100 protein-coding genes, 3 tRNA genes and 1 other RNA gene (1 of these 104 running past the window's edge) are annotated in these 115,343 nt (G+C 37.5%); 59 read left to right on the forward strand and 45 right to left on the reverse strand.

The genetic code is table 11. The features are described from left to right. Positions 1-166: 166 nt before the first annotated feature. Together typA and mscL are read left to right on the forward strand one after the other, a co-directional pair. Entirely contained in the window at positions 167-2,011 is a 1,845-nt protein-coding gene (typA, locus tag ACZBKJ_RS04410) for a translational GTPase TypA (protein WP_463199719.1), read from the forward strand. Positions 2,012-2,251: 240 nt separating this feature from the next. Beyond that, positions 2,252-2,692: a large conductance mechanosensitive channel protein MscL gene (gene mscL / locus ACZBKJ_RS04415; RefSeq protein WP_463199720.1), complete on the forward strand. Its 441-nt coding sequence runs from the start codon at positions 2,252-2,254 to the stop codon at positions 2,690-2,692. A gap of 49 nt (positions 2,693-2,741) precedes the next feature. Here the strand turns inward: mscL and ACZBKJ_RS04420 are convergent, their stop codons facing one another. Continuing rightward, a complete protein-coding gene (locus ACZBKJ_RS04420) occupies positions 2,742-3,263 on the reverse strand; it encodes a hypothetical protein (protein ID WP_463199721.1) in 522 nt (173 codons plus the stop codon). A 245-nt stretch (positions 3,264-3,508) separates the two neighbouring features. Then, entirely contained in the window at positions 3,509-5,425 is a 1,917-nt protein-coding gene (gene thrS / locus ACZBKJ_RS04425) for a threonine--tRNA ligase (protein ID WP_463199722.1), read from the reverse strand. A gap of 275 nt (positions 5,426-5,700) precedes the next feature. On the opposite strand from thrS, the gene ACZBKJ_RS04430 reads away from it, so the two are divergent. The 4 genes from ACZBKJ_RS04430 to ACZBKJ_RS04445 are packed head-to-tail and all read left to right on the forward strand — an operon-like array spanning position 5,701 to position 9,280. Further along, complete coding sequence (locus ACZBKJ_RS04430) at positions 5,701-6,627, forward strand: metal ABC transporter substrate-binding protein (protein WP_463199723.1); 927 nt, start codon at positions 5,701-5,703, stop codon at positions 6,625-6,627. Positions 6,628-6,637: 10 nt separating this feature from the next. Next, positions 6,638-7,570 carry a metal ABC transporter ATP-binding protein gene (locus tag ACZBKJ_RS04435; RefSeq protein WP_463199724.1) on the forward strand — a complete coding sequence of 311 codons (933 nt, stop codon included), beginning with the start codon at positions 6,638-6,640 and terminating at the stop codon, positions 7,568-7,570. Continuing rightward, positions 7,563-8,423 (forward strand): metal ABC transporter permease, encoded by an 861-nt coding sequence (locus ACZBKJ_RS04440; protein WP_463199725.1) that lies wholly within the window; start codon positions 7,563-7,565, stop codon positions 8,421-8,423. The genes ACZBKJ_RS04435 and ACZBKJ_RS04440 overlap by 8 nt, the downstream gene beginning before the upstream one ends. Further along, a complete protein-coding gene (locus ACZBKJ_RS04445) occupies positions 8,423-9,280 on the forward strand; it encodes a metal ABC transporter permease (RefSeq protein ID WP_463199726.1) in 858 nt (285 codons plus the stop codon). Before ACZBKJ_RS04440 ends, ACZBKJ_RS04445 begins: the two co-directional genes overlap by 1 nt. Here the strand turns inward: ACZBKJ_RS04445 and ACZBKJ_RS04450 are convergent. The 7 genes from ACZBKJ_RS04450 to ACZBKJ_RS04480 form a co-directional block, all read right to left on the reverse strand. Further along, complete coding sequence (locus ACZBKJ_RS04450; RefSeq protein ID WP_463199727.1) at positions 9,273-10,697, reverse strand: anthranilate synthase component I family protein; 1,425 nt, start codon at positions 10,695-10,697, stop codon at positions 9,273-9,275. The genes ACZBKJ_RS04445 and ACZBKJ_RS04450 overlap by 8 nt on opposite strands. 56 nt (positions 10,698-10,753) lie before the next feature. Beyond that, on the reverse strand, positions 10,754-11,989 hold the full coding sequence (locus ACZBKJ_RS04455) for a beta-ketoacyl synthase N-terminal-like domain-containing protein (RefSeq protein ID WP_463199728.1): 1,236 nt from the start codon (positions 11,987-11,989) through the stop codon (positions 10,754-10,756). An 82-nt stretch (positions 11,990-12,071) separates the two neighbouring features. Next, a complete protein-coding gene (gene minE, locus ACZBKJ_RS04460; RefSeq protein WP_463199834.1) occupies positions 12,072-12,350 on the reverse strand; it encodes a cell division topological specificity factor MinE in 279 nt (92 codons plus the stop codon). A 5-nt stretch (positions 12,351-12,355) separates the two neighbouring features. Further along, a complete protein-coding gene (gene minD / locus ACZBKJ_RS04465) occupies positions 12,356-13,171 on the reverse strand; it encodes a septum site-determining protein MinD (protein ID WP_463199729.1) in 816 nt (271 codons plus the stop codon). Positions 13,172-13,232: 61 nt separating this feature from the next. After that, positions 13,233-13,976 carry a septum site-determining protein MinC gene (gene minC, locus ACZBKJ_RS04470; protein WP_463199835.1) on the reverse strand — a complete coding sequence of 248 codons (744 nt, stop codon included), beginning with the start codon at positions 13,974-13,976 and terminating at the stop codon, positions 13,233-13,235. Positions 13,977-14,153: 177 nt separating this feature from the next. Continuing rightward, entirely contained in the window at positions 14,154-15,254 is a 1,101-nt protein-coding gene (locus tag ACZBKJ_RS04475) for a hypothetical protein (RefSeq protein ID WP_463199730.1), read from the reverse strand. Between the two features lie 39 nt (positions 15,255-15,293). Beyond that, positions 15,294-16,247: an acetyltransferase gene (locus tag ACZBKJ_RS04480; protein ID WP_463199731.1), complete on the reverse strand. Its 954-nt coding sequence runs from the start codon at positions 16,245-16,247 to the stop codon at positions 15,294-15,296. 315 nt (positions 16,248-16,562) lie between these two features. On the opposite strand from ACZBKJ_RS04480, the gene ACZBKJ_RS04485 reads away from it, so the two are divergent. From ACZBKJ_RS04485 to ACZBKJ_RS04495, 3 genes are all read left to right on the forward strand, one after another. Continuing rightward, positions 16,563-17,231: an OmpA family protein gene (locus tag ACZBKJ_RS04485; RefSeq protein WP_463199732.1), complete on the forward strand. Its 669-nt coding sequence runs from the start codon at positions 16,563-16,565 to the stop codon at positions 17,229-17,231. A gap of 267 nt (positions 17,232-17,498) precedes the next feature. Next, complete coding sequence (nqrM, locus tag ACZBKJ_RS04490; RefSeq protein WP_463199733.1) at positions 17,499-17,756, forward strand: (Na+)-NQR maturation NqrM; 258 nt, start codon at positions 17,499-17,501, stop codon at positions 17,754-17,756. 98 nt (positions 17,757-17,854) lie between these two features. After that, on the forward strand, positions 17,855-19,084 hold the full coding sequence (locus ACZBKJ_RS04495; RefSeq protein ID WP_463199734.1) for an MFS transporter: 1,230 nt from the start codon (positions 17,855-17,857) through the stop codon (positions 19,082-19,084). A 42-nt stretch (positions 19,085-19,126) separates the two neighbouring features. Here ACZBKJ_RS04495 and fabF read toward each other — a convergent pair whose 3' ends face one another. Continuing rightward, positions 19,127-20,449 carry a beta-ketoacyl-ACP synthase II gene (fabF, locus tag ACZBKJ_RS04500; RefSeq protein ID WP_463199735.1) on the reverse strand — a complete coding sequence of 441 codons (1,323 nt, stop codon included), beginning with the start codon at positions 20,447-20,449 and terminating at the stop codon, positions 19,127-19,129. Positions 20,450-20,651: 202 nt separating this feature from the next. Beyond that, positions 20,652-21,929 (reverse strand): citrate synthase, encoded by a 1,278-nt coding sequence (gene gltA / locus ACZBKJ_RS04505; protein ID WP_463199736.1) that lies wholly within the window; start codon positions 21,927-21,929, stop codon positions 20,652-20,654. A 649-nt stretch (positions 21,930-22,578) separates the two neighbouring features. Between gltA and sdhC the strand changes: the two genes are divergently transcribed. The 12 genes from sdhC (at position 22,579) to ACZBKJ_RS04565 (ending at position 39,670) form a co-directional block, all read left to right on the forward strand. Then, positions 22,579-22,968 carry a succinate dehydrogenase, cytochrome b556 subunit gene (gene sdhC / locus ACZBKJ_RS04510; RefSeq protein WP_463199737.1) on the forward strand — a complete coding sequence of 130 codons (390 nt, stop codon included), beginning with the start codon at positions 22,579-22,581 and terminating at the stop codon, positions 22,966-22,968. Beyond that, a complete protein-coding gene (gene sdhD / locus ACZBKJ_RS04515; protein WP_463199738.1) occupies positions 22,968-23,327 on the forward strand; it encodes a succinate dehydrogenase, hydrophobic membrane anchor protein in 360 nt (119 codons plus the stop codon). Before sdhC ends, sdhD begins: the two co-directional genes overlap by 1 nt. 49 nt (positions 23,328-23,376) lie before the next feature. Further along, positions 23,377-25,227 (forward strand): succinate dehydrogenase flavoprotein subunit, encoded by a 1,851-nt coding sequence (gene sdhA / locus ACZBKJ_RS04520; RefSeq protein ID WP_463199739.1) that lies wholly within the window; start codon positions 23,377-23,379, stop codon positions 25,225-25,227. 93 nt (positions 25,228-25,320) lie between these two features. Further along, positions 25,321-26,031 (forward strand): succinate dehydrogenase iron-sulfur subunit, encoded by a 711-nt coding sequence (locus tag ACZBKJ_RS04525; protein WP_463199740.1) that lies wholly within the window; start codon positions 25,321-25,323, stop codon positions 26,029-26,031. A 298-nt stretch (positions 26,032-26,329) separates the two neighbouring features. After that, a complete protein-coding gene (locus ACZBKJ_RS04530) occupies positions 26,330-29,182 on the forward strand; it encodes a 2-oxoglutarate dehydrogenase E1 component (RefSeq protein WP_463199741.1) in 2,853 nt (950 codons plus the stop codon). Positions 29,183-29,273: 91 nt separating this feature from the next. Further along, positions 29,274-30,476: a 2-oxoglutarate dehydrogenase complex dihydrolipoyllysine-residue succinyltransferase gene (gene odhB / locus ACZBKJ_RS04535; protein WP_463199742.1), complete on the forward strand. Its 1,203-nt coding sequence runs from the start codon at positions 29,274-29,276 to the stop codon at positions 30,474-30,476. 70 nt (positions 30,477-30,546) lie between these two features. After that, positions 30,547-31,992: a dihydrolipoyl dehydrogenase gene (gene lpdA, locus ACZBKJ_RS04540; protein ID WP_463199743.1), complete on the forward strand. Its 1,446-nt coding sequence runs from the start codon at positions 30,547-30,549 to the stop codon at positions 31,990-31,992. Positions 31,993-32,139: 147 nt separating this feature from the next. Continuing rightward, positions 32,140-33,321, forward strand: coding sequence for a polysaccharide biosynthesis/export family protein (locus ACZBKJ_RS04545; protein ID WP_463199744.1), 1,182 nt, complete (start codon positions 32,140-32,142; stop codon positions 33,319-33,321). After that, the gene (locus tag ACZBKJ_RS04550) at positions 33,321-34,448 is read left to right on the forward strand and encodes a hypothetical protein (protein ID WP_463199745.1); all 1,128 of its coding nucleotides are present in this window, start codon (positions 33,321-33,323) and stop codon (positions 34,446-34,448) included. The genes ACZBKJ_RS04545 and ACZBKJ_RS04550 overlap by 1 nt, the downstream gene beginning before the upstream one ends. Continuing rightward, positions 34,441-35,241, forward strand: coding sequence for an ABC transporter permease (locus tag ACZBKJ_RS04555; protein WP_463199746.1), 801 nt, complete (start codon positions 34,441-34,443; stop codon positions 35,239-35,241). The genes ACZBKJ_RS04550 and ACZBKJ_RS04555 overlap by 8 nt, the downstream gene beginning before the upstream one ends. Position 35,242: 1 nt before the next feature. Next, positions 35,243-35,890 carry an ABC transporter ATP-binding protein gene (locus tag ACZBKJ_RS04560; RefSeq protein WP_463199747.1) on the forward strand — a complete coding sequence of 216 codons (648 nt, stop codon included), beginning with the start codon at positions 35,243-35,245 and terminating at the stop codon, positions 35,888-35,890. 30 nt (positions 35,891-35,920) lie between these two features. Next, the gene (locus ACZBKJ_RS04565) at positions 35,921-39,670 is read left to right on the forward strand and encodes a CDP-glycerol glycerophosphotransferase family protein (RefSeq protein WP_463199748.1); all 3,750 of its coding nucleotides are present in this window, start codon (positions 35,921-35,923) and stop codon (positions 39,668-39,670) included. A 102-nt stretch (positions 39,671-39,772) separates the two neighbouring features. Here ACZBKJ_RS04565 and ACZBKJ_RS04570 read toward each other — a convergent pair whose 3' ends face one another. From ACZBKJ_RS04570 to ACZBKJ_RS04580, 3 genes are read right to left on the reverse strand one after another with little or no spacing between them, the layout of a single operon-like run. After that, entirely contained in the window at positions 39,773-41,143 is a 1,371-nt protein-coding gene (locus ACZBKJ_RS04570) for an XcbB/CpsF family capsular polysaccharide biosynthesis protein (RefSeq protein ID WP_463199749.1), read from the reverse strand. Position 41,144: 1 nt separating this feature from the next. Next, positions 41,145-42,584: an AMP-binding protein gene (locus ACZBKJ_RS04575; RefSeq protein WP_463199750.1), complete on the reverse strand. Its 1,440-nt coding sequence runs from the start codon at positions 42,582-42,584 to the stop codon at positions 41,145-41,147. Positions 42,585-42,587: 3 nt separating this feature from the next. Next, positions 42,588-42,818 (reverse strand): acyl carrier protein, encoded by a 231-nt coding sequence (locus tag ACZBKJ_RS04580; protein ID WP_463199751.1) that lies wholly within the window; start codon positions 42,816-42,818, stop codon positions 42,588-42,590. Between the two features lie 314 nt (positions 42,819-43,132). Here ACZBKJ_RS04580 and ACZBKJ_RS04585 point away from each other — a divergent pair, with 314 nt between their 5' ends. The 8 genes from ACZBKJ_RS04585 to paeA all read left to right on the forward strand — a co-directional run bounded on the left by ACZBKJ_RS04585 (position 43,133) and on the right by paeA (position 51,922). Then, the gene (locus tag ACZBKJ_RS04585; RefSeq protein ID WP_463199752.1) at positions 43,133-44,248 is read left to right on the forward strand and encodes a Stealth CR1 domain-containing protein; all 1,116 of its coding nucleotides are present in this window, start codon (positions 43,133-43,135) and stop codon (positions 44,246-44,248) included. A 15-nt stretch (positions 44,249-44,263) separates the two neighbouring features. Continuing rightward, a complete protein-coding gene (locus ACZBKJ_RS04590) occupies positions 44,264-45,127 on the forward strand; it encodes a UTP--glucose-1-phosphate uridylyltransferase (protein WP_463199753.1) in 864 nt (287 codons plus the stop codon). Between the two features lie 8 nt (positions 45,128-45,135). Further along, entirely contained in the window at positions 45,136-46,761 is a 1,626-nt protein-coding gene (gene pgi, locus ACZBKJ_RS04595) for a glucose-6-phosphate isomerase (RefSeq protein WP_463199754.1), read from the forward strand. A gap of 10 nt (positions 46,762-46,771) precedes the next feature. Beyond that, the gene (locus tag ACZBKJ_RS04600) at positions 46,772-48,058 is read left to right on the forward strand and encodes a UDP-glucose 6-dehydrogenase (protein ID WP_463199755.1); all 1,287 of its coding nucleotides are present in this window, start codon (positions 46,772-46,774) and stop codon (positions 48,056-48,058) included. A 21-nt stretch (positions 48,059-48,079) separates the two neighbouring features. Further along, on the forward strand, positions 48,080-49,105 hold the full coding sequence (galE, locus tag ACZBKJ_RS04605) for a UDP-glucose 4-epimerase GalE (protein WP_463199756.1): 1,026 nt from the start codon (positions 48,080-48,082) through the stop codon (positions 49,103-49,105). A 26-nt stretch (positions 49,106-49,131) separates the two neighbouring features. After that, on the forward strand, positions 49,132-49,737 hold the full coding sequence (gene rdgB, locus ACZBKJ_RS04610; RefSeq protein ID WP_463199757.1) for an RdgB/HAM1 family non-canonical purine NTP pyrophosphatase: 606 nt from the start codon (positions 49,132-49,134) through the stop codon (positions 49,735-49,737). Positions 49,738-49,798: 61 nt separating this feature from the next. Next, positions 49,799-50,563: a YciK family oxidoreductase gene (locus ACZBKJ_RS04615; RefSeq protein WP_463199758.1), complete on the forward strand. Its 765-nt coding sequence runs from the start codon at positions 49,799-49,801 to the stop codon at positions 50,561-50,563. A gap of 27 nt (positions 50,564-50,590) precedes the next feature. Continuing rightward, complete coding sequence (gene paeA / locus ACZBKJ_RS04620) at positions 50,591-51,922, forward strand: polyamine export protein PaeA (protein WP_463199759.1); 1,332 nt, start codon at positions 50,591-50,593, stop codon at positions 51,920-51,922. 10 nt (positions 51,923-51,932) lie between these two features. Here paeA and ACZBKJ_RS04625 read toward each other — a convergent pair whose 3' ends face one another. Further along, the gene (locus tag ACZBKJ_RS04625; RefSeq protein ID WP_463199760.1) at positions 51,933-53,093 is read right to left on the reverse strand and encodes a DUF1615 family protein; all 1,161 of its coding nucleotides are present in this window, start codon (positions 53,091-53,093) and stop codon (positions 51,933-51,935) included. Positions 53,094-53,201: 108 nt separating this feature from the next. Next, positions 53,202-54,098, reverse strand: a complete 897-nt coding sequence (locus ACZBKJ_RS04630) for an acyl-CoA thioesterase (RefSeq protein WP_463199761.1) — start codon at positions 54,096-54,098, stop codon at positions 53,202-53,204. Positions 54,099-54,274: 176 nt separating this feature from the next. Between ACZBKJ_RS04630 and plsB the strand changes: the two genes are divergently transcribed. From plsB to ACZBKJ_RS04650, 4 genes are read left to right on the forward strand one after another with little or no spacing between them, the layout of a single operon-like run. Beyond that, a complete protein-coding gene (plsB, locus tag ACZBKJ_RS04635; protein WP_463199762.1) occupies positions 54,275-56,863 on the forward strand; it encodes a glycerol-3-phosphate 1-O-acyltransferase PlsB in 2,589 nt (862 codons plus the stop codon). A gap of 11 nt (positions 56,864-56,874) precedes the next feature. Next, positions 56,875-58,254, forward strand: coding sequence for a tRNA lysidine(34) synthetase TilS (tilS, locus tag ACZBKJ_RS04640; protein WP_463199763.1), 1,380 nt, complete (start codon positions 56,875-56,877; stop codon positions 58,252-58,254). Between the two features lie 8 nt (positions 58,255-58,262). Continuing rightward, positions 58,263-59,090: a pyrroline-5-carboxylate reductase gene (gene proC, locus ACZBKJ_RS04645; protein WP_463199764.1), complete on the forward strand. Its 828-nt coding sequence runs from the start codon at positions 58,263-58,265 to the stop codon at positions 59,088-59,090. 44 nt (positions 59,091-59,134) lie between these two features. Then, positions 59,135-59,707: a YggT family protein gene (locus ACZBKJ_RS04650; protein WP_463199765.1), complete on the forward strand. Its 573-nt coding sequence runs from the start codon at positions 59,135-59,137 to the stop codon at positions 59,705-59,707. Between the two features lie 35 nt (positions 59,708-59,742). Here ACZBKJ_RS04650 and ACZBKJ_RS04655 read toward each other — a convergent pair whose 3' ends face one another. After that, positions 59,743-60,528 (reverse strand): hydroxymethylpyrimidine/phosphomethylpyrimidine kinase, encoded by a 786-nt coding sequence (locus ACZBKJ_RS04655; protein WP_463199766.1) that lies wholly within the window; start codon positions 60,526-60,528, stop codon positions 59,743-59,745. A 121-nt stretch (positions 60,529-60,649) separates the two neighbouring features. On the opposite strand from ACZBKJ_RS04655, the gene ACZBKJ_RS04660 reads away from it, so the two are divergent. From ACZBKJ_RS04660 to ACZBKJ_RS04675, 4 genes are all read left to right on the forward strand, one after another. After that, positions 60,650-60,739, forward strand: a tRNA-Ser gene (locus ACZBKJ_RS04660). An 80-nt stretch (positions 60,740-60,819) separates the two neighbouring features. Further along, positions 60,820-60,896 (forward strand) — tRNA-Arg (locus tag ACZBKJ_RS04665). A gap of 64 nt (positions 60,897-60,960) precedes the next feature. Beyond that, positions 60,961-61,320, forward strand: a complete 360-nt coding sequence (locus ACZBKJ_RS04670) for a hypothetical protein (protein WP_463199767.1) — start codon at positions 60,961-60,963, stop codon at positions 61,318-61,320. A gap of 216 nt (positions 61,321-61,536) precedes the next feature. Next, positions 61,537-62,085 carry an RDD family protein gene (locus ACZBKJ_RS04675; protein ID WP_463199836.1) on the forward strand — a complete coding sequence of 183 codons (549 nt, stop codon included), beginning with the start codon at positions 61,537-61,539 and terminating at the stop codon, positions 62,083-62,085. Positions 62,086-62,313: 228 nt separating this feature from the next. Here the strand turns inward: ACZBKJ_RS04675 and ACZBKJ_RS04680 are convergent, their stop codons facing one another. After that, positions 62,314-65,211 (reverse strand): valine--tRNA ligase, encoded by a 2,898-nt coding sequence (locus ACZBKJ_RS04680; RefSeq protein WP_463199768.1) that lies wholly within the window; start codon positions 65,209-65,211, stop codon positions 62,314-62,316. Positions 65,212-65,436: 225 nt separating this feature from the next. Between ACZBKJ_RS04680 and ACZBKJ_RS04685 the strand changes: the two genes are divergently transcribed. Then, positions 65,437-66,201 (forward strand): BPSS1780 family membrane protein, encoded by a 765-nt coding sequence (locus tag ACZBKJ_RS04685; protein WP_463199769.1) that lies wholly within the window; start codon positions 65,437-65,439, stop codon positions 66,199-66,201. A gap of 181 nt (positions 66,202-66,382) precedes the next feature. After that, positions 66,383-66,643 (forward strand): type B 50S ribosomal protein L31, encoded by a 261-nt coding sequence (locus tag ACZBKJ_RS04690; protein WP_463199770.1) that lies wholly within the window; start codon positions 66,383-66,385, stop codon positions 66,641-66,643. A 111-nt stretch (positions 66,644-66,754) separates the two neighbouring features. Here ACZBKJ_RS04690 and ACZBKJ_RS04695 read toward each other — a convergent pair whose 3' ends face one another. From ACZBKJ_RS04695 to ACZBKJ_RS04705, 3 genes are all read right to left on the reverse strand, one after another. Then, positions 66,755-67,162: a hypothetical protein gene (locus tag ACZBKJ_RS04695; RefSeq protein ID WP_463199771.1), complete on the reverse strand. Its 408-nt coding sequence runs from the start codon at positions 67,160-67,162 to the stop codon at positions 66,755-66,757. Positions 67,163-67,289: 127 nt separating this feature from the next. Then, a complete protein-coding gene (gene mutM, locus ACZBKJ_RS04700; RefSeq protein WP_463199772.1) occupies positions 67,290-68,174 on the reverse strand; it encodes a bifunctional DNA-formamidopyrimidine glycosylase/DNA-(apurinic or apyrimidinic site) lyase in 885 nt (294 codons plus the stop codon). A gap of 66 nt (positions 68,175-68,240) precedes the next feature. Next, on the reverse strand, positions 68,241-70,604 hold the full coding sequence (locus ACZBKJ_RS04705) for a RelA/SpoT family protein (protein ID WP_463199773.1): 2,364 nt from the start codon (positions 70,602-70,604) through the stop codon (positions 68,241-68,243). Positions 70,605-71,187: 583 nt separating this feature from the next. On the opposite strand from ACZBKJ_RS04705, the gene ACZBKJ_RS04710 reads away from it, so the two are divergent. Beyond that, the gene (locus ACZBKJ_RS04710) at positions 71,188-71,640 is read left to right on the forward strand and encodes a hypothetical protein (protein ID WP_463199774.1); all 453 of its coding nucleotides are present in this window, start codon (positions 71,188-71,190) and stop codon (positions 71,638-71,640) included. A 56-nt stretch (positions 71,641-71,696) separates the two neighbouring features. Here the strand turns inward: ACZBKJ_RS04710 and ACZBKJ_RS04715 are convergent, their stop codons facing one another. The 3 genes from ACZBKJ_RS04715 to ACZBKJ_RS04725 all read right to left on the reverse strand — a co-directional run bounded on the left by ACZBKJ_RS04715 (position 71,697) and on the right by ACZBKJ_RS04725 (position 75,520). Beyond that, positions 71,697-72,683 (reverse strand): malate dehydrogenase, encoded by a 987-nt coding sequence (locus tag ACZBKJ_RS04715; RefSeq protein ID WP_463199775.1) that lies wholly within the window; start codon positions 72,681-72,683, stop codon positions 71,697-71,699. A 223-nt stretch (positions 72,684-72,906) separates the two neighbouring features. Then, complete coding sequence (locus ACZBKJ_RS04720; protein ID WP_463199776.1) at positions 72,907-73,434, reverse strand: hypothetical protein; 528 nt, start codon at positions 73,432-73,434, stop codon at positions 72,907-72,909. Between the two features lie 61 nt (positions 73,435-73,495). Continuing rightward, positions 73,496-75,520, reverse strand: coding sequence for a lytic transglycosylase domain-containing protein (locus tag ACZBKJ_RS04725; protein ID WP_463199777.1), 2,025 nt, complete (start codon positions 75,518-75,520; stop codon positions 73,496-73,498). Between the two features lie 214 nt (positions 75,521-75,734). On the opposite strand from ACZBKJ_RS04725, the gene miaB reads away from it, so the two are divergent. Continuing rightward, on the forward strand, positions 75,735-77,195 hold the full coding sequence (miaB, locus tag ACZBKJ_RS04730; RefSeq protein WP_463199778.1) for a tRNA (N6-isopentenyl adenosine(37)-C2)-methylthiotransferase MiaB: 1,461 nt from the start codon (positions 75,735-75,737) through the stop codon (positions 77,193-77,195). Between the two features lie 171 nt (positions 77,196-77,366). On the opposite strand, the gene ACZBKJ_RS04735 is transcribed toward miaB, so the two are convergent. Beyond that, a complete protein-coding gene (locus ACZBKJ_RS04735) occupies positions 77,367-77,993 on the reverse strand; it encodes a UPF0149 family protein (RefSeq protein WP_463199779.1) in 627 nt (208 codons plus the stop codon). A gap of 397 nt (positions 77,994-78,390) precedes the next feature. Between ACZBKJ_RS04735 and ACZBKJ_RS04740 the strand changes: the two genes are divergently transcribed. The 3 genes from ACZBKJ_RS04740 (at position 78,391) to ACZBKJ_RS04750 (ending at position 80,364) form a co-directional block, all read left to right on the forward strand. After that, positions 78,391-78,753: a hypothetical protein gene (locus ACZBKJ_RS04740; protein WP_463199780.1), complete on the forward strand. Its 363-nt coding sequence runs from the start codon at positions 78,391-78,393 to the stop codon at positions 78,751-78,753. A gap of 21 nt (positions 78,754-78,774) precedes the next feature. Further along, positions 78,775-79,425, forward strand: a complete 651-nt coding sequence (locus ACZBKJ_RS04745; protein WP_463199781.1) for a cell division protein ZapA — start codon at positions 78,775-78,777, stop codon at positions 79,423-79,425. Between the two features lie 159 nt (positions 79,426-79,584). After that, the gene (locus ACZBKJ_RS04750) at positions 79,585-80,364 is read left to right on the forward strand and encodes a TSUP family transporter (RefSeq protein WP_463199782.1); all 780 of its coding nucleotides are present in this window, start codon (positions 79,585-79,587) and stop codon (positions 80,362-80,364) included. Here ACZBKJ_RS04750 and ribF read toward each other — a convergent pair. Further along, positions 80,357-81,340, reverse strand: a complete 984-nt coding sequence (ribF, locus tag ACZBKJ_RS04755) for a riboflavin biosynthesis protein RibF (RefSeq protein WP_463199783.1) — start codon at positions 81,338-81,340, stop codon at positions 80,357-80,359. The genes ACZBKJ_RS04750 and ribF overlap by 8 nt on opposite strands. 151 nt (positions 81,341-81,491) lie before the next feature. On the opposite strand from ribF, the gene ACZBKJ_RS04760 reads away from it, so the two are divergent. Then, the gene (locus ACZBKJ_RS04760; RefSeq protein ID WP_463199784.1) at positions 81,492-83,696 is read left to right on the forward strand and encodes a suppressor of fused domain protein; all 2,205 of its coding nucleotides are present in this window, start codon (positions 81,492-81,494) and stop codon (positions 83,694-83,696) included. An 8-nt stretch (positions 83,697-83,704) separates the two neighbouring features. On the opposite strand, the gene ACZBKJ_RS04765 is transcribed toward ACZBKJ_RS04760, so the two are convergent. Continuing rightward, a complete protein-coding gene (locus tag ACZBKJ_RS04765; protein WP_463199785.1) occupies positions 83,705-84,073 on the reverse strand; it encodes an outer membrane protein assembly factor BamE in 369 nt (122 codons plus the stop codon). Between the two features lie 202 nt (positions 84,074-84,275). Between ACZBKJ_RS04765 and fur the strand changes: the two genes are divergently transcribed. After that, positions 84,276-84,713, forward strand: a complete 438-nt coding sequence (gene fur, locus ACZBKJ_RS04770; protein ID WP_463199786.1) for a ferric iron uptake transcriptional regulator — start codon at positions 84,276-84,278, stop codon at positions 84,711-84,713. 48 nt (positions 84,714-84,761) lie between these two features. On the opposite strand, the gene ACZBKJ_RS04775 is transcribed toward fur, so the two are convergent. Then, positions 84,762-85,232, reverse strand: a complete 471-nt coding sequence (locus tag ACZBKJ_RS04775) for an MliC family protein (protein ID WP_463199787.1) — start codon at positions 85,230-85,232, stop codon at positions 84,762-84,764. 163 nt (positions 85,233-85,395) lie between these two features. Between ACZBKJ_RS04775 and ACZBKJ_RS04780 the strand changes: the two genes are divergently transcribed. Together ACZBKJ_RS04780 and ACZBKJ_RS04785 are read left to right on the forward strand one after the other, a co-directional pair. Then, on the forward strand, positions 85,396-86,298 hold the full coding sequence (locus ACZBKJ_RS04780; protein WP_463199788.1) for a histone deacetylase family protein: 903 nt from the start codon (positions 85,396-85,398) through the stop codon (positions 86,296-86,298). Between the two features lie 67 nt (positions 86,299-86,365). Then, positions 86,366-87,397 carry an NAD(P)H-dependent flavin oxidoreductase gene (locus tag ACZBKJ_RS04785; protein ID WP_463199789.1) on the forward strand — a complete coding sequence of 344 codons (1,032 nt, stop codon included), beginning with the start codon at positions 86,366-86,368 and terminating at the stop codon, positions 87,395-87,397. On the opposite strand, the gene ACZBKJ_RS04790 is transcribed toward ACZBKJ_RS04785, so the two are convergent. The 3 genes from ACZBKJ_RS04790 to ACZBKJ_RS04800 are packed head-to-tail and all read right to left on the reverse strand — an operon-like array spanning position 87,394 to position 90,648. Beyond that, positions 87,394-88,119, reverse strand: coding sequence for an N-acetylmuramoyl-L-alanine amidase family protein (locus ACZBKJ_RS04790; RefSeq protein WP_463199790.1), 726 nt, complete (start codon positions 88,117-88,119; stop codon positions 87,394-87,396). The genes ACZBKJ_RS04785 and ACZBKJ_RS04790 overlap by 4 nt on opposite strands. Before the next feature lie 4 nt (positions 88,120-88,123). Beyond that, entirely contained in the window at positions 88,124-89,521 is a 1,398-nt protein-coding gene (locus tag ACZBKJ_RS04795) for an MATE family efflux transporter (RefSeq protein WP_463199791.1), read from the reverse strand. Further along, on the reverse strand, positions 89,521-90,648 hold the full coding sequence (locus ACZBKJ_RS04800; protein ID WP_463199792.1) for an MBL fold metallo-hydrolase: 1,128 nt from the start codon (positions 90,646-90,648) through the stop codon (positions 89,521-89,523). Before ACZBKJ_RS04800 ends, ACZBKJ_RS04795 begins: the two co-directional genes overlap by 1 nt. An 85-nt stretch (positions 90,649-90,733) precedes the next feature. On the opposite strand from ACZBKJ_RS04800, the gene xerA reads away from it, so the two are divergent. Then, positions 90,734-91,729: a site-specific tyrosine recombinase/integron integrase gene (gene xerA / locus ACZBKJ_RS04805; protein WP_463199793.1), complete on the forward strand. Its 996-nt coding sequence runs from the start codon at positions 90,734-90,736 to the stop codon at positions 91,727-91,729. A gap of 62 nt (positions 91,730-91,791) precedes the next feature. Here the strand turns inward: xerA and ACZBKJ_RS04810 are convergent, their stop codons facing one another. After that, on the reverse strand, positions 91,792-92,163 hold the full coding sequence (locus tag ACZBKJ_RS04810) for a hypothetical protein (protein WP_463199794.1): 372 nt from the start codon (positions 92,161-92,163) through the stop codon (positions 91,792-91,794). A gap of 455 nt (positions 92,164-92,618) precedes the next feature. On the opposite strand from ACZBKJ_RS04810, the gene ACZBKJ_RS04815 reads away from it, so the two are divergent. After that, positions 92,619-93,260: a hypothetical protein gene (locus tag ACZBKJ_RS04815; protein WP_463199795.1), complete on the forward strand. Its 642-nt coding sequence runs from the start codon at positions 92,619-92,621 to the stop codon at positions 93,258-93,260. Between the two features lie 290 nt (positions 93,261-93,550). Here the strand turns inward: ACZBKJ_RS04815 and ACZBKJ_RS04820 are convergent, their stop codons facing one another. From ACZBKJ_RS04820 to ACZBKJ_RS04845, 6 genes are all read right to left on the reverse strand, one after another. After that, positions 93,551-94,255, reverse strand: coding sequence for an ABC transporter permease (locus tag ACZBKJ_RS04820; protein WP_463199797.1), 705 nt, complete (start codon positions 94,253-94,255; stop codon positions 93,551-93,553). Then, entirely contained in the window at positions 94,252-94,971 is a 720-nt protein-coding gene (locus ACZBKJ_RS04825; RefSeq protein WP_463199798.1) for an ABC transporter permease, read from the reverse strand. The genes ACZBKJ_RS04820 and ACZBKJ_RS04825 overlap by 4 nt, the downstream gene beginning before the upstream one ends. A 66-nt stretch (positions 94,972-95,037) precedes the next feature. Beyond that, entirely contained in the window at positions 95,038-95,901 is an 864-nt protein-coding gene (locus ACZBKJ_RS04830; protein WP_463199799.1) for a transporter substrate-binding domain-containing protein, read from the reverse strand. Positions 95,902-96,093: 192 nt separating this feature from the next. Beyond that, positions 96,094-96,942, reverse strand: a complete 849-nt coding sequence (locus ACZBKJ_RS04835) for a transporter substrate-binding domain-containing protein (protein ID WP_463199800.1) — start codon at positions 96,940-96,942, stop codon at positions 96,094-96,096. A gap of 27 nt (positions 96,943-96,969) precedes the next feature. After that, positions 96,970-97,836 (reverse strand): transporter substrate-binding domain-containing protein, encoded by an 867-nt coding sequence (locus ACZBKJ_RS04840; RefSeq protein WP_463199801.1) that lies wholly within the window; start codon positions 97,834-97,836, stop codon positions 96,970-96,972. Between the two features lie 51 nt (positions 97,837-97,887). Then, positions 97,888-98,661: an ABC transporter ATP-binding protein gene (locus ACZBKJ_RS04845; RefSeq protein ID WP_463199802.1), complete on the reverse strand. Its 774-nt coding sequence runs from the start codon at positions 98,659-98,661 to the stop codon at positions 97,888-97,890. 191 nt (positions 98,662-98,852) lie between these two features. Between ACZBKJ_RS04845 and ACZBKJ_RS04850 the strand changes: the two genes are divergently transcribed. Genes ACZBKJ_RS04850 through ccmE form a run of 3 tightly spaced genes read left to right on the forward strand, consistent with a single transcriptional unit; the run spans position 98,853 to position 100,421 of the window. Beyond that, positions 98,853-99,632, forward strand: a complete 780-nt coding sequence (locus ACZBKJ_RS04850; protein ID WP_463199803.1) for a heme ABC transporter permease — start codon at positions 98,853-98,855, stop codon at positions 99,630-99,632. Between the two features lie 31 nt (positions 99,633-99,663). Then, positions 99,664-99,873 carry a heme exporter protein CcmD gene (gene ccmD / locus ACZBKJ_RS04855; RefSeq protein WP_463199804.1) on the forward strand — a complete coding sequence of 70 codons (210 nt, stop codon included), beginning with the start codon at positions 99,664-99,666 and terminating at the stop codon, positions 99,871-99,873. A gap of 14 nt (positions 99,874-99,887) precedes the next feature. Next, positions 99,888-100,421 carry a cytochrome c maturation protein CcmE gene (gene ccmE / locus ACZBKJ_RS04860; protein WP_463199805.1) on the forward strand — a complete coding sequence of 178 codons (534 nt, stop codon included), beginning with the start codon at positions 99,888-99,890 and terminating at the stop codon, positions 100,419-100,421. A 60-nt stretch (positions 100,422-100,481) separates the two neighbouring features. Here the strand turns inward: ccmE and glyA are convergent, their stop codons facing one another. Next, a complete protein-coding gene (glyA, locus tag ACZBKJ_RS04865; RefSeq protein ID WP_463199806.1) occupies positions 100,482-101,738 on the reverse strand; it encodes a serine hydroxymethyltransferase in 1,257 nt (418 codons plus the stop codon). Between the two features lie 266 nt (positions 101,739-102,004). Here glyA and dsbD point away from each other — a divergent pair, with 266 nt between their 5' ends. From dsbD to ACZBKJ_RS04885, 4 genes are all read left to right on the forward strand, one after another. Beyond that, positions 102,005-104,227: a protein-disulfide reductase DsbD gene (dsbD, locus tag ACZBKJ_RS04870; protein WP_463199807.1), complete on the forward strand. Its 2,223-nt coding sequence runs from the start codon at positions 102,005-102,007 to the stop codon at positions 104,225-104,227. Positions 104,228-104,359: 132 nt separating this feature from the next. Continuing rightward, on the forward strand, positions 104,360-104,650 hold the full coding sequence (locus ACZBKJ_RS04875; RefSeq protein ID WP_463199808.1) for a DUF3817 domain-containing protein: 291 nt from the start codon (positions 104,360-104,362) through the stop codon (positions 104,648-104,650). A 64-nt stretch (positions 104,651-104,714) separates the two neighbouring features. After that, on the forward strand, positions 104,715-105,581 hold the full coding sequence (locus tag ACZBKJ_RS04880; RefSeq protein ID WP_463199809.1) for an energy transducer TonB: 867 nt from the start codon (positions 104,715-104,717) through the stop codon (positions 105,579-105,581). A 25-nt stretch (positions 105,582-105,606) separates the two neighbouring features. Next, positions 105,607-106,626, forward strand: a complete 1,020-nt coding sequence (locus ACZBKJ_RS04885) for a mechanosensitive ion channel family protein (protein ID WP_463199810.1) — start codon at positions 105,607-105,609, stop codon at positions 106,624-106,626. Between the two features lie 25 nt (positions 106,627-106,651). On the opposite strand, the gene ybeY is transcribed toward ACZBKJ_RS04885, so the two are convergent. The 4 genes from ybeY to ssrS form a co-directional block, all read right to left on the reverse strand. Continuing rightward, positions 106,652-107,206, reverse strand: a complete 555-nt coding sequence (gene ybeY / locus ACZBKJ_RS04890) for an rRNA maturation RNase YbeY (protein ID WP_463199811.1) — start codon at positions 107,204-107,206, stop codon at positions 106,652-106,654. Then, positions 107,199-108,305 carry a PhoH family protein gene (locus ACZBKJ_RS04895; RefSeq protein ID WP_463199812.1) on the reverse strand — a complete coding sequence of 369 codons (1,107 nt, stop codon included), beginning with the start codon at positions 108,303-108,305 and terminating at the stop codon, positions 107,199-107,201. The genes ybeY and ACZBKJ_RS04895 overlap by 8 nt, the downstream gene beginning before the upstream one ends. Positions 108,306-108,447: 142 nt before the next feature. Further along, positions 108,448-108,523: transfer RNA gene (locus tag ACZBKJ_RS04900), tRNA-Asn, on the reverse strand. Positions 108,524-108,597: 74 nt separating this feature from the next. Then, a non-coding RNA gene (gene ssrS, locus ACZBKJ_RS04905) (6S RNA) lies at positions 108,598-108,788 on the reverse strand. A 157-nt stretch (positions 108,789-108,945) separates the two neighbouring features. Between ssrS and gpmI the strand changes: the two genes are divergently transcribed. Both gpmI and ACZBKJ_RS04915 read left to right on the forward strand, forming a co-directional pair. Further along, positions 108,946-110,511: a 2,3-bisphosphoglycerate-independent phosphoglycerate mutase gene (gene gpmI / locus ACZBKJ_RS04910; RefSeq protein ID WP_463199837.1), complete on the forward strand. Its 1,566-nt coding sequence runs from the start codon at positions 108,946-108,948 to the stop codon at positions 110,509-110,511. 41 nt (positions 110,512-110,552) lie between these two features. Continuing rightward, complete coding sequence (locus ACZBKJ_RS04915; protein ID WP_463199813.1) at positions 110,553-111,848, forward strand: S41 family peptidase; 1,296 nt, start codon at positions 110,553-110,555, stop codon at positions 111,846-111,848. Positions 111,849-111,880: 32 nt separating this feature from the next. Here the strand turns inward: ACZBKJ_RS04915 and ACZBKJ_RS04920 are convergent, their stop codons facing one another. Together ACZBKJ_RS04920 and ACZBKJ_RS04925 are read right to left on the reverse strand one after the other, a co-directional pair. After that, positions 111,881-113,488, reverse strand: coding sequence for a sigma-54-dependent transcriptional regulator (locus ACZBKJ_RS04920; RefSeq protein ID WP_463199814.1), 1,608 nt, complete (start codon positions 113,486-113,488; stop codon positions 111,881-111,883). A 160-nt stretch (positions 113,489-113,648) separates the two neighbouring features. Next, positions 113,649-115,343, reverse strand: partial view of a sensor histidine kinase gene (locus ACZBKJ_RS04925; protein ID WP_463199815.1) — the 3' portion only. It continues 6 nt past the right edge of the window; 1,695 of the gene's 1,701 nt are visible here — the last part of the coding sequence; the start codon falls outside the window, past its right edge; it ends in the stop codon at positions 113,649-113,651.

Here is a 115,343-nt window from a genome sequence, read left to right on the forward strand (position 1 = left end):
CTTTTGCATTTTACTTGGGTTTTAACTAATGTATAAACGTAAAAAAGATATTTTATTCAAAAAGTTTTTTGTTATTTAAAAAAATAACATGATATAATTGGCAGCTTTTACACTTTCCAACAAAAGATATATTTATCAAAATACATCCTATTTTTATTGAGTTTTTATGTCAAACAACATTCAAAATTTGCGTAACATTGCTATTATTGCCCATGTCGACCATGGTAAAACGACTTTGGTGGATAAATTACTTCAACAATCGGGAGCTTTAGGGGAACGGGTTGGCGAAATAGAGCGAGTAATGGACTCTAATGCTCTTGAGAGTGAAAGAGGTATTACTATTCTTGCTAAAAATACAGCCATTACTTGGTTAGATAAGCGTACAAATATCACTTATCGTATTAATATTGTAGATACTCCCGGTCATGCTGATTTTGGTGGCGAAGTTGAACGAGTGATGTCTATGGTGGATTGTGTATTATTATTGGTGGACTCTCAAGAGGGCCCTATGCCACAAACTCGTTTTGTTACACAAAAAGCTTTTGCACGTGGATTAAAACCAATTGTTATTATCAATAAAATTGATAAACCTTCAGCCCGAGCAGATTGGGTAATTGATCAAGTATTTGACTTATTTGATAATTTAGATGCTAGTGATGAACAACTTGATTTTCCAATAGTTTATGCTTCGGGCATTAATGGTATTGCGGGACGAGAACCTGACCAATTAGCTGAAGATATGACCCCTTTGTTTGAAACCATTGTTGATATTGTTGAACCACCTAAAGTTGATATTGATGGTGCATTTCAGATGCAAATTTCAAGCTTGGATTACAATAGTTTTGTTGGTGTGATTGGAGTTGGTCGCATTCAAAGGGGTCAAGTTAAAACCAATACACCAGTAGTAGTAATTGATAAAGACGGTAATACAAGAAATGGTCGTATTTTAAAAATTATGGGTTATCATGGACTTGAGCGTGTTGATGTGGATTCTGCTCAGGCGGGCGATATTGTTTGTATTACTGGCATTGATAATTTAAATATTTCAGACACTGTATGTGATCCAAAGGCAGTAGAAGCCTTACCAGCTTTATCAGTTGATGAACCAACAGTTTCTATGACCTTTCAGGTGAATGACAGTCCTTTTGCAGGACGTGAGGGTAAATTTGTAACCTCACGTAATATTCGTGAGCGACTTGGTCGCGAATTGATTCATAATGTGGCTTTACGTGTTGAGGATACAGACAGTCCTGACCGCTTTAAAGTTTCTGGGCGTGGTGAACTGCATTTATCAGTTTTGATTGAAAATATGCGTCGCGAAGGTTTTGAGTTGGGTGTCTCTCGACCAGAAGTGATTATGAAGGAAATTGATGGCGTTATTCATGAACCTTATGAAAATGTAACTTTTGATGTAGAGGAACAACACCAGGGCGCTGTAATGGAGCAGATGGGCAATCGCAAAGGTGAATTGACCAATATGGAAGTGGATGGAAAAGGTCGAATTCGCATCGAGGCAATCGTGCCATCGCGTGGCTTGATTGGTTTTCGCTCAGAATTTTTAACCATGACTTCAGGCACTGGCATTATGACCTCAAGTTTCTCACATTATGGTCCAACCAAAGAAGGTACTGTTGCTAAGCGTCAAAATGGCGTACTGATTTCTATGGTTACAGGAACTTGTTTGGGCTACGCCTTATTTAGTTTGCAAGAGCGTGGAAGACTCTTTGCTAAACCGCAACTTGAGGTTTATGAAGGCATGATTGTTGGGATTAATTCACGTGGTGATGATATGGTGGTTAATCCAACCAAAGCCAAACAATTGACCAATATTCGTGCATCTGGCTCTGATGATGCGATTATTTTAACTCCTGCTTTGGAATATACACTTGAGCAAGCTTTAGAATTTATTGAAGATGATGAACTTGTGGAGGTTACCCCAAAATCCATTCGTATTCGTAAACGTTATTTAACTGAAAACGACCGTAAGCGCCATAGTCGTAAAAAAGACTAGGTCGATTTAGTAAAATTAAAAACCACAATGAATTAATCATTGTGGTTTAATTGAATGCTTTATCAAGATTAATAATTGCAATGAAGTTGTGTTTATTTACAATAAATTACTCAACTAACAAAAAACCAAACTCAGCCTATTTTTATTGGTTGTTTTTTCGGATGAAATACACTAAAATGGCAACAATTTGGTAATAATAACCATTTTAATTATAACAAAATCTTAATATTGAGATATTTTATGAGTATTGCACAAGAATTTAAAGAGTTTGCATTAAAGGGCAATGTGATGGATTTGGCTGTCGGTGTTATTATCGGTGGCGCTTTTGGTAAGATTACCACGTCTTTGGTGGAAGATGTGATTATGCCTGTTATTTCTGCAATTATGGGCGGTCGAATTGATTTTAAAAATATGTTTATTACTTTAGGTAAAGTGCCAGATGGTACTGAAATGACTTATGAGGCATTAAAAGCTGCTGGTGTACCAATGCTTGCCTATGGTAATTTTATCACTATTGTGATTAATTTTGTTATCTTAGCATTTATTGTATTTATGCTTGTTAAAACCATGAATAAAATGCGTAAAGCCGAAGAAGCTCCAGCTGCCCCAGAAGCTCCGCCTGCTCCATCTGAAGAAGTGCTTTTACTGCGTGAGATTAGTGCAAAATTAGATAAAAAATAAGTAATATTAAAAAAATCCCATCTTTAGGTGGGATTTTTATTTGACAAAACTAAGGCAAAGCGATATTTTTTTCAAATAATTTTAAAGTTACCACCTTGCCAGATAAAGATTGAGTTGAAAAACGGTAGGTCTTTTTGGTAGCAGCATTTTTTAAAACTGTAACATCAGCAGAATCGCCATCAACCAGTAATGAAGTAGTAAAGCCTTGATTATCAACCAAATAAAAATTGCGAGCATGATACAGATTGGTTAATCGCACAATTTTATCTGTTTTATTTCTAAATACAAGTGTAAATTCATAACCACCCGCTTTAGCTTGACCAGACTCAACTTGAATATCTAAATAATTATGATAGTTGCCGTCAGCAATAACGATTGCCCCATCAGGGCTTGTCGTAGATGTGCGACCTGTATCCATGCCTTTTTGTACGCCCGTTAAGACGTCTTTGGTACCACTGACGATTTTTGCGGTAGTTTTTGATGCCCACTGCGTGAGTTTAGATTCGCCAGCATACACATGATTAAATGATGATACTAATAAAGCTAAAAACGCAATACTGTATTTTTTCATAATATCTCCAAATATTTAAAACCTTAATATTGCCTTAAAAATCAGCAATCATATAAAATAATTATGTTGTAATAAACAAAATAATTTTAAAGGGTATAATAAAAAAAATCAATATTAATAATAGGTTAGAAATTAAACATCATATTAATGCAGTTTAACATGACACTATTTTATTAAAATAAATAAAACCACTTATCTGAAAATAAGCGGTTTTATCGGATAATTTAGACTGATTTTTAGTGTGATTAGATGAGCCGACCTTTTTGAGAGATGGCTTGATTTAATAACTGACTAAATTCTGTCAAACTCATGGTGCCTAAGTTCTCACCTTCACGAGTACGCACATTGACTGTGCCATCTGTCATTTCTTTATCACCAACAACAAGCATAAACGGGATACGCTCCAAAGTGCGTTCACGGATTTTAAAACCAATTTTTTCATTACGCAAATCAGTGATGGCGCGGAAATTTTGCGCTTTTAGAGTATTAACAATATCTTGACAATAACCAGCCTGTTTGTCAGTAATGTTCATCACAACAACTTGGGTTGGAGCAAGCCAAGCTGGCATAAATCCAGCGTAGTGCTCAATCAACATGCCAATAAAGCGCTCAAACGACCCTAAAATTGCACGATGAAGCATCACAGGACGTTCTTTATCGCCATTTTCATTAATAAAATCAGCATCTAAGCGCTCTGGTAAGTTAAAATCAAGCTGGAGTGTACCACACTGCCACATGCGACCTAAACAGTCTTTTAGACTAAACTCAATTTTAGGACCATAAAACGCTCCTTCACCTTCTTGAAGTTCCCATGCAAGCCCTGCATCATCCAAAGCATCGGCAAGACCTTTTTCAGCGGCATCCCACAACTCATCAGCACCGACTCTTTTTTCTGGACGAGTGGAAAGTTTCATGACCACATCATCAAAACCAAAATCTTTATAGACATTTAAAGTTAATTGAATAAAGTTTTGCGCTTCTTCTTTGATTTGGGCATTGGTGCAAAAAATATGAGCATCATCTTGAGTAAAACCGCGTACTCGCATGATACCATGAAGAGAACCTGATGGTTCATTGCGATGGCACGAACCAAATTCAGCAAGACGAAGTGGTAAATCGCGATAGGATTTTAAGCCTTGGTTGAATACTTGCACATGACAAGGGCAATTCATTGGCTTAATGGCATAATCCCGACTTTCACTATGGGTTGTAAACATATTTTCAGCATAATTTTCCCAATGCCCTGATTTTTCCCATAAACTTCTATCTACGATTTGTGGAGTTTTGATTTCAAGATAGCCATTATCTTTTTGGATTTGGCGCATGTATTGCTCTAAAACTTGCCAGATTGTCCAGCCGTTTGGATGCCAAAAGACCATGCCTGGCGCCTGTTCTTGTAAATGAAATAAGTCCAGTGCTTTACCAATTTTACGATGGTCACGTTTTTCAGCTTCTTCGATGCGTTTGATGTATTCATTCAATTGCTTTTTATCTGCCCAAGCAGTGCCATAGATGCGCTGAAGTTGTTCATTTTTGGCATCACCACGCCAGTACGCTCCACTGATTTTGGTCAGTTTAAATGATTTTAAGAAGCGAGTATTAGGTACGTGCGGTCCTCGGCACATATCAATATATTCTTGGTGATAATAAAGCCCCATAGCAGTTTCATTTGGCATATCATCAATCAAGCGCAGTTTATAATCTTCGCCACGTGCTTGAAACACAGCAATCACCTCATCGCGAGGCGTCATTTTTTTAATAACATCATAATCTTGATTAATCAGTTCCACCATACGCGCTTCAATGGCAGCCATGTCTTCAGGTGTAAATGGTTTTGGGCTGTAGATATCGTAATAAAAACCATCTTCAATCACAGGTCCAATCACCATTTTAACATCAGGATACAGTTGTTTTACCGCATGACCTAATAGATGAGCGCAAGAATGACGGATGATTTCCACGCCTTCTGCGTCTTTTGGTGTGATGATTTGTACGTGAGCGTCTTGGGTAATGGGGTCACAAGCGTCTTTTAACTGACCATTGACACGTCCAGCAACAGTTGCTTTGGCAAGACCTGCTCCAATACTTTGAGCGATTTCCATTACAGTTGTTGCGCCATCAAAATGTTTTATATTACCATCTGGTAAAGTAATTGCGACCATAATAAATCCTTTGGTGTAAGTCTAGCCAAACACCATAACAAAATAATCAATATAAAAATTCATTATATTACCATAATATTGATAAAAAATGTTTGGATTAACAAGGTGTTTATCAATTTTATTAATCAGTGCATTATTTATTTCGCATTAGAAATATTAAATGGATTTTGTTATACTGTTACTATTGACTTTTTAATTGATAATGAGTATCATTTTCAATTAAAAGTAAACCATATTGATTTATGGTTATATTGAGTTGTTTTAAGGAAAAGGCGATGAAGTTTTTAACATTATTTTTGGCTTGTATTGGTATTTGTTGGGCGATTTCAGGTTGTAACAAACCGCAAGAAACAACCCAAAATACAGCTCAAACCACTAAAAATGAGAAGTTTACTGTAGTAACCACCTTTACCGTGATTGCTGACATTGCTCAAAATGTTGCGGGCGATAAAGCGGTTGTAGAATCCATCACCAAAGCAGGGGCGGAGATTCATGATTATGAGCCAACCCCACAAGACATTGCTAAAGTGCAAAAAGCAGATTTGATTTTGTGGAATGGGCTGAATCTAGAGCGTTGGTTTGAAAAATTTTACCAAGATGCTAAAGATGTACCTGCAGTGGTGGTTACAGAAGGCATTACACCCATCAACATCAAAGAAGGTTCTTATAAGGATATGCCAAATCCGCATGCTTGGATGTCGCCATCTAATGCATTGATTTATGTAGAAAATATTAAAAATGCCTTGATAAAATATGACCCCGAGCACAAAGATGATTACATCAAAAATGCTCAAATTTACAGTGATAAAATTAAAGCATTAGACAAACCACTGCGCGAAAAACTGGATAAAATTCCAGCTGATAAACGCTGGTTGGTTACCAGTGAAGGGGCGTTTAGCTATTTGGCACAAGATTATAACCTAAAAGAAGCTTACTTGTGGCCTATCAATGCAGAGCAGCAAGGTTCGCCCAAACAGGTTAAAGATTTAATTGATGTAGTGCGCACCAATAAAATTCCTGTAGTATTTAGTGAAAGTACAATCTCAGATAAACCTGCCAAACAAGTTGCCAAAGAAACAGGGGCAAAATATGGTGGTGTGCTTTATGTGGATTCGTTGTCTGAGAAAGATGGCGCTGTACCAACTTATTTAGATTTATTAAATACCTCTGTTTCTACCGTTGTAAAAGGTTTTGAAGAATAAAGGTTTGATGATGAGTTTACCAACTACCATTGAAATCCATAATGTTACAGTACGTTATAATAACGGACATACTGCATTACACGATGTTAATGTTGCGCTTTATGGCGGCACAACTTGTGCTTTGGTGGGAGTGAATGGTAGTGGTAAATCCACCTTATTTAAAGTGATTATGGGGCTTGTAAAACCGCAGACAGGTGAGATTGTTTTGTGTGGATTGCCTATCAATCAAGCTTTAAAACAAAATTTGATTTCTTATGTTCCCCAAAGTGAAGAAGTGGACTGGCAATTTCCTGTGTCAGTTTATGATGTGGTAATGATGGGGCGTTATGGCTATATGAATTTTTTGCGCATCGCAAGGGAGCAAGATAAACAAAAAGTTGCCGAAGCAATGGCGCGGGTGGATATTAGCCATCTAAAAAACCGTCAAATTAGTGAACTATCAGGCGGTCAAAAAAAGCGCGTTTTTTTAGCGCGAGCATTAGCCCAAGAAAGTAAAATCATTTTATTGGATGAGCCTTTTACGGGAGTGGATGTTAAAACTGAAAAAGCTATTATGGATTTATTGGATGAACTGCGTAATTTGGGTCATTTAATTTTAATCTCTACCCACAATCTAGGAACAATTCCAGAATTTTGTGACCAAGTGGTTATGATTGACCGTACGATTTTGGCGGCAGGAAGCACTCAAAGTACTTTTACCCAAGCCAATCTTGAAAAAGTTTTTGGCGGTGTTTTGCGCCAGATTCGTTTGGCAGGTAAAGATTTGCATGATGACGACGACCATCGAGCGGTTACGATTTTGGCAGATGATGAAGTGCCAGCAGTGTTTTATGGTGTTCATGATGTCAAAAACCACAATCACAACACACCCATCAAGGTTGGCGGACAGCAAAATATGAATCAGCGTAAATTTATACCCAAGGAAGCTGTCAAAGATGATTGAAGTTTTGCTTGAGCCTTTTATATACAACTACATGGTAAAAGCGATTTTATTAAGCGCTTGTGTGGGCGGTGTATGCGCTTTTTTGTCAGCGTATTTGATGCTAAAGGGCTGGTCATTGATTGGCGATGCATTGTCTCACGCAGTTGTGCCGGGCGTAGCGATTGCTTATGCTTTGGGCTTGCCTTATGCAGTGGGCGCATTTTTTTCAGGAATTTTAGCAGCCTTGGCAATTTTATGGATAAAATCGATTACCAAACTGCGTGAAGATGCCATTATTGGGTTTATTTTTACCACATTTTTTGCATTGGGTCTATTTATTATTTCACTAAACCCAACTTCAGTTAATGTACAAGAAATTATTTTTGGTAATATTTTGGGCATCGCTGATGATGATGTTTGGCAAGTTGGCATAATTATGCTAATTTCTTTTATTTTTTTGCTGGTATACAACAAAGATTTGTTGCTGGTTTTTTTTGATGAAGTTCATGCCAAATCAATTGGGCTATCACCAAGATTGTATCAGATACTTTTTTTTAGTTTGTTAAGTGCTTGTGTGGTTGCAGCACTGCAAACTGTAGGGGCAATTTTGGTTATTGCTATGGTAATTACACCTGGAGCAACTGCATATCAGCTCACGGACAAATTCCGCTCTTTGTTATGGATTGCAGGCTTTTTGGGCGTAGTTACCAGCGCTTTGGGTACTTATATCAGTTATTATTTAGATGGAGCGACAGGCGGGGTAATTGTTACCTTGCAAACTTTACTATTTCTTTTAGCTTTTTTGTTTTCGCCTAAATATGGCTTGTTAAAACAATATCAAAAAAGACAAGTCAAACAAAAAATGGTCTTATAATGACGTCTATAATCAATTGGATTTCCGAACCTTTAAGTCATGTTTTTATGCAAAATGCACTGATGGCCGCCTTATCTATTAGTGTGGTATGTGCAATTTTATCGTGTTATGTGGTGTTAAAGGGATGGTCTTTAATGGGAGATGCAATTTCACACGCGGTATTTCCAGGCGTTGTGGTAGCTGTTTTGCTTGGTATCCCCATAGCCTTAGGGGCGTTTGTTGCAGGACTTTTTTGCGCAATGTCTGTGGGTTATCTAAAAAATCATACCCGCTTAAAAGAAGATACACTGATGGGTGTTGTGTTTGCTGGTATGTTTGCTGTTGGGTTGGTGATTTTTACAAAACTAGACACCAGTCAACACTTAAAACATATTTTATTCGGCAATCTTTTGGGTATTAGTCAAGAGATGTTGTGGCAGACTTTGCTGATTTGTGCGCTGATTTTGATAGTGATGTTGATTAAAAAGCAAGATTTATTATTATACTGTTTTGACCCAAGCCATGCTCGTGTTTCTGGATTGTCCTTAAATTTTTTACATTATGGACTTTTGATATTGCTTTCAGCAACCATTGTGATGGCAATTCAGGCTGTTGGGGTGATTTTGGTGGTGGCGATGTTAATCTCTCCGGGTATTACCAGCTTTATGTTGTGCAAACGCTTTAATTCCATGTTGCTGTTGGCAATCATTACCGCTTGCCTTTCAAGTTTTTTGGGCGTGATTGTCAGTTACTATTTGGATTCAGCAACAGGTTCAACCATTGTGTTGTTGCAAGCGTTATTTTTTGTAATTGCCATTGTGTTTGAAAAGGCTCGTTGTACATTTTTCGCTGAAAAAATATTCAATAAATCTAAATAGCATTTGGGGTTTGTAATACCTCCAATATTGCGTTAATTTTATCAAAACATTCCTGATATTCATCATCTTGTTTGGATTTAATGGTAATGCCGCCACCTGCCCAAAGGCTTACAGTATGATGATGGGCTTGTAGGGTGCGAATCAGAACATTCCATTGACCTGTTCCATCAAAATTCATATAACCCAGCGTTCCACAATACGCCCCACGACTGCTTTTTTCCAATTCAAAAATAATTTCGCAAGCTCTTTTTTTTGGCGCTCCTGTGATGGAACCTGCTGGCAGACTACCAAAAAGTACCTCAAAACTGCTCACATCTTCTTTTAAAGTTGCAGTGATGGTGCTTACCATATGATGAACATTATAAAAACTTTCAATTTCAAACCGTTTAGGGGTTTTTACAGAACCAATTTTGGCGTATTTTCCCAAATCATTTCTTAATAAATCCACAATCATTAAATTTTCACTAATATCTTTTTGACTGTTTTGTAATTCGTCTTTTAAGAGTTTGTCTTTAATAATATCATTATCTCGCGGGCGTGTGCCTTTAATGGGTTTGGTTATAATGATGGTTTGATTGTTTTGTTTTTTAAAAGTAAAAAATAATTCTGGTGACATGGACAATAATTCAAAATCATCAATTAATAAATAACCAGCAAAAGGAGCATTAATTTTTTGGATAAGGTTGGGTAGGTAATGATAAAGTTTTTGCTGTAATTTTCCTTGCCATAGTTGAGTTAAATTAATTTGATAAGTATCACCCGCCATTAGATAATTTTGGGTTTGATAAAATGCTTTTTGATATTCATTTTTTTGCCAAAGTGGATTTAATTGACAAGGTTTAATTAGGTTAAAATAAGAATTGTGTTTTGGGTGAATTATTTTTAAAATACATTGATAAATTTTTTCAATAAAATCATCATCACCAAAATAATCAACCAGCACCAGTCCCATTTTTGCTTTTTTAAGATAAATATCATAATGACCTAAATAAGCACTGGGCTGACTTTGTTTGGTGCTAATAGTAAAATTTAATGCGTTGGCACTAATATCATAACCAATAAATCCCATTAATCCATGACAATAGTTATTTTGTGAGGTGTCATCGTTATCTGTTTTATTAATAACGTTTTGCTTATGATTTTGTATGTTATTTTGATAATGGATAATTTCTTTTAACCAATTATCATAGGTGGTTTGGTTTTTATTTAATAAAATATTGAAATTGTTTCTGATTTTTTGATGACTATCGAAGCTTGAAGAATTAGGGTAAAGTGTCCAAGATAGTTTTGGTAAAATCCCAAGTACAGGATTGTTATGATTATTTAAAAAACAAGGTTGCCAATTAGGATAAAATTGACCAATTAACCTGGTCAATTGAGTGATTGATAAATCGGTCTGAATAAAAATTTGCTTCATAAAAAAATTATAATAAAACCCCAATAACGGCGATTGGGGTTTGGTAAAACGAAGAATTATGGTGTGAATTTTTTAATAATCAATGCGGCATTTGTGCCCCCAAAACCAAAACTATTGCTCATGATGGTGTTGAGTTTGGTAGAACGAGTTTGAGTAACAATGTCAAAATCTTTGGCATTTTCGTCAAGCTCATGAACATTGATATTTGGAGCAATAAAATCATGATTCATCATCAAAAGACAATAAATGAGCTCTTGAGCACCAACCGCACCTAAACTGTGTCCCGTCATTGATTTGGTTGAGCTGATGGGCGGTGTATTGTCTTTGCCACCAAATGCTTCAGCAATGGCATTTAGTTCAGTAATATCGCCAAGTGGTGTGCTGGTGCCATGACTATTGACATAATCAACACGTTCAAGACCTGCTTGATTTAGAGCGATTTTCATGCAGCGAACCGCGCCTTCACCACTAGGGGCAACCATTTCAGCGCCATCCGAGGTTGCGCCGTAGCCAACAATTTCAGCTAAAATTGTTGCTCCACGCGCCAAAGCACTGTCTAAACTTTCAACAACCACCATGCCACCACCGCCAGCAATGACAAAGCCATCACGAGTTTTATCGTAGGGACGACTGGCTGTTTGTGGTGTGTCATTATATTGGGTACTCATTGCGCCCATTGCATCAAACATACAAGATTGTGTCCAATGTTCGGCTTCTCCACCGCCAGCCAGTACAATATCAGCCTTGCCCAACATAATCAATTCGGCAGCATGACCAATGCAATGACTAGATGTTGCGCAAGCACTGGAGATAGAATAGCTAATACCTTTAATTTTTAGCCCTGTTGCTAAAGTTGCTGAAACGGTACTACTCATGGTTTTGGGAACTGCCATTGCCCCAACTCCGCGAAGCCCTTTAGTGCGCATATTATCCACTGAAGTTGAAACATCAAAAGTAGAAGCGCCACCCGAACCTGCCACGACTGCCACACGCGTATTGCCAGCAATGTCATCTAAAGTGAAACCCGCCTGCTTGAGTGCTTGCAATGAGCTTAAATAAGCAAATAAACTGGCTTCACTCATAAAACGTTTTAGTTTGCGGTCAATTGCAGAAGTATCTAAGTTTGTGGTATCAATGCTGCCTGATACTTGGGATTTAAAACCTTGGTCGGCGTAACTTTGGTTAAAAATAATGCCAGATTTTCCATCAAAGAGTGCATCTTTAACACTCTGTAAATCATTCCCAAGGCAAGAGACAATACCCGCTCCTGTAATCACCACTCTTTTTTGCATGTGTTTATCCAATTGGTTAAAATTATTTAGATTATAACAAAAAAGCCGCCCGACACCAAAACTTCTGAATAAAAGGCATTGATTAATCTCTGCGTTCAGGTAGATTGACGTTCATCTCTAGAATATCCATATTATCTTCTTGGCGCTGCTGAATGTCCACATCGTCTTTTTGTACGCCTTGGATATATTTATTAACTACTTCCAAAATCTCTTGCTTCATCTCTTCTACACGTTCAGCTGATAGGCGCATATTGAGTCTGTGATTGGTGGCAACAATGACTTTTAAGCGGTCTTTAGCGATATCAGCGCTGCTTTGGGTTTTTTCTTGATTGTCTCCAAACAATTTAAACATAGATTTCATCATAATCATCCACCAAATAACTTAGCAAAAAAGCCTTTTTTCTTAACGTCAATATGGCGCAAAGGGCGGTCTTCTCCCAAAAAACGCGCAACAATATCATCATAACATTGACCAGCTGCCGATTCTTTATAAAAAATTACAGGTTTTCCACAGTTAGATGCTTCCAAAACGGCATTACTTTCTGGTACAACTCCAATCAGATGCACTCGTAAAATATCATTGGCAATGTCGTCAATACCCATCATTTCTTTCTTTTCAACACGCTCAGGGTTGTAACGGGCAATGATTAAATGCTCTTTAACCTGTTTACCTTCTTTTGCTTTTTTGGTTTCAGATTGTAAAATACCAATAATGCGGTCAGAATCACGCACGCTAGAGACTTCAGGATTGGTAACAATTAAAGCTTCATCGGCATGGTACATTGCAAGTTTGGCACCGCGTTCAATGCCAGCAGGACTGTCACAAATGATGTATTCAAAACCCAAATCCTCAGAAAGTTCACGCATCACTTGAGCAACACCTTCATCAGTTAGTGCATCTTTATCACGAGTTTGCGATGCAGGCAGGATAAATAAATTTTCCAGTTCTTTGTCTTTAACCAAAGCTTGGGGTAGGGTGGTATTACCCGAAATAACATCAATAAAATCATATACAATTCGGTTTTCACAGCCCATAATTAAATCTAAATTGCGCAGACCAACGTCAAAATCAATCACGACTGTTTTATGACCACGCATAGCAAGACCTGCCCCAAAAGAGGCGCTGGTGGTGGTTTTGCCAACCCCGCCTTTACCTGAAGTTACGACAATGATTTTTGCCACAAAGATACTCCTAACATAAAAATTATTGAAATTTAAAAAAATGATAAAATGGCAATTTGGGTTAATTTTCCATTAGAGTAAAAGCCAGCCCTTCTTTTTCGTCATAACTAACTTGTACTGCTTTATCGATAAATATTTCGGGAATATCATCACGCAAACAATATGTACCAGCCACTGATACCAAAGATGGGTTAAAGCGCTGGCAAAAAATACGCGCTTTTTTGTCGCCCGTTGCTCCTGCAACCAGTCGTCCAAACCCGCGCCCATAAACGTGTAAATTGCTATCAGTAATGGCTTCAGCACCCCAGTTTACACCCCCAAGAATGACCAAATCTCCTCCTAAGTGTTGAAAACTTTGTCCTGAACGCAACATACCATCACAAATACAGCTGTTTAAACCATCTTGGTCATTATTCATTACTCGCACAGATGTGTTTTTAGTGGGTGTGTCTAAATTATCTTGACTGGGGGTTTCATTAATGGCAATTGAATCAGCTGACTTTTCGGGTTTTAACGTCTCAATTCTTTGACCATCTGCTGGAAGTATTGCCAGGCGCATCTTAATGGCTTGTTCACTCAAAACGCCATCAATTACACCAATTGGCTGAATGCCTAGCGCCCACAGCATGTCTACCAAATTTACCAAGTCTAAATCAACTGAGCTGTCAATCACAACAGGAACTGAACCTGTGGATTTTTTTAAGAAAGTAGCGACCTCATGATGAATTTGCACAAGATTGTCGGTATTAATTTTTAAGCGACTAAACGCCAACATTTTTCCAAATAAAGCAATGGCTTTCATAATATATTACCGTATCCATATTGATTAAAATATCCATCCAACTGGAGTGGATTTTTATCTATTACAAATTTTATGCCATATTATTTTTTATTTTGTATTATGATGATTTAATACATTAAGATGACTGTATAAATAATAAGCATTTTATCTGTTATTGTCTATCTGTTTATAAAAAAAATTCTAAGGGAGTGGCAATTGTTCTTTATGTTTCCATTGTTGAATTTTGATTTGCTTTTCAAAGGCCGTTAAGCCATCATTAATGACATCACCAACTAATTTTTCAAGTTCAGGGCGCGTTGTATCAAGCTCAGCGATGCCTTTGGCGATATGCACAACTAACGCATCTAAAGTTTGACTACTAAATAAATGTTCATTTACCGCCAAAGTAACATTTTCACCAATATGTTTACCAACGTGGGTGATTTGGTTTTCAATAAGACTGCCAGCAATGGGAATCAGTTTTAGATATTTACGAAGTTCAGGCGTATCCGTGAGTGCTTTTTCAACCGCTATGCCAATATCTAAAGATAGCTTTTTACCTGTATCTGCTAAAAAAGCCCCTTGAAGCTTGGGCAATAGTTCACTTCGTAAAATGTCCAAAATCACTTTTTCTAATTCAGGACGATTTTTGTCAATCGTCGATTGTACTAAAGCTTGATGAGTTTTTGATTGAGAGAGCTGCTCGCGAAAATTATCAATGGCTGTTAAAATAACTCTATCAGATAATTCCTCTAAAATGACATGATAATAAAATTGTGCAGAATTTAACCATTTTTCTGGAATAACCTTGATATTCATACTGTGTAGGCGTTTAATAATCACGCCTGCACGTAAAAGCCTTAACGCACGTAACGCTGGAAAACAGCCTAAAGCCTCATACCAATGTACAAAAGGAAAGAAAAACCAGCGAAAATAAGTTTTTTTAATGATGGCACGCATCCAACGCAAAATCAGCTCTGCTATCCAAAAAACGGTAAATACACCGCCAATCGCTGAAATGGTTGTGTGTTCATGAACTTGATAAGTAGTTAGCATATCACCAAAACCAAACCATTGAGCAAATTTGGTCGCAAAACCACTCATTAGGATTTTGTCAGTCATAATAAGCAGCAAATCTAAAACCAAAAGAAGTAACATGATGATATCGTAAACAATCTTGGTTTTATTTAGCGATATGGTTTCTTTGTCCTGATTAAATAAAGGAATCACATCATCAGGAATTTCGTTTTGTTTGGGTGTTTTTAAATCTTGTAAAGATGGAGTTTGTCGTATTTTTGTCATGGGACGATTGCCACTATGAGTTATTACCAATATTGATTACTAGCATGATGAAAAATCTGAAAGCATGGCATCAATACGAGCATCTTTGGCTTGCCATGTAGTATCCAACCAAGTGTAAAGCTGATGCTTGATGGTATCATCACTGCTATATTTACCCTGTTTTAGTGCGTCCAATAATTCACCACTCATTTTGGCGTGACGAATATCCACCGCTAATTTTGAAATGTTGCCCTGCCATAAATCACGGTATTGAGGTATGCCATCAGGATACACAATGGTCATGTCTAAAATCCCATCAATTTTATCACCAAGCATTTGTAAAGCAAGAGCAAAGCCACCCGCTTTAGGTTTTAATAAATGTCGATAGGGTGAATTTTGATGGTTGTGTTTTTTGGTTGTAAAACGCGTACCTTCTAAATAATTTAATAATACAAAAGGTTTATCCTGTAGTAATGCACAAGCACGACGAGCCTCATCTAAATCTTGACCAGCAAGCGCAGGGTTTTTGGCAATGGCTTCTTTGCTATGGCGTTTCATCATTGGAAAGTCTAGCAAATAAAACGCTTGACCTACAATAGGAATGTATAAAAGTTCATGTTTGGTAAAAAATCGGGTAATTGGCAATCGACCAGCGCTAATATATTGAATAATACTGGTATCTACCCAAGATTGATGATTGCAGATTAGTAAGTATTTGCCATCCGCTTTTAAATCATCGCTAATATGAATTCGCCAATCTTTTTTTGGTAGCACCGTATCTATTAGTGTATTGTTGGTATTTATCCAGTGATTGGCGATTTTAATAATGGCTTTATCAGCATATTTGGATTTGCCAAATACTTTAAATGCGCCCGCCAAAAATAATGGAGAACCAATCATTAAACTATTCAATCCAATTACGCCAGCATTGGCAGTTAGACAGAGTTTTTGAGCAAGCATTGGTGATTTTTCATGCACTATTTGCAATAGCGGAATGGAATAACGGCTGGACATGGCAGGATAAATAAAAAAACAAAACCATTCATTCTACCAAAGATTTTAAAAATCTTTAATATGGTTTTAATGAGTTATGGAATAAACTACGCAAATTTGACAAATTTTAACGTAATAGTAACAACTTTGCGATGGCATTAACATTTTGCCTTTTAGTTCTTAGGCATAAAAATATTACCAAAAGATAAATAAAAAACACTACTAATTAACTACACACTAGCAACATAAAAACAAGAACTTTTTAGATAAATGGTATAGAATAATAGATGATATATTACCATTGGTGATGTATGCCAAAATAGTTGAGGAGCTTTTATGAAAAAATTACTTGCAGTTACAGTAATGAGTGCCAGCATGGTGATTTCAGGTTGTGCTACTACAGGCGGTACTGGCGGCGGTCAAATGTCAGATACTGCTAAAAAGTCAGGGTTGGGCGCGTTAGCGGGTGCAGTTCTGGGCGCAGGTATTTCAAAAGCCACTGGCGGTGAGCATACCAAACGTGATGCCGCGATTGGTGCGGTTCTGGGCGCAGGCGTGGGTGCATATATGAGCCGTCAAGCCAAGCAAATCGAGCAAGATATGGCAGGCACAGGTGTAGAGGTCAAACAAGACCCACAAACTGGCAATATTGATTTGGTAATGCCTGGTAATGTAACGTTTGCTAATGATGATGCAACTATTAACCCTGCGTTTTATGCTAATTTAAATCAGCTTGCCAGAACGATGATGAATTATAACCAAACCACCATTGTGGTATCTGGTCATACAGACAGTAATGGTAGTGATGCTTATAACTTGAATCTATCACAGCGCCGTGCTTTATCAGTTAAAAATTATCTAGTTGGTCAAGGTGTGCCAGCAAGCCGTATTCAAACCTTGGGTTATGGCGAATCTAGCCCAATCGCAGATAATTCAACAGAATATGGTCGTTCACAAAACCGTCGTGTGGAATTAACCATTAACGCACCACAATCTTTAAATTAACCATTTAATCCAATTATTAAGTTGGGGTTAATGTAATGGTAAAAAATGGATACTTTGTATCCATTTTTATTTTTGTTAATTTATAACATATAAATCATACAAAAAACACTGCAAAAGAGTAAAAAATGCTTTTGAATAAAAACAGCTAATAGATTGAAATAATAACCATTTTTATTTATTATTCATTTTACAATTATTATCAATTATTAGGCGACACCTGATTAAATTTTGTTTATAATGGAATAAATTCCCTATAAGGAAAATTTTATGCTCAGTGATTTATTCCATCAATTTTTACCCATTTTTTTTATTACGTTTGGTGTGCTTATTTTGTTTTTTTTATTCATGGGGATTGGTTATATTTTTAAAAAACAACCCCTAAAAGGTTCATGTGGCGGTGTAGCGAATTTGATGGGTGATGAATATTGCCAGTTTTGTGGTAACGACCCCAATAAATGTGAGAGTGGCCAAGCTGAAATGCGCCAAATTCAAGAAAAAGCAGGCAAACTTGCTAAAAAGGTCTGAGATTTTTTGATGTTATCTGTTCTTTGATTTTATCTAAAAAAATGGGTAAACTGCCTGACTGATGTCAGGCTTTTTTATATGGATATTTTGATTAAATTATGAGCAACAATAATATCAATGATGATTTTAATAAAGATAAGAAATTTTTATACATGATACTGGTTTTTTTGATTTTATTATCGGTAAATATGCGTTCCCCCATCGTTATGATAGGTTCTTTGGCAGATATTTTAAATCAATCGCTTGGATTGTCTACATTATATTTGGGGTATTTGGGGGCTTTACCATTGCCATTATTTGCTTTAGGGGCGCTGATAACACCACGTCTGATTGCCAATTTTGGACTGATGAGGCTGATTGTTGTTGTAACTACGATTTTAACAGTTGCAATTTTGCTGAGAGTATGGGCAGGGATGATTGGAGTTTTTATCGGGACGTTTGTATTATCTTTAATGATTGGTATCTTGAATGTGGCAATTGCTCCATTTATCAAACAATATCTACCTAATCACATTACCATCGCTACAGGAGTTTTTAGTTTAAGTATGTCCGTATCAGCAGGTTTTTTAGCTTGGCTGGTTGTTCCTTTGTCAAAGATGCTAAACTGGCAGTTTTCTTTGAGTGTTTGGGCGATATTTGCTGCATTGGCGGTATTAATTTTTATCATTAGAATTCAAAAAATTAGCCAGGTCAATGGTGTTTTCAATCAAAAAACAAATCAAAATTTAACCATAAATAATGGTTTTCAGACACACTTTTTGGTTTGGAAAAATAAAATGGCATGGTGTTTGGGAGTCTTTTTTGGTCTGCAATCATTGTTATTTTATAGCGTGGCAAGTTTTTTATCGCTGGTGGGCGTTAGTTATGGTTTGTCTAATGAGCAAGCAAGTGTGGCGGTTTTGGTTTTTCAATTTGCTGCTCCTGTAGCAATTTTTATGATGACTGCACTGATAAAAAGAAATTTTTCTATAAAAATTATTGCATTCACTAGCGCTATTTGTAATGCAGTTGGTGTATTTGGATTGATTGTACTGCCTGATTTTTTGTATCTATGGTCGGCAATGATGGGCTTTGGCGGTTCAGCAATTTTTACGTTGGTACTTATGTTATTTTCCCTAAAAACCAGCAGCCTGCAAGCTGCTCGTGATTTATCAGGTATGGTGCAGGTAGTTGGTTATGTCATTGCATTTTTTGGACCTTTGATTTTAGGTCAATTATTTCACAAAACAGGCGATTGGCAATTGCCTTTATGGACGCTTTTTGGGCTGATGGCATTTAATATTCGGTTTGCAAATTGGGCAGGAAATGAGAATAAAATTGATGTTTGAGTGATATCAAAATAAAACGCCATAAGACATGGCGTTTATTAATTAGTGTTCCCAAATTTTAAAGATTAAACTGCCATTTGTGCCACCAAATCCAAAACTGTTACTTATAACATACTTTAAATTAGACACCAAACGCTGATGGTGGGGGATATAATCTAAAGTACAACGAGGGTCGGGATTATCTAAGTTAATCGTTGGTGGAAGAATTTGATGTTGTAGAGCTAGCACACTAAAAATTGCCTCAATAGCACCGGCTGCTCCAAGTAAGTGTCCTGTCATAGACTTGGTAGAACTGACCAAAATATCATTGCCAAATAAAGCAGTAATCGCTGCACTTTCGGCGATATCACCTGCAGGGGTGCTGGTGCCATGAGCATTAATATAACCAATTTGGGATACATCAATTGCTGCATCATCAATGGCATTTTGCATGGCACGTCTCGCCCCTTGTCCATCTTCTGGCGGTGCGGTGATGTGGCTGGCATCATCACTCATACCAAATCCCGCTAGTTCAGCTAAAATTTTTGCACCACGAGCTTTAGCGTGAGCAAGGCTTTCTAAAACTAAAGCTCCAGCTCCATCACCCAGCACAAAACCATCACGGTCTTTGTCAAATGGGCGGCTGGCTTTTTGTGGGCTGTCATTACAGTTAGATAGTGCATGCATGGCTCCAAAACCTGCCATGCCAAGTGCTGTAGATGCTTTTTCACTGCCACCAACCAAAACAGCATCCAAGTCGCCATATGCAATCAGCCTTGCTCCAAGTCCAATAGCGTGAGTGCTTGTGGTGCAAGCAGTTGCAGTGGCAAAATTTGCCCCTTTTAATCCGTGACGAATAGCAATCAATCCTGCGGGCATATTGATGATGGTGCCGGGAATGATAAAAGGTGAAACTTTGTTGATTCCAAGTTCTTTTAAAGTGTCTCTGCTGTTTTCTAAGGTTTGTAATCCGCCAATTCCAGAGCCCATAATCACACCAAAGCGTTCATTAGCAACATTGATGGGTAAAAAATCACCTGTTATACCATCAATTAATTTTGCATCAAATAGTGCCTGAGCTGCAACCACTTGTGCATAATGCATAAATTCATCATAACGGCGAACATCTTTGGGATTTAAAAACTGTTTGGCATCAAAATTTTTAATCAGTCCTGCAATGCGTGAGCGAAATTCAGTAACATTTTCATTTTTAACAAATTTTTCTATTTTAACGATGCCACTTTTGCCTGCAATGAGGTTTTGCCAAGTGGTGGAAATATCATTGCCTAGCGGCGTGATTGCCCCCATGCCAGTAATGACAACACGTTCGTAATCAGAACGTTCATAGTGTGGAGGCTTGGTAGGTCGCATAAAGGTGGCTGTCATGATGTTGTTTTCCGTCAACAAAAACCGTATATTAGCATGATTTTATCGAGATTTACAGTTTACGTTTGTTAATTTTTAAGATTTTATCTATTTTAATATCTAATTTTAATTGTATTGGTTGTTTTGATGGTTTGTGTGGTTTTAAAATAAAAAATTTCCCAAAGCCAAAACTTTGGGAAATTTGTAAGAATGCAAGTTTGGATTATTTGCGATCTTCGATTTTTACGAATGCGCGATGTTTTTCGCCAATATAACGCTGACGTGGACGACCAATTTTGAATGGTTCTGAGTGCATTTCTGTCCAGTGGGCAATCCAGCCTGCGGTACGTGCCAAAGCAAAAATCACAGTAAACATAGAAGTTGGGATGCCAATGGCTTTTAGAATGATGCCAGAGTAGAAGTCTACGTTTGGATACAATTTGCGCTCAATGAAGTATGGATCAGATAAAGCGATGCGTTCAAGTTCCATGGCAAGAGCAAGTTTTGGATCATTTACGCCTAAAGCTCCCAATACTTGGTCGCAAGTTTGCTTCATGACTTTAGCACGTGGGTCAAAGTTTTTATAAACGCGATGACCAAAGCCCATTAATTTAGCTTCACGGCGTTTAACTTTTTCCATAAATTCAGCAACGTGTTCTACTGAGCCAATTTCATCAAGCATATTAAGCACTGCTTCGTTTGCGCCGCCATGTGATGGTCCCCAAAGGGCAGCAATCCCTGATGCAATACAAGCGTATGGGTTTGCGCCAGTTGAGCCTGCTAGACGCACGGTAGAAGTAGAAGCATTTTGCTCATGGTCAGCATGTAGGGTGAAAATCTTATCCATGGCATCAACCAAGATAGGATTCGGCTTGTAATTTACGTCGCCCGGGGTGGCAAACATCATGTATAAAAAGTTTTCAGAATAACTAAAATCTTTTCTTGGATACAAGAAAGGTTCGCCGATAGAGTATTTGTAACTCATTGCGGCAAGGGTTGGCACTTTAGCAATTAAATCTACTGCGGTATCATCACGGTGAGCAGGGTCAGAGATGTCCAAATGATTGTGGTAAAATGCAGATAATGCACCAACCACGCCAATCATAATTGCCATTGGGTGAGCATCACGACGGAAACCTTCAAAGAATTTACGCAGTTGGTCATGCACAGGCATGTGGTTATTTACACGAGCATAAAAAGCATCTTTTTGCTCTTGAGTAGGTAAATCACCATATAATAAGGCATAACAAACCTCTAGATAATCAGCATTGTCAGCCAAATCATCAATAGCGTAACCACGATGCAACAGCTCGCCTTTATCGCCATCAATATAGGTTAGAGCAGACTCAACTGGAGCTGTCGCCATAAAGCCGGGGTCATACGTCCAAAAACCCGCTTTTGAAACAGCGCTTACATCCAATACAGGACGACCTAGCGAGCTTTCCAACACAGGCATATCATATTCTGTACCATCTACAACTAATTTAACTTGTTTTGTCATATTGACCTCTTCTTTGTTTGATTCCGTTTTGCATTTGCTCTTTTATTCCATTCATCAGAGCGCCTACAAAAACTATAAACATAACCCATATCAACCCTGACCAAGGCTATGATGTCCTTTTATGCTAAAAAACAGAACAACCCTGTTCAGATTATGTTTTAGCTGTGATGATAATACCGAAACTTTAAATAACTTACAAGTTTTATTTTTAATAATTTTTTTTATTATAAAAAAATATAAAATCAAAAATAATAATGGAAAATATAAAATAAATATCCGCTTATTAAGCATAACCGAAATAATTTGTAACAATATTGCTAATTATTGAAGTATTTTTAACAAAAAATGCCAAAATTTACACAAAACCGCCAAATTTATTTGTAAAATTTTTCTAAGCGTTTTATAATTTGAGCAACTTAACTTAGTCGCTTTTTTAAATGATAACCACTTACATTACTTAAAGTTTTGTTTGTTTTTATTTTTTTGTAAAGCCTTAAATTTGGTGTTTGTTGTTAAAAAATTGAATGGTACACATTTACTTGCCAGTGAAAGCGTTGCGTGACAAGGATTTGGTTTAAAGTGCTAACATGTTTTTGACAACCAGCCAGCTATCCCTTGCCATTTTTTTCGGCGTAATTTTAAGATAAGGATGCCCGCTGTGAAAAGCAACCGACCGATTAACCTTTCTTTAGGTCAAGTGATTGCGGTGAACTCAAAATCGCCTATCGCTATGGCTTCTATTTTGCACCGTGTTTCTGGCGTGGTGCTGTTTTTGCTTGTACCTGTCATGCTGTGCATTTTGCAAACTTCACTTGCTAGCGAAGCAGGATTTAGCGCTGTTTTTGACAACATTGCTTTGCGTTTTGTGGCGTGGGTATTTGTTGCCGCAACTGCTTATCATTTTGTAATGGGTGTGAAACATTTACTGGCTGACCTTGGCATGAATGAAGAGTTTGCTTCAGGTAAAACAGCAGCAGTAATTGCTTTTGTGATTGCCTTTGCCTTGATTATAGCTTCATTTGTATGGGTGATGTTCTAATGTCAAAAAATAGTTTTAGTGTAAAAAGTGCATCAGGCTTGACAGGTTCAGGTTCGCGCGATTGGTTTTTGCAGCGTTTAAGCGCTGTTGTTTTGGCGGTTTATAGTCTGGTAATGATAGGATTTTTCCTAACCAACGACGTCACTTATCAAACCTGGCATGCCTTTATGAGTGCTACAGGCATGAAAGTCTTTACTTTAGTAGCATTGGCTGCTTTGGTGTTTCATGCGTGGGTGGGTATGTGGACAGTATTTACTGACTATGTCAAAGCAACAGGTTTGCGCATCTTTTTACAAATTGCAACGGTAACAGCAATTTTTGTTTATTTGTTCTGGGGCATGATGATTTTTTGGGGTTAAGTTTCCAAAAATTTAACGTTTCTCCATAGCTATATAATTAGGAATTAACATGGCATCAGCACAAGATAATAAAATTCACAACGTCCCAACTTTAAATTTTGACGCTGTTATTGTTGGCGGTGGTGGTTCTGGCATGCGTGCCTCACTTCAATTAGTTGAAGGGGGTATGAAAGTTGCCGTTTTAACTAAAGTTTTCCCAACTCGTAGCCATACTGTAGCTGCCCAAGGTGGTATTGGTGCGTCTTTGGGAAATATGAGTGAAGACAACTGGCATTTTCACTTTTATGACACTGTAAAAGGTTCTGACTGGCTTGGTGACCAAGACGCCATTGAATACATGTGTCGTGAAGCACCCAAAGTTGTATACGAACTTGAGCATATGGGCATGCCTTTTGACCGTAATGCTGACGGTACAATTTATCAACGCCCATTTGGTGGTCATAGTGCCAATTATGGCGCAAAACCAGTGCCACGTGCGTGCGCTGCTGCAGACCGTACAGGGCATGCGCTATTACACACTTTATACCAAAAGAATTTGGAAAAAGGCACTCAGTTTTATGTAGAATGGATTGCTTTGGATTTAATCAAAGACCATAATGGCGATATTAATGGTGTGATTGCTTTAGAACAAGAAACTGGTGATATTGCACTTTTCCAAGCCCATACCACTGTATTGGCAACAGGTGGGGCAGGTCGTATTTTCCGTGCATCAACCAATGCCTATATCAATACAGGTGATGGTTTGGGTATGGCGGTGCGCGCAGGTATCCCATTGCAAGATATGGAATTTTGGCAATTCCACCCAACAGGCGTGGCAGGTGCTGGCGTGCTATTAACCGAAGGTTGTCGTGGTGAAGGGGCAATTCTTCGCAATAAAAATGGCGAAGCCTTTATGGAGCGTTATGCTCCAACTCTAAAAGACTTGGCGCCACGTGATTTCGTATCTCGTTCTATGGACCAAGAAATTAAAGAAGGTCGTGGCTGTGGACCACATGGTGATTATATCGTGATGGATATGACTCACTTAGGTCATGCTGAAATCATGAAGCGCTTGCCATCAGTATTTGAAATTAGCCATAATTTTGCTAACGTTGATATTACCAAAGAACCAGTACCTGTTGTACCAACCATCCACTATATGATGGGCGGAATTCCAACCAATATTCATGGTCAAGTTACAGTGCCTGACCTAGAAGCGGGTGTTGATGAGGAAGGTTTGTACGCAAAAGGTAAAGTGATCAAAGGATTATACGCTATTGGTGAATGTGCGTGCGTGTCTGTACACGGGGCAAACCGCCTAGGTACAAACTCATTGCTTGACCTTGTGGTCTTTGGTCGTGCTGCAGGTCAGCATATTTTGGATGAGTTTGCTAATTCTGATTTAAGCTATAAGCCAACCAATCCAAATGTACTTGACTTTACCAAAGCACGTTTGGATAAATTGCAAAATTCTACTTCAGGCTATAACGCTCAAGAAGTCGCTGATGAAATTCGTGCAACCATGCAGGCTCACGCTGGTGTTTTCCGCACTCAAAAACTGATGGATGAAGGCGTGAAGAAGATTTTAGCGCTGGAAGAAAAAGTTAATAACATCCATTTGGCTGATAAATCACAAGTCTTTAATACCGCTCGTATTGAAGCCTTAGAAGTTGCTAACTTATATGAAGTTGCCAAAGCAACCATGATTTCAGCATCACTACGCCATGAATGTCGTGGAGCGCATAACGTTCTAGATTATGAACGTGATGCCGACGATGATTACGCACCACTTGGGCGTAATGACCATGACTGGATGAAACACACCCTTTGGTATTCTGAAGGAAACCGCGTGATTTACAAACCTGTACGTAAGACTCCGCTAACTGTGGATTATTGCGTGCCTAAGGTTCGTACTTTCTGATTTAGCATCTTCTAATTTACCGATTTTAGATAATTAAAGCAGAGTAAAGCCAAGAAAAAGCCAAACTCTGCTTACAAATCACGGAGACAGATAATGAGTCGTGGAACTCGTACTATTGAAATCTACCGCTATGATCCTGACAAGGATAAAGCCCCATACATGCAAACATACACCATTGAGCTGTTAGATTCTGACCGTATGCTGCTGGATGTGTTATTACGTCTAAAAAAACAAGATGAAACTTTGACATTTCGCCGCTCTTGCCGTGAGGGTATTTGCGGTTCTGATGGTATGAATATTAATGGTAAAAACGGCTTAGCTTGTTTGATTAATATGAATACTTTGCCAAATAAGATTGTTGTGCGTCCTTTGCCAGGTTTGCCTGTAATTAAGGATTTGGTTGTAGACATGAACCAGTTTTATGCACAATATGAAAAAGTGCAACCATATCTGATTAATCGTCAGCCACCACCAGCCACTGAACGTTTACAATCACAAGCAGACCGTGAAAAATTAAATGGTTTGTATGAGTGCATCTTGTGTGCGTGCTGTTCAACATCATGCCCATCATTTTGGTGGAACCCTGATAAATTCTTAGGTCCATCAGCACTGCTTAATGGTTATCGCTTTATTATTGATAGTCGTGATACTGATACCAGAGCCCGTCTTGCTCGTCTTGATGACCCGTTTAGTTTGTTCCGTTGTCGTGGTATTATGAACTGTGTTTCGGTTTGTCCAAAAGGATTGAATCCAACAAAAGCAATTGGACATATTCGCAACATGCTTCTTGAAGCAGCCAGTTGATGAACTGATGTTAAAAAAGCCGCCATTTATGGCGGTTTTTTAGTGTTTATTATGATTGTTGTGCTGCATATTTTATAAATATAATGTTGTTCATAATTATTTATATTAAAGTCAATTTTTCAAAATTCCTGATGGATAAAGCGGTATTTCGGTGTTAATGTAACTTGTCTTATTGATTCAAATGGCGTACACTATGCAGATGAATGTTTGACCTAAAAAAATCAACAACTTTTTGATTTTAACCAAAATAAATCAATTGAAGTTTGAGTAAATCTTAACCCAAAAAGTGGCGATTATTATGACACAAAATAGCAAAGATATAATAGCTTATCAAAGTACCGAATTAACCGCCGATGGCGCTGCTTATGTAGAAGCCCTGTATGAAGATTATTTGGCGGATAAACAAAGTGTTAGTCCTGAATGGCAGGCTTATTTTGCCGAATATTTCCAAGAAAATGATGCCCCACATAATGCCATTAAAGAGCAGTTTTTGCTATTGGCAAAAAATCATAATCGTCCTATCGTTACCGAAAATTCCCCCACTATTGGCGATGCCAAACAAATGGCGGTACAGCAGTTAATCAGTGCTTATCGCCGTCGTGGGCATCGTCATGCCAATCTTGACCCATTAGGGCTGCAAAAACGGGATGTTGTCGAAGATTTAACTTTAGAATATCATGGTTTGTCAGCAGCAGATTTGGATACCATTTTCCCAACCACCTTGATGTACATTGGCAAAAACGAAGCCACTTTGCGTGAAATCATTGAAATCTGTGAGCGCATTTATTGTGGCAGTATTGGTTACGAATACATGCATGTGTTTACTGCTGCTGAAAAACGCTGGATTGAAGAATATATTGAATCCAATCAGGGCTATATCAAATTTGATACTGAAAAACGATTGGAAATTTTTGAGCGTTTAACAGCTGCCGAGGGTTTAGAAAAGTATCTTGCACGTAAATACACGGGTGTAAAACGTTTTGGTTTGGAAGGCGGCGAGAGTTTTATCCCTGCAGTGCATGAAATGGTTCAGCGTGTTGGCAAATATGGTGCTAAAGAAGTTGTAATTGGCATGGCGCACCGCGGTCGTTTGAATTTACTTGTTAATATTATGGGTAAAAACCCATCGGTGTTGTTTGATGAATTTGATGGTAAAATTCAGCCAACCGCTGGTTCAGGCGATGTAAAATATCATAATGGCTATTCATCAAACGTCATCACCCAAGGCGGCGAGGTGCATTTAGCGCTGGCGTATAACCCATCGCATCTTGAGATTGTCGCTCCTGTTATGCTTGGTTCTGTACGCGCCAGACAAGCTCGCCGTAGTGAAAAATATGGTTATGATATTGATAACAGTACTGTGTTACCAATCGTGGTACATGGAGATGCGGCACTTGCAGGTCAAGGCGTTAACCAAGAAACCTTCCAAATGTCACAAACTCGAGCTTATAAGACAGGCGGTACAGTTCATGTAGTGATTAACAACCAAGTTGGTTTTACCACATCTCGTCCAGAAGATGCTCGTTCAACCGAATACTGCACCGATGTTGCTAAAATGGTGCACGCGCCTGTGCTGCACGTTAATGGCGATGACCCGGAGGCCGTGGTATTTGCTGCCCAACTGGTATTGGATTATCGTACCAAATTTGGCAAGGATGTAGTACTTGATATTATGTGCTATCGCCGTAATGGTCATAATGAATCTGATGAACCTATGGCAACTCAGCCTTTGATGTATCAAACCATCAAAAATTTACCAACTACTCGCACTAAATACAGTCAAAAATTGGTTGCTCAAAATGTTTTAAGTCAAGAACAAAGTGATGAGTTTGAAGAAAAATATCGCCTAGCGCTAGATAATGGTCAAGATGTGGCAAATGGTTTGGTAAAAGAACCAAATACTGATTTGTTTGTGGATTGGAAACCTTATTTAGGTCATAGTCTTGAAGAAAATTATAATACAGGCGTTCCTGTTGAAAAATTAAAACAATACGCCCATGCGCTTGCCAAAGTGCCAGAAGGTTTTGAATTACAACGTCAAGTTGCCAAGGTGCTAGAGCAACGTCTTTCCATGCAAACAGGGCAAGAGCCATTAAACTGGGGTGCTGCTGAAACCTTGGCTTATGCATCTTTAGTAGATGAAGGTTCACTGGTTCGTATTACTGGTGAAGATGTGGGGCGTGGTACATTCTCGCACCGTCATTCAGAGTTGTTCAATATGAAAGACGGTAGTATGTACATTCCGCTACAACACATTTCACCGAATCAAGCACGCTTTGCAACTTATAACTCGCTACTTTCAGAAGAAGCAGTATTGGCTTTTGAATATGGTTACGCATCTACCATGCCAAACGCCTTAATTGTTTGGGAGGCTCAATTTGGCGATTTTGCTAACGGTGCCCAGGTTGTGATTGACCAATTTATTTCATCAAGCGAAACTAAGTGGCAGCGCGTTTGTGGTCTGACTATGCTTTTACCACATGGTTTTGAAGGTCAAGGTCCAGAACATTCCTCAGCTCGTTTGGAGCGTTATTTGCAGCTTTGCGCTGAAGAAAATATGCAAGTGATTACCCCAACAACGCCTGCTCAAATTTTCCACGCTTTACGTCGCCAAGTGGTGCGTCCCGTGCGTAAACCATTGGTAGTAATGTCGCCAAAATCGCTGCTTCGTCATCCATTGGCAGTGTCAAATTTATCAGAACTTGCCGATGGTCAATTTGAAACAGTCATTCCAGAAATTGACGTTATCAACAATGACAATGTAGTGCGTTTAGTTCTTTGTGGTGGTAAAGTTTATTACGATTTGTTAGAGCAACGTCGTAAGTTGGGTCTAACGGATGTAGCAATTGTGCGTATTGAGCAGCTTTATCCATTACCTGAGTCTCGCATTATTGAACAATTTGCTAAATATCCAAATCTTGAGCAAATCATGTGGGCACAAGAAGAACCATTAAACCAAGGCGCTTGGTACTATTTAGCGCCAGAGCTTTATCGTTTACAAGCCAGTGGTTTGACAGCTGCCAAGGTGGTAGAACCAGCAGCACGTCCAGCGGCAGCTGCGCCAGCGACAGGCTCGCCAAAAATTCACCAAGCTCAACAAAAAGCAGTCATTGCCAAAGCTTTGAATGTCAAAGTTGAAGAGCTAAAATAAACATAACCTAGGTCAAGCCTATTTTATTGGGCTTGGCCGCTTTTGTTTTTTAATTTCAAATTAAACAAGTTGTAAAACTTAGGAGTTTTGTATGGCTGATATTAAAGCCCCCGTGTTTCCAGAATCTGTGCAAGATGGTACGATTGTAGAATGGCATGTTGCTGAAGGTGATGGCGTTGTTCGTGACCAAGTACTTGCTGAAATTGAAACTGATAAAGTGGTTTTGGAAGTGGTTGCTCCAGATAATGGTGTTTTAACTAGCATTATCAAAGGTGTAGACAGTACAGTTTTATCTGATGAAGTAATTGGTACTTTTGAGGCGGGTGCAGTTGCCGAGCCAAAACCTGCAGAAGCAAAACCTGCAGAAGCAAAACCTGCAGAAGCTCCTCAAAATACTGCTCCAGCTGCTCCAGCTGCTAAAGAGGGTGAATTTAAAGATCAAAGCCCAGCGGTACGTAAAGCTGCTAAAGAAACTGGCGTTAATCCTGCTGATGTACAAGGTACAGGTCGTGGCGGTCGCGTAACCAAATCTGATATGGTGAATCCAACACTCAAAGGTGATAACGGTCAAGTGATTGCTACTGCAGTGGGTCAACGTATCGAAAAACGTGAACCAATGACTCGTCTGCGTAAACGTATCGCAGAACGTTTATTGTCAGCAACCCAACAAACCGCTATGTTGACAACTTTTAACGAAGTTAATATGAAGCCTTTGATGGATTTGCGTGCTAAATACAAAGACCGCTTTGAAAAAACTCATGGTGTAAAACTTGGGTTTATGTCCCTATTTGTTAAAGCGGCTACCGAAGCACTAAAACGTTTCCCAGCAGTGAACGCATCCATTGATGGTGATGATATCATCTATCATGGTTATTACGATGTTGGTGTTGCGGTATCTAGTGATCGTGGTTTGGTTGTGCCAGTACTTCGTGATACCGACAACATGGGACTGTCTGATATCGAGGCAGGCATTCGTGATTATGCTATCAAGGCTCGTGAAGGCAAGTTGTCTATTGATGAAATGACTGGTGGCACATTCACTATTACTAATGGTGGTGTGTTTGGTTCACTGCTTTCCACTCCTATTATTAATCCACCACAAACAGCAATTCTTGGTATGCACGCCATCAATGAACGTCCAATGGCAGTTAATGGTCAAGTAGTAATTTTACCTATGATGTATTTAGCGCTGTCTTACGACCATCGTTTAATTGATGGTAAAGATGCAGTACGTTTCTTGGTAACCATTAAAGAGTTAATTGAAGACCCATCAATGCTTTTGCTTGATTTGTAATTATTTTAAATGCCTATCATTATGGTAGGCATTTTCCATCTGGTTAATTTTTTAAAAATGAGAAAAAATTATGAAAACTTCTTATGATTTAGTCGTAATTGGTGGCGGTCCTGGCGGTTACGAGGCCGCGATTCGTGCAGCTCAACTTGGTTTTAGCACAGCATGTATTGAAAAACGTGTTCACAAAGGTGAACCTGCACTTGGTGGAACGTGCCTAAACGTTGGCTGTATTCCTTCAAAGGCTCTGTTAGATAGCTCACATCGCTATGAAGCCACTAAACATGAGCTTGCTGAACATGGTATTACTACGGGTGATGTAGCAATTGATGTTTCAAAAATGTTGGCGCGTAAGGATGCTATTGTTAAGGGATTAACCGCTGGTGTGGCAGGTTTGTTAAAGGGCAATGGCGTCGACTGGCTGCAAGGCTGGGGTACATTGATTGATGGTAAAGGTGAACAAAAAACCATTAAATTTGAAGCCTTAACAGGCGAGGAAACAACCATCACCGCTAAGTACGTTATTTTGGCGGCAGGTTCTGTACCAATTGAAATTCCTGTTGCTAAAACTGATGGCGAATACATCGTAGATTCAACGGGTGCATTAGAATTCAGTGAAGCTCCAAAACGTTTAGGGGTGATTGGTGCTGGTGTTATTGGTCTTGAATTGGGTTCAGTATGGCGCCGTTTAGGTAGCGAAGTTGTTGTTTATGAAGCGATGCCTGAATTTTTGGCAGCTGCTGATAAAGATATTGCTAAAGAAGCAGCTAAACTGCTTAAAAAACAAGGTCTTGACATTCGCGTGGATACAAAAGTTACCAATGCTGAAGTGGTTAATGGCGAAGTTGTGGTAACCACAGATGTTAAAGGCGAAACGAAGACTGAAGTTTTTGATAAATTGATTGTGTGTGTAGGTCGCCGTGCTTATAGTGAAAAATTATTGGCTGAAGGTTGTGGCATCACTTTGACTGACCGTGGATTGGTAGCAGTGGATGACCAGTGTAAAACCAACCTAGATGGTGTATATGCGATTGGTGATTTGGTGCGTGGTCCAATGCTTGCTCATAAAGCAATGGAAGAAGGTGTCATGGCGGTTGAGCGTATTCACGGTGAAAAAGCCCAAGTGAATTATGACACCATTATCAGTGTGATTTATACGCATCCAGAAATTGCTTGGGTGGGTCTAACCGAACAGGCCGCTAAAGAAAAAGGCTACGAAGTGAAAACAGGTAGTTTTAATCTATCTGCTAACGGTCGCGCCCTAGCTCAAGGTGAGGGTCAAGGCCTTATTAAAGTTATAGCAGATGCCAAAACAGACCGTTTGCTTGGTTTGCATATGGTTGGAGTTAATGCAGGTGAAATTGTCCATCAAGGTATGATTGCACTTGAATTCGTCTCTAGTGTGGAAGATTTGCAATTGATGATGTTTGCTCACCCAACCGTATCAGAAGCAGTTCACGAAGCTGTATTATCTGCTGATGGTCGTGCTATTCATGCAATCCAACGTAAAAAACGCTAATTAATTGTGTAAAAAAATTGCAGAGCAAAAAAGTGGGCATCTTTGCCTGCTTTTTTGTTTTAGTTAGGGTAAAATGCCTATTTATTATTTTTGTATAAAATTGTGTTATAATGTGGAAACATAATACTATGATTAAATAAGACTGATATGGTGAAACAAACCCTTAAGTTTACTCTAAGTATGTCCATTTTGGCAATGCTAATATCACTAAGTGGTTGCCAAGCATTAACTAAATGGCAGCCTTCTTCTGGACCTACTAAAAAGACAATAGAAAATCAAATAGATACAGAAAACTCAGGTTTAACCATTATCGATATTGATAACCGTATTGCTTTTTTAACCTCTCAATCAATTCCTGTTCGCCGTTTTTCTGACTTTTATAAAAGCTCTTCTACTTTTAATAATACCATTAGTGCAGGCGATGTGGTGGATGTTTCTATTTGGGAGGCGCCCCCAGCTTTGCTTTTTGGCACCGCCAGTGATATTTCGGGATTGAGTGGCTCTAAAGAAGTGAAGCTACCTGAGCAAATGGTGGATAATAAAGGGCAAATCACCATACCGTTTGTGGGTAAAATCAGCGTTTCAGGTAAAACTCCCGAGCAAGTTCAGACCATGATTGTTAAAGGGTTAACTAAGAAGGCTAATAATCCCAGTGCTGTTGTGCGTATTGCCAAAAATAATTCCGCTGATGTTACAATCGTAGGTGAAGTGACCAACAGCACACGTATGCCTCTAACGGGCAAGGCTGAGCGCATTTTGGACGCATTGGCGGCAGCAGGAGGTACTAAGCACCCATCAAGTCGTATCAGTGTTCAGTTAAACCGTCGTGGGCAATCAGTAGAAATGCCTTTTGATGCCATTATTAAAGACCCTCGCCAAAATGTTATTTTACAAAAAGGCGACGTAGTATCCGTTAATTATCAAACCAAGAGTTTTACAGTACTTGGTGCAACTGCCAAAAATACTGAAATTGATTTTGAGGCAGGCGGTATTTCACTGATGCAGGCGTTGGCAAGAGCAGGTGGTTTAAATGATAATCGTGCCGATGCTCGCGGTGTATTTATTTTTCGTCAAGAATCAGCTAATATTTTAACGCCTCAGCAGCGCGCAGCATTGCCAATGCAGCTGCAGTACGCTTCTGAGGTGCCTGTAATATATCGTTTAAATCTAAAAGAGCCAATCAACTATATTGTTGCCCAAAATTTTGCTATCAAAGATAAAGACTTGATTTACGTGTCAAATGCGCCTGGCGTTGAGTTTCGTAAATTTATTTCTTTGGTTGCTCAAGGTATGTATATTGTAAATACGGTTGATGATTTGAGTAAATAATGATGGAAAGTTCAGTTAAAAAACCTAAAATTAACCGTATTGTTAAATATTTTGACCCTCTGTTTTGGCTGTTTGTGGTATTACCAACGATTGTTTTGGCAATTTATTATGGTTTTATTGCATCTGATGTCTATACTTCAGAATCTAAATTTGTTATCCGAAGCCCAAATCAGCGTTCAGTTTCGGGTATTGGTATGGTGCTACAAAATATTGGTTTTAACGCATCATCTGATGACAGCTATTTGGTAAGAGACTATTTATCATCACGAGATGCAGTCCAAAACTTAAAAGCTAAATTGGATATCCAAACAAAATATTCTGCCAAATCTGTTGATGTGGTTAGTCGTTTTGGAACAATTAAAGAACCAACTTTTGAAAATTTTTATGAATATTTTAATAAAAAAATAAAAGTTGTGTATGACCCTGCATCGTCCATTTCGTCTTTGCAAATAGAAGCTTATACCGCTAAAGATGCCCAAAATATCAATGAAGAATTGCTTAAAATGAGCGAAGAGGTCATTAACCGCATTAATAATAATGCCAAAAATGATATTTTAGTTGCATCTGAAAAAGAAGTGCAAGAAGCTCAAGAAGTCTCAGCAAAAGCCGCTGAAGCCTTGGCAAAATATCGAGTAAAAAATGATGTATTTAATCCAGAAGGGCAATCAGCGATTGTATTACAAGAAATTTCAAAATTGCAAGATGCTTTAATTCAGGCTGAAACTCAGCTGACTCAGGCTCGAGAAATTACCCCAGAAAACCCTCAGATTAAGGCAATGGAAACCCGCATTAAAAGCCTAAAAAAAAGCATTGCTGATAAATCTAAGTTAGTAACAGGGCCTTCTGATATTTCTTTTAGTAATCGTTCTGTTGAGTATCAACGTTTACAATTAGAAAAGGAACTGGCGGATAAACAGCTTGCTTCAGCGATGGCAACTTATGAGCAATCTAAAAATGACTTTAATAAAAAGCAGCTTTATTTAGAAAGATTAGCAATGCCATCCCTACCTGATGAGGCCACCAAACCTAAACGTTTTAAAAATACATTATCCGGTTTTGTATTTGGACTTTTACTTTGGGGTGTGGTGCGATTGTTTGTGGCAGGTGTAAGAGAGCATAATGACTAATTATCTTTCGTCCATAAAAAGCTTTCATCACTCGTTTAAAATCCAGTTGCGTGTAATTTATGCTTTATTAATGCGTGAAATTATTACGCGTTATGGACGGCATAATATTGGCTTTGCGTGGCTATTTGTTGAGCCAATGATTTTTACTTCAGTGATTGCTTTATTTTGGAATGCTACTCGAGATATGCATCAAAGTGGAGCATTACCAATTGTGCCATTTGCCGTAATTGGGTACTCTATTGTTTTGTGTTGGCGAAATAGCGTAGGGCGAGTAACCAAAGCAATTAGTGCTAATACAGGGCTTTTGTATCATCGTAATGTGACGGTGATTGATGTGTATTTAGCTAGAATTTTTTTAGAAGTTTTTGGTTCTTTGGTTTCCTTTTTGGTTTTGTCAGCAGTTTTTTATTTTTTTGATTTGATGCCACTACCTGATGATTTTTTATATATGGTATTTGGTGGGCTGCTATTGATTTGGTTTACTGTTGGATTTTCTTTTGTAATGGGCTGTCTTTGTGAGATGTCTGAAGTATTTAACCGTTTTTGGGGTGCGACCACAATTATTATTTTTCCAATTTCTGGTGTGGCTTTTTTTGTACATTGGTTGCCCAATATTGCACGTGAATATATTTTATATATTCCAATGGTGCATTTTACTGAAATGATTCGTCATGGTTATTATGGTGATGTAATTCCCACTTATGAAAATATTGGCTATATTGTAGAGTGTAATCTAATGTTATCTTTTGTAGGATTGACGTTATTACGCTATGTAGAAGACAATCTGGAATGATATGATACGGCTAGAGCATGTGACTAAAGCATATCCTTTTGGTAAGGGCAAAAGAGAGGTTCTTAAGGATATTAATTTTACCTTACAAAAGGGTGAAAAAATTGGCATACTTGGACGAAATGGTGCAGGTAAGTCAACATTGGTTCGGGTTTTAGGTGGCGCAGAAAAACCAACATCAGGCAAGATAACCAAAAATATGAGCATATCTTGGCCTTTGGCGTTTAGTGGGGCATTTCAAGGCAGTCTAACAGGTGTGGATAATGTACGTTTCGTGTGTCGCATCTATAATAAAGATTATCATGAAGCAATGATGATGGTAGAGTCTTTTGCTGAGCTTGGTAAATATTTGTATGAACCTGTAAAGGTTTATTCATCAGGTATGAAAGCAAGACTTGCTTTTGCGATTTCTATGGCAGTAGATTTTGATTGTTATTTGATTGATGAAGTGATTTCTGTGGGCGATGCCAGTTTTAAACAAAAATGCCAAATAGAATTATTTGAAAAACGGGCTCATAAATCCATGATTTTGGTATCCCATGAGCTAAATATTGTTAAACAGTATTGTGATAAGGCTGCTATTTTAAAAGCAGGTGAAATGACTGTTTATGAGAATATGGATGAGGCTTTTGAGGTGTATAAGATGCTCTAGGTAACTTGGCATCGAGCATTAAGGGAACTTATGAAGTTGTTAGATGATATTGAAAAGAAATTAGTTGAAAAATTGCCAGTTAGGGATAAAATAACCCTCCAAAGACGTTTAAACAAACTTAAAAGAGATCCAGAAGCTTTTTTTAAGGATTCCTATTATAAACGTAAAGAGCAGATAAAAAAATACCTTCCCTTAAAATACGAAGGTAATAATCAATTTACAATCGTTTCGGCCGTTTATAACGTCGAAAAATACCTTGATGAATACTTTGACAGTATCGTCAAACAAAGCTTGAATTTCAAAAAACACATTCAAATCATTCTAGTAGATGATGGATCAACCGATCATTCGGCAGAAATCATCAAACGATGGCAAGCCAAATTTCCCCAAAATATCCATTATTTTTACAAAGAAAATGGCGGCCAGGCCTCGGCACGCAATCTAGGTTTGCAACATGTTGAAACCGAATGGGTAACATTCATAGATCCAGATGATTTTGTTTCTCCTAATTATTTTTGGGAAATAGATAAGGTCTTGCATCTAGAGAAAGAAGTTACATTAATTTCTGTCCCTATAGCTGTTTATAAAGAAAATACAAGGAGCTATTCTTATGACACAGCTCCCCTATCATATTGCTTTAAAGATAATATTAAAAAAATTAGAATTAGTGATCTAAAAAATAAAATACAATTATCCGTCTGTACCGCTCTCTTTAAAACCAAAGTAATCCAAAATAATGGATTATGTTTTGATGAAAAAATTAAACCTTCTTTTGAAGATGGGAAATTTGTAGCTGATTATTTTTTAGCACAAACAAATGAATATATATATTTCTTGGATACAGTATATTATTTTTATAGAACACGTGAAGATGGAAGCTCAACAACTAATACTCAATGGCAAAAGAAAGAAAAATACATAGATGTTTTTAAATATGGCTATCTTGTTGTGTTTGAAAATTATATGAAAAAGTATAACAATGTACCATTAAACATCCAATTTACTTTTTTATATTTTGCTATTCAGTATATTAAATTACTTATAAAAAATGAACAGGCCGTCAGTTTCTTGACTAATTATGAAAAAGAGGAATTTCTACGATTATTCTACAAATGCTTTAACTATATAGATAAGCAGACAATTATGCAGTTTCATCTGCATGGATGTAGCTTTTTTTATAAATCAGGCATGATAAATCTTTTCAAAAATGAAGAAGTTAATTTTAAAATGGTATATGTTAATAAAATTGACTATTCGAATAACTTGATAGAAATATGTTTTTATGCAAAAGATGATGTGAGTATGGAATATTACATAAATGGAAAATATTCTATTCCTGCATTTAGAAAAGAAAAAGGCTATTCTTTTCTAGATAAAACTTTTATAAATGAATATCGTATATGGCTTCTTATTGATGAATTCAGTACTACTTTAGAAATAAAATCAAAATCTACAGTTAAAATAGTATATAATAAACAAGAATATACTGGTAATTTTTTATTAAATACAACCACCAAGAACAATCCTATTTCTATTACTGAAAAACCTTGGATTTTTATTGATAAGGAAACCAAGGCTGATGATAATGCGGAACATTTATATAGGTATATAGCTAAAAAACATCCAAACCAACCAATATATTTTGTATTGAATAAAGATTCAATAGATTGGACTAGATTAAAAAAGAGTAATTTTAATCTCTTAGAATTTAACTCACCTTTATTCAAGAGAATATATAAAGAGGCATCTGTAATTTTCAGCTCACATTGCGATAAATATTTTACAGAATATTTTGGTCGTGATACATTGAAAGATAAGAAATTTGTATTTCTTCAACATGGGGTGATTATGCATGATCTATCAGAATGGCTGAATAATGTTCCTAAAATAGATATATTTTGTACGTCTACAATCCCTGAATACAATTTTATCGGAGGAGAAAAAAGTCCTTATAAATACTCATATGAAGTTAAACTAACTGGTTTAGCAAGACATGATATGTTAATGCGTAAAGCTAAAAAATATAAATCTTCAAAAAATATTGTAATTATACCTACATGGAGAAATCATGTAGTTGGCCCACTAAAGTCGGGAAAAGTAACCCGTGAATTAAATCCCGATTTTAAAAATACAGATTATTTTAAACACTGGTATGAGTTCCTACATAGCCATGAGGTTAAAAGAATTTTAGATGAGTATGGATATACATTAACATTTATTCCTCATCCTAATATTACTGACTATCTGCCTTTGTTTAACTTACCTGACTATATAGAAAGCCCAATTAATGCGGAAGATTTTTCTATTCAGGATTATTTAGCTCGATCTTGTCTTTTAATAACTGATTACTCTTCTATTACATTCGATATGGCTTTTTTAGAACGTGGTACTTTATATTACCAATTTGATGCAGATACATTTTTTTCAGGTAATCATACCTCTAATAAAGGGTATTTTGATTATAAAAGAGATGGTTTTGGTCCTATCGCATATAGTCTCCAAGAATTATTAGATAACTTACAAAAATTTGTTATGAATCATAGAAGAATCTATGAGTCATATAAAACCCGTCTTAAGAACTTATACCCTAATCGTGATGGAAAAAATTGTAAGCGTATTTATGATGTAGTTATGTCTTTACAGGAACCAACTCGCGTAATTGATGAAGATCGTTTATCTTTATTAAAAAATATGATTAACAGATCGGAAAGTATTCATGCATGGGACTTAGCAGCAAGACGTATCCAAGTTCTGCTAGATACAGGGCGTCTGGATACGGAAGAAACAGCTGATTATCGCCATCGTTATCTGAACGCTTTATTTGAAAGCAAACAGTTTAATACATTGCAAAATCTGTTACCTGATTATCCTGATATCGCAGGTTACTGGCATGCGAAAATGGACTTATATATCGGTAATGCTGTCAAAGGGGCGGAATTTTTTGCTGAAAACGAGCATATAGGAACGCAAAATGATTTACTTGTAGCATTACTTGCAGCCTTGTTTCATCAAGCAAAAAGGCCGTCTGAAAAACTGTTTGCCCGGATAGGTACAGACTTACCCGACTCATATCAACCTTTGTTAGCCGTAGCACAAAAGCTATCGGAGCAAAATTATTTTGTAGCATTGGCTTTACTGAAAACGTATATTGATAGCTTGGACGATCGCAAAAAAGGCTATCTCAAACCCGAGCTATTGGCTTCTTACCTCTGTATGAAACTTGGTAACTTACAAGGCGCGCATCAGTTTTTGGTTGCTTTTGAAAACCATACTCAAAATGATCCAAGTTGCCGTATCGCTATTGCAAGACTTGCAAAATTACGTGGTGATTCTGAAAAACTATTTACCCAGCTTAACCGTGCCTTTGAAGAAAATCTGCTCTTAATTCCTGAAGATTTAACAGTCGATTATCTGAAAAAAATGTACGCTACCGGCAACACTGACGGCGAAGGATATCTATTGGCTCAACTGCGCCAAAAATATCCTGAGAATCCGTCTTTAGCCTTGTATGAAGCTGAAAAACTTGCCCAAAACCAAGATTGGGAGTCTGTCACCAAAATATTGGCTGATTTTGCACAAGCCTCACCTGAAACGATGTATCTTTATACAACTGCTTTATGCCGTCTGAAAAACCATCAGGCAGCACAACGTTATTTTGACAGTCTCTCTCTACAAGACACAGCAGCATATTGGAAACTGGCAGCTGAAATAGCCGAAGCTAAAGGTGACAAGGCATTACAGGCTGAGTGTCTGAAAAAACAATTGGCTTGTTTAGAGTAATCTCTGTCTTATCTTAAAAAAGGTCGTCTGAAAACTTTTATGTTTTCAGACGACCTTTATTGTTAATACACTAATCAAACTACCATATATCTAATTTATATTTTAATTCAGATTAATGTCCGAATCAGTGATATGGATGTCCAACAGCAAATTATTGATAATGGTATTGGACAAGAATACTGTATTTCCTGAAAAATCTATGTGCTTTTGAATTTTTTCAAAGTCAAACTCACATAATACAACTGTAGGCAATGCTTCTTTCAGCTCTTTAATATCCGGATAAAACTCTGATACCTTAGCCGATGAAATGACCACTTGATTTTCAAGGTTATGATCAATTACATCTGGTAGCTTTTTGAAAGTCTCCAAAATCGGCGTACGGATAGAGTGCAGATACAAAGGATCTTTGCCACCATAGTATTTATGGTTGCCCAAAAATGGGTCGATTGCAAAGGTTTTGTACCCACCAATTAAGCCGTGATATACCGCCCCTGTACCGCCTGATGATGCACCGCAAATGACTACGTTTTTCTTATCTATGCCATAAATACTCATCAGGCTCTTAATGAAACGCTGGATATTGTCTTCAATATTTTCATCAAACTTTGTATTCAACCCATGACTACCAAACGCGTCTGATACATCAGCCATACGGATGATATAAGTATTTGGCATAATGCTGTTGCTGATAAATGGAAATGGGTGGCTATAATAACGGTCAACCATATTCTCATTACTCTTATTGGTATAAGAGAACAACACCAATAGGTTTTTCTTGTTGGCACTCAATACTTTCGGTGCTTCAACAGTATAAATGACATTTTCCAACTCATGGAAAGAGTCTGGGAAATAAGCCAAAAGATCTTTATAACTGTGCTTGTTCACACGGCGGAACACACTTACACCCATTTTGTGTTCAACAGCTAAAAAGCCTCTATTATTTAGCTCATAAACATAATCACTTAGACCATGATTCCGAGCATAGCTTAGGAAAAACTCATTACTGTCGCCTTTAACACCAATGTATTGAACTTCCGGCTCATCCAAATACTCGGCTAAATTAATGCCTTTATTTTTTTCAACATTCAGGATGTAGCACAGTTCGCTGCCAAGATAGATGGAAGTAACTTCTAAAATCTCACTAAATTTATCCTCAATTTTTGCCCAATCGGCTTCAGCAAATTTAAAAGACAATGTTGTCTTTTCTTGGTTAACCGATTGTGGGTAACTTTCATAGACTTCTGAAATATGTTTCAAAAATTTTGGAAAACCAGAAATTTGAGAAACCTTGCTCTTATTACGCTCAATAAAGTTAAAGGTTTGACCTAATGTTGAATAGCTGACACTGACAAAATAGTCGTTCAACAGAAAATCAAACACTATACTTTGATTATCATAAATCCAAGCAGAAACCTTTTGAGAATCAATCTTGGCTTTTCGTAAGATGTTTTGCTGAATTTTATATAAATCCATTTTATAAACCCTGTTGATATTTTTCCAACAATGCTTTTTTGTCGGTTTTGTGGTTGGTGCTGACTGGAATTTCATCAATGTGAATAAATTCAGACGGCATCATGTAAGACGGTAAATTTTGTACTAATGCGTCTTTGATCGCCTGAGTATCTGCACTTTGCTTGGCTGTATAGAAACACACCAAACGCAATACTGCGCCTGTGTTGCGCTTCAACGCCACTACTGCCACATTATCAAAGGCAAATTCCTTAAGGTTAAGGATTTTTTCTTCAATTTCTGAAAGTTCGATACGGTAGCCATTGAGCTTAATCTGCTCGTCTTTACGGCCTTGTACATAGAACAATCCATTTCTTTCAAAACCGTAGTCACCTGTTTTATAAGTGCGGTTATCTGCACTGTGTACTACCAAGCGTTTAGCATTTTCAGTTTCGTTGTTCAGATAGCCACGCATCACATGATTACCGCTAATCCAAATCTCTTCGTCAACAATCTCTAATTTGGAATTAAGCACGGCAACGCCTACAGGCAACTCTTCTTCTGCCGCCAGCATATCAGGTGTAATATCAACGTAAGTTGTTGCTACAGTAGCTTCAGTCGGACCATAGGTATTGATAACGCGGACACCGGGAAATTTTTGAAAAATCATATTTACTACTGGTTTGCCAAGTTTTTCGCCACAGAACAAAAATTCTTTCAAACTCGGTAAAGTAGCCTGACTGCATTTAGGGTTAAGCAGCTGCTGCATGGCAAAAGAAGGCGTGGAAACCCAAGTAGTAATTTGTTGTTTGGCCAAAAAATCAATCCAGGTGGCAGGATTAGAAATAGCGTCACGACTGTTCATGACAATGCAACCACCGTAAGCCAAGTTGCCAAAGATTTCGTACATTGACAAATCAAACGCAAACGGAGCCTGATTCATGAATACATTAGGTGCGGCTAAATTAAGCTGCTCTTTCATCCATTTCATCAGGTTAAACACGGCTTCACGACCGATTTGCACACCCTTAGGTGCGCCGGTTGTTCCTGAAGTAAACATGATGTAAGCCAAATCTTTTTCAGCCAGCTCTACTTCTTCGTCAGTCTGCTTTTCAAAAGTTTGCGTTGCCGAACGGTATACAAAGCGTGCTTTCGACAGTTGGCAGATATTGTTCAGACGGCTTTCAGGATAAATACTATCCACCGGAATAAAAGGGATTTTGTTTAATAAGCAGGCATAAATTGCCACTGCAAAATCAATTTCTTTATGGCCGTGCAACACCAAAGGAATGTTTTTAGTAATAGCTGCTATGCTTTTGTAAGCCTCGATAAATGCGGCTATTTTTACGCGCAACTCTTCCCAAGAACATTCCTGAGTATCATTAACTAACGCTTTTCCCGAAGTTTGGCTGAAACGGTATTCCAAAAAATCATCAAGATTTTGGAATTCATTTAATTGTTTCATGATTTAGCCTTTGTAATTATTTTCAACATATTGAATGATATTGGCTGAGTTTGCCAAAATATCAACCAGTTGCTCAAACGGCAAATCAACATCAAATTTTTGTTTGATGGCCATAACCAAATCCATTGCGCTCACAGAATCAATAAGTCCTGTAGACAACAATTCTTCATTTGCTGACACTTGTTTTTGTGCAACTTGTGAAATTAACGCCAAAACTTCATTAGAGATAGTCATGATATAACCTTGTATTAAATACTGAAATACTGATAGGATGAAATTGGTAATTTTATCATAATTTCAAATAATATCATAGTTATTTTGCGCCCAATCTACATAGTAGATGAAAAATAGCTATTCTACGTTGTAGATTTTTTTGTTATTATATTTTATAATGGGGAAAGCGTGTGATAGGTGATAGATGTTTTTTTATAATTAAAAAATTAATTGAATAATATTAATGTGCAATGATTTAAGATTAAATGAATCATAAAGATAATCATACGCATACTTTTAAGACATTAGGTTTGTTTTTTAATTGGAAGATAATAATGAAAATTAATTTAAAAAAATATAAGCAAAAAACTAAAAAATTTATTAAAAATCCTATCATCTTTTCTCGAGATTATTTGAATAAGTATTATCCACAATCTTATACTGAATTGAAAATAGATGAAGTTTATGAACTAGCCTTATCATCATATATAGAATCTGATTATGTTACTGTAGGCGATGATATGGCAGTTGATGTGGTATACACGTGGGTAGATAATACAGATAATCAATGGCAGGAAAAGTATAAATATTATAAAAATCAAGATAAACAGAATAATATTGGAGCATTTGCAACTGACATAGCTCGATTTAGTAACCATAATGAATTATATTATTCTATTAAATCAGTTAAAAAGTTCTTGCCATGGGTCAGAAATATCTATATTGTTACTGATGAGCAGATACCTCTTTGGCTGCATGAGTTCTCTGACATATTTTTAATAAATCACTCAGACATAATTGATAAAAAATATTTACCAACTTTTAATTCCCATGTAATAGAATCATTTTTATATAAAATACCAAACTTATCAGAAAATTTTATCTATTTTAATGATGATGTATTTGTTGCAAAATCTCTAGAGAAAAAACATTTTTTTAGTGCCAATAATTTAGCCTCATTATTTATCTCGGCAAAAAATTTGCAAGATATGAAAAATAAGAAAATAAACACAGCAACATTACATGCTTGTTTTAATTCAATTAACTTACTAAAAAATCACTATCAAATCAGTATAAACAACACATTAATTCACACTTATTACCCACTTAAAAAATCAGCTTATGAGAAAGCATGGCAATTGTATAAGAAAGAAATTGAAAGTTATTTATCCAATAAATTTCGTAGCAATAATGACATCAATATGGCAACCTTCTTGGTCCCATGGTTAATGTATTGCGAGGCCAAATCCACTGAAAGAATTGATGTCTGTTATTATTTTAATATTCGTTCTCCAAGTGCAGTTAGCTACTATAGACAACTTTTGGAATTAAAAGAAAAAAAGATTTGCCCACATTCATTCTGTGCTAATGATTTTAACACCGAAAATCCCAATCAATTAGCTGACTATAATAATAAATTGCTTGTTTTTTTAAATAGTTATTATGATTAATTTGGAGTGCATATAATGAAATTTCCTACCCACGCCATCATTCCTACTGCAGGTTTTGGTACTCGCATGTTGCCTTTATCAAAAGCTGTTCCAAAGGAACTTTTACCATTGGGTAATAAGCCTGCGATTCAATATGTTATTGAAGAGGCGATTGCTGCTGGTATTAAAAATATTGTATTGGTTAATCATGCCCAAAAACAAGCTATTGAAAATTATTTTGATACAAACAGTGAACTTGATACCCAGCTTCGCAGTAAAGGTAAAAATAAACTAGCAGATAGTTTGGATTTTTTGCCTAAAGATGTCAAAATTATTAGTGTTAGGCAGGGCAGGCCATTGGGGTTAGGTCATGCAGTCCTGCAAGGGCATGCAGTAATTGGCGATAATCCTTTTGCGGTTTTACTTCCTGATGTGGTACTTGATCCGTTTGCTGGTCAATATGCTACCAAAAATCTAACCTTTATGCTGGAACAATATGCCAAAACAAAACGTAGTCAAATTTTAGTGGACCCCGTTGCGGTGGAAGATATTGATAAATATGGCATTGCTGAATTGGAAAATCAGCAAAATATTGTCAAATCAGATACCAATAAAACATTTGCAGTTAAAGGTTTTGTAGAAAAGCCGAGTCCAAATGTAGCCCCATCAAATTTAGCGGTTGTTGGTCGTTATGTTTTTGATAATGCAATTTTTGATTATTTGGAGAAAACAGCTCCAAGTGTGGGCGGTGAAATTCAGCTGACTGATGCTATTGATGCTTTGATTGGCAGTCAAGGCGTAGATGTGGTTACCATGACTGGTAATAGTTTTGATGCAGGCGATATGCAAAGTTACATCAAAGCTTTTATGCATTTTGCCAACCAACAGATAAGCTTATAGGTGATGCAATGGCTGCTTGGGAGCGTTTGGAAGAACTTGCTTTATCAAAACCAAACTTAGAACAGTTATTCACTGATAAAACTCGCGCTGAACGTTATATTGTATCGGCATGTGATATGGTCATGGATTTTAGTAAGCAGTTGATTGATGATGAAATTTTAAACAATCTCTTGAAGCTTGCTCAACAAAAACAGCTTAATCAAAAAATACACGCTCTATTATCTGGTGAAAAAATAAACGATACCGAAAATCGTCCAGCACTACATACAGCTTTACGTCTGCCTAGGGATGAAACGCTTTTTGTGGATGGTTTTAATGTTAATTGTGCCATTCAAGAAAGTTTGGATAAAGTTGCTACAATCAGCGAGCGTATTCGGGTTGGTATTTGGCGAGGTTTTAGCGGTAAAGCAATTACTGATGTGGTAAATATTGGCGTTGGAGGTTCAGATTTAGGACCTTTGATGGCAACATTTGCGCTTGATGAGTGGTCGAAAACCAATATTTGTGTTCATTTTGTGTCCAATATGGATGGTACCCAGATTCATCAGCTTTTAAGTGTGTTAAATCCTGAAAGTACCTTATTTATCATTTCATCTAAATCTTTTGGTACAATTGATACATTATCAAATGCCAAAACCGCTCTAGAGTGGCTAAAATCTGTTCATCACAACACGCAAAGTATTTTGCGTCGTCATTTTATTGGTATTTCTACCAAACCTGACAAAATGAGCGATTGGGGAATTCATCCTGAAAACCAGCTCCTGCTTTGGGACTGGGTAGGTGGTCGCTTTAGTATGTGGTCGGCAATTGGGCTTGCCATCGCGATTAAAATTGGCATGCCCCAGTTTCATCAGCTGCTTCTTGGGGCACACGAGATGGATAAGCATTTTGCTAAGACCGATTTTCGGCAAAATTTACCTGTATTGCTTGGGCTTATCGGAGTTTGGAATAGTACATTTTTAAATATTAACGCCCATACCGTATTGCCTTATGATGGTAGATTATCTTATTTCCCCAATTATTTAACCCAGCTTGAAATGGAGTCAAATGGTAAATCTGTAAATCGCCAAGGGCAAGCGGTGGACTATGAAACATGTCCAATTTTGTGGGGAGATATTGGTTCAAATGCGCAGCATGCTTTTTATCAGCTATTGCATCAAGGCACGCGTGAGGTTTCTTGTGATTTTATTGCGCCAATTAATCGTTATCATGATAAGCAGCAGCCCAACCCATTTTTAATCAACCAACATAAATTAGCATTGGCAAATTGTTTGGCGCAAAGTCAAGTTTTGGCATTTGGCAATTATGCTTTAAAAAATCAAACCAGTGATAAACAGGAAGTTTTTAAGCATTATCGAGGTAACCAGCCATCAACTACTCTCTTGTTAAAGAGTTTAACACCTAAAACTTTGGGTTCATTGATTGCTTTGTATGAGCATAAAGTTTATGTAATGAGTGTGATTTGGCAAATTAATCCATTTGACCAATGGGGTGTTGAAATTGGTAAGGTGATGGCAAATAATGTGTATGCGGATTTATTAAATAAAGATGCTGTCTATGATTATGATGCTTCAACCAATCAATTATTAACATTAATTAAGACCCATCAAAATCACAATTTATTAACGAGTTAGGGGGATTTTGATGAATTTATATAAAAAAAATACCTATATTATTGGTGCAAGCCATGAAGCAATGAATTCGGCAATCTTATTAGCTAGTTTAGATATGCCAGTTACGCTGATTGCTAGTCAAAAAAATATAAATAACACATTACGCCATTATCAATTTGACAGACAAATGGATGTATTGTGGCATTTATATGTATCTCAACAAAAAATAAATTTATGGTATGATAAAAATAGTTTTTTTACTGAAGATTATTTAAATCAAGACGCTATTTTTTGGGTGTTTACTGATGAGTTAAGTCCAGATGATTTGGAAAAACTTTGTCAATATTGTCAAAACCCTCACAGTCAGATTATTTTTAGTGGAATGGATGATATTGGCAACATAGATAAAATTGCTAAAAACATTCATTCATCTTGGGTATATTATTTACCATTTATATTTATGAAGGATGGGGCAAATTTTAATTCATTATTTAGTCCCGACTTAGTCCTGATTGGTGAAAAAACTAAAAATAGTCATTTGTATTGCCAGATATTGATGTTTTTTATAAATCATGCTTATAAAATCCATTTAACCGATATTAAAACTGCTGAATTTGCTAGAAGTAGTATTATAGGCATGCTTGGGGCGAGACTTTCTTTTATTAATGAGTTGGCGCGTCTTGCTGATAGCGAGCAAATTAGCATTAAAGAAATTGAAAATATTCTTCGCAAAGATAAACGTATTGGCAAGGCTTATTTGTCAGCAGGATGGGGCTTTGGAGGGCGTTCACTGCCAAAAGAGCTTGTAAATTTAAAAGAAAAATTTAAAGAAAATAAAGTAGAGACGGCGCTTATTGAATCCATTATTAATATTAATGAAGATCAAAAGGAACTAATTTTTCGTAAATTTTGGCAATATTTTCATGGTTTTATTGATAATAAAACGGTGGTGATTTGGGGGGCAGGTTATAGAAATGAGGCAGGAATTACTGCAAATTCTGCCATACATCCTTTGTTGAAATTGCTATGGTCCTATAATATTAATACTTATATTTATAGCAATAATACCACCAGTGAATTAGAGGATATGTATGGAGATAATGATTTATTTACTATCATTGATCATCCATACCAAAAACTAAAGGAAGTAGATGCGCTATTTATTATTAATTGGTCTCTTGTATTAAAACCAGATATTCATCAGTTAAATCAAATCAGATTGCCAATTTTTGACGCTAAAAATATTTTATCTCAAGAAGATATCCGTGATTATCAGGGTGATTATTTTGGGATTGGTGAGCAAAAAAATAGAAGTTAATCATATATAAGATTGTTAATTATGAAAAAAATTCTGGTAACAGGTGGGGCAGGTTATATTGGTTCACACACATTGATTGAGTTGATTGGTGCGGGTTTTTCTCCTGTGGTTTACGATAATTTGTCCAATTCTAGCTTAGTTTCCCTCCAAAGAGTTGAAGAAATTGTTCAAAAACCCATTGATTTTATTTTCGGTGATGTGTTGGATAAAGCAGAGCTAAAAAAAACATTTGATAAATATGAATTTTTTGCAGTGATTCACTTTGCAGGATTAAAAGCTGTTGGTGAGTCGGTGGTCAAGCCAGTTAAATATTATCAAAATAATGTCGCTGGTACCCTGAATTTACTAGAAGTCATGAATGAAAAAGGTGTAAAAAACTTTATTTTTTCATCATCAGCAACTGTGTATGGGCATCAAGAAACATTACCCTTTATAGAAGATATGACGCGCTCTGCAACCAATCCTTATGGGCAAAGTAAACTGATGGTGGAATACATTATGGAAGATTTGGCAAAATCTAAGCTGGATTTTAATGCCATCTCCTTACGATATTTTAACCCTATTGGTGCCTATCATACCGGTACAATCGGTGAAGACCCAAGTGACATTCCTAATAATTTAATGCCTTACATTAGTCAGGTTGCGGTTGGGAGATTGGAGAAATTATCCATCTTTGGTAATGATTACGATACCATAGATGGTACAGGCGTACGCGATTATATTCATGTTGTTGATTTGGCAAAAGGTCATGTGGCTGCGCTTCAATATCTGGTAAATAATAAAAAACCAACCGGATTTTTGGCAGTTAATTTGGGAACAGGTAAAGGCACCTCAGTACTTGAGCTTGTAAATGCCTTTGTTAAAATCACAGGACAGAAGATTCCTTATGTGTTTGCACCCCGCAGAAGTGGCGATGTGCCCGCTTATTACGCCAGTAGTGAAAAGGCTAAAACACTCTTTGGTTGGCAAGCGCAGTTTGATATTGAGCAAATGTGTGCTGATACCTGGCGCTGGCAAAGTAACAACCCAAATGGCTATCAAAAGTAAAATTACCAATGAGTGCGGAATAAATTATGCAAAAATGGGTTTTAGCATCCAATAATCAAGGAAAATTGACTGAATTTCAGAACTTATTTGATAAGGCGAATTTGCCAGTGTACATCGTTCCCCAAGGACAATTGGGAATTGATGATGCTGTAGAAAATGGATTGAGTTTTATAGAAAATGCTATCATTAAAGCTCGCCATGCCAGTAAAATAAGTGGGCTGCCGGCGATTGCTGATGATTCTGGATTGTGTGTGCCTGCGCTAAATAATATGCCAGGAATTTATTCGTCTCGATTTGCTGGCAAACATGGCGATGATAAAGCAAATAATGTCAAACTTATTCAGGAATTGAAGTGTTTTTATCCAAATGGTGTCAAAGGCGAGTTCGTTTGTGTCTTGGTGTTTGTGCGTCATGCTAATGACCCTTTACCCGTTATTGCTGAAGGACGTTGGTTGGGGAAAATTCTGGATAAAGAAGCGGGGGAAAATGGCTTTGGTTATGACCCATTATTTTTTATTCCTGAATTGAATAAAACTTCCGCTCAACTGGATAAAAATCTTAAAAATACCATTAGCCATCGAGCAAAAGCGATGAATGAATTGCTGAAAAAATTGCAATTCATAGACTTTTAGAAAATTTTTATCACAAACATTCTTATGTTACAATGAGTCATCATTATTTTAAGGAAATTTCATGCTGACTCATGAGCAAATTCGTGCTGCCAAACTTGTTGATAACTGCTTAAAAGATAAAATTATTTTAGTTACTGGAGCAGGTGACGGCATTGGGCGGACAGTCAGTCTTTTTTATGCCAAATATGGTGCTACTGTACTTTTACTGGGTAGAACCCAAAGTAAATTGGAAACGCTTTACGACGAAATAGAGGCACTTGGCTATGCAACACCTGCAATTTTGCCAATGGATTTTGCAAAAGCAACATTTGCTCAAATGAATGAATTGTCATTGTTGATTCAAAAAGAATTTGGCTACTTGGATGGTATAGTACACAATGCGGGGATTTTAGGGGCATTAACACCTTTAGAAATGTATGACCCAATCACCTTTGAAGAGGTGATGAAAATTAATTTTACTGCACCTTTTATGCTGACTCAGGCGTTATTTGGGCTTTTAATGAAGGCAAAAAGTGCATCTGTAATTTTTACCAGCAGTAGTGTGGGAGCAAAACCCAGAGCATTTTGGGGAGCGTATGCCCTGTCAAAACAAGGTTTAGAGGGTATGAGTGATATTTTTACTCAAGAAACTCAAAACCATACTACACTGCGTTTTAATACCATTAATCCCGGCGCGACACGCACTAATATGCGTGCCCATGCTTTTCCAGGTGAAGACCCCAACTCGTTAAAAACTCCCGAAGAGATTATTACACCCTATATTTATTTAATGACTGATGATGCCTCAGGCGTTAAAGGTAAAGTTATTGATTGTCAGCCAAAATAAATATTATCTAAATTATTATTTATAATCATGGACTTACTACGAAATTTATTTTTAATTCTTATCTTGATTTTGGTATCAAGTTTTTTTTCCATTGCAGAGATTTCTTTGGCGGGCGCAAGACGGGTTAAACTTCAATCATTGTCTGAATCAGGCGATGTGCGTGCTAATAAAATTTTAAACTTACAGACTCATTCTGCTGATTTTTTTGCTACCAGCCAAATTGGTTTAAATGCTGTAGCTATTCTGGGCGGTTCTGTTGGTGAAGGAGCTTTGCGCCCCTATTTTTCGGTACTCATTGGACAGTTTTATCAAGGACAATGGCTTGAAAGCATTGCTTTTTTCTCATCATTTGTGTTAGTTACTTTGCTATTTATTTTATATGCTGATTTAATCCCTAAACGTATTGCAATGATTAATCCTGAAAGAGCCGCTTTGGCTGTGATTAATCCTGTGTTATTGGTGATTACTCTGGTTAAGCCATTGGCATGGTTTATTAATGTGATTGCTAATGCCACTTTTCGTATTTTTAATATTAATACCACTCGTGAGGACAGCGTTACTTTTGATGATGTGTCAGCAATTATGGAGGCTGGTGCTGAGGCAGGCGTGGTGCTGCAGCAAGAGCAGCATTTGATTGAAAATGTCTTTGAATTAGAAGAGCGTACAGTGCCATCGTCAATGACTGCTCGGGATGATGTGGTTTTTTTTACCATGAATGAACCAGAAGACAGCATACGTCAAAAAATTGCCGATTATCCATATTCAAAATTTTTGGTATGCAATGAGCATATCGACCAAGTGATCGGCTATGTAGATACCAAAGATATTTTGATGCGGATTTTAAATCATAAATCATCATTTCAACTTAATGAAGCCATCATTCGTAACGTTCTTATTATTCCAGATACATTGACTTTATCTGAGCTTTTAGACCGTTTTCGTGCTAGCAAAGACAAAATTGCAGTTGTAGTAAATGAATATGCCCTTGTTGTTGGGCTAATTACACTATCTGATGTCATGATGACGGTAATGGGCGATTGGGTGGTTCAAGAAACTGAAGATTTACAAATCATTAAACGCAGCGAAAATTCATGGTTGATAGATGGACTGACTCCTATTGATGATGTTAAACATGCTTTAGAAATTGATGAATTTCCTGATTGGGACCATTATGAGACCTTGGCGGGTTTTATCATGTATCGTTTACGAAAAATCCCTCGCCCTGCTGACTGGGTGGAGCACGCAGGTTATAAATTTGAAGTGGTAGACATTGACCACTACAAAATCGACCAATTACTGGTTACCCGATTACCCACCTTGTCATCTGAGGAAATCAATCAAAATCTTGATAAAGAGTAAGCTGTTCATTTTAATAAATTTTTAATTTTTTTGCGGTTGTCATGCACGTCTGATAGCGTTTATCCACGTTGGTGGCAAACCAATTAGTATTGTAATCTTTGCTAAGTTTAGGACCTGAAATCACAACTTGCGGCATGATAGCATAACTGTATTTACCTTTATTTTTTTCTTTGTATAATTCATTGATTTTTTGGTAAGTCTGTGTACTTTCAAAGCTCTGTCGCTTTTCCTTTTTTAGGTCGCTGCGAATTTGCCAGTCGGGTGTTGGGGTTTTACCGGTGCTTAAGATGGATATAAGCGCTTGTTCTGTTTGGCTTTTTTTATCAGACACGCCGCCGTTACTATAAAGCAGTAAATCGCCATCAATATCAAGTTTTTTACCTGATAAAACGGCAACTCTTTGCTGAAAAGCAGCGTTGCGACTTGAATACATTCCCGAATTGTAATCAGCAAAACGATATAAAGGTTTGTCATAATCAGCTTTATACAACATCAAACGATGAATTCCATAATAAAGACCACCATATTGCCCATACATATCATTGCGCAATGCTCGGTCGCTCATGCTGGCACGTCGGTGATTTCTAGCATAATTAATATGCACCTGCATTGAGCCTAAGGTAGTAATTGGATTGACTCGCTCATCTAGACCCTCGCCTGTGATTTTAACCACATCAGTCAGTTTGGAAACTTTATATGTACTGGTAAAATAATCAAAGATGGTTTGATACAGCTCATCAAGTTCTTTTTCAGTTTTGACTTTTTTAATTTGAGAGATAAAATTATTATTTTTACTGGGTTCGTTTTGTAGCATATTACGAAAAACTTTTGCTAAAGGTTTACCAAGTTTGTCTTCTAGTTTTTCATCAATGGCTTTTAGGGACGCTTCACCAAGATTTGGCACACTAGGGTCGGCATTAAAATTGGATTCTTGGTCGACAACAGCAATCACTGTACAAACGTTTTGTACGTCTTTATGGATTTTTAGGGTGTCAAAAATATCGCTGATGTCTTTTGCCCAACTGGGTCGGTTTTTAACGCGAGTAGGAATGAGTTTGGCGATTTGTTCGCTATTAATGCTTTTGGTGGTGGGTTTAGTTTCTTCAGGCAAACAGGCGGTTAAAAAAAATGCACTGGTGCTTAGGGTGATAAGAGGAACTTTTTTTAGCATAGCGTGTGTTGTCTTAAAAACAAAATATTTTGAGCATTATAAGTGAGCAAAATCTTTATTTAATTGCCCACTGTTTAGATTTTGTAATCAAACTTGACTTAAGTCAATTTAATCATTTTCCAAAACGCGCATCAAACCTTCTTGTTGGGTAGTGGCAACCAATTTACCATCTTGCCAAAATTGCCCATGATTAAGACTTTTAGCATGGCTTGTAGTATCACACCACATGTCATAAAGCAGCCACTGCCCAATATCAAATGAACGATGAAAATGCATACTATGGTCAATGCTAGCAATTTGAAGGTTTGGCGATAAAAAACTCACCCCATGAGCCATGAGTCCTGTGCCCACTAGATAATAATCTGATGCAAAGGCTAATAGCGCTTGATGAACTGCCAACGGCTGGTTTGCAAGCTCATGGATGCGTAACCAGTTGGTTTGATGGGGCTTGGTGGGCTTTGGGTGCACAGGGTCTCTTGGATTTACTGGACGAATTTCCACATGCCGTTTTCGCATAAAACGCTGTTTGAGCGCATCTGGAATTTTGCCAACATAGTCGTCTTTTAAACTTTGTTCATTTTTTAGGCTTTCAGCGGGCGGATAGTCTGGCATGGTTTCTTGGTAGTCCAACCCGTTTTCTGGAAATGAAAACGATGCAGTCATAGAAAAAATCACCTGTTCTTTTCTATCATCGCCAATATACTGAACCGCAACAATTTCACGAGCAGACAGACTTTTGCCATCTCTAAGCCGTCTGACTTGGTATTCTACAGGATAACGAATATCACCACCGCGTAAAAAATAACCATGTAACGAATGACACGGTTTGTCAGTATCTAAAGTTTTTGCACCTGCCATAAGCGCCTGAGCAAGAACTTGTCCACCAAAAACACGTTTACCAACATAATCAAAACTCTCACCAACAAAAACATTGGGGGCGGTTTGTTGTAAATCTAAGGTTTTAAGTAAGTCATTGATTAAAATTTGATTGGAAGTATTAGGCATAAGTTTTAACGCTATTAAATAAATGTTTTTTAAGTTTATCATTTGCCCAATAAATTGCAAGTTTTCCCCATAAAAACCATTTTGGAAAATTTGTAAAATATTGCGACATTTTTTTTCAAAAAATTTACTAAAAAAAATGCTAAAATAGCCCCTATTTTTAGATACAAACCCCACCTATGAAATTAAATAGCCTATCTGAATTAATCACCAAGCCCTTTACAAAAACCGCAAAAAAGACCGAACCTTCTCATTCAGCCAATGCTCAATTATTGGCTTTTTATCGTCAGTTATCAGGAAGGGGATTAGCACTTGCAGTCAAGGCGCAAGTGTTGGGTGAAGTGCCCAAATTAGATGATGGCGTGCCAACGTTTTATGTGCTGCGTGAATATTCGCGTTCCAATACGCTTTTGGTGGATGTTAAAACTCGTGAACTTGGGCTACCACAAGCCTTAGCTACTCAAAATATCGCCCAACTGCATGAGAGTGCATCCATTATTTTTTTAAAATATAAAAACACTTCAGAAGGCGTGGTTTCACCACGACTTGAACGTTTGGTTGGAGCATGTTTGGATAATCCAGAGCTAAAAATTCGTCTGGTGCCAGTTACTATTTTATGGGGCAGAGCACCTAGCAAGGAAGATTCCCTGTTTCATTTATTGCTGGCGGATGAATGGAATACGCCGGGTATTGGTAAACAACTGTTTAATATTGGCGTGATGGGTCGCGATACGGTGATTCAGATGACCACCGCAAAGGATTTATCGGTTTTGATACAAGATGCAAAAGCCAATTATCAAGGCGATACACCCATCACCAAAGCTCATCTAGCTGAGGCAATTAGCATACGACTCAAAGGTTATTTGGATAAACAGCGAACTAGCATCATTGGACCTGATTTGTCAGATAAGCGTAATGTAACAGGAAAAATCTTAACCTCACCAACCGTACAAGCCGCCATCGAAAAAGAATCGCAAGAAACGGGCAAACCCATCAATGTTGTTAAAAAAGAAGCAGCAGGTTATGTTGGTGAGATTACCAGTGATTACTCGCATTCAGTGGTGCGATTTTTTGACCATTTTCTAACTTGGCTATGGACAAAACTTTATGATGGCGTAGAAGTTCGCCACTTTGAACGCGTGCGTACATTAGCACCTGATTATCAAATTGTTTATGTGCCGTGTCATCGCAGTCATATTGATTATTTATTGCTTTCTTATGTAATTTACAAACGCGGATTGCGTATGCCACTTGTGGCAGCAGGCGAGAATCTTAACATTCCAATTGTTGGTGAGATTTTACGAAATGGCGGAGCATTTTTTATGCGTCGCAGTTTTAAAGGCAATGCTTTGTATAGCACAGTATTCAAAGAATACGTTCATACCTTGATGCAGCGTTCTTTGCCAATTGAATATTTTGTAGAAGGTGGTCGCTCACGTTCAGGACGGCTTTTGCCCCCAAAACTAGGCATGCTGGCAATGACTGTAAACAGTTATTTACGTGAACCTGCCAAACCTGTAGTTTTTATTCCAACCTACATCAGTTATGAACGTATTATGGAAGGGGCAACTTACGTTGGCGAGTTAAAAGGCAAGCCCAAAGAAAGCGAAAATTTATTAAGTCTATTAAAAACTGCTAAAAAAATTGAACGAATTTTTGGCACAGTGCATTTATCATTTGGCGAGCCATTGATGCTTGACCGATTTATGGAAAAATTTTCGGTTCATGCTCAAGATAACAGCACTCAAAATATCCAAAAATCTCAAATAATGATTCAAAATATTGGCGTAAAAGTCATGCAAAATATCAATAAAGCTGCGGTTGTTAATCCCGTGTCTTTATTGGCTTTGGTGCTACTATCCACGCCAAAATCTGCCATTGGTCAGGCTCAATGTATTGAACAGATTGGTTTGTATCAGCGCATCGCTCAGGCTTTACCTTATGATAAAGATACATTCATCACAGATATGAAGCCATCAGAGATTTTGGCGTATGGTGAAAAATTAAAACTGATTGACCGTACAGCGCATATTTTAGGTGATATGATTAAAGTAGCTGATAAACAAGCCCCGCTTTTGAGTTATTTTAGAAACAATATTTTGCATGTGTTTATTTTGGCAAGTTTTATTGCATCGCTTGTGCAAAGAAATGGACGTATCTATCAAGATAAATTAGACAGTATTACCAAACTTTTATACCCATTTTTACAAACCGAATTGTTTTTGAAATATGCTCAAAGAAATATTACTCAGGTTGTCAGTCAAATTGTACAAATATTAATCAGTGAGCAAGTACTTGTTGATTTGGGTGAAGGCGTGGTGAGTACGCCAGAGAGTAACTCAGAATCTTATCAACAGCTTTTGGTTTTGGCAAGTCCTGCCCAGCAAAGCCTTGAACGTTATTTTATGGCATTGACGTTATTATCTGAACAAGGCAGTGGGCGTTTAAATAGCGAACAGGTTGTTAATTTATGTCATGTCTTGGGTCAACGAGTAAGCCTACTGTACGCTGATGATTTGCCAGATATGTTTGATAAGGCGTTATTTACAGGCTTTTTGGGTACGCTACAACGTATGGGTTATATCCAAATTGATGAAAATGGCTTGATTAATTTTGATGAACGCATTGATGAGATTGCCCAGCACGCTAAGTTTGTCTTAAATCCTGATATGATGCAGCTACTTCGTCATTCTGCCAAATTAGATGCTGATGACATTCAAGTGGTACTAAGTGAGCTGGATAAAAAACGTAAATTTGGTCTTAGGTAACGGATAGCCCATTGAAATTGGTCGATAAAATTTTATCTGTATTGTCTGATTTACCAGTTTTTTCCAATCAGTTGTTTTTGGCGTGCAGTGGTGGGCGTGATTCATTATCACTGGCTTTTGCTTGCTATTTATTGCATCAAAAGAGTGAATTACAAACATTGCCAACGCTGCTTCATGTTCATCATGGCATGCAAAAAGCCAATGATGATTGGGCAAATCTGGTAAAAACTTGGTCACAAGACTTAGGGTTTACTTGCCATATTTTACCCATCTCTTTGGATAAAAAAACTGAAACCGCTGCTCGTGATGGGCGTTATATGGCAATGGCAAATTTGATGGGCGATAATGATGTTTTGTTGCTAGCGCATCATCAAAATGACCAAGCTGAAACTGTGCTTATGCGATTGATAAACGGCGCAGGTGCATCTGGTCTTGGTGGCATTAAAAAATACCAAGAAAAAAGCATTAATGGTAAAAAAATCATATTATATCGCCCATTTTTAACCATCAGTCGAGATGAGATAAGTGATTTTGCGCAATTTTATCAGTTGCCTTTTGTTGATGACCCAACCAATGAAACGGGCGAAAATTTGCGCAGTATCATTCGCACAAAAATTATGCCAATTTTAAACCAGCTAAACCCAAAAACGGTGCAAAATATTGCAAGAGCAAGCCAACATTTAACCGAAGCTGATTTGATTGTAAAACAAACAATCATACAACATATTCAAGATTGTTTGATACAAACCTTAACTGTGCCACCTTATCAAAGCGTTTTAGATATTGATAAAATCAAAGGTTTGGATAAAACCATTCAAAAAACATTGGTTCATCAATGGATGCAAGGCGATGAAGTTTTGCCGCCCAATCATCAGTTGATTTTGGATATTTTAGAACTGATTTATCGGCAAAACCCTGATCATCAAACCCAGATTTTTTGGCAGGGTAAAAAGAATGCGTTTATTGTATGCCGTTATCAAAATCGGTTATACCGCTATCATCATGCAGTTTGGGATTTATTGCAATTTCCGCCATGTGCGGTTACAAACCAAAATCATCAGACTGTATTAAAACTAAGCGATGAACTGATTTTTTGGTTGTCATTACCAAAAAATATAAACGTTCGTCCACTTCAAAAAACTGATAAAATCCAGTATCATCAGCATACAGCCAATCAAGCTATGATGAATCGGCAATTATCTGGAAAAAAATTATACCAAACTCTAAAAATTCCTAGTTGGTTAAGAGATAATTTGTGGCTGATTTGCCATCAGGATAAACCATTGTATTTAATCAGTATTTTTCATTTATGGCAACTGGAAAAATCAGAAGTATCCCATTATTTTTTGTTGGATAAATCAAAACCGCTGGGTCAATTGACAGCACTATAAGGATAAAAATGAACAATTTTCATACCCTGTGTGGTAAAATCATTGTATTTATTGGTGGCGGCAATATGGCAAATGCCATCATTGATGGTTTATTATTGGCAAATCAAACGCATCATTTAGGATTGGTGATTCAGGTATCTGACCCTGATATCAAAAAACAGGCTACATTTGCCCAAAAGGGCGTTGAGATGGTATTGCCCAGCGATGCTCCTAAAATTTTAACCGCAGCTGATATTATCGTTTTGGCGATTAAACCGCAAGTTGTTGAAAGTGTGGCTGAAGATATTGCCCCTTATATAGCAGATAAATTGATTGTATCAATTTTGGCAGGTGTATCAACTCAGCGTTTAAGTGAATTATTTAATAGTGATACGATTGTTCGCTGTATGCCAAATTTACCTGCGAGTATTGGTGTGGGAGCAACGGGACTGTTTGCATTTAATAAAGTCAGTGCTGAATATAAAGCTCAAGCAGCCGCAATTTTGCAAAGTTGTGGTATTGCAGTGTGGGTAAATGATGAAACACTTTTACATGTCGTGACTGCTGTTTCTGGGTCATCACCTGCTTACTTTTTTTATATGTTAGAAGCGATGGTAGAAAAAGCTGTTCAATTGGGTTTGGACGAACAAACAGCAAAATTGTTAGCTGTCCAAAGTTTGATTGGAGCAGGATTTTTAGCAAAAGATGATGATTTGGCAGTTTTACGTCAAAAAGTAACTTCTAAGGGTGGCACTACTCAAGCAGCGATTGATGCATTTGAGGCGCAAAATTTTGCAAAAATTGTGGATAATGCCATGCAGGCTTGCGTTAATCGTAGTCAAGAACTCGCCAAGTGATGTCAGCTTAGTAAAATTCAAATAGATAATAAATTGATATAGTGATGATAAATAGCCCTTTAACCGTTATTTTTATGATGGTCGTCAATTTGGCGATGTTGATTATTTTTATTCGTTTTATGTTTCAATTCGCTCAAATTGACCCAAAACACCCTTATTCTAAAGCCACTTATGGGATTTCAGCGGTAGTTACGGTATTTCAAAGAATTTTTCCTGATTTAGCGGGCGGGCGTATTAGTTTGTCAGCGATTGTACTTCTGCTGCTTCTAACTTACATTAAAATCGCTGGATTGGCTGGCATACATGGCGAACATTTAACCCCATTAGTATTGTTTTTTCGTGGCACATTGCAAGCAATTTTGATGTTGGTAACAGCGTTAAAATACACCGTATTTGCAGGCGTGATTTTAAGCTGGGTGATTTTATTGAGTAATAAAATTCACCCCGCAATGGAAATTATTATGGAAATGGCTGAACCAATCATTGCGCCATTTCGCCGTTTTACCCCAAATTTAGGTATGATTGACCTTTCCACTTTGGTGGCGTTATTGGCGCTTGGGTTGATTGAAACCATAATTGAAGTTGTAGGCGCAAATATATTACAGCAATTGATGTAAGTAAATGCTGCCAAAGAAATGTATTTGATTTGTCATCAAAACCGTTTAGGAATCAGTTGCGCCTTTGGGTTGTCAGGGTGGGGCGCATCTGCATTTTTGAGGACACCTTGTATCCATTTATCAGCATTTTTTACCGCTTGCACCAAATCATCACCAACCGCCAATCTGCCAGCAATAAAGCTTGCTAAAGAACAGCCAGAACCATGAAATTCCCCAGCCAAACGTGGCAAAATACTCGCATGAACCATATGACCGTCAATATATAAAAATTGCTCAATATCTCCTTTATCAAAATCATGAGAAGTTTTGACTAATACTGCTTTTACGCCATTTTGACACAGTGTTTTGGCAGCATCATGCAGGTCATTTTTACCAGATAATGCTCGAAGTTCATGCGTGTTTGGTGTGATGAGTGTGGCATATGGTAAAATCTTACCAAAGGCAGAAACCAAAGTTTTTTTATCGCCTAAGCTGCCGCCACTATTAGCAACTAAGACAGGGTCAAGTACAAATGGTGTGCCTGATTTAATGTTATTATTTTTAAATAAATTTGCAATGACATCAATATTTTTTACCGTGCCAAGCATACCTGATTTAATCGCTTTAACTGGCAAATCTTCAAGTACAGCCATGGCTTGTTTGTCTAAAAGCTCATTATGAACAGGTTCAAATCCAAAGACTTTTTGTGAATTTTGCACAGTAATTGCGGTGCAAGCAATGCTAGCATGAGCACCCGCTTGACCAATGGATTCAATATCTGCTTGTAAACCAGCTCCACCAGAAGGGTCAAGACCTGAAAAACAAAGCACTACAGGGCGCATAAGTATCCTTATTGCTAATTTTGTGAAAGACTTTATCATAACAATTTTTGATAAAATTTAAAATATATACTTGAAAAGTACTTGCATTTTTATAAATCTTTGTTATAATTGCCCGCACAACGGTGACGTGGGTGAGTGGCTGAAACCACATCCCTGCTAAGGATGCATACGGGAAACTGTATCGAGGGTTCGAATCCCTCCGTCACCGCCATTTTATTGAAAGAAATTTCAATAAATGAATAAAAAAGGCTTGACATACAGTTAAATTACTTTATAATAGCCACCCATAGAGCGCCCGTAGCTCAGTTGGATAGAGCACTTGGCTACGAACTAAGGGGTCGGGAGTTCGAATCTCTCCGGGCGCGCCATATATAAGAACCAAAACTTAGTTGTTTTGGTTTTTTCTTGTCTCCAATTTAAATAAGGGGTTGTATGCGTTTTATTTCTGTGATGATTGCAGCTGTTTTAATGACTGCTTGTGCAAATAAACCAGTATTGCCAGAAAATTTGGTGCAAGCTCAGGTTATGACAGATAATAATTTAGCCCAAGCAGCTGAACAATCTGTTGTTGTACAAGATGCAAAGCAGGCAGTCATTTCAGCTCAAAAAGCTGAAGAGCAAGCCCAAAAAGCCAATCGCAAAGCTGAAAAAGCTGCCAAACGCGCTGAAAGAGCTCAAAAACGTGCTGAGGCTCGCGCCAAACGTGCTGAAGCTCGTCGTGAAAAAGCTGCCAAACGTGCCGCTGCTAAAGCCGAAAAACTGGCAAAAGTTAATGAAATTATTGAACAGTAATCTGTAGTTATTAATCATTTGCAAATAAATAATAGAAGGCGGCACAAACCGCCTTTTATGTTTTGCAACATTGGGAAAAAGAAGATTTTATGCTAAAATGCCCTTTTTATGCCTAAAAAGCTTTGTATGTTCAAACAATCAGATAAAAATCAATCTCCCACTGATAATCCTAAAGCTGTTTCTGTGTCTGATGAACCTTTAGTAATCGCTCATCCAATAGTGCGCTTACTTGCTTTAATCTATGATGGCATGTTGATTTTGGCAATGCTTTTTTTAACAGGTACAATCGGAGCGGTTATAGGTACGCTTTTGCTGCTTGATGTTGGTCAATCAGCGAATCAAGCTCAAGAACTGCCAATTTGGTATCAAAACGGGGTGTTATCGCCCATTTTTATTTTGACGTTGGTGGGATTCTATGGAGTTTTTTGGCGAAAATCCGGTCAAACTCTAGGCATGCAGACTTGGCGAATTAAAACCGTTACTGCTCATGGTAAACTGCTTTTATGGTGGCAGAGTTTTGGGCGCATTTTAAGCGCTTGTCTTTTACCATTATTGTGTGCAACGGTAGGTGGTGTCCTGCAAGACGGTGAGCGCGCCGCAGTGTGGATGAGTGCATTTTTGGGATTTTTGTTTAATTATCTGTTTTGTTTTTTTAATCGTCAAGGATTGGCAGTACATGATATTTTGTCCAATACCATGACCTTAAAAGTGCCTAAAATTCAGCATGAAAGTTTGTGGCAGTCTTTTAGACGTAGGGCGAAGTGATAATCTAAAGTGCTTGTTTAATTACACTCATCATGTATTCTTTATTTATAGTATTTTGATGATAATTTCATAATTTCTGATGCCGTGATGTCCAATATTTTAAAACCCAATTTCTTTTAATTTTCCTTTTTTTGATGTTTATAAATAATTTTAATAAATTTTTTTGAATGTAAATTTTCTTGTTAAAATAAAAAAAGGCAAAGGTAAAATCACCTTTGCCCAATAAATTTATAATCCTTGAATCTCTTCCATATTTTCTTTTAATTTTTGAATTTGTCCACTAAGCTCATCAAGCTTTAGCCGTTCACTTTCAACTACATTGGCAGGCGCCTTAGCAACAAAATTTTCATTGTTTAATTTACCTGAGATTTGGTCGCGTTGTTTTTGTAGTTTATCCAGTTCTTTTTGTAGACGACCAAGTTCAGCATTTGGGTCAATCAGACCTTTCATTGGTACAAAGACACTCACTTGTCCAACCATGCCAGATGATGATAGAGGCGCTTTGTCATTGTTATCAAGATAAGCCAGACTTTCCACTTTTGCAAGGGCTTTAAATAATGGTTCAATGCGATTGATGGTTGTACGTTCAGTAGCTGTAATATTTTGCAATAATACAGGAAGTAATCTGGCATTTCCCAGCCCCATTTCACCACGAATATTGCGCACCACACCAATCAAGCCTTGAAGCCACTGCATATCGTTTTGAGCTTCTTCATTAATAAATTCTGAATTAACCTCTGGGTAATCTGCTAGCATAATGGTTTTACCGTCAAGGTTTAGCATGGGCGCCAAAGTTTGCCAAATTTCTTCAGTAATGAATGGCATCAAAGGATGTGTTAAGCGTAGAGCTGTCTCAAGAACCGACAATAATATCAAACGTACTTGGACTTTTCTATCATCACTTTGATTATCATCATTTAAAACAGGTTTGGCAAGTTCTACATACCAATCACAGTATTCATTCCAGATAAATTCATAAATGGCATTTGCCGCCAAATCAAGTCGATACGTCTTAAAAGCTAGCTCCACTGCTTCAATGCAGTTTTGTAAACGGCTCATAATCCATTTTTCGGGTAATTCCCAAAAGTTAGTATCAATATTTTGGGCGATGGTTTTGCCTTCTACATTCATCAAAACAAAACGGGTAGCATTCCAAATTTTATTACAAAAATTGCGATAGCCTTCTACGCGTTTTAAATCAAATTTAATATCACGTCCTGTATTTGCTAAAGCACAAAATGTAAAACGTACCGCATCAGTACCATAAGCGGCTATCCCATCCGGGAATTCTTTACGAGTGGCTTTTTCAATCTTTTGAGCATCTTTGGGGTTCATTAATCCAGATGTACGTTTTTTAACCAAACTTTCCAAATCAATGCTGTCAATCAAATCCAAAGGGTCAAGCACATTGCCTTTAGATTTGGACATTTTTTGACCTTCACTATCACGCACCAAACCATGTACATAGACAGTTTTAAAAGGAACTTGTGGTGTGCCATCTTCATTTTTGACAAAGTGCATGGTCATCATAATCATGCGTGCCACCCAAAAGAAAATAATATCAAAGCCGGTTACTAAAACCGATGTTGGGTGGAAGGTTTGTAAAAATGGATTTTGACTGTCTTTTTGTTTGTTACCCGTCCAGCCTAATGTGCTAAATGTCCATAATGCCGAACTAAACCAAGTATCTAGTACATCATCATCTTGGCGCAAGCTGATTTGTTCGCCAAGTTTATGCTTTTGGCGAACTTCGGATTCACTGCGTCCAACATATACATTACCATCATTATCATACCATGCAGGAATACGATGACCCCACCAAAGCTGACGACTGATGCACCAATCCTGAATATCTCGCATCCATGCCATATACATATTCGTGTATTGTTCAGGAACAAATTTAATTCGCCCATCTTCAACTGCTTCAATTGCGGGTTTGGCAAGTGGCGCAATCTTGACATACCATTGGTCGGTCAAAAGCGGTTCAATGACCACGCCCGAACGGTCGCCCTTCGGAGTTTTTAAGCTGTGTGGTTCTATTTTTTCAAGCCAACCTTCGCTTTGGGCTTGAGCAACGAGTTTTTTACGAGCAGCAAAACGCTCAAGCCCAATATATTCACTAGGCGCATCAATTTGTTCAGTAACGGGGCTGCCAATCTGAGTAAGAACGTCAAATTTATCCAAGATTTCAGCATTGATATTAAAAATATTAATCAAGGCTAAATTTTGACGTTTGCCCATTTCATAGTCATTAAAATCATGAGCTGGCGTAATTTTTACACATCCTGTACCAAACTCTTTTTCAACATAATCATCGCCAACAATGGGTACAACGCGTCCTGTGATGGGTAAAATTACCGATTGACCAATCAAATGATTAAAACGTTCATCATTGGGATTTACTGCAACTGCAGTATCACCAAGCAAAGTTTCAGGGCGCGTGGTGGCAACCGTTAGATAATTTTTACCGTCTTTGGTGGTGAGTTCTTTGTTGGTAAAATAATAATTAAAATACCATAAAGAACCTTGCTCTTCATGACTTTCTACTTCTAAGTCAGATAAAGCGGTATGCAGTTTCGGATCCCAGTTTACTAAGCGCTTGCCCCGATAAATCAAACCTTGTTCATGTAATTGTACAAAAACTTCCTTAACAGCATCTGATAAACCATCATCCATAGTAAAACGTTCGCGACTCCAGTCTACACTTGAACCCAGACGGCGAATTTGCTTGGTGATTGTACCACCTGATTTATCTTTCCACTGCCAAACTTTTTCTAAAAAAGCTTCACGCCCCAAGTCATGACGACTAATGCCTTCTTGACCCAATTGGCGTTCTACAACCATCTGCGTGGCAATACCAGCATGGTCAGTCCCAGGTTGCCACAATGTGTTATAGCCTTTCATGCGATGAAAACGAGTTAAAGCATCCATAATGGCATTATTAAAACCATGCCCCATATGCAGACTTCCAGTTACGTTTGGTGGCGGCAAGGCAATGGAAAAAGATTTGTCTTTATCTAAAGTGGGTTTAAAATAATCATTGTTTTCCCAAAGCTCATACCATTTTTGTTCAATGCTGGCAGGGTTGTAAGTAGTGGATAGATTTTGAGCAGAAGTATCAGTCATAATGTTCTCTAAAAATTTATAAAATGTTAAATCGCAAGATAAATTAAAAAAAATAATTCTACCGCAAAAACAGTTTTGATGGAAATTTTCTTTTAGGTAGGATTTCACAGATTAACAGCCAAGTTTGTAATATTTTGTAAGATAAAATAAAAACAAGCTGATTTTATGAGTAAAATTTGCTATAACTTACAACAATTTTACAAATGAAATTTAGGAAAACAGTGAATGAGTAACCCATATGACTCCAATAATTTAAATGAATACAATCCTTATCAAGCACCTGCTGCCTACGAAGAAGGATATCAAGATGACTTGGTGCTGCTAGATGAACCAAAACGCTTTGGCGCCTCGGCGGGTATGGATTGGATTAAAGAATCTTGGCGAATTTTTAAGTTAAATCCAGGTCTGTGGATATTAAGTTTAATTGCTTATTTTGTTATTACTTTTGTAGCGTCCATGATTCCTGTGATTAATATCATTGTTAGTTTTTTAAATGTATTTTTTGTGGCAAGCATGGCGTATATCGCCTATCGTTTGGATATGGAAGAGGGCGCCAGCATTTCGGATTTATTTGCTGCTTTTTCGCATAATCCTATGGGTCAAATAAAGATTATGTTATGGTCGATGGTTCCAGTTGCTATTTCTGGTATTCTTGCGGCAATTTTTATTCCTAACATTACTCATTTATCAAGCGATATTAGTATTGCAACATTGTTTGTCTTGATAATATTGTTGGCAGTCATTCCGCTTATAATGGCAATGTATTTATCACCCATTTTAGTCATGTTTCATGAAATGCCAGCTTTGGACGCAATGAAATTGTCGTTTAAAGCATGTTTGGTTAATATTTTTCCTATGCTGGTTTTTGGTATTGTGTTCTTAATTATTGCATTGATTTCTACAATCCCTCTAGGTTTAGGGCTTTTGGTAACGATGCCTATGAGCACTATTGCAACCTATGTGATTTATAAAAATACGCTGCTTGGTTGATTCATTAATTTTAACTTGAAAATTTAACTATTTTTTTATAAAATAGCCATTTTATTTCCCATTTAAGTTGGCTAATAAAGTTTGGCTCGTGGTGCGGCATATCAAAGTTGGTTGATGATGGCGTGGCTACAGTTGCAGATAATGCAAGTTTATTAGTGCTTAGGTTTTTTGGATACCAATTATGCGTAAAGACATTCACCCAGAATATAAAGAAGTATTGTTTCATGATACCAATGCTGACGTGTATTTTTTGACTCGTTCTACTGTAGCAACCAAAACTACACGTGAGTATCAAGGTAAGGAATATCCTTATTTCCCATTAGATATTTCAAGTGCTTCCCATCCATTCTACACAGGCGAACAACGCAAAACCGCAAACGAAGGTCGTGTGGCAAGCTTCAACAAGCGTTTTGGCGCATTTGCTAATCGTGGTAAAAAATAAGTTGCCAATGCTTATAAAAAACTGTCCTTTGTGGCGGTTTTTTTTATGATAAAAATTTTTAATAAAAAATCCGCTTTATTGGTATAAAGCGGATAACAAAATACAAAAAACTTAGTAAGGGTTTACTACTACACTTTGGTCAGTGTTAATAATAACTTCTGATGGACGGTCTACAATAAAACGCACTTCATGAGTGTTGGCATTTTGTCTTTTTACATAGTTGTCATATTCAGGCGTGCAGCCAACGCAGCGACGCATATTATCCCATGGCTGACGCACCAAATGTTCATAAGAACTGTCTACACTATTGGATGCAATTGAAAATGGTAAGCCAACAACATGCAGTGCTGTACCCGCAATGGCTCCTGCCAATTGAGCAGGTTTACCAACTAACAAATCAGCAGTCATTGTACCATAATTAGGACCAAAGTCTTTTTCATCAATTTCCATAGCAGCATTGGCAGTGCTATGAATAGCAATCACGGCGGTAAATGCACACAGTAGATGTTTGATTTTCATACAATTATCCTTATTGGGAAATACCCAAAATCTTTTATCTATTACAGCAAGTTTAACAGTGATTAGCAAGCGTTTGATACAGTTAATTGGGTAAGCGGTAAATTTTTCCGATGGATGAAAAATTAGACTAACCAGTGAAGGACTGACAATGCGGACAATAGACACTAGCTCGCCCGGTAATTTTGATATTTTCTAGTAATGTTCCGCAGTCAAGACAGGGCTGCCCCTCTCGTCCATACACCAAAAGCGTTTGCTGAAAATATCCTGCCTTGCCATCACCAACCATGAAGTCTTTTAGACTTGAACCGCCTTTTTTAATGGATTTATCCAAGATGATTTTGATGTTATTTGCTAAGATTTTCAACTGTTCTTTAGTTAATAAATGAGCAGGTGTTGCAGGGTGAATGTGGCTTAAAAATAAACTTTCTGCAGCGTAGATATTGCCTACACCAACGACAATTGTTTGGTCCATAATGACCGTTTTAATTGGTTTTTTAATGGGATTTTTGCTTTGCCAAATTTTATGATATAAATAACAACCGTTAAAATCGTTTTCTAAAGGCTCAACTCCCAAATGAGCTAAGTATTTATCAGCTAAATTTTGCCCATTGATATAATCATCGTTATCCGCCCAGGTAATGATGCCAAAGCGTCTTGGGTCGTGATAATATAAATTGGTTAATAAACCATCTTCACCAATAAAGGTCATCACCATATGGTCATGCTTATCTAATGTTTTATCAGCATCAACGCGGCGCTGCTGTAAACTGCCTGACATGCCCAAATGTACCAACAAAGTCTTTTTGGTGTGGTTGGTTTGGTGGGTAAAGTATAGCAGTAAATATTTAGCACGGCGAACGGCTTTGATGAATTGATAACCAACCAAACTGGATAAATCGTTTGGTAAACATTCACGCAACCTTTTTCCTGAAGTATAGACTTCTGTAACGGTTTGCCCAATCAAAGGGTTTAGACTGGTTTTAGTGGTTTCAACTTCAGGCAACTCTGGCATATTTTTCCTTGTTAGATTATAAAAAGTTAAATGATTAATTGAAGAAATTACGTACAAATTTGTACATTAATTGGTGCTTCTGCGTGCCGAAAGCACACTTGGCTGTTGTTCAATTTTACCTAAAAGGCGCGATAAGTGGGCAATACCTGCCACTTCCACAAAAAATTTCATGCGACAAATACTTTCATCATTATGGATGGTTTCAGCTCGATGAATATTCACTTTTTCGCGGTCAATTAAATTGACTAAATCACGTAAAAGCCCATCTCTTGGTGTGGCTTCTACAGTGATGGCGGTTGGTTGATATCGTCCAAAATGCTCTTGCCAATGCGCAATAACAACACGGTCTGGTTCTTTTTCAATTAGGCGTAAAAATTCAGCACACGATTGTTTATGAATGCTGACACCACTAGACAAAGTAATAAACCCTGCAATTGGTTCGCCGTGTACGGGGCTACAGCATTTGGCAAGATGAATTTCTACATTATCCAAACCTTCTAAGTCAATTTTATACTTATTGGGTCGTGATACAGGCTTGATTTCAATGGTGGCTTCTTGAACGGGTGGGGTTTTTAAGCCTAATTTATCTGCTAATTTATCTACTAAAGCTGATGTATTGAGCTCACCCATTGCCAAGGCTAGATATAATTCATCTTTATTCTTTTGGCTAAAATCCTGACACAGCTCATTAAAATTAATTTGATTAAGAGAAAGTGAAAGCCGTTCAATTTCTTTTAAAAACAGATTTTTCCCCGTTTCTATGTTTTTATCACGGTCTTGTTTATTAAACCATTGTCTTAGTTTAGCTTTGGCTCGGTTTGTGTGGATATAGCCTAATGATGACATCAGCCAATCGCGGTTAGGTTCTCTGCTGGCTTTAGTGATGATTTCAACTTGATCACCAGTTTTGGGTTGGTGAGTTAAAGGCACATAACGCCCATTAACTTTTGCTCCTTGAGCTCGGTTGCCAATGGCTGTATGTACATAGTAAGCAAAATCCAGTACCGTTGCTCCTTTGGGAAGCTCAATAATATCGCCATCGCGACTAAAAACAAAAATCCGCTCGGCATCATCGATTTCAAGCTCATCTTCGCTTTGTTCATTTTTATCGCCTGATAGTAATTGACGAAGTGAACTGATTTTTTGGGTGAGATAATCGTCTTGTTTGCCTTTTAAGCCTTCTTTATAATTTACGTGTGCTGCTTTGCCTAATTCGGCTTCAAAGTGCATATCAAAGGTACGAATTTGAATCTCTAGTGTGCGATTTTCAGCAATCACAACAGTGTGTAAGGATTTATAACCATTGGGCTTTGGGTTAGTGATGTAATCATCAAATTGTTCTGGAACATGTCGCCAAAGTCCATGCACCACGCCAAGTGTGTGATAGCATTCAGCATTGGTATTAACCAGCACTCTTAAGGCTCGAATATCGTATAACTGGTCAAAAGATAAATTTTTCTTTTTCATCTTTCGCCAAATCGAATAAATATGTTTAACTCGTCCTGATATTTCGCATGAAATGCCTGTACGTGCCAACTCATCCTTTAAAATCGCTTGAACTTTTTCAATATACAGTTCGCGTTCACTACGTTTTTCAGCAAGCAAGCTGGCAATTTCTTTGTATTCATCAGGCGCTAAATAACGAAAAGCCAAATCTTCCAATTCCCATTTTAATTGGGCAATCGACAGCCGATGAGCCAGTGGTGCGTAAATGGTCATGACTTCTCTAGCTACACGTTTTTGGCGGTCGGGTGTAGCAAAAGATAATTCACGCATGGCAAAAGTGCGTTCAGCAAGCTTAATTAAAACCGCACGCACGTCATTGGTGGTACTAATCAGCATACTGTAAATAGTGGATAACTGCTCGCGCTGATTGTTTTCAAAATAATCTTCAAGACGTTTGTTGCCTTCGATGCTTTCAGATAGTTTGCCCATTGCTAACGTATCAGCAACTAAATGAGCAATGTCTTGCCCAAAATTTTTTGCAATGGTATCTGTGTTGATAAGCTCGCGTCGTGCCGCTCGATAAAGCATGGCAGCGACCAAAGCATTTTCGTCCCAGTACAGATATGCCAAAATATCTGCCATACCAATTCCAGTTGCATAGGCACCAGAACGTACAGCGTGAGCTTTATTGGTTTGGATTTTAACAAATTCACACGCCCGACGAAGCATTGGTAAGTCATCTTTGCCAATGCGTTCAGCAACCACCTTTAACCAGCTTTGTATATCAATATCATCCTCACTAATACTAGCGGGCACAGTTTGACTGTTGGAATGGTCAAGTTTGGTGGTGAGTTTGCGACTGTCTAGTTGCGATTTGATGTCTGGGTGAAGTCGTTTTCGGGCAAGGCTTGCGGTTAGACTGGCACTATCCTGACTGCTGTCATTGCCATGCAAAAGGGGTAGGCTATCTCGTATCTGTACCACGGCATATCCTTTTATCACTATTTGCTATGATTGAGTTAGTATAACATAACTATTGATTTTGTTTATCGTGTTTTGGTTAGCGTCGTTTTGCAGTTTTTATCTGAATTCTTACGCAATTCACCTAAAAATATCGTTAATTTGTTGCAAATTTTTGACCAATTTTGATGCAGTTTGTTATTAAATTTGAATTTATCATTAGCCACTTATTCAAAAAAAGGTGGTTGATTATCGGAAATTTGGTTTTTGGTTAAGTTTTAATCTTGTGATAGCGTTATAATTATTGTTAACATAATTAGTAAGGTGTTGAAATGATACTTTTATAAACAATAATTGTTATTTGTGATTATCAAATTGGAATATTGCAAAAATATACTGCATTTTTCATTATTTGCTAGGTAATATGATTATGTCAAGAGATATCAATCCATTTAAGCAAAATCCTCAATAATTATTCTTAAAAAGAATTATTTTTGCATTACCAAATCTGTTTTTTTTTGAAAATAGATGTTCAAACAGTTTGGTGATATCAATGATGCTTTTGCTATGTAGATTATTAATTGTAATGTTAGGTTAAGGAAAAGTTATGGCTAAAAAGAAAAATGAAGATGGTAGTGGTTTTGGTCTAATAGTTTTAATTGTAGGTGTGATTATTTGTTATTCGTGGGATTTTTTGGTTAGAAATAGGCTATTTCTGTCGATTGGTTTTGTTGTTTGCTTGCTCACTATTTTGCATTTTAGGAGAAAAAGTAAAGAAAAGAAAAGAGCAGAGATGGAAAGAAGAAGGATTGAGAGATTTAATTATTTATATAGTAAGTATGTGGATGAAGATATTGTTGTAAGTATTATGAATCAAGAATTTTGGCAAGGACAAACGGAAGAAATGTTGCTTGATTCACTAGGATATCCTGATGATAAAGATATTAAGGTTCTAAAAAGCAAACGTCGTGAAGTTTGGAAATATGATAAAATTAGTGCCAGAAGTTATCGAACAAAAATCATACTTGAAAATGGTATTGTTGTTGGATATGATTATTAAATCTAGTATAAAAAATAACACCCTAAATAGGGTGTTATTTTATTTATCAAACTAAATTATAGTAAATGCGCAATCGCATCACGTTCATCAGTAAGTTCTTTTAGGGTAATGTTGATGCGCTCTTGGCTGAATTCGTCAATTTCCAAACCTTGAACGATTTTGTATTCACCATTTTCGGTGGTTACAGGGAAACCAAACATAACGCCTTCTGGAATGCCATAAGAGCCATCCGATGGAATGCCCATAGTTACCCATTCGCCATTGGTGCCAAGTGCCCAATCACGCATATGGTCAATTGCAGCATTAGCAGCAGAAGCAGCAGAAGATAGACCACGAGCTTCAATAATGGCTGCACCGCGTTTACCTACAGTTGGTAAAAAGACATTTGCATTCCATTCTTGGTCGTTAATCATGTCTTTAACACTTTCACCATTGATGGTTGCAAAGCGATAATCCGCATACATAGTAGGGCTGTGGTTACCCCAAACGGTTAAGTTTTTGATGTCTTTAACTGCTTTACCAGTTTTTTTAGCAACTTGCGTTAAAGCACGGTTATGGTCAAGGCGCAACATAGCCGTGAAGTTTTTTGCTGGCAAGTCAGGCGCTGATTTCATGGCAATGTAAGCGTTTGTATTGGCAGGGTTGCCAACAACCAACACTTTAACATCACGGTTTGCTACATCATTTAAAGCTTTACCTTGTACAGTAAAGATTTTGGCATTTTCTTGTAATAAGTCAGCACGTTCCATGCCAGGACCACGAGGACGAGCGCCAACAAGTAAAGCATAGTCAGCATCTTTAAATGCCACATTTGGGTCGTCAGTACCAATCACATCAACCAATAATGGGAATGCACAGTCATCAAGCTCCATAATTACGCCTTGTAGGGCTTGTTGGGCTTTTTCTACTGGAATTTCGAGGAGTTGTAAAATAACTGGCTGGTCCTTGCCAAGCATCTCACCTGAAGCAATGCGGAATAATAAACTGTAGCCAATTTGACCTGCAGCACCAGTAACAGCAACACGAACGGGTTGTTTACTCATGATATTGTCCTTAAAATGGTAAAATTTGTGATTTACAATATGGCAAAATCCACCTAAATTGTAAAATCGTCTTAGTTTAGCATGTACAAGTATAAATCGCAAAGCCTTTTTAGGCTTCATTATTTTTCTAAATGTTGTCTAATGTGGGTTGGCTTATAACATACAATCTAATAATTATCTAATAATTAGCACAAAGTTTTGGACATTTTTACACTCAACACACTTACGGCACAATTTTTAACTTATGAGTGGCGCCATTGATAACATAAATATCTTTACTCTGAGCGGCATGCGTGCAGGTATAGCTTGAACCAGTTGAACCAGTTGTGTACCATGTATCACCTTGAAAGTAATATTCATAAGTTTGCCAGCCTGTATAACCGCCATATGTATTTTTAGCATTGACATTTACGCAAGCAAGATACACTGGAAAACCTACCCATCCTTTACCCTCGTGTGAGCTTTTAAATGCGGAAAGAAAACCATCAAACGCTAATGTAGTTGTATAAAATACTTTGACAGGTTTCATGTAAAATTCAATTTTTGCGCTGTCATAATCTAACAAATTTCTTTGCAAATGCTGCTTAACGCTAGATTGGTAATTGCTTGGATAAGCACCATAATTTGCGCTGTGAATTTGTTTCATAGATAAGGTATCTAACACAGGTTTGGTGGTGGCCACAGGTTTGGTGGTGGCGCAGCCTGATATTAATGCCAAAGTGGTCAATGAATAAATAATAAATTTTTTCACAAAAAAGCCTCTGATAAAATCAAAGGCTTATTCTAGCATTTTTTGTAAATTTATCAAAATATTACCATGATGGCGACACATTTCCCATACGTTGACTAATCGGCATACCATGCCCCATTAAAACGCTGTAAATGGTGGTGTTTTCCATTACATGCTTAACATAATCGCGTGTTTCACTATAAGGAATGGCCTCCACATATTGGTCAGCAGCGATAGAGCCATGTTTAGGTAACCACTTTTTAGCAGCTCCAGGACCGGCATTATAACCTGCAGTAGCAACAGCGATTTGACTACTGGATTTATCTGATAAATCTTTTAAAAACCAAGTGCCATAACGAATATTAGTATCAGGATTGCTCATGTTACCAGCAGATTCACCCATACCGCGGGCGATTTGTTTTGCAGTGCCTGGCATGATTTGCATTAGCCCGCCTGCACCAACGCCTGAGCGAGCATTTGTTTGGAATCGACTTTCTTGGCGCATAATTCCATATGCCCAAGCAGGGTCAATGCCAACACCACGACTGTAACCAACCACGCTACTTTGGTAAGGCATTGGGTGGCTAATAGCACCAGCACGTAAAGCAGGCGTATTTTCCATAGCGTATATACTGCGATTGTAAATTCCTAAATCATGAGCGCGTTTAGCAGCAGCAAGGATTAATGCGGTATCATTTTTTTTGTTTGCCATCCGTACTGCCCAGTTCCATTCTCTTTGAATGTGTTCAGGATTGCCGTTATTTTGAATCAGTAAAAAAGCACGTGCAAAATAAGGGTCTTGCATTACTCGTTGTTGGTCTTTTTGGCTGATGTTTGGTAGGTGTGAACCGCCCAAATCTTGAGCAGTTAAAGCAATACCTAAACGGTCTTTGGCAAGTAAGCCATAATAATCAATTCCTATGGCAAGTTGTCTATAGATATTTTTGGCGTCATGTTGTTTGCCTGTTTGCTCATAACCCCGAGCCAGCCAATATTGCCATGCTTTTTGACTTTGATTTTCTACATTCATAGCAAGTACGGCATTGACGACATCTTGCCATTGACTAAAATAAATGGCGGCTTGAGCATAATCTTCAGCTTCTTCTTGGTTAAAGGGTTCACCTAAGCTGTTTCTAAACCAATTTACTGCCTCTATGTTAAAACCATCGTCGGTGTTCATATTCATGCGTTTTACAGCGATGCTTCGCCATGCGTAGCGTTTTGCCATATCGGATAATAAAGGACGCGGACGGGTTTTGTCTTGTTTGATGTCGTAATTGAGCTGACTGGATGCATCCCAATAAGAACGATTTGCCAAAAGACTGATGGCATAAACGTATAAATATTGGTTGGTTTGACTGTAAGGCTGATTGGCAAATTGAGTAAAAAAGGCGTTGGGGCTATTGCGAATGCTGGATAACGTTCCATAGTCAATTGCCAAATTCAGCGAGCGTGCCAAATTAACAATATCATTCATTTTATTTAAAGGGGCTTTTTTACTGGACAATTGACGATTATCAATTCGCATCATGCGAATCAGTTGTTCATGTTTGTCAGTTTGAGTGATGCGCGGGTTATTAACCAGCTCACTGGCAAGTTTTTCACATAAAGGCTGTTTGATTTGTGTGTTAAGCCAAACATCGGATTTTTGGTGTAAAGCCCGCATATCGCCTGAACCGTTATAACCAAGCCCAATAGCGCATGCCTCTGATGCGTCAGCGTTTTGAATTGAATGCGCTACCGCTCGCACAGCAGAATAATCACCGGATTTAGCTTTGGCTTCAGCATAATCAGCCGCCAATTTTTCACTCATGACGTTTTCGGGGTATTTTTGCACAAAATTATTAATGGTATCTGGCGACTGACTGTCTAAATTATAATTAAGTCGCCAATAGGCAGGATAGACAGCAAACAATGAACCCTGCATGTTTTGCTCATATTGATACATGGCGTTGGGACTGCTTTTTTGACGTTCAGCTTCCATAAATTGATAAACACTGTTGTCATAACTGTAGTCATTCGCACACGCCACCAAGCTTGAACCAACCAATGTGCCAAATAGAGCAACTTGGATAAAAAAAGAACGTTTGGATGTAGGAAAATTCATTGCTATTTGCTTAGATTAATTATGAAAATATTCAGCTTAACAAATTATTTTTACATTTATCTAAGCTGCTGTATAAAATTTGTAAAATTTATCCAAGTTTTTTAATAAAACTTAGAAATGATTGGTTTACACAATAAGCATTAATAAAAATCATGATATAATTAAAAGTTTTAAATAATAAACTAATTGAGTTTATCAGCCCTTGGAGAAAACCATGACCGCTCAAACTTTTAATCCAAAAACCGCCAAACCCGTTCAAATTATCAGTCAGCTTCATCAAATTGATGAACCTATCAACCAAACCATAAATTCATTACGCCCCAAAAAAGTTTTTATCACCACTCAGGGCTGTCAAATGAATGAATATGACAGTCAAAAAATGGGCGATGTGCTTGGCGATAGTCATGGCATGATTGTAACTACTGATATTAATGAAGCTGATGTTTTAATCATGAATACATGTTCTATTCGCGAAAAAGCTCAAGAAAAAGTGTTTAGTGAACTTGGCAGATGGCGAAAACTCAAAGAGAAAAATCCAAATCTAGTAATTGGTGTGGGCGGCTGCGTGGCAAGTCAGGAGGGTGAGAATATTCAAAAACGCGCCCCTTATGTTGATATGGTATTTGGTCCGCAAACGTTGCATCGACTGCCAGAATTGTATGATAAATCTGCCAAACAACATGACCAAATCCCTAAAAATCGCATTGGCGTGGTGGACGTGTCATTTCCTAGTATTGAAAAGTTTGATTTTTTACCAGAACCAAAAGTAGAAGGTTATAAAGCTTTTGTTTCTGTTATGGAAGGCTGTTCAAAGTATTGTTCATTTTGTGTGGTGCCCTATACGCGCGGTGAAGAACTATCGCGTCCTTTGGATGATGTACTGGCTGAGATTGATATGCTTGCTGAGCAGGGCGTGCGAGAAATTAATCTTTTGGGTCAAAATGTCAATGGTTATCGTGGCGAAAAAGACGACGGTACAATTTGTCGTTTTAGCGAACTTTTGCATTATGTATCACACATTGATGGCATTGACCGTATTCGTTTTACCACAAGTCACCCTCTAGAATTTACAGATGATGTGATTGATGCTTATAAAAGCATTCCAAAACTGGTATCTCATCTACATTTACCCATCCAAAGCGGCTCTAATGCTGTTTTGGCGGCGATGAAACGTAATCACACAGTAGATATTTATATCAATCAAATTAATAAACTGCGTGCGATTCGCCCCGATTTACACTTATCCAGCGATTTTATTATTGGCTTTCCAAATGAAACGGATGAGGATTTTTTAAATACGTTAAATCTTGCCAAAGAGCTTGATTTTGACCATTCTTACAGTTTTATTTATTCTAAACGCCCCGGAACGCCTGCATCAGATTTGCCAGATAATGTCAGTTTTGAGACAAAAAAAGCCCGTCTTGCCACTTTTCAGGAAGTTATCAAGAAATCTACTTTTGCTAAAACGCGTGCGATGGTTGGTCAAACCGTAAAAGTGTTGGTTGAAGAACCTGCCAATCGTCGTGAAGGCTTTTTGCATGGCACAGCAGATAATACACGTTCAGTTATCTTTAAAGGTGATAAATCGCTTTTGGGTCAATTTGTTTTGGTAAGAGTAACCAATGCAATCAGCATGCATTTAGTAGAAGGTGAGCTTGTGGAGATTTTGGGCTAAACTATTTTGAATAACGTTTTGAATAAAGTTTAGACAGTTTACCCGCCCAAACTAAAGAAATTGTTTCAATATTTAAAAGTTTTATATCTGCTAATTGTGCTATAAAGAGTTGGTAGTAAAATGCCTAGCTGTCTATAAATGTCAGCTAGGTTTTTTAATCGTTTTTGGTGCTTAGGATTTTTTGTGCATTGCATTAAAAACAGGTGGTAACGTTTGAGCTTCTTTGGCGGTAAGGCGCTCAGGCGATAATCCCTTGATGATGGGCAAATCTTTAATTTTTTTATGATTTTTTCTATAAAGTAGTACGGGAATGAAACGAACAAATTCAAATAAATGTAAATATTCTTCTTCATCACCATCAAATTTATCATCATCGTCAGGGCGAATGCTGGCAATTTTTAAAAGGTCTCTGATTTGAGCTTGTTCGTCTTGACTTAATGCAATTTCAATGATTCCAAGTCCTGTGATAAAGCCGCCCGCCCAATTTTTTAATGCTAAAAACCGTTCAGATAAGTCGTGTTCGTCATCAGGAACAAGCGGGGTAAATGCATAAGCATCATCTTGGTCTTTTAATTCAAAGCTAATGTCTTCGGCGTATTGGCTGATAAGTTCTAAAGCATCATCATCAGGACGGCTTAAACAAAGCTCATCAAAAAGCATTGCCCAAACATCTTTGTTTGCAGGAAGACAGGTTGTCATAACAGCAGTAATCAAACCATGTAATTCACTGATGGATATATCATGCCAATCATCAAAAGCCGCTTGCCAGTCGCTAAATCCAGAAAAATCATCATTCATTAAAACATTCCTAAAAATAATCCCATTTTAAATGGCATTATTGGGTTAATTAATAAAAAACACGTTTCATTAAAACTGCAAATTGTGTCTTTAAGAAAATACGTTTTTATTGATAAAAGATGCTAATCAATAAACAAATTCCGCCATTTTACCACTGTTAAAACAAAGGTTTCAATGAGAAAAACCTTAAGAAAAATGTTAAATATAACGCAAATTTTAGGGTTTTGTTAAAAAATCTCTTAAAGGTTGAACACTATCCATTGGGGTGATAAAATACGGGGCTTGGAAAGTAATCATCTTTTTAAATCAGAATAACACATAGGCTAATACCTTACAGATTGTTCTGTATATTGAACATGATAATATAACTCATTAAAATCTTTTAACAGGAAACCATATGATTTCCCAATTACAGCTACTTGAAGCTACTATTTTAGAATTTAAAGAACGCTACCATATTACCGCAACCGAACTTGCTAGCCTAAAAAATAAATTAGCACAAGATAATACCGCAGGGCAATTACTAACGCTTAGTAAAAATCTGGATTCTGCAAATGAAGAAATTGCTACATTAACCCAAAAAATAAATGAATTGACTGATGAAAAAAATCAATTAACCAATAAAATTACAACACTTGAAGAACAAAATACCCAACTAAATAATCAAAATTGTGAACTTGCTCTGAAGCAAAAATTGGCAGTTGAGCGAGTAGAGGTGATTACCAACTGGCTGACCAAAATTGATAATGGCACGATTTAAGGTATAATTTTAGGATTTTTTATGAACGTTCTCGATGCCTTTGCCGCCTTTGAAAAACACGGCAATAAAATGACACCGAAAAAAAGCAGTGTCAACAATCAAGCTGCTAACACTCAAAACACATCTACGCAAACCGCTCAAAAAGATGTGAAGGATTCACCTAAAAAAAGTAATGTCGATGCCGCTTTTGCCGCCTTTGAAAAACATGGCAATAAAATGACACCGAAAAAAAACAATGACAACAACCAAAATGTTAGCGACCAAAAAGATACTCAAAATCTATCTCAAAAAGAAGAGAGTTCAACGGCAGTTAATCCAACTCAAACAAAAGTGCAAGAAACCAAAATGCCTGAAGACGCCAAAGTTGAAAAAGTGGAATTTTTACCTGTAGATATTAATATCGCAGGCACACCACACAGAATCACTTGCCCTGCTAATGAAATTAACGCTTTAGAAGATTCGGTGTCGCAAATTAATAATCAAATTCGCAGTATCCGTCAAGGTATTAAAAATAAAAGCCTGACTAATGAAGAACTTTTGGTGCTGACTTGTCTTGAATTATGTGACCAAATTCGTTCATTAAAAGAAGTCAGTGCTAGCCAAGATGAAGAAAAAGACCATGCTATGGTGCTGATTGCAAAAATGATTAAAGATGCAAAAAGCGCCTTATAACCATCAAAGTTACGTATTTTTAAAGCAAGGTGAATTCCTTGCTTTTTTTATGCTTTTTAATTTTGCTTCGGTGTTTTTTTGAATATTTATAACTGTAATTAGAATAAGGGGTTTTTTAAGAAATTTGCGATAATGACACTTTTTTAGGATTGTTAAAATATGCAAAATTTGGATGTAGTTTTTTCTGATGATTGGATAATTGTTCTATTTTTTATACTTGGGGCATTATTACATGGCATAACAGGGTTTGGTTATCCAATCGTTGGCACAGCAATCATTGCCAGTTTTTACCCATTAAAAGTTGCCGTGGCGATGGTAGTAGTGCCGTGTGTGGTGCTTAATTTAATGATGTTACGTTCAGGCGGCACAATTATTGACAATATCACCCAATATGGTAAAGAATATTTTTGGTTATTTTTTACTAGTTTTTTGGGTGGTCTTTTGGGGGTACAGTTTTTATTGGTGGTTCCTGAAAGTTATTTAAAAATTTTTCTAGCAATAACATTATTATTTTATGTTTATACCCAGTATTCACGACATCGCATTTACTTTACTCATGATAACAAAACCATGGCAATTTTTGGATTTATTGCAGGTGTTGTTGGCGGTGCAACCAATGCCATTGTGGCGTTTTTGATGATTTATCTTTTGGGAACTAAGCGCAATAAAAATGAAATGGTGATTGTTAATAACTTAAGTATTTTAATCACCAAAATCATTCAAATTTTTGTGTTATTTCCGGTTATTACAACCTTTGATTCAAAGCAAAAATGGCTTTTATTGACTGTGATTGTTATTTCACTATTTTTTGTATATTTTGGTTCTCAAATTCGTCATCGTTTACCACAAACGGTGTTTAATCATATGATTGCTATTATGTTATTTTGTTTGGGATTATACGCACTATGGCAGGGTGTGCATGCACTTGGGTCTACTTAACAGCTTTTTGCCAATCCAGTATTGCTTTGATGTCATTACCAATAGCAGATTGTAAGGTGGACAAATCAGCGTATTTTTTTTCATCATGTAAATAATGTAAAAAAATTACTTGTGCGGTCAATCCATACAAATTGCCATCAAAATCTGGAAAATGTACTTCCAAACGATAATCAGCACCATGAACGCTAGGACGCGTGCCGATATTAACCGCGCCTAATAAACTGTTGGGGTGAATTCCTAAAATTCCTTTGTGATGACTATGGGTTAAATCACAGGGCTGAATCAGTTGATCATTTTGATTAAAAAATAACACATTTGCCCCAAATACGCCTTTTAATGCAGGTTTGAGCCGAGACAGTGAAATATTGGCGGTTGGAAACCCTAGTGTTCTGCCAATTTTATCGCCGTGAACAACTGTGCCTTTTATACTATAGTCTTGACCAAGTAGCATTTTAACAGTGGTTAAATCTCCTAACGAAAGTGCATGACGAATTTGTGTTGAACTGATGCGTGTGTTTTGATGACAGATAGTTGTCAAATTATCAACAATAAAACCTTGATTTTGTAAAAAATTTTTATCACCCAAACGGTCATGACCAAAGCGAAAATCATCACCAAGCATCAAATGATTGGCGTTTAATTTTTTTAGCAATTGTGTGAAATCCAAAGCTGATAAAGAACGAAATTCATCATTAAAATCAACTACTAATAAATAATCAATGTCCAGTTTTTTGATAATCGCTGATTTTTCAGCCAAGTTACTCAGACGCGCGGGCGGATTGTTGGGAGTAAAAAATTCCCTTGGCTGTGGCTCAAAAATCATCATTGCCGTATGCAAATGCTGCTGACTCGCCATATTTTTTAAAGCATAAAGCATGGTTTTATGTCCAAGATGCACACCATCAAAATTACCTATGGTTAGAGCAATCTTGGGCAATGGAGGCGGATTTTTGGGGTCAAGATGGATAATTTGCATATTTTTTTAGTTTTATTTTGATTTGAATAAAATTTGGTATTGTATCATAGGTTATAAAATCATGCGTTTATAAAATCATGGTTTGTATATTTTGTCTAAAAGTGCTAATCTAAATACGATTCAAATAAAAAAATCTTAATGAGCATAATAAATGACAAACGCTGTCTTGCAACTTGAAACTTTATATCACAAACCAATTGACCAAATTAATGAAAATGAAATCATCACTGCTTTAAAAGCATGGGATGATGAAGATAATTTTATTCCGATTATTGAACTTGTGGATGCATTACCACACGCTCAGCAAACCCCGCAAATTTTAAGTGAACAGGCAAGAGCATGCAATAATGTATATTGGTTGAATAAAATTCCTGAAAATATTCCTTACCTTGAACGTGCTTTGTCTATTTTTCAATCTTTAGAAAAGGATTTGGAGAATGAGCAAGACTGGAATTACAAAATTGGTTATTCTTATTTTTATTTAAATGATAAACAAAATGCCAAAAAACATTTAACGATTTCTAAAGATTATAATAACGAAGAAGATCTATTAAGCTGGATTGAACGCGCTGAAGAAAAAAACATCAGCACTTTGGATGCTGAAAATGGCGGATTAGGAACAGTGGAATATGACTTGGAGGATTTTTTTGCATTACTGGAAAAAAAAGCCCCAAAAATTGCTAATAGTTTTAATCAGCTTGCCAGCAAAACTGAACTGAGAGTTTTTGAAAAAAAATTAGGCATTGTTTTACCTGAAAGTTTTGAACAACTGTATCGCACGTTTAATGGACAAAAATTTGGGGCAAAATTTTCAAATTTGGAAGATTTACACCGTTTTTTAACATTAGAAGAAATTATTTCGGTGCAAGATGCGTATGTTGATAAATTAACCAATACTTACGGCGAGTCATGGCAAGACATTCGTATTAGCCAAGAAGATATGATTTATGATGAAGAAATCAAAAATCGCCTATATCATCGGTTATGGATTCCTTTTGCAATCAGTGAGGACAACACAGAAGACGAAGAAGAATTTAATTTGTTGTGTTTGGATTTAGACCCCAATACTGAGGGCAAATTTGGGCAAATAATTAGTATTAGCTTTAGTGATGATTTAGAATTGTATCTTATTAATTTGGAAAATTGGTCATTAAAAGAGGAAATTCGCAGTATTAACAGTATGTTAAAGCATGATTATTTGGTATACGATAATAATGAAAAGTGCTTGGTGATTGATAATCATGAACCATTTGATGATGAACTGATTTGCTATCCTGATAATGAAGAACAAAACTTAAAAATATACATTGAAAAAACATTTGGAAAAATCAGTCACACCATGAGTGATATGACCCCTAATAAAATTACCTGTGATATCCACGTAATAAGCCCAACTGATAAAACCCCTTATTATACTTTGGTTACCAGTGGTATGGGTGCGTACATGATGAGTGTACCTGATGAGATTACTCCTGCTTACTCTGAACTTTTGATTCGTCTACCTGCAGATTGGCAGTTAGACAGCGATGATGAGCGTGATTTTTGGCCAATTAGACAGCTAAAAAATTTAGCGTGTTTACCATTTTATCGCCAAAGTTATTTTTCCAGTGGTCATACAGTATCTGTAGAAACTTTGGCAGGAACAAATTTTGAATGCATGTTACTTTTAGAGGCTGATGATGGTGATGATATTGCAGTTGCTAAATTATCAGAAGATAAAAGCGTTATTTTTTATAGCCTTGTGCCACTTTATCATCAAGAAATGCTGTATAAATTGGACAAGGGAAATATGGCTTTGATGCAGGCACTGGAAGAGGCGCAAATTCCTTATCCGCCAGTGGTGGATATTCACCGAATCAATGTTTGTGAAAATTATTTGCCAAATGATAAGGATTTGTCAGTATTTGATGGGGTGTTTTGGTCATTTAATCACGTTTATTATTTAACTTGCATGCAATTTTATCAAGCGCTTATGGACTATAATACAGAGCTGGATAATGATATTAGTGGCTTTAACCCTTGGGAGATTTTATGCAAAGAACCTATGGTTTATGTGATGTATCAAGCCCGTTTACGTAGTGAAGATGATTTGCAAGGCAATGAAATCTTAAAATACCCTGAAGTTTTTTTAGGTGAATCTGATGGCGATGGTTACTACCATACAACCGTTGTGTTAACCATTCAAGCTAATGATGATAGGGTAATTACAGCCATTGAACTGTTGCACCAAATTCAAAACGCCATTGCCAATAAAGAACTTGGTGAACATGTATTCTTTGAAGGTTTTAAAAAGGTTGGCACAGTCAGCGACCTAAGCGATGAAGTGCCAGTAATAGAAGTATTATTTGGTAGTTAGTGATGTGATTAGCGTGGCGTTAGACGCAGATTTTCACGTCCTAAAATACGAACCACACGCCCGTTCTCAAAATAGATACTCAAATAATGTTCGGTATTTTTGACGTTCTTTTTGCCAGCTTTACGCCCATCTGTCCCTGCTTGATAATTATATAGATAGTCAAAACGGTTGGGATTTAGAGTGTCGCGCATGGCAGGACTGCCTAATAGATATAAAACTTGGTCTTGACTCATGCCTACTTTGATTTGTGCAGCTTGTTCAGCAGTGACGGGCGTGCCTTGGGGTAAATCGATGGTGTAGACCCGAAACATATTACATCCAGATAAAGTAATGGCGGTAAATAAGGCAACGGGTATAAATTTTGCAAATAATGTCATATAGTTTTCCGCATTCATAAAAACTGTGTTATACCAAAAAACAAAGCACCAATCAATATAAATGCTTGTGTTTGCTTTGGTATTTTATTTTTGGTTTAGTTTATCATTTTTTGGCAAATAATTTGAATAAATTTGTGGTAAAAATAAATTTGTGGTAAATTAGGCAAACGTTAAAAATTAAACAATTATTAAAGGTATTTTTATGAGTTTTACCAATAAAGATTTGCGTAAAGTGGGCTTAAAAGTAACATTGCCACGTATCCGAATCTTGGAACTTCTTGAGAGCGCTGAACATCATCATATGAGTGCTGAAGATGTGTATCGAGCGCTTGCACAGCAGGGCGAAGATGTTGGTTTGGCAACGGTTTATCGTGTTTTGACTCAGTTTGAGCAAGCAGGCATTGTTGAGCGTCATAATTTTGAAAATAATTTATCCGTATTTGAAATTGTTCAAGATGAACACCACGACCATTTAGTGTGTGATGTGTGTGGTAAAATTGAAGAATTTCACAATGATGCCATTGAGGCTGAACAGCACAAAGTTGCCCAATCACATAATTTTAAACTAACAGGTCATTCTTTGGTGCTATATGGCGTGTGCAGTAATCCCGATTGCCAAAAATCCTTAGAAAATCAATAATAAAAATCCTACCAAATTTGGTAGGATTTTTTAATAAGTATGATATGCTTACATATCATCCATGCTATCATCGGCTTCTGGTGGCGGTGGTGGCATGTCATCAGACTGACAGCTGAATTCATAAGTTTTGCCGTCTGCAACTGTTACTCCAAAAATCGCTTCACCATTTTTGGCGTGCCATTCGTATTTTGAAGCTGGATTAGTTTCATTGACAAAACGCATACCACTACCTGAAACAGCTCGAGTTAAGCTGATATCTTGATTGTTTAGCGTTAGGCTAGGTGCAGTTACATTTAATAATGCTGTATCTTTTTTGTATTTAACATTGACAGTGGCATTTTGTTCGCAAGTATAGTGCTCTACCATTTTACCGTGATGGTGTTTGCCATGATGATGTTTTTTGCCATGATAGTGGTGATGCATGTCATCTCCTGGCATATCGTTTGGTTTTGGATTGGTGGCGCAGCCTGTCATAATCAGGGCAGAAAGCACACCCGTTGCGATGAGTAGTTTTTTCATAAAAACTCCAAGATAACAAAAATTCACTAAAAACTCAAAATCGGTTCATATTTTACTGCAAATTGTATCAAAATGTGTAACAGAAGTTTTTGTCAATGGTATAAAATTGTGAATTATTTTATCTATAATTTTGATTTACGGTTTATTTTTTTGGATTTAAATTGTGTTAAAAATTGCTTATTCTCCGATTTTTTGTTTGCCACTTCCGCCAAATCATCGTTTTCCAATGGAAAAATATCGTTTATTGCCCCAAAAGTTGTTACAAGAAAATGTCATCACTATAGATAATTTATTTACGCCACAAAAAGCTAGTAAAGATGAAATCTTAACCACGCACACCCATGATTATTATCATGCATTGATAAATCTTAATCTAACCAGTCGCCAAGCCCGTATGCTTGGGTTGCCTTTAACGCATGATTTGATAGAACGTGAACATTTTATCGCTCATGCGACCTATGAATGCGCATTGCACGCCCAAAAACATGGCATTAGTTTATCAACTTCGGGCGGCACTCATCATGCGTTTGCTGGGCATGGCGAGGGTTTTTGTATTTTTAATGATATTTGTGTGGCAAGTCATCTTTTATTGCAAAGAAATCAAGCAAAACGCATTTTGATTGTAGATTTAGATGTTCATCAAGGTAATGGCAATGCATCAATTATGGCAAACAACCCTAATGTTTTTGTCTTTAGTATGCATGGCAAGAAAAATTATCCTTTTAGAAAAATCCCATCTGATTTAGATATTGACTTGGATGATGGCACAACCGATGATGAATATTTGGCAATTTTAGATGAAAATTTAACCAAAATTATGACACAGTTTTATCCTGATTTGATATTTTATCAGGCGGGGGTTGATGTTTTGGATGTAGATAAATTAGGCAAATTAAATCTAACCATGTCAGGCGTGTCATATCGTGATGAGCGGGTGCTTATGTGTGCTAAAAAAGCAGGCATTCCTATTGTGGTGGTAATGGGGGGTGGCTATGCGCCGGATATTGCAGTGATTGTGGAGGCTCATAGTCAGGTGTATTATCATGCTAAAAAATTATGGGGATAAAATATAAAATTAATTTATAAAAACAAATTGTGTTACATTAAAGAAAATAGCAAATAAAGAGATGGGTATGAGTCTAAAACAGCGGTTGAACTTAACAACACCTATTATCCAAGCACCAATGGCAGGAGCTAGCAACGCATCTTTTGTGGCGTGTGCATCCAATTTGGGTGTTTTGGGTTCTTTGGGGGCGGGTATGATGTCTTGTGATAAAATTCATAGTGAAATCAATACGATAAAATCCCTAACTGACAAACCATTTGCGGTTAATTTGATGATTTTGCCTAAAGAAAAAACCCAAAAATACAGCTCACCCATGCCAACTTGGTTGAAAAATGTTTATGATGAATTGGGTGTGATACCTGTTTTGGATGATTATCCTGCTTATGATTTTGCCAAACAATTTGATGTTTTATTGCAAAATCCAGTACCCGTAGCTAGTTTCACATTTGGAATTTTGAACAAAAGTCAGGTTCTTAAGCTGCATGACGTGGGAACTTTAGTGATTGGTACGGCAAACCTGCCTGAAGAAGCCAAACAATGGCAAGATATTGGAGCAGATGCAGTGATTTTACAATCGGGGGATGCTGGGGGTCATCAAGGCGGATTTTTAGACGAAGATGCAGAAAAATTATCTGCTTTAACTTTATTAAAATTAACTCAAAAACAGGTATCCATTCCCTTAATTGCTGCAGGTGGTATTGACAGTAAAGTCAAAATAGATGAACTTTTACAACATGGCGCAGATATGGTGGCTATAGGTACGTTATTTTTGACCACCAAAGAGAGCCCAATTCACGCACTTTATAAACAAAAACTGCTAAAAGCCAAGCCAAATGATACCGTGATGACAAAAGCGTTTTCTGGAAAATGGGCGCGCGGAATTAAAAATAATTACATCCAAAGAACAAGTCAGGTGAGTTCAAAAGATTTGCCAGAATACCCCAGTCTAAATGCCATGACCAAATCACTGCGAGCGCATGGTGCAAAAACTGACAATCCTGATTTGTTATCATTATGGGCAGGAATGTCAGTTGGTGGCTGTCGTGACGAGACATTAGCGCAATTGGTCAAAAGGTTGGTTTTACCAACACTTGATTAATGATTGTAGTAGTTATCAATTCCTAAAACCACCGCTTGTACCAGTTTTTGACGCTCTTTGGGGTCTTTGATAAATGCTTCGTCACTTTTATCTACAATCACACCAATTTCTATCAATACTGCTGGAATTTTGGTGGTTTTTAAAACGACCAATTTATCATGGTGATAAATACCAAGTTTTTTATCAACCAAGGATAAGGATTTTTCATAGTTGCTGTTTGCATGGTCTAAATTAGGCGTGCGTTTAATAACATAAAAGGCGTTACCAATTGACTTTGCCAGTTTTAGTGAGTCAGTATAATTGCCATTTTCGCGGGAAATATGAAATGATGAACCAACAATAGGGCGTATGGTTTGGTAGGTGTCAATATCGCCTGCTTTAATAGGGCGTAGATTAGCAAGTTGGGTGCTGTCGTGATGAATAGAGATAAACACCGCTTTTTTGTTATGAGAGTGATTGTTGGCAAGATTACTACGTTCTTGTAATGTTTTTTCATTACTAGCTTGTCTGGTTAATTCTACCTGATAACCTTTTTGAATGAGTAGTTGATAAAGTTCTTGAGTGAAAACATCATTGTAGTTCACTTCAGGAATGCCTGTTAAACTGATTGCTCCAACCCCAAGTGATGAACCTTTGGGGTTGTGTCCTGAATCTAAGACAATGAGCGGTTTTTGACTGCACGCAACTAAAAATATCAGTGAACATAGATAAAAAAATCGCATAAATTTATCCTACCAATAGCTTTTTACTGTGTTTTTCAAGCAGCCAAAGTAGGCTGATTGCTGCCACTGCCAAAGACATCACCAAAGCCAGCCAGAACCCATAAATGCCCAAACCAAACCAAAATGCAAAGATTACCCCTGGGATAATTCCAAAACCCCAAAAACAAATCATATGAATTATCATTGGACTTTTGGTGATTTTATAACCACGAAGAGCGTAACTTGCAACGCATTGAATGGCGTCTACTAACTGAAATGCTGCTGCAAACAATAAAAGCGTACCACAAATATCAATTACTGCCAAATCATCAGTGTACATATCAGCAAGTTTGTAACGAAAAATAATTAAAAAACTTGCGGTCAAAAACGAAATTGCCATAGCGCTACTAATAGCAACCCCTGATACATAACGAGCTTGTTGAGGATTGTTTTGACCAAGATTGATGCCAATTCTTACGGTGCTGGCAATTCCAATGCTTTGGGGAATCATAAAAATCAAACTGGTTAAATTAATCACAATCTGTTGGGCAGAAATAAGTTTGGTAGTATCCCCATCCAATTTAGCGACTAAAAAAATAATGCAAGCAAATAAGCTTACTTCAATAAAAAACGACAAGCCAATGGGTACGCCAAGTCGGGTAATTTCACCAAATAATTTGATATCTGGTTTTCTAAATTTATCAAACAGCCCAAAAGGGGCAAAAAATTTATCTTTGGCAATGTATAAACCTAAAAGCAGTGCATTTATCCAAAAGACAATTGCTGTTGCCAATCCACAACCTGCCCCGCCAAGCATTGGCATGCCAAATTTGCCATAAACAAACACCCAATTTAGAAAAATATTCGCAAAAAAACAAATCCAGCTAACAATCATGATGGCTTTGGGTTTACCAAGACTGGATGCGTAAGCGTGTAAAGCTCGATGTATTAAAGCTGCTGGCATGGCAAAACCAATAAACCATAAATAAAGCTGACTTACTGCAAGGGTTTTGGCTTCTAAATTTAAAAATTTATCAAAAAAACCAATCACTGACCAGACCAAAAATAGCCCAACCACTCCCAAGAACAATCCATACCAAATTCCTTGCCAACCAAGGTTACCAATGGCTTTTTGGGTGTCATTGGTATTTTTGTGTTTGTGTACGCCAAAGGCTTGAGAAATCATTGGGTTTAACGCGGTCATAACCCCAAGCAGGGTAATGTATACCGTAAAAAATACACTATTACCCAGCCCAACCGCCGATAAATCAGATGTGCTGATACTTCCTGCCATGACCGTATCTACAAAGCCAGTACCAACTTGGGCAACTTGAGATAGTAGCATGGGAAGCGCAAGCGCAACTAGGGCAGCAAATTCTTTTTTATATGCCGAAAAATTATAACGGCTAATATCCAATAACATTATTGTACTTCCTTCCACCAAGGTGTAGTTTGGTCATTTATAGTAAAATTTTGTCCAATTTTTGGCGTGATGAATGCAACGTTTTGTTTTGTAGCTTCTGCTAAAAATCGTTCAGCAGGTTCATCCCACTTGTGATAAGCAAGGTCGTATTTACCCCAATGAATCGGTAGGGCAAGTTTGGCTTTGGCGTCTTTGACTGCTTGCACCGATTGTTCTGGAAACATATGCACATCAGCCCAATTCACATTATACGCTCCATTTTCCACAAACATTAAATCAAAACCATCATCGGGAGCGTATGTTTTTGCGATGTCAGCAAAATGGCTACCAAAACCACCATCGCCTGTAAAATACAATGAAAAATCAACGGATTTCACCACCCAACCGCCCCATAAGGTTTGACTTCGGGTGGATAATTTTCTTCCGCCATAATGTCGTGATGGCACAAAGATAAATTCAAGCCCATCTAGATTTTGTGTATCATGCCATGCAAATTCTTGAATTTTATTTTTATCCACGCCCCATTTAACAAGATGAGCTTTGACACCCAGTGGTACAAGAAATTTTTGGGCTTTTAGATGGATTTCTTGAATTGCTTTCATGTCCAAATGGTCATAATGGTCGTGTGATAAAATGACAATGTCTAAATTTGGTAACTCGTCTGTTTTAGGTGGATGAGTCATTGAGTAGGGCTTTCCACCCAAGGGGATGGGTGATACCCGATAAAATACAGGGTCGGTAATGATTGTTTTATCGCCCATTTTAAATAAAATGGTGGAATGTCCAAGCCAAGTAAAACTGTTGTTTTGCAAGGGAATATTTTTGGTCAAAGGCAAAGTTGGTAAAGACTCCTTGGGATGTTTACCATCAGCAGGATAAAAAATATTTATGATAAAATCCATCAAATTTAGGCGTTCATCCTCAGAAACCCCAGCGCCTGAACCGTCTACAATCAGCGGTTGCAAGTTTTCAAATTTGCCGTTTTGATAATTGGGCGATTTTTGCATCACTTGTAGGGTCTGACTGTCAGGGCTTCCCCCAAAAACAGCTGAATTTAAAAATGCAATGATGCCAATGGTCAGTATTAAGGCTATAATAAGTATACAGTTGAAAATAAAAATTATCATAAAAGACAGCAAAATAAAAACTTTTAATGATAAAATTACTTACTTTAAAAATCAATGATTATTTTTATCAGTTTAGTGCCACATTATGCGTCTTAATCACATTATTAAGCCCAATTCCACAACTACCAACATTATTAAAAATCCTGATAAACACCAAGCCCATTTTATATCAATTATTGATGAATGGCTAAAAAGTCTGTACCGTGAAAATTATTCAATAAATACCATTTTGGCATATCAAGCATCGTTATACCGTTTTTCAAAGTTTGTTGCTAAAAATACTGCATTACAAGGCAATTGGCAGACGTGTCAAAAAAAACAATTAACACTATTTTTTAGTGGTCGTTTGGAAAGCGGTCAAAAAATATCTACCATAAAGCAAGAACTATCCGCTGTCAATAAATTTTATCAATACGCTATTGCACAAAATTTAACCCAAAATAACCCAGCTGCTGCCTACCGGCTAAAAAGCCAGCCCCGACCTTTACCCGTGATTAGCGATGTAGATTTGATAAGTCAGCTGCTTGACCAGCCTATTCCAGAAAATCAAGTGTTAGCAAATATTTGGCAGCGAGATAAAGCTATGTTTGAATTGATGTACAGCAGTGGATTGCGACTGTCAGAGCTTGTCAATTTGAATGTGGAAGATGTGGATTTATCAGGTAAAACAGTGCGTGTGGTTGGTAAAGGAAATAAAATGCGTATTGTACCTGTGGGCGCTCAGGCTATCACAGCCATTACAGTTTATTTGCCAATAAGACAACAATGGCAAAAAAATACCCAAGCCTTATTTGTGAGCCAAAAAGGCGGACGTATTACTCAACGGGCGGTTCAGCTTCGTTTAAAGGCATGTGCTCAAAATGCGGGTATCAGCCAAAACCTGCACCCACATATTTTACGCCACTGTTTTGCATCACACATGTTGTCTGCTAGTGGCGATTTACGAGCCATTCAAGAAATGCTTGGTCATAGTAATATCAGCACAACGCAGATTTACACACAGGTTGATTTTGGCACATTATCAAAAACTTATGATAAAGCTCACCCAAGAGCCTCTCAAAAAGATAAAAATCAAAATTAATGATGTAAAAAAATAAAAGCCAGATTTTATCTGGCTTTTGGGTGATTTGGCGTCAATCGTATTTAGTTTAGTTCTACTTGTACGTGACTGTTAAACCAAGTAACCGATACACCCACATCACCGCGTTTTACGGCATTTTTTACGTTTGGACTGATTTTGCTTCTATCAATCGCTTTTTGCAGTTGGTTACGTTTATTTAGGTTGCTTAAACCACAGTCATCACTACCATCAGAGGAGCTACCATTATAGACATTAGCACGGTCTTGACGGATGATTTGACCAACAGAAGATAACTTTGAGCCATTTGAATTGTATAAATCGCTTTTATCAATATAAGTATCAAAAGAACACAAATAGCCACCATCACCAGCAGAAGCACTCAAACTAGCAACACCTAAAACACCCGCTACTAAAAATTTACCTAACGTTTTCATAACCTACCTCTGACTTATCAAAAAATTATTTCAATCAATTTTTAAAAACACCGTAATAAATAGCGTTTTAATTACCTACTTTTCATTATAGTGTCTTGATAAAAAGAGCTGTAGCGATTTTTGGTGAAGTTTTGTAAATCAAAGTAAAACTTGCTGTTTGATTGTCAGTTATAGTTTATTTATCAAAAGATTTTGTATTGGGTGTAATGGATTTTAAAAACAATTTGAGTAACTCATCAAGACAACTGATTAACAATAAAGTGGTATCATAAGCAGCAAGCAATCAAAATTTAAAAAAGCATTGTGTAAAATACCCAAAATTTAGATTTACCAGTTAAATTAAGATGGTTAATATTTACACCAACTTATGAATAAATCCAAAATTGAGCAATTTGAGTGTATATTTATTAGCAAACATGAATGTTGTCACGCACAAAAAGAATTGGAGAAAGTAAATGTATAAAAAATACTTTGTATTGGTTTTTTTGACAGTGTTATTAGCTGCTTGTGGTGATGCAGGTTCAAAAAATACTACCAAGATAAATGATACCCAGCCCAGTAAAGATGAGTTGGATAAAACAGGCATTGTAGAAAATGCTAGACAAGTTTTAGATACCTTAAATGTAAAATCAACACAATTAAGTGATATGTGGGCGATACAACAGGCATTTCAGCGCGCTGGCGTTACACCTGATATAGAGCAAGTTTTACAACATAAAATGACCCAAGTAAAAAACCAAGCAGACGTCAAAACAATTATCAATGAGCAGCTTGTGCTTACTCAAAATCTACAAGATGAATTAAATGGATTGGAACTACAAAGTCAAGAAGGCAAGAATATTGTTCAAAAAACTACCGATGCTGCTCAAAAAATGCATAATGGATTGCAAACAATCATAGCCTTAGATTTGCAAAATCCAAATGATATGGCTGCGATTAATCAAGCTGTGATGCAAATACAAGAAGGAACAAATGCGTTGTCTGATAGTATGAATGATTTTTTAAATCTGGCAAAGGATTTAGGATTTGATACCAAAGCGGCTATTGAAAAATATCAAAAATATCAGCAATCAATCCAGAATCAACAAACAAACTAAAGTATGATGGTTGTTATGGTTGATGGTTAATGACTAGAGACAATTTTAGTATCAGATGTATTGATTTTATTGATGGATAATATTCATACTTAAATAAATAGTAAGTATCTAATCATTTAAGATAACCCAAAATTAGCAAGACGGCAGGAATATTTAGCGGTCTTGCTAGTTTTATGATTTATCTTTTTATCTTGTTGTTTTGTCTAAACATTGGTAATTAAGTTGGTTAAAATTAATTTTGCAGGCTTAAACGATTAAATCACCTTCAAACACACGTAAAAATTAACTGATTATAGCGACTGCAAGGTGTGTTTATGGTGATTAATTTTTTTATCAAATTGCCGAAAACCAAACAATAATACCCATGAAATCAACAGATAAATGATGCCAGCGGCAAAATAAATTTCTAAATTTAGATAGGTTTTGGCAATGATGGCTTTAGAGGTGTACATCAAATCTACAACTGTAATGGTCGATGCCAGTGCCGAACCTTTGAGCATAAAAATCACCTCATTACTATAAGCAGGTATCATAATCCCAAAAGCACGTGGCAGGGTGATGCGTTTTAGTTTTTGACTAGGTGACATGCCTAAGGCATCAGCAGCTTCTAACTCACCCTTAGGAACAGCATTCATTGCACCACGAACAATTTCAGCAATATAAGCAGCGGTATTTAGCGTAAAAGCAATGATGGCGCACCAATAAGGCTGGCTTAAAACAGGTTTCCATAAAAAACTGTCTTGAATGATTTTGAATTGTCCAAGCCCATAATAAATTAAAAAAATTTGCACCAAAAGCGGTGTGCCTCGAAAAAAGAAGATATATAAATAAGGTGGTATCCATACCAAAGGATTTTTGGATAATCGTAAAAGCCCTAGCGTAACCCCCAAAATCAATCCCAAAACACTGGAAAGTAACACTAATTCGACAGTGGTCAATGATGCTTTTAATAATTCAGGAAAATTTGTGATGATTGCTTGCCAATTCCAACTCATGCCTCAACCCCTTGTTTGTGTAATTTTTTGGCATAACGAGCTGCAGGATTAGCACGCCATTCACAAAAACTAATTAAAGAAGTAACCACAATTGTTAAACCTAAATAAACCAGTGCAGCAACTAAAAAGAACGTAAAAGGTGCTTGGGTGGATTGAGCAGCACGTGATGAGTAATAAATCAAATCTTTTAAGCCAATCAAGGAGACAAGGGCGGTGTCTTTGAGTAGTACCAAAAATAAATTACCCAAACTAGGCAAAGCAACAATCCACATTTGGGGAAGAATGATTCGCCAAAAAGTCTGAAAGGGTCGCATGCCAAGGCTTTGAGCGCTTTCCCATTGACCTTTGGGAATCTCCTCTATTGCCATACGAAAAACCTCGGTGGCGTACGCTCCAAACATCACCGACAGCGCCATGACACCAGGCCAAAAGCTGCCCAATTCAATGCGCTGAGTATAGCCAATTTTATGAGCAAGGCTCGAAACTAAAATTTCAGCCCCAAAATAAATCGCAAAAACAACTAACAGTTCAGGCAAACCACGCACAACAGTTGTATAAATATCAGCCAGTTTTTTAATAAACCAAACTGGTGAACGTTTGGCAACTGCTCCAAGCAGCCCAAAGAACAAACCAAAAATCAAACTGGTTAAACTAAGTTTGATGGTTAGTATTGTGCCTTGTAATAATAAATTGCCATAGCCATATAAGTCAAACACAATCATCGCCTTTTGACAGGGTAACAAAATTTACTATTTTAGCAAAATTTGGGTAATTATGTTGGCTTATTTTGTATCTGCTTTTACTTGGGTTTTTGTTTGAACTTCTTCATTTTGAGCGGCTGTTTTGGTTGTTGGGCTACTTAAGGCATCACCAAAATGTTTTTGCACCAGTTTATCATAAGTGCCATCAGCTTTGATTTCATCAAGAGCTTGATTAAATTTCCCCAAAAGTTCATCATTGCCTTTATTGACTGCAATCGCAAAATTGTCATGAATGTCAATTTCATCGCCCTTAATACTAAAATCTTTACCCAAATCGCTAGTTAGCCAAGTTAAAGCGGGTAGTTTATCGCTAAGTACGACGGTTGCCCGGCCGCTGGCTAAATTTAAAAAGGCATTATCCAGAGTATTGTGCATTTGTGGGGTAACTTCTGGGTAGGTTTTATCCAAATATTGGCTTGAAATAGTCGAACCTTGCACAGCAATGGTTGCTGATTTAATATCGTTGGTATTTTTTGGGTCAAAAGTACTGTCGTTTTTGGCAAGAAAAACCAGCGTGTTATTAAAATAAGGCTTGCTAAAACTTACCTGTTCACTGCGCTCAGGCGTAACGGACATGGCTGAGATGATGGCGTCAAACTTGTCTGTTTTTAAGGCGGGAATGATACCATCCCACTCTTGGGCGTTGATTTGGCAGGTTACCGCCATTTTATCGCATAAGGCATTGGCAATATCCAAATCAAACCCCGCCAAATCTCCGTTATTAAACGTATAATTAAAAGGAGCGTAAGCGCCTTCGGTGGCTATTCGTAAGGTTTGCTTTGATGTATCATTTGGTTGCCCAGTTTCTTGGGTTTTAGTTTCTTCGCCACAAGCACTCAGAAGTAATATGCCCAAAAAAAGAGCAGCTTTAAACATATTTTTCATCAAATTTTCCTTAATTTAAAAATCCCTATTCGTTAGGGTGGTCTAAAATATATTTAGAGATAATTTTCAAACTAGAGCAGCGCCTAACGAATGCTTGACACTGCTCTGTATGCTCAGTTTATGTGAGTAATTTTGAATGGACATTTGCAAATGGTTTTATCCAAAAAAACCATCAGTTGTCATTGGGTGTGATTATTTACTGTCAGTAGGCTTTTTGTCATCAGCTGTTTGAGTTTCACCAGCTTCTAGGCTTTTTAAATCCACACCAAGATGTTTTTTGGCGATTTCATCATATTTGCCATTGGCTTTTAGAGCGTCAATAGCTTTGTCAAATTCGCCTTTTAAAGGGTCATCTTTACGCACAGCAACAGCAACAACGTCATTGGTATTGATGGGTTTGCCTTGCACCTCATAATCTTTGCCAGCATCGGTTTTTAACCAATCCAAAGCAGGAGCAATGTCTGAAATCATCAAATCAATACGCCCTGCAGTCAAGTCAAGATAAGCATTATCTTGTTTGTCATAGGTTTTTAAGGTCGCTTTTGGTTGATTTTTGGTTAAATAATCTGCGGCAACAGTGGCTTGTTGAGCCCCAACAGTTTTGCCAGCGATATTTTCCATGGTTAAATTTTCACCTTTTTTAGCAATTAATACAAAGGTGTTGTTAAAATACGGTTTGCTAAAATCAACTACCGCAGACCGTTCAGGCGTAACGGACATACCCGACATGATTGCGTCGGCTTTATTGGCTTGCAAACTTGGGATTAAACTGTCCCAATCGTAACTTTTAATGTCGCATTCAACCTTCATCTCATCACACAAAGCAGTAGCAAGATCAATCTCAAATCCTACTAAGTTTCCTTGGTTGTCCAGATAACTAAAAGGTTTAAAACTGGATTCGGTGGCAATGCGCACAACTTTTTCATTATTGCTTGCTGGAGCTTGTTTGGTTTGTTCATTGGTTTTTTCATTTGAACAGGCTGAAAGTGCTAAAACGGTCAATGCTGTTAAGAATAATTTTGGACTGAATTGAAATTTCATAAAAATTCCTTATTAATTTATTAATGATTATTTAGCGGCTTCTTGTGGTTTTTCATCAGTTTTGGTAGCTGTGCTGTCTTGTTCTGGAGCTTGAGCTTGTGCATTTGCTGCAAAATGTTGCTGTTTGATTTGTTCTAATTTGCCATTGGTTTTGAGTGCACCTAGCGCTTTATTGATTTTATCTTTTAAAGCATCGCCTTTACGTACAGCAATGCCTAAATTATCACCATTGTCAATTTCATCACCAATCAGCCCAAAGCCTTGGGGGTTTTGTTTTAACCAATAAGCCGCTGATGCTTTTTCCGCCATGACTGCTTGGTTGCGTCCTGCTTTCATATCCAAATAGGCATTTTCGTAGGTATCATACAGTTGTACACGGTTGCCATCTTTGCCATCGTAGTTTTTACCGATATATAGTGCGCCTGTAGTGCCACGCTGACCGCCAAGTACCATATTTTTAATGTCTTTGGGGTCAAAACTACCGTCATTTTTTGCTAACCAAACGATGGTATTGGCAAAATATGGGTCGCTAAAATCCACTTGCTCTAAACGTTCTGGTGTGATGGACATACCTGCAATGACTGCGTCGTATTTTTTGGTTAAAAGTCCTGGCAATAAACCATCCCAGTCTTGAGCTACCACTTCGCATTTGGTTTGCATTTCTTCACAAACAGCATTGATAACATCAACATCAAACCCAATAATTTTGCCGTCCGCAGTTGTGCCGTTAAACGGCATGTAATTAGCTTCAGTAGCAATTACCAATGTGCCTTCGCTGCCTTTATTATCGGTTGCTGCTGATGTGTCTGATTTTTCTCCAGAACATGCGGTTAAAGCAATACTAAATAATAAACCAGCACCAATTTTGGCATAGGTATTTGCAAAATTTACCATAAAAATTCCTTAAAAAATAATAAAAAAATAACTAAATTAAAAACAACAGTCTTAATTTTGATGTGATGCCATAAATTCTTTGACTCGGGCAGATTTTGGATTGTCAAAAATCTCATCAGGCGGACCCATTTCTTCAACGCGTCCTTGGTGCAAAAATACCACTTGGCTGGATACCTCGCGAGCAAAACGCATTTCGTGGGTAACAATCAACATGGTTCGACCTTCATCAGCAAGTTCTTTCATAACCGCCAAAACTTCATTGACCAGCTCAGGGTCTAAGGCAGAAGTTGGTTCATCAAACAATAAAACCTGCGGTTTCATTGCCAGTGTACGAGCGATGGCAACTCGCTGTTTTTGACCGCCCGATAGATTGTCAGGATAAGCATCTTTTTTTGAAAGCAGTCCAACTTTATCTAATAGACGTTGAGCATCAGCAATTGCTTCGTCTTTATTAATGCCTAATACTTGGGTTGGACCTTCAATAATATTTTGCAAAATTGTTTTATGAGGCCAAAGATTAAAATTTTGAAATACAAAACCAATTTTTGAACGCAGTTTTTCAAGTTGTTTGGGATTTTTGGCAACCAATTCGCCTTTTTTTTCAATTAATTCTAATTTTTCTTGTCCAATAAAAATTTCACCACTGCTGGGTTTTTCTAATAAATTAATGCAGCGAAGTAAAGTTGATTTGCCTGAACCGCTCGAACCTAAAATACTAATAACATCGCCATCGTGGGCAGTTAAAGAAACACCTTTTAATACTTCAAGCGAGCCGTAATTTTTATGAATGTCTTTTAAATTAAGAGCAATGGGGCGGTCTGTCATAGCATAATCCATTTGGTTAAACTCTATATTTTCACTTAAAACACCCTAAAAAGGCAACAGTTTTTAAAAAATTTTTAAAAAAATTGTTTTTAATAATTTAATATTTAAAAAACGACAATTTTTTTTTGTTAAAAATCAAACCATGTTATAATTGGCGAATTTATAGATTAAAGACAAGTAAATGGTGTGTTATGCCCAAAGCAAGCCTGCAAAACCCTAATTTTTTAAATCGTTTGTGGCAAGGGTTTTTAACTACCGTTGGCACAGAACGATTTTTTAAAATTTTTTCAGGCTGGGTAAAATGGCTTGGTTTAGTTGCTTTTATTTTGCTTAGTGTTGGTATGACTTGGGGGCTTATTTTTGCACCTGCTGATTATCGGCAAGGCAACAGCTATCGAATTATTTTTATTCATGTGCCAACAGCAAGTCTTGCAATGAGTATTTATTTTGCCATGGCAGTTCTTGGGGTTATTTTTTTGGTTTGGAAAATTAAAACCGCCAACATTGTTGCTCAAGCCGTTGCCCCGATTGGTTTGATTTGCTGTGTATTAAGTTTAATCACAGGAGCGATTTGGGGTAAGCCAACCTGGGGAACTTATTGGGTGTGGGATGCACGCTTAACCTCCATGCTGATTTTGGCATTTTTATATACGGGGGTTTTGGCGCTGTTTAGTGCGTTTGAAAATAGCCAAAATCGCGGTAAAGCCGCAGCAATTTTATCGATTGTAGGAGCGGTCAATTTGCCAATCATTAAATATTCGGTTGAGTGGTGGAATACCTTACATCAAGGTTCAACGTTTACCGTAACCAATGCCCCAAAAATGTCAGCGAGCATGTGGGTTCCGCTGCTGCTGATGATTTTGGGTATGTATTTTTTGGCGGCAGCATTAACCATTTATCGTACAAATTCTTTAATTTTATTAAGAGAAAACCGCAAAACGTGGGTTATTGATTATTTAAAAAAACTTTAAAAAACCGTAATAGCCAGTAGGTAAACCAGCCATGACAGTGTATTTTTCTAGTTTTTCTGAATTTTTAAATATGGGCGGACACGGACCGTATGTGTGGTCGTGTTATGTAATTACAATGATTGTGCTATTTTTATTGATTTTATTTACCAAATCAGAACGTAAAAATGTAATAGAAAAACTCACTCATCAATCAATACGCCAAGAACGACTGACAAACAGACAGCGTCAACAATTAAAATAATAAGGTTTTTTTGTATGAATAATGCTCGCCAAAAAAAGATGATTTGGGTGGTCGCTATTTTACTTGGGGCGGTAATTGCCGTTAGTCTGATTTTATATGCCATTCGTCAGCAGACAGATTATTATTTTGACCCGACCATGATTTCCCAAGGAAAAGCACCTGAAAGTAAGCGCATTCGTGCAGGTGGAATGGTTGTAGCAGGTAGTGTCAAACGTGACCCTAATGACCCTGTGAATATCCAGTTTTCTATTACTGATTTTAAATCTACCGTTCCTGTACGGTATCGCGGCGTATTGCCAGATTTATTTGCTGAAAATTCTGGCGTGGTGGCAACAGGCGAATTACAAGATGGGGTTTTTGTTGCCAGTGAGGTTTTGGCAAAACACGATGAAAACTATATGCCTCCAGAAGTTGCCAAATCACTCAAACAGGAACATAAAGAACGTGGTACTTCGGTTGAAAATGGACAATTTGTTCCAGCAAATCCAATGAGTGAAATGGATAAAAATCAGACTTTAAAAGACAATCAAGATAAACAGTCAAAATAAACAATCATAAATAAAAAACCACTTAAATCTTAAGTGGTTTTTTTATCTGCAATTGACTGATTAAGCATTACGACCATATACAGGGAATTTATCGCAAATGGCAGAAACTTTTGCACGTACTTCTTCTAAAGTTTCTTCAGCGCCACGAGCATCTAGCACATCGCAAATCCAACTGGCTAGCTCAATACATTCAGCTTCTTTAAAGCCACGTGTTGTAATAGCAGGCGTGCCAAGTCGGATTCCTGAAGTTACAAAAGGCGATTTGGGGTCATTGGGTACTGAATTTTTGTTTACAGTAATGTGTGCGTCGCCCAACCATTTATCCGCTTCTTTGCCTGTAATGCCTTGTTTAATTAAACTAATAAGCATCAGATGGTTTTTGGTGCCACCAGAGACTACATCATAACCACGAAAAAGGATGGTATTTGCCATAGCCTGAGCGTTTTTAACAACTTGCTGCTGATATTGTTTAAACTCATCAGTCATCGCTTCTTTAAAACAAACCGCCTTACCAGCGATGGCATGCATTAGAGGTCCGCCTTGGGTGCCGGGAAAAACTGCTGAGTTTAATTTTTTCTCAATTTCTGGATTGGATTTGGCTAAAATTAAACCAGCGCGTGGACCACGTAACGTTTTGTGAGTGGTTGTGGTGGTTACGTCAGCAATTTGAACAGGGTTTGGATAGATGCCCGCCGCTACAAGACCAGCCACGTGTGCCATATCCACAAACAAATAAGCGCCAACGCTGTCAGCAATTTCACGGAATTTTTGCCAGTCCATGACTTGACTGTATGCTGAAAAACCAGCAATAATCATTTTAGGCTTATGTTCTTTTGCTAAACGAGCAATCTCATCATAATCAAGCAGTCCATTATCATCAATGCCATAATGCACCGCGTTGTATGTTTTGCCAGAAAATGAAACATTTGCCCCGTGGGTTAAATGTCCACCATGGGCAAGACTCATACCAAGCACGGTATCCCCTGCTTCTAGCAATGCAAGATAAACAGCCGCATTGGCATTTGAACCAGAGTGTGGTTGGACGTTAGCATAGTCAGCGCCAAATAATTCTTTAGCACGGTCAATAGCAATTTGTTCTACAACATCAACATTTTCGCAGCCGCCATAATAGCGTTTCCCTGGATAACCTTCAGCGTATTTATTGGTTAAAATTGTGCCTTGCGCTTCCATCACGGCAGGAGAACAATAATTTTCAGATGCAATTAATTCAATATGATCTTCTTGACGACGTGATTCAGCGTCAATTGCAACGCCAAGTTCAGGGTCAAAGTCGTGCAAAGAAATTTCTTTAAACATAAATTTACCTTGTGGTTTGGGAGAATTGGATTAGTTTAACATAAAATTGTCATTAATTTCACCAAATTTGACTGACCAAAATTACAAAAATGATGAGTAAAATTTAATTAGCAGATAGATTTTTATGATAATTTAAAGACAATATTTAAAAATACTGTATCACATTGATTAAAATCTTTGCGGTATAATACAGCAATTTTTATATAGCCATTAATTATGGGTTATACATTTTTAAACAATTAAATTTCAATCATTTCAGTATAAATATGCGTTTATTTTCTCATCATAAATTTTCTTATCATAAATTGCTGGGCATATTGATTAGCATTAGCTTACCCCTTTCTTTACCGTCTTATGCTCAAGATACCAGTCATTCTAATGCTAGCAGTTTAGCTAGCTTATTTGGAAAAACAAGCCAACAAAAATTTCTACCAGTAAATCAGGCATTTAAAGTAGATGTCAGTCAAAATGGTCAAGAGTTGATTGCCAAATTTACCATCACTCCCAAACATTATATTTATCAAGATAGAATTGCTGCTCAATTACCAGAAGGCGTAAGTGCTAGCGATTGGGAGTTTAGTGTTGCTCCAACTATGGTGGATGACCCTGAATTTGGTCGGGTGGCGGTATTTAATCAAGATGTTATTGCTAAAGCAGTCATCAGCACCCAAAAAGACTTAAATCACGCTCCAATTAGCGTAAAATGGCAAGGCTGTGCCGAAGCGGGTTTGTGCTATCCACCAGAAGTTACCAAAGGCACTTTGACGCTTAAGCATGCCAGTCAAGCATCCATCAAAGCAGAAACAAAAAAACCAGAAACCAAAGAAACTGCAAAAGTAGCAGAACCACAAACCGCCAGTAAACTACCATCACAGATTATCCCTGCAAATACCACCAATAGCGGTAATGATATAGCTATTAGCCAAGACAATAACCAAATTGCTAATCTAGAAGATAAAGCAAGTTCTGTTAATGGCATGCCGCCAGCTTTGCCAGTCAGCCGTGAATCTAATCAAGAAATAGGTGGCGAAAGTAGCAATCAAAATAACCAAGCAAATGATTTGATTGCTCAAAATACAGACCTTCAAAACCCAAGTCAAAATAATGATGGCAACCAATCAGGCATTTCTGTGTTGCCGGCAGATGGCGAGCAAACACAACTTCAGCCAAATGAGCAAAACGCCCAAAGCGCCACTGATATCAGCTCAAACCCTAATTTGGTGAATCATACCTTACCTCAGGATTCTGACCCCTTTGGTATTCATAAAAATCCACTATTAGCATTAATGCTTTTATTTTTGGCAGGGCTGTTACTTGCCTTTACGCCATGCGTGTACCCAATGATACCAATTGTCGCCAATATTGTCGCCCGCCAAAAAAATACCAATTCTGTAAAAGGTTTTATGTTATCAACATCTTATGGGGTAGGTGTTGCAACGGCTTACGGGGCTATTGGCGCTTTGGTGGCAGGTCTTGGGCGTGCCGTTGGAATTTTGGGGTATTTACAAAATCATTATATTTTGGGTGGTTTTGCAATTGTTTTTGTGATTTTAGCGCTTGCAATGTTTGACGTTATCAAATTATCTTTACCAAGTGCCATTAGCGATAAACTTTCTCAAAAATCACAACTTGCCGATGGTAAATTAGGCAGCATTGGCGGTAGTTTTGTTGTTGGGGCATTATCAGCATTGGTGGTATCGCCTTGCGTTTCATTGCCAATGGCAGGAGCTTTGACGGCTGTTTCAACCAGTGGTAGTATCGTGTTGGGTTTTTTTGCATTGTTTGTTTTTGGGGTGGGTTTGTCTTTGCCATTGATGATGCTTGGAGCAGTGCAAGGAAAATTTATGCCCAAAGCAGGGCAATGGATGCAGGAAGTCAAAACTTTTTGCGGGCTGCTGCTTTTAGCGGTTTCAATTAGTTTAATTGAACGAATTGTCCATTCATCTTTTGTACTTGCTTTATGGGCGTTTTGGTTTGCGATGCTTTGTGTGTGGTTCTATCGTCAAAAAGTTCTACCAGCACTGGCATTGTCAATCATCAGTGGCGTTTGGACGCTTTGTTTGATGATTGGCGTGGCAACTGGACAAACGGATTCTTGGCAACCTTTAGGAAAATTGACAGAAACAACTGCAATGACAAATAACGCTTTTGAATCTAAAAATTCTGACATTACAGTAACCAATCTAGCGCAACTTGATGAAATTTTGTCCAAAAATGATAACGTGTTGGTGGATATCACAGCCGATTGGTGTATTGAATGCAAAATCATGGAAAAAACCTTGTTTGCCAATCGTCCTGACAAATTGGCAGATTTTCAAGTGGTTAAGGTGGACATCAGTCAAAATACATCGGATAGCAAAGCAGTATTGGCACGTTATCAACTATTTGGACCGCCAGCATTGCTACTGTATCAAAAAGGCGAGCTAAAAAATGTGTTATTGGGTGAAGTAAAACGCGCTGATTTTGAACAGGCATTATCACAATTATAATTGGTTTGTTTAAAATTACTGATTTCTTCTTAAAAATGACAACTTTCTGTCAAATTGGCTCAATTTTTGCTGAAATTTTACCATCATCATATATAATAGCAGCTTTTTGGTAAGTATATTGTAGGTGGTATGATGGTAAAATTATTGCGATTGGTTAGTTTTTTAGAAGGTTTGTCTTTTTTGGTTTTGGTGGGCATTGCTATGCCCTTAAAATACAAATTCAATCAACCCTTTTTAGTTCAATATGCTGGCATGGCTCACGGTGTATTGTTTGTCAGTTTTATTGTGCTGCTTTTGGTGGTATGTCAAGTTAAACGATGGTCACTGAAAGTTTTTTTATTTGGATTTATTGCGTCTATTCTGCCTTTTATGCCATTTTGGTTTGAGCGTTACATTCATCAGCTTGAACTTGACGAAAATTAATTATTAAAAATAAATTAATTATTAAAAACCAATCGCTCATCTACTAAAAAAATCAATGGATAAAATGGGAAATTTTGTGTTTGCTGATGGCTATAAACAAAACCTGAATATTTCGGTTGCGACTGTAATCTCGGTTGTTTTTCATACTTTTTTGATTTTTGGTATCACCTTTACTGTTGGGCAAGCGCCCGATGAACTTGCGCAAGACGTTGCAACAGCAATGACAGAAAATACCAAAAAAAATGAACACGCCCGTTTTATTGCCAGCGCCAGTCAAGAGGCTGGCGGTGATGTGCGCCAACAGCTGCGCCAAGAAACCAATAACATTAGCCCAGATACTGCTGATGATATGGAAGAGGTGCAAGATGTTTTAAACCTACAACAACAATCTCGTCAAAAAGCGTATCAAGAAAGTTATTTGCGCACTACCTTATCCATTCGTTATGTGGACAATCAAAATAAGAATGAAAGTGAAAAAAACCAAGATGACTTAGAAACCCAAGAAGAGAGAATTCGTAAAAAAATTCGTACCTTGGAAGCTCAACTTTCTCAAAAACAGCAAGATTTTGCCTCAAAAAGTAATGTACAAACTGTTAGTGGTAACGCGACCACTTATGGCGTGGCGGCAGCTTATTTAGAAAATTTTCGTTTGCATGTAGAACGTATTGCCAACCAGTATTATCCAGAACAAGCACGCAGCCAAAATATTACAGGTGATGTGCGTCTGATGGTGATTGTTGGGCGTGATGGGCACGTCAAGGCCATTACGCTATTAGAATCATCAGGTTCAGTCATGCTTGATGAGGCCGCCAAGCAGTCCGTTCGTCAATCCTCCCCATATGGTGCTTTTAGTGAAGATATGGGCAAATTAGAAGAATTGCGAATTATTCGTACATGGCGCTATGGCGATGATATTGAAGTTACTGATTAACAAAATGAATGAAAATTAAAAATATATGACTCAAACCTTAGAAACCACTGAAAAAACTATTGATCAAGCGGCTCATACTGCTAATACGCCCATTACTCAAAATGTTGCCGAGGCTCAAGAAACCGTTACTCAAGTCGCAACTGAAGTAGCAACACAAACCGCTGAAGGGCTAACTACTGCTAGCGATTACACGTTAAAATTACTAGGCGTGCCAATTGATACAGCAACAATTTTAAATAATTCCACAACGTTTGCTATTAAACTGGTATTGGCAATTGTAATTTTTTATGTGGGCAAATGGATTGGCAAATGGTTTGTAAATCTTGCCAAAAAAGCCATGATGCGAAGCTCACTAGATGGTACAGCAATTAGCTTTTTGGGTAATTTACTTTATGGAATTGTCATTGCAGCTGTAATTTTGGCATCTTTAAATCAGCTTGGTATTAGCACCACTTCGTTTGTTGCGGTTTTGGGCGCTCTAACGGTTGCTATTGGTGTGTCTTTAAAAGACCAAGTTTCTAACTTAGCTGCAGGCGTGCTGATTGTTATGTTTCGCCCTTTTAGGCGTGGCGATGTCGTGCAAGTAGCAGGGCAAACGGGCACTGTACAAGAGATTACTTTGGTAAATACGCGCATTATAACCGCCAACAATCATGAGGTGATTGTGCCAAATGGCGACATTATGACCAACGCCACAATCAATTTTTCATCGGTGCCAAATCGTCGGCTTGAGATTTTGGTGGGGATTGGTTATAACAGCGATATTAGAACGGCTAAGTCTTTGATGCTTGATGTTGCTTATGCTCATCCAAAAGTCTTAAAAAACTTTGAACCGTTTGTTAGGGTAACCGCTTTAGCAGACAGTTCAGTAAACCTAACGCTATATGTGTGGACGCAAAACGAAGATTGGGCAGAAGTTCAAAGCGATTTACTTGAAACCATCAAATACACCTTTGATGATAATAATGTGGATATTCCTTATCCACATCGAACCTTACAGATTGAGGGTTTGGATAAAATTACCACACAAATCAAATCTTGTTGATACATATCTTATTAGATTGAATTGATTAAAGATAAGGGTTGTCAATTCCTAAACTTTGCAAAATAGCAATTTCAAAACTTTCCATTTCATCTTGTTGGGTTTTTCCAAGTTCATGGTCAAAGCCCAATAAGTGTAAAATGCCATGTATTACCAAATGCGTTAAATGGTTATCAAACGTTTTGTCTTGTTCTATAGCCTGTTTTACCACTACATCGTGGCAAATCACCAACTCTCCTAAAAAAACATCGCCCATTTGAACAAGCAGTTCTTTGGGCAGCTGGCTTGGGTAGGATAAGATGTTGGTAGCATAGTCCTTACCGCGAGATTCTTTGTTGAGTTCCAAACCTTCATCAGTATTGCAAACATAAATACTGATGGATTTGGATAGTTTTTGCCAATCAGTAAAGGTAAAAACATCATCAAAAACGTAGTATGGCAAAACCAAATCATTGATTAGTTTTTGTTCAATAAACTGCAACACTTTATCAAATAGGGCGGTTAAATTTTCTTGCGTGTATTGATTTTGCGGTAAGTCATCTGCAACATCTAAATCAAGGCTAATGTTATGAAAATCACTCACGATGATGTTCCTTGTTTTCTTGAATTTTTGATGAATTTTGCAGAGACTGAATCGCAGCTAGTGCATTGATTTGTTTGGTGATTTCTTCTTCTTGACGGGCTTTTCGTCGCGCCTCTTTGCGCTTTTCTTCTTCGGCGGTTTCTATGATTTCATATTCATCATACGCTTCAACAATTTTTTGTACCAAACGATGACGCACCACATCTTTAGCGGTAAAATGAGTGATGTGAATGTCGTCAATATCTGCTAAAATTTTTAAAGCGTGAGAAAGCCCCGATTTTTGTCCCCGCGGCAAATCCACTTGAGAAGTGTCGCCTGTAATCACCGCTCGAGACCCAAAACCAAGCCGCGTTAAGAACATTTTCATTTGTTCAGGCGTGGTATTTTGCGATTCATCTAAAATCACAAATGAGTTATTTAGTGTTCGTCCTCGCATATATGCCAAGGGAGCAATCTCAATAATCTGCCGTTCAATAAGTTTGCCAACTTTTTCAAAACCAAGCATTTCATATAAGGCATCGTATAAAGGACGCAAATAAGGGTCAATTTTTTGTGTTAAATCTCCCGGCAGAAACCCCAATTTTTCGCCGGCTTCTACGGCAGGACGTACTAACAAAATGCGCTCAATTTCACCGCGTTCAAGCATATCCACCGCACAGGCTACCGCTAAATAGGTTTTACCTGTACCAGCAGGTCCTACCCCAAAACACACATCAGATGTTAAGATTTTTTTAACATACAAGGCTTGATTGTTGCCTCGTGGACTGATTTTGCCTTTGCGAGTGCGTAAGCTTATGGGCGTATCTTGCATCTTTGGCGTGTTATCATCATTGTCAGATAGGCTAGATTGCACAATTAAATGCACATCTTCACCACTAATATCATCTGTTTTACGCGCAAGTTCTGCCAATTTGGTTAAGATAAATTCGCCACGCTCCACCCTAGTTAAATCTCCTGTTAAAATAAGCTGATTTTGGCGAGAGATGATTTGAATGTCTAAACGCTGCTGTATGTATTTTAAATGTTTGTTGTATTCTCCAGATAAAACACGAAATTCTTGGGGAAGTAACTCTAAATTAAGGGTGCGACTAATGGTCAAAATGAATCCTTTTTTTATATGATGATTTGGTGGATAAATAAGGTAAAATTGATATTTTTTCAATAAACATCCTAAAATTTAATTAATTTAAGTGCTTAAAAAGCAAAAAAACCTTTCAAATTAATGAAAGGTTTTTTAAATATGGCTCCCCAACCTGGGCTCGAACCAGGGACACACGGATTAACAGTCCGATGCTCTACCGACTGAGCTATTGGGGAATAACTCAAAAGTTAATGCTGGCTATTATACTAAAAATTTTAATCTTGTCAAATATTTTTTTCAAATTTATAGTAAAAATACCAAAGTGCCGCTACAAAGGGATACCATGAACCGTGAAGTTCAAGGCGGGAAATACCAATATTTATCATGGCTTTCTGAAACACCTAGGGTGCAGACCTGCGCAACAAAATATTGCAAATATCTCCCTTAAATTAAGATTATCGGTCAAGGATTACGCTTTGCTGGCAAACACTTCAGTGGTTTTATTATATCACGTTTGCAATTTGTCGCAACTAAATTGTATGTACAATTTTTACCTATAAAGAACCCCACACGTAAAATTTTACATATATCAATTGCATCATATGCCATAAGTTTAAACTGTGCTAAAATAATAATGTTTAAAGATTTTTTTAAGGATATGGTTATGACTGACAAAAAAATTCCCCATGTATTGATGATTTTGGACGGCGTTGGATACAGAGAAGATAAAAAAGATAATGCGGTTGCTTGTGCTAACACTCCTAATCTGGATAATCTTTTAGCAAATTGCCCAAATGGACTGATTTCAGGTTCTGGCATGGATGTGGGTTTGCCCGATGGTCAATTTGGCAATTCAGAAGTTGGGCATATGAATCTTGGGGCAGGGCGAATTTTATTTCAAGATTCAACTCGAATTATGAATGACATTCACTCAGGTGAATTTTTTGCTAATCAGACACTTTGTCAGGCAGTTAAAGATACAGTTGCAAATGAAGGCGCGGTGCATATTTTAGGTCTTTTATCTGATGGCGGTGTGCATGCCCACATTGAACATATTAAAGCAGTAACCAAACTGGCGGCACAACAAGGGGCAGGGCAGGTGTATGTCCATGCTTTTTTGGATGGTCGAGATACACCGCCAAAATCTGCAGATGGTTATTTGCAAGATTTGGATGATTATTTGCAACAAATCAGTCAAACTTACAATGTAGAGGCTAAAATTGCAAGTGTCATTGGTCGTTTTTTTGCGATGGATAGAGATAAGCGTTGGGATAGGGTGCAAAAAGCCTACAAACTTTTGACTGAAGGAACCGCTCAAAGACAAGCAGCAAATGCCAAAGAAGCAATTGAACTGGCGTATCAGGCTGATGAAACTGATGAGTTTGTGCAAGCAACCATCATTGATGAAAACGGCATTATTTGTGATAATGATGGCGTAATTTTTATGAATTTTCGCGCCGATAGAGCTAGAGAACTTTCGCAAGCCTTTGTAAATGATGATTTTTTAGGATTTGAGCGTCATATGTATCCTCAGTTGTCAGCTTTTGTTATGCTGACCAAATTTTCAGATGAATTGGCAGATAATTCTAAAACTAGCATCGCTTATCACCCTACAAGTCTTGCCAATACTTTGGGCGAATATCTGCAAAATCATCAAAAAACCCAATTACGTATTGCAGAAACTGAAAAATACGCGCACGTTACCTTCTTTTTTAGTGGCGGACGTGAAGAATTATACGATGGTGAAGAGCGAATTTTAGTTAAAAGTCCTGATGTGGCAACATATGATTTAAAGCCTGAAATGAGTGCTTTTGAAGTAACTGAAAAACTAAAAGCAGCAATTTTATCAGGAAAATTTGATGTATTAATTGTGAATTACGCCAATGGTGATATGGTTGGACATTCAGGGGTGTTTGATGCTGCGGTTAAGGCGATGGAAGCGATTGATACTTGTATTGGCGAGATTGTTACAGCAGTACGTCAAATGAAAGGTCATTTATTAATCACCGCTGACCATGGAAACTGCGAACAGATGCAGGATTATCAAAGCGGTCAATTGCACACCCAGCACACCACCTATCCTGTACCTTTTATTTATGTTGGTGATAAAATGGTAAATGTTCGCGCTGGTGGTAAGTTATGTGACATTGCCCCAACTATTTTGGATTTAATGGGTATGGAAAAACCTAGCGAAATGACGGGCAAAAGTTTGCTTGTGGAATAACTTTGTCAGATAACTACTTAAATAATATGACAATAAACAACATGAAAATAAAAAAATCACTGATGGTGTCGGCGCTGACTTTATTTTGTACAGTAGCCATCGCCGACCCAATTTTGCAAAATCAACCCGAAGTTCGTTATGAAGCCCGTCTTGATGCTTTGCAAAGTAAACCCAACGCTTTGCATGGTATTGAGGGATTGCATCAGGGACGCGTGCCATTAAATGCCATTTCACCAAACACATTAAAAACTTTTGTGTCAGTGGTTGATTTGGTTAGGCGTGAATACGTTGGTGATGTTAATGATGAAGAGCTATTTAAAAATGCCATGAGTGGCATGCTAACTAAGCTTGACCGCAATGCGGAATTTTTGGATGCCAAAGCCTATGAAAATTTACAATCATTTACTGCCGGTAACGTTGCAGGAATTGGTGTCAAAGTACTTTGGCAGGGTGTGGATGATCATTGGGTGATTACTGAGGTTGCCAAAAATTCTCCAGCCTATAAAGCAAATATCACTGTTGGTGATTATCTGCATCAAATTGGTGAAACCAAGCTTGCCAGTACTCATAATGGTAACGACGTAATGCAGCTGTTAAATGGCATTGCAGGCACACAAATTGACGTGGTGGTGTCACATGAGGGGCGTTCAAAAAGAACTGTGAGTCTGCAGCGTACCCAAAACATGAAAACCAACATTGAAACTTTGATGTATGATGGTGTGGCAGTCATAAAATTACCTGTATTTCAAGATAATACCCGAGAGCAGATTTTGACTGCATTGTCGCGTGTGAATGTGCCAATTCGAGGTATTATCTTGGATGTGCGCAATAATCCAGGCGGTGTTTTGGAGTCCGCAGGTAAAGTGGTATCACTGTTTACCAAAAACCAAACCATTGCTAAAGTCTCAGGGCGAAATGGCGTAGAGCGCATTTTAACAACAGAAGGTTCGCCATTGTTAAAAGACATTCCGCTTATCGTGTTACAAAATCGCTATTCGGCATCAGCATCGGAGGTTTTAGCAAGCAGCCTTCAGGTAGGCAAACGAGCTTTGATTGTTGGTGAAACCAGTTACGGAAAAGGCTCTGTTCAGTCAGTGATTCCAATTGGCGACAATCAAGCGGTTAAATTGACCACAGCACATTATTTGACCGCTCAAGATGGCAAAATTGATGGTGTTGGTGTGGTGCCTGACGTGGCGTTTAACAATAAGTCTGGCGAAGGCGCAATTTATTTTGGAGAAGCCGTTCAAGATGATTGGTTGAGACAAACTTTGTTACTGGCAAACGCTCGCAAGCTTGCAACAGGTATTAGTTTTGACCCTGTAGGCGGCTTTTAAGGATTCTAATAAAGCCCTAAACAGGGCTTTTATTATTCTTCTTCATCATCGTGGTCATCTGTACCTAAGCCAAGTTTGTCCATACGATAACGTAGCTGACGGAAAGTCATGCCAAGTAATTTAGCAGCTTGGGTCTTGTTGCCATGAGAACGGATGAGCGCGGTGCTAATCAGCTGTTTTTCTTGTTCAGACAGATAAGCTTCTAAGCCTTCTTGGGGTAGATTTTCGCTTTTTTGATGGTCTGCATTTTGATGATTGTCTGCTTTTTTAATGGTGCCATAATTGGCAGCACCACTAATCTGCAAACCTTGAATTGTGGAGGTGCGATTTTCTTTGATGATTGGTTGAGGGGTGTAAATCGGACGCTTATCGTAATAAGGCGAATGGGTGTTGTCCATTTCAAAATCATCAAAACTGAGCGTTTCCACATCATCATCGCCACTTAGCATTAAATGATGGGCATCAATAGTTTGGCTGTCACTTAAGGTAACGGCGCGCTCTAAAATATTGCGCAATTCTCGCACATTACCTTTATAGTTGTGATGGCTTAATGCGGTGATTGCCCCATCTGTCAGTGATAAACCGCCAAGTTGCCAATCTTTGGCAATGATGCCCAAAAAGTGTTTAGCAAGCATGGGAATGTCAGCACGGCGTTCATTAAGAGCGGGTAGTTTAACCTCAATGACGTTAATGCGATAAAACAAATCTTGACGAAATGCGCCTTTTTGCACCAGTGCCGCCAAATCTTTGTGGGTGGCACAAACAATTCGAATGTCTACAGGCACTTCTTTGGTGTCACCAATGGCACGCACGGTTTTTTCTTGAATGGCGCGTAATAATTTAACTTGCATAGCAAGCGGTAAGTCAGCAACTTCATCTAAAAATAGCGTGCCACCATCAGCTTGTTGGAATAACCCAATTTTATCAGCTGTTGCACCTGTAAAACTGCCCTTTTTGTGTCCAAAGAATTCCGATTCCATCAGCTCACTAGGAATTGCTCCACAGTTTACGGGCACAAAACTGCCATCACGGCGTGGACTTAGGTCATGAATCAGACGAGAAACCACTTCTTTACCTGTACCTGAACCGCCCCATAAGAAAACAGGCGCTTGTGAGCGAGCAAGTTTTTTGATGGTATTACGTAGCTGCTGCATAGGCAGGCTATCACCAATTAGTCTTTGGTCTAATAAGGTATCATCGGTTGTTTTTTGAGCAATAGGTTGATTTTGAGTATCAAAAGATTGAGGGATATCTGTATTGGCACGGATATCAGCGCCTGCTTTTAGGGCAGATTCCACCAATGCACGTAATCGCGGCAATTCTAAAGGCTTATTAACAAAGTCAAACGCGCCAAGTTTTAAAGCTTCAATCGCAATCATCTCATTGCCATGAGCGGTGATGACGGCAACCGGCATGTCGGTTTGACTGGTGATTTGTTTGACTAAATCCATGCCAGAGCCATCTGGTAATGCCAAGTCTGTCAAACAAAAATCGTAAGTTTTACTTGCCAAAAAATCTCTGGCACTTTTGACATCATAAGCAACATCACTGGCAATCCCCATTTTATTTAGGGTTAATTTCATTAAATGACAAAGGTCAGTTTCATCATCAATAATTAAAGCGGTGGCTTTACTTTGCATGGCAAGATAACCTCAATTTTGTCTGTACGATTTACCATTATAAAACATTTTTTACTAAAGTTTAAGCCTATTCAGAAAATAGTATGGATTAGGAAAACTTATAGTAATATTTGTTAGATTCTGTAAATATTAAAAAGCATCTTAATAAATTTATTGGCAACTAATGCGTTAAACGTCTTTGGGTTGAAGCAATTAGACGAAAACAGCTTTTATCATCTTTTAGGTAACGAATCTTGGCATTGTTGGCTTCACTAAATGATTGAGAAAGGTATAAACCCAAGCCCGTACCTTTTTTACTGGTGGTAAAAAATGGGTGAAAAAGTTGCGGTATATCTTGGTCAGGTACGCCCATACCATTATCTATTACATCAATAAATGCCCGTTCACCATGCCTGGTTACTTTAATTTCTACATCAGCTTGACCTGTTAGGGGCACTGTGTGGCGTAGTGCGTTATTCACCAAATTAATCATAACTTGTTCCAGGTGATTAGGGTCAAAATAAATAACCGTAGTACGTTCATTGCCTGCAATATTAACCAAAATATTTTTATCATAAAAATGATGCGCTAAAAATTCAGTAAGCCAACGATATACATTAACTGCTTCTTGGTCAGGAATTTCTTGACGCGAAAGGCTTAAAACATCCTCAATAATGTTATTAACACGGCGAGTTTGCTGAAAAATCATCCGATAAAGTTCGCTATTGGGGTCTTGAGTATTAACATCCTCAATCAATAACTGACTGGCTTGACTAATTGCTGCTAAAGGGTTTCTAATTTCGTGAGCAATACTGGCGGATAATTGCCCTAAGCTGGCAAGTTTTAAACGTTGAGCGTGAGTTTGTTCACGGCTAATATCTTCAATGATAATTAATTGACCATAACTTGCCAAAGGTCTGTTATTAAGACGCAGTTTATCTGATGGGTTGTTATTATCAGGTTTTAATTCATAAATCCAAGAAACCGATAAATCCGGACTAATTGTACGATACCAGTGGATGAGTGTGGGGTGTTCTTTAACAATCAGGCGCGCTAAATCAACCATTTTAGCAGGGGTGTTGCAAAGCTCTACATTGGTTGGTAAACGTAAAAGGCGTTGAGCGGCCTCATTAATCATGATAATATCGCGATGCTCATCAATTACCAAAACACCATTGACCATATTTTTAACAACGATGTCATTGATAATATTGAGTTTTTCAAGTTCTTGAGCGTGCCGGATTGCTGATTCTTCTGCCATCATCAATCGCTGCGATGCCGACCAGCTTAAAAATGCTACCGCTACCAAACAAATGGATAGTAGTAATGTATCGCCAAAGGTAAGGTGAATATTTTTTTCGGCGATGGCAAAAAATACTTGTTGATAAATTACCGCTACCACGCTGGCAACAACCACACTAGCTGCTTGTGATAATGACAATAAAATAAAACTGGATGCCACCACAATCATATATAGTAGAACAATTTGCAAGTTGCTGATACTACCATGAATGGCATAAGCGGTTAAAAAGATGATATCTACAAAAAATCCTAAAAACAGCTGCCAGCGCATACCTGTGGGTATAAAATAAAACAGGGTGAGCAAAAATAGGCTCAAAATTAAATAGATGCTAATAATTATGGATTCAACCAATGTTGGCAAACCACCAGCTAGCATGCTACCTTTGATAACTGAATAACTAGACAGCATCAAAAAACCACTGATAACAAAGCGGTAGACGCTATAAATTAGCCCCACTTGGCGTACGCGCGCATCAGAAGCAAGCGTTTCACTGGTTACATTTGCAGAACGAAACCACAATGTTTTAAGCAAAGAAGGAGACTGAAGCATATTGTTGATAGAATGATGAGAAGT

It is taken from the genome of Moraxella sp. I5G, assembly GCF_055193055.1.

Bases quoted from the DNA above. Each gene is read 5' to 3' on its own strand.
- ACZBKJ_RS04725 (WP_463199777.1), bottom strand. From the start codon at position 75,520: ATGAATTTTCCTACATCCAAACGTTCTTTTTTTATCCAAGTTGCTCTA.
- gltA (WP_463199736.1), bottom strand. From the start codon at position 21,929: ATGACAAAACAAGTTAAATTAGTTGTAGATGGTACAGAATATGATATG.
- ACZBKJ_RS04795 (WP_463199791.1), bottom strand. From the start codon at position 89,521: ATGTTATTGGATATTAGCCGTTATAATTTTTCGGCATATAAAAAAGAA.
- ACZBKJ_RS04570 (WP_463199749.1), bottom strand. From the start codon at position 41,143: ATGGATTTATATAAAATTCAGCAAAACATCTTACGAAAAGCCAAGATT.
- sdhA (WP_463199739.1), top strand. From the start codon at position 23,377: ATGGCATCAGCACAAGATAATAAAATTCACAACGTCCCAACTTTAAAT.
- ACZBKJ_RS04650 (WP_463199765.1), top strand. From the start codon at position 59,135: ATGATAAATAGCCCTTTAACCGTTATTTTTATGATGGTCGTCAATTTG.
- ACZBKJ_RS04745 (WP_463199781.1), top strand. From the start codon at position 78,775: ATGAACGTTCTCGATGCCTTTGCCGCCTTTGAAAAACACGGCAATAAA.
- ACZBKJ_RS04430 (WP_463199723.1), top strand. From the start codon at position 5,701: ATGAAGTTTTTAACATTATTTTTGGCTTGTATTGGTATTTGTTGGGCG.
- ACZBKJ_RS04685 (WP_463199769.1), top strand. From the start codon at position 65,437: ATGAGTAACCCATATGACTCCAATAATTTAAATGAATACAATCCTTAT.
- ACZBKJ_RS04435 (WP_463199724.1), top strand. From the start codon at position 6,638: ATGAGTTTACCAACTACCATTGAAATCCATAATGTTACAGTACGTTAT.
- ACZBKJ_RS04690 (WP_463199770.1), top strand. From the start codon at position 66,383: ATGCGTAAAGACATTCACCCAGAATATAAAGAAGTATTGTTTCATGAT.
- typA (WP_463199719.1), top strand. From the start codon at position 167: ATGTCAAACAACATTCAAAATTTGCGTAACATTGCTATTATTGCCCAT.
- mscL (WP_463199720.1), top strand. From the start codon at position 2,252: ATGAGTATTGCACAAGAATTTAAAGAGTTTGCATTAAAGGGCAATGTG.
- ACZBKJ_RS04575 (WP_463199750.1), bottom strand. From the start codon at position 42,584: ATGAAACAATTAAATGAATTCCAAAATCTTGATGATTTTTTGGAATAC.
- ACZBKJ_RS04715 (WP_463199775.1), bottom strand. From the start codon at position 72,683: ATGAGTAAACAACCCGTTCGTGTTGCTGTTACTGGTGCTGCAGGTCAA.
- ACZBKJ_RS04450 (WP_463199727.1), bottom strand. From the start codon at position 10,697: ATGAAGCAAATTTTTATTCAGACCGATTTATCAATCACTCAATTGACC.
- ACZBKJ_RS04920 (WP_463199814.1), bottom strand. From the start codon at position 113,488: ATGCAAAGTAAAGCCACCGCTTTAATTATTGATGATGAAACTGACCTT.
- thrS (WP_463199722.1), bottom strand. From the start codon at position 5,425: ATGGTCGCAATTACTTTACCAGATGGTAATATAAAACATTTTGATGGC.
- ccmD (WP_463199804.1), top strand. From the start codon at position 99,664: ATGACAGTGTATTTTTCTAGTTTTTCTGAATTTTTAAATATGGGCGGA.
- ACZBKJ_RS04495 (WP_463199734.1), top strand. From the start codon at position 17,855: ATGAGCAACAATAATATCAATGATGATTTTAATAAAGATAAGAAATTT.
- ACZBKJ_RS04440 (WP_463199725.1), top strand. From the start codon at position 7,563: ATGATTGAAGTTTTGCTTGAGCCTTTTATATACAACTACATGGTAAAA.
- ACZBKJ_RS04655 (WP_463199766.1), bottom strand. From the start codon at position 60,528: ATGCGCCCTGTAGTGCTTTGTTTTTCAGGTCTTGACCCTTCTGGTGGA.
- dsbD (WP_463199807.1), top strand. From the start codon at position 102,005: ATGCGTTTATTTTCTCATCATAAATTTTCTTATCATAAATTGCTGGGC.
- ACZBKJ_RS04580 (WP_463199751.1), bottom strand. From the start codon at position 42,818: ATGACTATCTCTAATGAAGTTTTGGCGTTAATTTCACAAGTTGCACAA.
- ACZBKJ_RS04590 (WP_463199753.1), top strand. From the start codon at position 44,264: ATGAAATTTCCTACCCACGCCATCATTCCTACTGCAGGTTTTGGTACT.
- ACZBKJ_RS04785 (WP_463199789.1), top strand. From the start codon at position 86,366: ATGAGTCTAAAACAGCGGTTGAACTTAACAACACCTATTATCCAAGCA.
- ACZBKJ_RS04740 (WP_463199780.1), top strand. From the start codon at position 78,391: ATGATTTCCCAATTACAGCTACTTGAAGCTACTATTTTAGAATTTAAA.
- odhB (WP_463199742.1), top strand. From the start codon at position 29,274: ATGGCTGATATTAAAGCCCCCGTGTTTCCAGAATCTGTGCAAGATGGT.
- ACZBKJ_RS04790 (WP_463199790.1), bottom strand. From the start codon at position 88,119: ATGCGATTTTTTTATCTATGTTCACTGATATTTTTAGTTGCGTGCAGT.
- plsB (WP_463199762.1), top strand. From the start codon at position 54,275: ATGAAATTAAATAGCCTATCTGAATTAATCACCAAGCCCTTTACAAAA.
- ACZBKJ_RS04630 (WP_463199761.1), bottom strand. From the start codon at position 54,098: ATGCCTAATACTTCCAATCAAATTTTAATCAATGACTTACTTAAAACC.
- fabF (WP_463199735.1), bottom strand. From the start codon at position 20,449: ATGACAGCCACCTTTATGCGACCTACCAAGCCTCCACACTATGAACGT.
- paeA (WP_463199759.1), top strand. From the start codon at position 50,591: ATGGACTTACTACGAAATTTATTTTTAATTCTTATCTTGATTTTGGTA.
- ACZBKJ_RS04530 (WP_463199741.1), top strand. From the start codon at position 26,330: ATGACACAAAATAGCAAAGATATAATAGCTTATCAAAGTACCGAATTA.
- ACZBKJ_RS04800 (WP_463199792.1), bottom strand. From the start codon at position 90,648: ATGATAATTTTTATTTTCAACTGTATACTTATTATAGCCTTAATACTG.
- ACZBKJ_RS04565 (WP_463199748.1), top strand. From the start codon at position 35,921: ATGAAGTTGTTAGATGATATTGAAAAGAAATTAGTTGAAAAATTGCCA.
- ACZBKJ_RS04420 (WP_463199721.1), bottom strand. From the start codon at position 3,263: ATGAAAAAATACAGTATTGCGTTTTTAGCTTTATTAGTATCATCATTT.
- ACZBKJ_RS04695 (WP_463199771.1), bottom strand. From the start codon at position 67,162: ATGAAAATCAAACATCTACTGTGTGCATTTACCGCCGTGATTGCTATT.
- ACZBKJ_RS04815 (WP_463199795.1), top strand. From the start codon at position 92,619: ATGTATAAAAAATACTTTGTATTGGTTTTTTTGACAGTGTTATTAGCT.
- ACZBKJ_RS04475 (WP_463199730.1), bottom strand. From the start codon at position 15,254: ATGACAAAAATACGACAAACTCCATCTTTACAAGATTTAAAAACACCC.
- ACZBKJ_RS04775 (WP_463199787.1), bottom strand. From the start codon at position 85,232: ATGAAAAAACTACTCATCGCAACGGGTGTGCTTTCTGCCCTGATTATG.
- ACZBKJ_RS04750 (WP_463199782.1), top strand. From the start codon at position 79,585: ATGCAAAATTTGGATGTAGTTTTTTCTGATGATTGGATAATTGTTCTA.
- proC (WP_463199764.1), top strand. From the start codon at position 58,263: ATGAACAATTTTCATACCCTGTGTGGTAAAATCATTGTATTTATTGGT.
- ACZBKJ_RS04525 (WP_463199740.1), top strand. From the start codon at position 25,321: ATGAGTCGTGGAACTCGTACTATTGAAATCTACCGCTATGATCCTGAC.
- ACZBKJ_RS04615 (WP_463199758.1), top strand. From the start codon at position 49,799: ATGCTGACTCATGAGCAAATTCGTGCTGCCAAACTTGTTGATAACTGC.
- sdhC (WP_463199737.1), top strand. From the start codon at position 22,579: ATGCCCGCTGTGAAAAGCAACCGACCGATTAACCTTTCTTTAGGTCAA.
- galE (WP_463199756.1), top strand. From the start codon at position 48,080: ATGAAAAAAATTCTGGTAACAGGTGGGGCAGGTTATATTGGTTCACAC.
- ACZBKJ_RS04455 (WP_463199728.1), bottom strand. From the start codon at position 11,989: ATGCAAAAAAGAGTGGTGATTACAGGAGCGGGTATTGTCTCTTGCCTT.
- minE (WP_463199834.1), bottom strand. From the start codon at position 12,350: ATGAAATCTATGTTTAAATTGTTTGGAGACAATCAAGAAAAAACCCAA.
- ACZBKJ_RS04850 (WP_463199803.1), top strand. From the start codon at position 98,853: ATGCCCAAAGCAAGCCTGCAAAACCCTAATTTTTTAAATCGTTTGTGG.
- ACZBKJ_RS04680 (WP_463199768.1), bottom strand. From the start codon at position 65,211: ATGACTGATACTTCTGCTCAAAATCTATCCACTACTTACAACCCTGCC.
- ACZBKJ_RS04710 (WP_463199774.1), top strand. From the start codon at position 71,188: ATGGCTAAAAAGAAAAATGAAGATGGTAGTGGTTTTGGTCTAATAGTT.
- ACZBKJ_RS04670 (WP_463199767.1), top strand. From the start codon at position 60,961: ATGCGTTTTATTTCTGTGATGATTGCAGCTGTTTTAATGACTGCTTGT.
- xerA (WP_463199793.1), top strand. From the start codon at position 90,734: ATGCGTCTTAATCACATTATTAAGCCCAATTCCACAACTACCAACATT.
- lpdA (WP_463199743.1), top strand. From the start codon at position 30,547: ATGAAAACTTCTTATGATTTAGTCGTAATTGGTGGCGGTCCTGGCGGT.
- sdhD (WP_463199738.1), top strand. From the start codon at position 22,968: ATGTCAAAAAATAGTTTTAGTGTAAAAAGTGCATCAGGCTTGACAGGT.
- ACZBKJ_RS04545 (WP_463199744.1), top strand. From the start codon at position 32,140: ATGGTGAAACAAACCCTTAAGTTTACTCTAAGTATGTCCATTTTGGCA.
- ACZBKJ_RS04555 (WP_463199746.1), top strand. From the start codon at position 34,441: ATGACTAATTATCTTTCGTCCATAAAAAGCTTTCATCACTCGTTTAAA.
- ACZBKJ_RS04585 (WP_463199752.1), top strand. From the start codon at position 43,133: ATGAAAATTAATTTAAAAAAATATAAGCAAAAAACTAAAAAATTTATT.
- rdgB (WP_463199757.1), top strand. From the start codon at position 49,132: ATGCAAAAATGGGTTTTAGCATCCAATAATCAAGGAAAATTGACTGAA.
- ACZBKJ_RS04810 (WP_463199794.1), bottom strand. From the start codon at position 92,163: ATGAAAACGTTAGGTAAATTTTTAGTAGCGGGTGTTTTAGGTGTTGCT.
- ACZBKJ_RS04845 (WP_463199802.1), bottom strand. From the start codon at position 98,661: ATGACAGACCGCCCCATTGCTCTTAATTTAAAAGACATTCATAAAAAT.
- ACZBKJ_RS04445 (WP_463199726.1), top strand. From the start codon at position 8,423: ATGACGTCTATAATCAATTGGATTTCCGAACCTTTAAGTCATGTTTTT.
- nqrM (WP_463199733.1), top strand. From the start codon at position 17,499: ATGCTCAGTGATTTATTCCATCAATTTTTACCCATTTTTTTTATTACG.
- ACZBKJ_RS04600 (WP_463199755.1), top strand. From the start codon at position 46,772: ATGAATTTATATAAAAAAAATACCTATATTATTGGTGCAAGCCATGAA.
- ACZBKJ_RS04820 (WP_463199797.1), bottom strand. From the start codon at position 94,255: ATGAGTTGGAATTGGCAAGCAATCATCACAAATTTTCCTGAATTATTA.
- ACZBKJ_RS04765 (WP_463199785.1), bottom strand. From the start codon at position 84,073: ATGACATTATTTGCAAAATTTATACCCGTTGCCTTATTTACCGCCATT.
- ACZBKJ_RS04875 (WP_463199808.1), top strand. From the start codon at position 104,360: ATGGTAAAATTATTGCGATTGGTTAGTTTTTTAGAAGGTTTGTCTTTT.
- ACZBKJ_RS04885 (WP_463199810.1), top strand. From the start codon at position 105,607: ATGACTCAAACCTTAGAAACCACTGAAAAAACTATTGATCAAGCGGCT.
- ACZBKJ_RS04840 (WP_463199801.1), bottom strand. From the start codon at position 97,836: ATGGTAAATTTTGCAAATACCTATGCCAAAATTGGTGCTGGTTTATTA.
- ribF (WP_463199783.1), bottom strand. From the start codon at position 81,340: ATGCAAATTATCCATCTTGACCCCAAAAATCCGCCTCCATTGCCCAAG.
- ACZBKJ_RS04625 (WP_463199760.1), bottom strand. From the start codon at position 53,093: ATGCTAAAAAAAGTTCCTCTTATCACCCTAAGCACCAGTGCATTTTTT.
- ccmE (WP_463199805.1), top strand. From the start codon at position 99,888: ATGAATAATGCTCGCCAAAAAAAGATGATTTGGGTGGTCGCTATTTTA.
- ACZBKJ_RS04550 (WP_463199745.1), top strand. From the start codon at position 33,321: ATGATGGAAAGTTCAGTTAAAAAACCTAAAATTAACCGTATTGTTAAA.
- ACZBKJ_RS04835 (WP_463199800.1), bottom strand. From the start codon at position 96,942: ATGAAATTTCAATTCAGTCCAAAATTATTCTTAACAGCATTGACCGTT.
- ACZBKJ_RS04830 (WP_463199799.1), bottom strand. From the start codon at position 95,901: ATGAAAAATATGTTTAAAGCTGCTCTTTTTTTGGGCATATTACTTCTG.
- ACZBKJ_RS04480 (WP_463199731.1), bottom strand. From the start codon at position 16,247: ATGTCCAGCCGTTATTCCATTCCGCTATTGCAAATAGTGCATGAAAAA.
- mutM (WP_463199772.1), bottom strand. From the start codon at position 68,174: ATGCCAGAGTTGCCTGAAGTTGAAACCACTAAAACCAGTCTAAACCCT.
- pgi (WP_463199754.1), top strand. From the start codon at position 45,136: ATGGCTGCTTGGGAGCGTTTGGAAGAACTTGCTTTATCAAAACCAAAC.
- ACZBKJ_RS04735 (WP_463199779.1), bottom strand. From the start codon at position 77,993: ATGAATGATGATTTTTCTGGATTTAGCGACTGGCAAGCGGCTTTTGAT.
- ACZBKJ_RS04560 (WP_463199747.1), top strand. From the start codon at position 35,243: ATGATACGGCTAGAGCATGTGACTAAAGCATATCCTTTTGGTAAGGGC.
- fur (WP_463199786.1), top strand. From the start codon at position 84,276: ATGAGTTTTACCAATAAAGATTTGCGTAAAGTGGGCTTAAAAGTAACA.
- glyA (WP_463199806.1), bottom strand. From the start codon at position 101,738: ATGTTTAAAGAAATTTCTTTGCACGACTTTGACCCTGAACTTGGCGTT.
- ACZBKJ_RS04760 (WP_463199784.1), top strand. From the start codon at position 81,492: ATGACAAACGCTGTCTTGCAACTTGAAACTTTATATCACAAACCAATT.
- ACZBKJ_RS04485 (WP_463199732.1), top strand. From the start codon at position 16,563: ATGAAAAAATTACTTGCAGTTACAGTAATGAGTGCCAGCATGGTGATT.
- miaB (WP_463199778.1), top strand. From the start codon at position 75,735: ATGACCGCTCAAACTTTTAATCCAAAAACCGCCAAACCCGTTCAAATT.
- ACZBKJ_RS04915 (WP_463199813.1), top strand. From the start codon at position 110,553: ATGAAAATAAAAAAATCACTGATGGTGTCGGCGCTGACTTTATTTTGT.
- gpmI (WP_463199837.1), top strand. From the start codon at position 108,946: ATGGTTATGACTGACAAAAAAATTCCCCATGTATTGATGATTTTGGAC.
- ACZBKJ_RS04880 (WP_463199809.1), top strand. From the start codon at position 104,715: ATGGGAAATTTTGTGTTTGCTGATGGCTATAAACAAAACCTGAATATT.